A 112,985-nucleotide genomic window follows, 5' to 3' on the forward strand; every position below is an offset into this window, starting at 1 on the left:
CCCGTGAGGCGTTCGCCGAGCGGCGGGCGGCGCTCGGCCAGGCGCCCGCGCCCGCGATCGCCGTGGTGAGTGCGAGCCTGGACCTGGACTTCTCGATGCCGCTGTTCACCGAGCCGCTGGTCCCGACGATCGTGATCACGGGCGCGGCGGCCGCGGCGGAGCGGATCGAGCGGGCCCGTGCGGCGGGGGCCGAGGTGGTCTTCGCCGGGGCGGGGCCGTCCGGGCGGGTCGACGCGGCGGCGGTCGTGACCGCGCTCGCCGAGTTCGGCCACACCCGGCTGCTCACCGAGGGCGGCCCCACGCTGCTGGCGCAGTTCGCGGCGGCCGGGGTGCTGGACGAGCTGTGTCTGGCGGTGGCCCCCCTGGTCACGGCGGGCGACGCGAAGCGGATCATGGACGGAGCCGAACTGGGGGAACCGGAACAGTTCACTCTCGATTCCGTCCTGGAGGAAGCCGGGTTTCTTTTCACCCGCTACCGTCGGATTTACCAATAACTTATAAAAACGTCCGTAAACCCGCGAAAAGGATCGCGAAGGAGAAGGGCATCCGCCGTGTTCACGAGCGTATTGATGATTGAGAAGCCCCTGACCCCCGCCGACGTGGAATTCGTCACCACCTTGCACGGCGACGACCCGGTCTCCTTCGTCGTCCTGATGCAGCCCCGGGGCAGCAAGGACCGGCTGCTGCGCGCGATCGACGACATCGCCCTCGGCGAGCTGGAGCAGGCCAGCCAGGAGAGGGACGAGCCGGAGGGCAGGGCGGCGCTGGAGCCCGCCGAGCAGGCGCTGACCCACTCGGTGGCGGCGCTCCAGGCGGCCGGCAGCCAGGCCCGGGGCCATGTCGTCCAGCGCCGTCCGCTGGAGGTGCTGCGCGGCGTCGTGGAGGAGACCCGGGCCGATGAGGTGATCGTGCTCACCGCCCCGCACTTCGTGGAGGAGTTCTTCCACCGGGACTGGGCCTCGCAGGCGCGCCACAAGGTGGGGGTCCCGGTGCTGAAGCTCTTCTCGCACGCGGTGGACGAGGACCAGACCACGGCCGGCGGCTGAGCCGCGGCGCGGGCCCCCGCGGCCATCGGCGGGGCGGGCTGCCGGGGGTGCGAGAATCGGGCCGACAGCACTCACCGAGAACCAGGGGAGACCCGTACATGGCACCGGCCGGCACCGCCTCCGACGCGCTGGATCGACCGCACTTCATCGGCATCGGCGGCGCCGGGATGTCGGGCGTGGCGAAGGTCCTCGCCATGCGCGGCGCACGGGTCTCGGGCAGCGACACCAAGGACTCACCGATCGTCGGCGCACTGCGTGAGCTGGGCGCGACGGTGCACATCGGCCACGCCGCCGGGAACATCGCCGCCGACGCCACCAGCGTCGTCGTCTCCAGCGCCATCCGCGCCGACAACCTGGAACTGGTCACGGCGCGGGAGCGCGGCATCCCGGTGGTGCACCGCTCCGACGCGCTCGCCGCGCTGATGGACGGCTCCCGGCCGATCGCGGTCGCGGGCACCCACGGCAAGACGACCACGACCTCGATGCTGGCCGTCTCCCTGCGCACCCTGGGCCTGGACCCGTCGTACGTCATCGGCGGCGATCTGGACGCCCCCGGCTCCAGCGCCCACCACGGCGACGGCGAGATCTTCGTCGCCGAGGCCGACGAGAGCGACCGCAGCTTCCACAAGTACGCGCCCGAGGTGGCGATCATCCTCAATGTAGAGCTTGACCACCACGCCAACTACGCCTCGATGGACGAGGTCTACGCATCGTTCGAGACCTTCGTCGGCCGGATCCGGCCCGGCGGCGCGCTGGTGATCTCCGCCGACCAGTCCGGCGCCCGTGAGCTGACCGCCCGGGTCAGCGGGGGCGAGGGGCCGCGCGTGCTCACCTACGGCGAGGACGAGGGCGCCGACGTACGAGTCCTGGCCATCGAGCCGCACGGGCTGACCAGCGAGGTCACCGTCCGGCTCGCGGAGTCGCTGGGCGGCGCGGAGATCACCTTCACCGTCTCCGTCCCCGGCCGCCACTACGCGCTCAACGCCGTCGCCGCCCTCACCGCGGGCGCCGCCCTCGGCGTCCCGGCCCACGAGCTGGCCCCCGCCCTCGCCTCGTACACGGGCGTCAAGCGGCGACTGCAGCTCAAGGGCACCGAGGCCGGGGTGCAGGTGATCGACTCCTACGCCCACCACCCCACCGAGATCGCCGCGGACCTCGAGGCGATCCGCGGCGGCGCCGGGGAGGGCCGGGTGCTGGTGGTCTTCCAGCCGCATCTGTTCAGCCGCACCCAGGAGCTGGGCACCGAGATGGGCGAGGCGCTCGCGCTCGCCGACGCCTCCGTGGTCCTGGACATCTACCCCGCCCGCGAGGACCCGGTCCCCGGCATCACCAGCGCCCTGGTCATCGACGCCGCGGCCCGCCACGGGGCGGATGTGGCCGCCGAACACGACCGGAACGCGGTGCCCGAGCTGATCGCCGGAATGGCCAAGCCCGGTGACCTTGTTCTCACCATGGGCGCGGGCGATGTGACCGATCTCGGTCCGGAGATTCTCGCCCGTCTGCAGAGCCCGGAGAACTGAGGAGGTCCGTCCCCATGGCGTACGACATCGACAAGCCGGAGGAGCAGTGGCGCGCCGAGCTGACCCCGCAGGAGTACCACGTCCTGCGGGAAGCCGGCACCGAGCGTGCCTTCACCGGTGAGTACACCGACACCAAGACGGTCGGCGTCTACTCCTGCCGGGCGTGCGGAGCGGAGCTCTTCCGCTCGGAGACGAAGTTCGAGAGCCACTGCGGCTGGCCGTCGTTCTACGACCCGGCGGACAGCTCGGCCGTCGAGCTGCTGGAGGACCGCTCGCACGGCATGGCCCGCACCGAGGTGCGGTGCACCCGCTGCGGCTCCCACCTCGGCCATGTCTTCTCCGGCGAGGGTTACCCCACCCCGACCGACCAGCGCTACTGCATCAACTCCATCTCGCTGCGGCTGACCCCCGAGGAGGGCTGAGCCTCAGGGCCTCCGAGGAGGGCTGAGCCTCAGGGCCTCCAAAGAGGGCTGAGCCTCAGGGCCTCGGCCCCAGCCGCAGCACGGCGGCGGTCTCGGGCGGCAGCCTCAGCATGCCGTCCGGGCCCGGGAGGTCGATCCGCCGCCAGGCGGCGACCACCTCGGTGACCTCGCCGGTCCGGGGCCCCAGCCAGGTCTCGACCGGCCGGTCGCCCGGGTTGAGCAGGACCCGCAGCGGGCCGCGCTGAAAGCTGAAGCAGCCGTCCGAACCGGTGGACAGACCCGTATACGCCCAGGTGGGGTCGGTCAGGGCCGGTTCGGCGCGGCGCAGCGCGATCAGCCGGCGGTACCAGTCGAGCAGCGACCGGTGCGGCTCCCGCTCCGCCTCCCGCCAGTCGAGGCAGGACCGCAGCCGGGTGGCCGGGTCCTGGGGGTCGGGAATGTCTCCCTCCGCCCAGCCGTGGGCGGCGAACTCCCGGCGGCGGCCGGACCGCACCGCCTCGGCCAGCTCCGGATCCTGGTGGTCGGTGAAGTACTGCCAGGGCGTGCGGGCGCCCCACTCCTCGCCCATGAAGAGCATGGGGGTGAAGGGCGCGCACAGCACCACGGCCGCCGCGCAGGCCAGCAGCCCGGGGGAGAGCCTCGCGGCGAGCCGGTCGCCGACCGCCCGGTTGCCGACCTGGTCATGCGTCTGGGCGTAGCCGAGCAGCCGGTGTGCGGGGGTGGTGTGGGGGGTCAGCGGAGTGCCGTGGCGGCGGCCCCGGAACGTCGAATGGGTGCCGTCGTGGAAGAAGCCGCCCATCAGCGTCTTGACCAGGGCCCCGGGCCCCTCGGCCGCGAAGTCCGCGTAGTAGCCCTGTCGCTCACCGGTGAGAAAGGTGTGCAGGGCGTGATGGAAGTCGTCGTTCCACTGTGCGTGCAGCCCGTGGCCGCCCGCCTCGCGCGGGGTGGTGGTGCGCGGATCGTTGAGATCCGACTCGCCGATCAGGAACAGCGGGCGGCCGGTGCGGGCGGCCAGCGCGTCCACGGCGGCCGACAGCTCGGCCAGGAAGTGCCGGGCCCGGTTGTCGCGCAGCGCGTGCACCGCGTCCAGCCGCAGCCCGTCCAGGCGGAAGTCGCGCAGCCAGGCGAGCGCGCTGCCGGTGAAGTACGCGCGTACCTCGTCGGAGCCGGGCGCGTCGAGGTTGACCGCCGCGCCCCAGGGGGTGTGGTGGGTTTCGGTGAAGTACGGGCCGAAGGCCGGGAGGTGGTTGCCGGAGGGGCCCAGATGGTTGTGGACCACGTCGAGGACCACCCCGAGGCCGTGCCCGTGCGCGGCGTCCACGAACCGTGCCAGCCCCTCCGGTCCGCCGTACGGCTCGTGCACCGCCCAGGGCGCCACGCCGTCGTACCCCCAGCCGTGGGTCCCGGGGAACGGGCAGACGGGCATCAGCTCCACATGCGTGACGCCCAACGCGGCCAGGTGCGGCAGCCGTTCGGCCGCCGCCTCGAAGGTGCCCTCATGGGTGAAGGTGCCGATGTGCAGCTCGTAGAGGACCGCGCCCGGCAGCGGCCGCCCGAACCACTCCCGCTCCCAGCGGAAACGGGAGTGGTCGACCACCGCGCTCAGCCCCTCGGGGCCGTCCGGCTGGCGGCGGGAGCGCGGATCGGGGAGCGGCGGGCCGTCGTCCAGCGCGAAGCCGTACCGCGTCCCGTGCCCGGCCTCGGCCTCGGCCCGCCACCACCCCTCGCGGCCCGGGTCGGGCTCCATGGGGCGGTCACGTCCGTCCACATGGAGCCCGACCCGCCCGGCGTGCGGCGCCCACACCTCGAACAGCACTGGCCTCTCCTCACCTCGACCGACGGTCCCCGACCATGCTGCGGGACGCGGCGCCGGCGGCGCAGCAGGGCGACACCGGTCAGATGAGGTCGATGCGCTCCTGGGTGACGGGATACCCCGCCCTGGCGAAGTGCGCGGCCATGGGGAGGTTGGGCTGGTCCGTCGCCGCCGCGATCTTCGTGGCGCCCTGCTCCACCAGATCGTGGGTGCACTCCACGAGCAGGTCGTACGCGTAGCCGTGGCCGCGCTGCTCGGCGACGACGCCTATGTAGCCCACGCAGGGCCCGCCCGGATTGCGCGCGGGCACCTGGATGCCGACCAGCTCCCCTCCGGGCGTATAGGCCAGCCGCCACCACTCGCGCGGCGACGGGAGCCAGGCGAGGATGTCCATGAGTTCCCGCACCGCGGCATCGACACCTCCCCGGGCGATGGCGCGCCGGTCGTGCGCGTCGAGGGTGTCCGGCATGATGCGGCGCAGCGCGTCCTCGATCGCCGCGTCATCGGGCTCCGGCCGGAACTCCAGCCGCCCCGGGCGCTCGGGCAGTCCGCACTCCGGCGTCCACTCATAGCGGTAGCGCTCGACCAGGGGGACGAGCCCGCCCGCCACGGCGGCGTCGATACGGGCCTGGGCGGCGGCCCGCAGCTCGGGCTGATCGCGCCAGCCGGGCGGGGTCAGCAGGCTGTACTCGGTGCGCAGCGGTGCGGTGCGCAGCAGCTCGGCGGCGGCGTCGGCCTCGCCGTCGGCGAAGTCGAACCAGTCCAGGGCGATGGGCGCGGTGTCCTCGGGCCCGGCCCACCATGCGGCGCGGGCCACGACCCGCTCCTCGCGCAGCGCCACCCAGGTCCACTCGGGGCGGTATTCGCCGCCCTGGCCGACGGTGGCGTAGGTGTGGCCGAGGCAGCCCCGGCCGACGAGCGCGGGGACCCGCAGAGTGTGGAACAGATGGGCGTCGTCCTCGGTGAGGGGACGGATGACCAGATCGGTCATGGGGTTCCTTCCAGGAAAGTGATGCGCTCCCGGTCGGATGCCTGATCGATGGCGATCAGACGCGAATACGCCCGGCGGACAGGGGGCGGGAGCGCGGATACGTCGTGATGTCCATTGCTCTCGCCTCCTTCCTCGATTCAGGGCGTGCCCGCACACTATGCCGCCGATGTCGCGGTGTCCACGCCATTTTCCCGGGGGGCCGGTCTGCCGCCCGCGAGGGGGAAGGGGGCGGCAGACCGGCATGGATGAGGTGCACCTGACAGATCTATGAGCGGGTCGGAGCACCTGCGTGGACTGGTGTGAGAGGCAGACTAGTGCACCATGCAGATCGGCGCGGCCGCCGTGTCCGGGGAGCCGCCGCCGGCCGTATAACCGAAGGTCGTCGACGCCCCGGCGGCCAGTGAACCGTTCCAGTCGGCGTTGGTGACCGAGGCCGAGGAACCGGTGGCGGACAGCTTGCCGTTCCAGACGCTGTCGATCCGCTGCCCGGACGGCACCGTCCAGTCGACCATCCACGAGGAGATGGGCGTGGCACCGGAGTTGGTGACCGTCACCTGGGCCTGATAGCCGCCGTTCCAGGTGCTGGTCACGTTCTGGGAGGCGGAGCAGGAGGCCGTCGGCGGGTTGCCCGGCGGGTCCGTGGGGTCGCTGCCGCCGCCACTGCTGCCGGGAACCGTCACCTCGCCGTTGCCGCCGTCGAAGACCACGTCGGAGCAGCTGTAGAAGGTCTCCTGGCTGTCCGAGCGCGTCCACACGGTGTAGATGATGTGGCGCCCGCTCTTGCCGGAGGGCAGGTTGGCCGTCCAGGTGTACTTCCCGTCGACCGTGCCGACCTGACCGGACAGCGGCGGGTCCGTCACCGTGTTGAACGGCTGGTCCTCCAGGTCGTTCCAGGTGAGCGGCTTGGTCGGGTCGATCGGGGCCTTGGTGACATAGCTGCGGAACGACCCCGGGTGCGCGGCCCATGCGTTGTACGAGAACTGCATGGACTTGCCGGCCGTCAGATGGGTGACCGGCCAGTCCTCGCTGCCCACGTCGAACCCTGAGAAGTCATAGACGGTGGCCGCGCCGCTGCACAGCTTGCCGTCCGGGATGAACCCCTTGGTGCGGCCCGCGCCGTCCGAGCGGAGCACCGCGAACCAGTTGTAGAAGGGCGTCGCACCGCTCTTGTCGTACGCGGCCTTGCACGCCGGGTTGGTCGGCTTGACCTCACCGGTCGAGGACATGCTGTACTTCCAGCAGAGATAGGTGCGGCTGCCCGGCGCCATCGGCGCACCGTGTGCGGATGCGCCGCCCGAGGAGAAGAAGACGAGGCCCAGGGCGGGCAGGACCGAGAGCAGGACCAGAAGTACGGACCTGCGCGCACGGGAAGGGCCCGGTGGGCGTGCGGAAGTGGCGAGAGCCAGTAATCGTCGAGGCATTGTGCGTGTTTCCCTTCGACGTGAACGGGTCAGGAACCGTCGGCGTGGGAGCGCTCCCAATTGCTTGGTGAACGTAGCGCGCCCCCGGTCACCTGTAAATGCTTCAGGACGTGACTCCGCAGCTTTCTGGCGGGCCGTCAGGAGGGGCGGCGGCCCGCTGCGGCGCGGTGGCACGGTGGCGCGGCGCCCCTGCTCCCTCGGCGCGGCGGCCCGGGGACTGCCCGTCAGCTCCGGACCAGCAGCGCCACCGGAAGCCCGGACAGCAGCTCATCCAGCGCTTCGGACCCCTCGGCCGTCCGCCCGGTCAGCAGGTCCCGCCAGCGGCCCGGTGGCAGCGGGAGCCGGGTGGCGCCCCAGCCGCCCGCCTCCGCCAGCCGCCGCGACAGCCGGGTGACGACGGTGACCGCCCCGCCCCCGCCCTCGCTCCCGGCGTCCGCCCGTACGAAGGCCACGCAGTGCGCCGCCGAAGGCCCCTCGGCGGTCAGCGGCGCATAGCCGCTCCCCGGGCCGAACCACTCCGGACGCTCCCGGCGCAGCCGCAGCGCGGTCCTGCTCAGCAGCAGCTTCTCGGCGGAGACCCCTCGCGCCTCCGGCTCGCCGCCGAACCCGGGCGGGCGGCGGTTGTCCGGGTCGACCAGGGCCGTATAGAGGTGCTCGGTGCCCATATAGAGGTCCGGGACGCCCGGCATGGTGAGCTGCAGCAGGGCGGCGCCGAGCGCGTTGGCCCGCGCCGGTCCGTCGAGTTCGGCGCCGATCGCGGCCCACACCGACGGGTCGGCCGCGCACGGCCCGGCCTCCAGGAAGGCGGTCACCTCCTCCTCGTACGCCGCGTTCTGCTCCGTCCAGGTCGTCCGCAGCCCCGCCTCGCGCACCCCCTTGAGCACGGCGGGGACCAGCCGTGCGGCGTCCCCGTGGCCCAGCGCGAGCGCGGTCTGCCACGCCGTCCAGGCAAGATGCGGATCGGGGCCGGGGGCCGAGCGGGTCAGCTCCTCCACCGTCCGCGCCCACCAGCCCGGGCATTCGGTGAGGGCCGCGAGCCGGGCCCGGGCGTCCGCGCTGCGCTTGGTGTCGTGTGTGGACAGCACCGTGCCGGTGGCGGGCCAGTCCCTTGAGCGCCGGGCGGCGAAGGCGTGGAACTCCTCGGGTGCCACGGCCGGCCGTCCCGGATCGCCGCCCACCTCGGCGGCCGACAGCAGCGGGGTGTAGCGGTAGAAGGCGGTGTCCTCGACCGACTTGGCGCGCAGCGCGGCCGCCGTCTGGGCGAAGCGGGCGCAGAAGTCACGATGGTCCGGGCCGTCCCCGAGCCTGCCCAGCGCCGCGTCCCGGACGACCCGCACCACCCGGGCCTCCTGCTCCACCGTGAACGCCTCTCGGGCGTCCGCCGCCGCCGAGCGCAGCATCACCGCGTCGGCGTCCGTCGCGGGCGGGCCGCCCACCGAGGCGTACGGGCGGTAGACCGGCAGCCGCACCAGCAGCTCGCGGATCGCGGTGCGCAGCGCCCAGGGCGCGTGGTCGCGCAGCCGGGGGTCGGCCGCGCAGATCCGGGAGGCGGTACGCGTCAGCCGCGCCACCTCGGCGGCCAGTTCGTGGGTGACCACCTCACGGGCGGCGCGGCGGACCGTCGCGGGCCAGTCGCCGCCGAGGTCGGCCGGGGGAGCGGCGAAGGCGCGATAGCGGGCGGTCAGCTTCGCCAGCCCGTCCGGGTCGACGAAGAGCCCGTCGATGTGGTGCAGCGCGTCATAGCCGGTGGTCCCGGCAACCGGCCAGGTTTCGGGGAGCCGCTCGTCCCGGGCGAGGATCTTCTCGACCACCGTCCACCGGCCGCCTCCGCCTTCCCCGTCGCTCGCCTCGCCCGTCGCCGTCCGCACCGCCCGGTCCAGCCGCCGCAGATAGCCCCCCGGATCGGCGAGCCCGTCCGGATGGTCGATCCGCAGCCCGTCCACGACCCCGTCCCGCATCAGCTCCAGCAGCGTGGCATGGGTGGCGCCGAAGACCTCGGGATCCTCCACCCGCACCGCGATCAGCTCGGAGATGGTGAAGAAGCGCCGGTAGTTGAGCTCGGTGCGGGCCAGCCGCCACCAGCCGAGCCGGTACCACTGGGCGTCCAGCAGCGCGGCGAGCGGCAGCCCCTCGGTGCCGGGCCGCAGCGGGAAGGCGTGGTCGTCGTAGCGCAGCACCCCGTCCTCGACGCGCAGCCGCTCCCACTCCTCGCCGAGCGGACCGCCGAGTACCGGCAGCAGCACCTTGCCGCCCTGGGCCTGCCAGTCGATGTCGAACCACCGCGCGTACGGCGACTTTGGCCCGTCCCGCAGCACCTCCCACAGCGGGGCGTTGAGCCGCTCGGGGGCGGGGGCGGCCATATGGTTCGGGACGATGTCGACGATCAGCCCGAGGCCGTGCGCCCGCGCCGTACGGGCGAGGGCGCGCAGCTCCTCCTCGCCGCCCAGTTCGGCCCGGACGGTGGAGTGGTCCACCACGTCATAGCCGTGGCTGGAGCCGGGCACCGCCTCCAGCACGGGGGACAGGTGCAGATGGGAGACGCCGAGCGAGGCCAGGTACGGCACCGCTCGCTCCGCCGCCGCGAAGGGGAAGGCGGGCTGGAGCTGGAGGCGATAGGTGGCGGTGGGTGTGCCGGGGTCAGCCGTCATAAGAACGTACGTACCCACTGGGCGCGCCCCATGAGAGGCCCGCGCACCCGAACGGACGCGGCACGCGCCCCCTGGCGATGCCCCGGAGCTAGGCGGGCCGCTGCAGCACCATCAGGCTGCGGTCGACCAGGGTCAGCACATCGCCCGCCGCCACCTTCGCCCCACTGCCCGGCTCCACGCCCTCCGGCACCGCCGTGTCCACGATGACCTGCCACTGCTTGCCGTGGTCGATGGGCACGACGAAGTCCAGCGGCTCATGGTGCGCGTTGAACAGCAGCAGAAACGAGTCATCGGTGATCCGCTCACCGCGCACCCCCGGTTCGGAGATCGCGCTGCCGTTGAGGAAGACCGCGAGGGACTTGGCATGCGCCGCCTGCCAGTCGCGCGGGATCATCTCCTCGCCCTCATGGGTGAACCAGGCGATGTCCGACAGCTCGTCATGGGTGCCCTCCACCGGCCGTCCGTGGAAGAAGCGGCGGCGCCGGAAGACCGGATGGTCGCGGCGCAGCCACACCAGTGAGCGGGTGAAGCGCAGCAGCTCCAGTGCCGAGCGGTCCTCCCACTCGCCGTCCTGCCCCTTGACGTGATCCGGCCACCGCACCCAGGACACCTCGTTGTCCTGGCAGTACGCGTTGTTGTTGCCGCCCTGGGTGCGCCCGAACTCATCGCCGTGGCTGAGCATCGGGACGCCCTGGGAGAGCATCAGGGTCGCGACGAAGTTGCGCATCTGGCGCTCGCGCAGCGTCCGCACCGCCGGATCGTCGGTCTCGCCCTCGACCCCGCAGTTCCAGGACCGGTTGTAGCTCTCGCCGTCCTGGTTGGACTCGCCGTTGGCCTCGTTGTGCTTCTCGTCGTAGCTCACCAGGTCGCGCAGGGTGAAGCCGTCATGGCAGGTGACGAAGTTGACCGAGGCCAGCGGGCGCCGCCCGTCGCCCTGGTAGAGGTCGGAGGAGCCGGTCAGCCGGGAGGCGAACTCGGCCAGCGTCCTCGGCTCACCGCGCCACAGATCCCGCACGGTGTCCCGGAACTTGCCGTTCCATTCGGTCCACAGGGGCGGGAAGTTGCCGACCTGATAGCCGCCCTCGCCGACGTCCCAGGGTTCGGCGATCAGCTTCACCTGACTCACCACCGGGTCCTGCTGGACCAGATCGAAGAACGACGACAGCCGGTCCACCTCGTGGAACTGCCGGGCCAGCGTCGCCGCCAGATCGAAGCGGAAGCCGTCCACATGCATCTCGGTCACCCAGTAGCGCAGCGAGTCCATGATCAGCTGCAGTACGTGCGGTGAGCGCATCAGCAGGGAGTTCCCGGTGCCGGTGGTGTCCATGTAGTACCGGCGGTCCTCGGTCAGCCGGTAGTACGAGGCGTTGTCCAGGCCCCGGAAGGAGAGCGTGGGGCCCAGATGATTGCCCTCGGCCGTGTGGTTGTAGACCACGTCCAGGATGACCTCGATGCCCGCCTGGTGCAGCGCCCGGACGGCCGATTTGAACTCCAGCACCTGCTGGCCCCGGTCGCCCCAGGAGGCGTAGGCGTTGTGCGGGGCGAAGAAGCCGATGGTGTTGTAGCCCCAGTAGTTGGCAAGACCCGCGTCGGCCAGCCGGTGGTCGTGGACGAACTGGTGGACGGGCATCAGCTCCAGCGTGGTGACGCCCAGCTCCGTCAGGTGTTCGATGATCGCCGGATGGGCGAGCGCCGCGTAGGTCCCGCGCAGCTCCTCCGGCAGCCGGGGATGGCGCATGGTCAGCCCCTTGACATGGGCCTCGTAGATGACCGTGCGGTGGTAGTCGGTGCGCGGCGGGCGGTCGTCCCCCCAGTCGAAGTACGGATTGACCACGACCGACGCCATGGTGTGCGGGGCGGAGTCGAGGTCATTGCGCTTGTCGGGCCGCCCGAAGTGGTAGCCGTAGACCTCCTCGCCCCAGCCGATCCGCCCGCTGATCGCCTTGGCGTACGGATCCAGCAGCAGCTTGGCGGAATTGCAGCGGTGGCCGGACTCCGGCTCGTACGGGCCATGGGCCCGGAAGCCGTAGCGCTGCCCCGGCATGATCCCCGGCAGATAGGCGTGGCGTACGAACGCGTCGGACTCCCGCAGCTCGACCGCCGTCTCCGAGCCGTCGTCGTGCAGGAGGCACAGCTCGATGCGGACGGCGGCCTCGGAGAACACCGCGAAGTTGGTTCCGGCGCCGTCGTACGTGGCGCCAAGGGGGTAAGCCTGCCCCGGCCAGACCTGCATACGTCGACTCTTCCACTTCTTCTCCGGGGGCCGCGAACACCCCAGGCACCGGACGGAACCTGACCGACCCTGCATCCTTTCCCAACTGGCCTGACTCATCCGCCCTTTCAACAGAACTTCCTCAAAAGGGAGGCAACCTACGGCCATATCGGTTCGTCCTACCGGGTGACCTCCGCGTACGCGTATCCCGCTATGCGGTCCGATGTGATGACAGGGGGGATTGGGGGAGGATGTGCGCAAGATGATGCACCGCCACCTGGGCAAGGTGGTGGCCGGCGCCGCCGTGGCCGCCACCGCCACGGCGGTCATGATCGGGGTGACGCTCCCGGGGAGCGCCTCCGGCAAAGAGGGCTCGGGTGGGGGACCCCAGGGCTCGGCGGCGGAGCAGGGCCAGGCGGCCCGGCAGCTGCCCGGTGTCGTGGAGGACGCGCCCGAGCAGGGCCGCACCGGCACCGGCCGCGATCCACTGACCGACGATGAGATGAAGCGCGCCCAGACCCTCACGGGCGGCGGCGGCTTCCGGCTGAGCAGTGAGGACGTCAAGGGCGCGAAGGGCCCCGAGCGGCTCTCCACCGACCTCGCGGAGCTCGGCCCCGACGAGGTGGGGGCCGCCGACGCGCCGCGCCGCGCCGAGGTGACGTACTACGACTACAAGGACGACACCTACGTCACCAAGACGGTCGACCTCGGCAGCGGCAAGGTGACCGGCACCGACACCCAGCACGGGGTCCAGCCGCCGCCCAACCGCGACGAGGTGATGGAGGCCGCGCGGCTGCTGATGGACGACAAGCTGGGCGAGGGGCTGAAGAAGGACTTCAAGGACGCCACCGGCAAGGCGCTGACCCGCCCGGACCAGCTGACCGTCACCGGCTTCGTCTACCGCGCGGGCGAGGGCAACCCCGGTCCGGCCTCGGTCGGGGACTGCGGCGCGCACCGCTGCGTACGGCTGTTCACCCGGGTGGTGAACGGCCCGTGGATCGACACCCGGCAGCTGGTGATCGACCTGAGCGCCCGCAAAGTCGCCAAGCTGACCTGAGCCGGGTGCCAGGCACCGGCGCAGCGCACACCCCTACGCCTCACCTTCATCACAGGAGTCTCTCCATGCCTGAAAGCAGGCTCCGCCGCGCCCGTGCCCGGGTCGCGGCGGCCATCGGCGCCTCGGCGCTGCTCGGCACCGTGGCGGTCGCCGCCGGGCCGGTCGGCACCGCCCAGGCGGCCCCGCAGAGCCCGGCCGCGGCGGATTGCAGCACCCCGTACAGAATCGAGCAGAAGCTGGACGGCGGCACCACCTGGCGGATGTGCTGGCATTACGAGAGCAACGCCGGGCTGGTGCTCGACAAGGTCTCGTACCAGCCCAAGGGCGAAAGTGCCCCGATCAAGGTGCTGACCTCGGCCAAGCTGGGCCAGATCCATGTGCCGTACGACGACGGCAGCAATGAGTACGACGACCTCACCGGGCAGGGCTTCGCCCAGGGGCTGCAGCAGCTCGACCCGGCCGAATGCCCCGGCGGCACCATCAAGACCGTGCGGGTGCCCGACGCCTGGGACCCCGAGCATCCGAATGTGAAGGGCCTGTGCGCCACCACCCGGGCCCGCGGCCACGCCTACCGCATGGGCACGGGGGGCTTCGGAGCCGGCGAGGACAGCAAGGTCTACCAGCTTCAGGGCAAGGACCTGCTGGTCTACACCGTCAACCAGGTCGGCTGGTACGAGTACATCACCGAGTGGCGGTTCGCCGGTGACGGCACCATGACCATGCAGGTCGGCGCCACCGGCACGCTCTCCCCGATGGACTACGACGCGGGCGACGGCCGCGGCTGGCCCATCGGCAAGGGCGCCAAGGACTACGCCACCAGCCACGCCCACAACGTCTTCTGGCGGCTGAACTTCGGGCTCGACGGCTCGCCCAAGAGCAAGGTCGAGCAGTACGACTCCAAGACCACCGCGACCTCGGGGCGGATCCCGAAGACCAAGACCACCCGCACCAAGGTCACCAAGGAGCTGGCGGGCGACGCGGCGCCGGCGCGGTGGTGGCGCGTGGTCAGCTCGGCGGGCAAGAACAAGGACGGTCATCCGCGCAGCTACGAGATCGTCCCCGGCCACACCACCAAGTACCAGGGCCGTAGTTTCACCAAACACGACGTCTACTTCACCGAGTACAACAAGTGTGAGCAGTTCGCCAGCAACAATCTGCGCAACTGCGGTGCCGGGGCGGGCAAGAGCGTCGACAAGTGGGTCAATGGCCAGACCCTCAAACACCCGATCGTATGGGTCAATATCGGGTTCCATCACATCGCCCGGGATGAGGACCAGGAGCCCATGCCGCTGCACTGGCAGGGCTTCCAGCTCTCCCCGCGCGACGTCACCGCTATGAATCCCCTCACGCCTCCTGCACTGTCCGGACACAACGGCCATACAGAAGAGGAACGTTGACCCGATAGGCAGGACCTGAGTGTCGCACCGCCCCCGCCAGCGCAGTAGTCTGCGGTGATCGTTGGTCGGGGGCGGAAGGCGGTGCACAGGTGAGCTCGGGCGGGCTGGAGCTGCCCCCCGGTGACGGAGGTCCCGGGGGTGACGGCTCCACCGACGCACCTCCCGGCGCAGTGTCCCTGGTGCGGCCGATGGAGATCGGAGCGGAACTGGACTGGGGCGCCGACGCCTGGAGTGAGGTGCGCACACGCGCACGCCGGGCCGGGCGGGCCTATATCTGGCTCAACCTCGTGGAACAGCGGCTGCGCGCGGTCGTCAACGCCGTACTGCGGCCCATCTACGCACCGGTCCACGGCGAGGACTGGGTCATCGCCGCCGCCGGCCCTGCCGGGCAGGAGTGGGTGCAGCGGGCGGTCGCGGTCCGTGAGGTGAGCCGGCGCAAGGGCTATCTGCTCGACCCCGCCGACGACAATGTCGTCAGCTTCCTGACCCTCCCGCAGCTGCGGGAGCTCCTCGTCCAGCACTGGCCGTGCTTCGAGCCGTACCTCGACGACCGCCGCGAGGTGGAGCTGGCCCTGGACGAGCTGGAGGTCGCCCGCAATGTGGTCTCCCGCAACCGCGCCCTGTCCGTGACGGTCCTCGCCCAGGCCGAGCGCGCCTCCGCGAGGCTGCTGGAGATCCTCGGCAGCGGCACCGGCTCCCCCTCCGCCGACCGGCTGCCCATCGACGCCGTCGAGGATCTCGTCGGCGACCGCTACGCCGATGTCGTGGGCGTCCATCCCGACCGGGTGCGGCTGCAGCGCCAGCTCCCCGCCGAGGACCTCTTCGGCAACGCCCGCCGGCTCGACGCCGTCGGCATCGGGCTCAACCTCCTGGTCCAGAACTACTCGGGCCGCCGGCTGGTGCGGCTGGCCGAATCCGGCTGCCGGGCCCGGCTGCTCTTCCTCAACCCGGCGAGCAGCGCGGTGCGGCGGCGGGAGCGCGAACTGGGCCTGAAGAAGGGCGAGATGAGCCGCTCGGTGGAGATGAACATCCTCCATATGCGGCGGGTGCGCGCCCGGCTGCGGGACCCGGACGCGTTCGAGATCCATGTCTTCGACGAGACCCCCCGCTTCACCGCCTACCTGGTCAACGGCGACGGCGTGGACGGCCTCGCGGTCGTCCAGCCGTATCTGCGCAAGGCCCGGGGCATGGAGGCCCCGGTCCTGGTGCTGCGCGGCGGCGGGCGGGGCAGCGATGTCGTCCGCGAGGGCGGGGCCCAAGAGGGCGAGGGCGGGCTCTTCGGCACCTACCGCGAGGAGTTCGAAAGCGTCTGGGCGGACTCCCGGCCGGTGTCCTGACGGGGCGGGCCGGTGTCCTGACCGGACGGGCCGTTGCTCTGACCCTACGGCCCGGTGTCCTGACCGGACGGGCCGTTGCTCTGACCCTACGGCCCGTTGTTACCGAACCGGCCGCTCGGTGCTCTGGTACGGCGGCCGTAGCGCCCGGGCGGCCCAGCGGCCGTCGGTGCGGCTGATGTGCACCGGGTGGTCGAAGCACTTGCTGATGGCGTCGGTGGTCAGGACCGCGTCGACCTCCCCCGCGCTCAGGCACTCGCCCTCCCGCAGCAGCATCGCGTGGGTGGTGCTGGCGGGCAGCTCCTCCAGGTGGTGGGTCACCAGGACGGTGGCAAGCTCGGGGTGTTCCCGGCGCAGGGTGTCCAGGCTCTCCAGCAGCTGCTCACGGGCGGCCAGGTCCAGCCCGGTGGCCGGTTCGTCGAGCAGCAGCAGTCGGGGGAGGGGCATCAGCGCCCGCGCGATCAGCACCCGGCCGCGCTGGCCCTGCGACAGGGTCGGCCAGCGCGCGTCCAGCTTCCCGCCCATGCCGAGCGTGGTCAGCAGCCGGTCGGCCCGCTCCCGCTGCTCGGGGGTGGAGTGGCGGCGGGGGACCGGCTCCACGGTGTTGGTCAGCCCGGTGAGCACCACATCCCGCACCCGCAGCGGGGAGCGCAGCGGATGCCGGGGATCGACATGGCCCACGAACGACCGCAGCTCCCGCAGATCCACCCGCCCCAGCGTGCGGCCGAGGACCTCCACCGTGCCGTGCGTCGGGTGCACCAGCGCGCCCGCGAGGCTGAGCAGAGTGGACTTGCCGGCGCCGTTGGAGCCGAGCAGCGCCCAGTGCTCCCCCTGGTGGACGGTGAGCGAGATCGAGCGCAGCAGCGGGGCGCCGTCGCGCACCACATCCACATCGCGCAGCCTGAGTACGGGGACGGCCGGGGCGGTCACGGGGCCGCCACCTCCTTTTCGCTGTCGAAGAGTTCCATGACGGCCTCGAGGTGGGAGACCGTGGCCGTGATCGCGGCGTCGGCGTCCCCGCGCGCCAGCCCGTCCAGCAGCTCGGCGTGGGCGCACGACACATCGGGCAGTGCCGTCTCGTAGCTGACCATCTCCACCAGCGCGGCGCGCAGCACCGGCAGGACGGAGGTGAACAGGCCGAGCAGCACGGCGTTCCCGGACAGCTCCACCACGGCCCGGTGGAACGCCAGATCGGTGTCCACGAAGGCGGCCGGATCGCCTCCGGTCCGCTCCTCGCGCAGCGCGAGATGGTCCCGCAGCCGCCCGATGTCCGCCGGCCGCAGGCGCCCGGCGGCCAGCCGGGCGGCCTCTACTTCGAGGGCGCGGCGCACCTCGTACACCTCCCGCAGCCGGGCCCGGCGCAGCAGCCGCCGCATATCGCCCTCCCCGGCGGGGGCCGGGGGCTCGGCGGCGTAGGTGCCCGAGCCATGGCGCACCTCCACCAGCCCGTCATGGGCCAGCAGCCGCACGGCCTCCCGCACCGAGGAGCGGCCCACGCCCAGTTCGGCGGCGAGCGCCACCTCATTGGGCAGCCGCTCGCCGGGCCGCCACCGGCCCTCCGCGAGCATCGCGCGCAGGGCGCTCTCGACCCGCGGCACCACGGGCCCGTGCCGCAACCGTGCCGTCTCCGCCACCGCGCCGCGCCTTCCTGAACGATCTTCAGAGGACGGCGGGACTCTAACACGGAGTCCTCAGACGTCTGAGGACTTTCCGTGGTCACCGGGTTGTGGCCGGCCGGGCCGGAAGCCCTGGAGGTCCTTCACCGGTCGTTGTCAGTGGTGCGTGGGAAGGTGGTGCACACCTGGGGGAAGTACGACAAAGGGAGGGGCGGTCATGGGCTGGCATCGGGGGCTGCTGATCGGATTCGATCTGGAGACGACGGGCACCGATCCGCGGACGTCACGGATCGTGACGGCGGCCGTGGTCGAGGTGAGGGACGGGGAGCCGATAGGGCGGCGCGAGTGGCTGGCCGATCCTCAAGTGCCCATCCCCGACGGCGCCGTGGCGGTGCACGGGATCACCAATGAGCGGGCGGCGGCGGAGGGCCGGTCCGCGCGTGAGGTGGTCGAGGAGGTCGCCGAGGTGCTGGTGGCCCACTGGCGCGCCGGCGCCCCGGTGGTGGCGTACAACGCCGCGTTCGATCTCAGCCTGCTCGCCGCCGAGTTGGGGCGGCACGGGCTGCGCCCGCTGAGCGAGCGGCTGGAAGGCGCGGAGACCGGGCCCGTGGTGGATCCGTACACGATAGACCGCGCCGTCGACCGCTATCGCAAGGGCAAGCGCACGCTGGAGGCCGTCTGCGGGGAGTACGGAGTGGTGCACGACCGGGCCCATGACGCCGGTGCGGACGCGCTGGCGGCGGTGCGGGTCGCCTGCGCGCTCGCCGAGCGCCACCGTGAGGTCGCCGGGCTCGAGCTGTGGGACCTCCACCGCAAGCAGGTGGCGTGGTATGCGGGCTGGGCGGCCGACTTCCAGTCGTGGCTGCGCCGCAAGGGCACCCCGGACGCGGTCGTGGACGCCGGCTGGCCCCTGCGGGAGGCCGGCGCGGTGATGGGGTAGTGGCCCGCCCGGCGGAGAGCGGAGGCCGTCGCACCGATGAGTTTCCGGCCTCCGGCCGGTCCGTATGGGTGAGGGGCTCTGAGGGGCACCACGGATTCGATGAGGAGAGACCGACCGTGACCGACGACCAGACCACCGTGATCGACTTCGCACCCACCGTCCACCGGGTGACGGCGCTGCTCAGCGGCGTCTCGGACGAGCAGCTCAGCGCGCCCACACCGTGTGGCACCTACTCCGTGGGAGATCTGCTCGACCACTTCATGGGGCTCGCCATCGGCATGCGCCACGCCGCCGAGAAGACCACGGCCACGGCGGGCCCGGACGGCCCCGCCCCCGGGGAGGGGGCGGCGGACCGGCTTGACCCCGAGTGGCGGCAGGAGCTGCCGCGCCGGCTCGACGCGCTGGCCGCGGCCTGGCGCGAGCCGTCCGCCTGGCAGGGCACCACGGTGGCCGGGGGCGTCACCATGCCCGCCCAGATGATGGGCGTCGTGGCGCTGGACGAGCTGCTGATCCACGGCTGGGACCTCGCCCGCGCCACCGGCCAGCCCTACGACTGCGATGCCCGCAGCGCCGAGGCCATCATCGGATGGCTGTCGGCGTTCCCGGACGAGCAGCGCCCGGACGGCGCGTTCGGCCCCATGGTCTCGGTTCCGGACGACGCCCCGCCGCTGGACCGCGCGGTCGCCCTCAGCGGCCGCGACCCGAAGTGGCAGGCCTGACAGGGGAGAGCGACACGGCGAGCGGACGGGCCGCGGCCCGGTTGGCGGCCCCGGGCCCAACCCGTTCGTCCCGGGCCTGGGGGCCGGTGGGTCGTGCCGCCTGCGGCGGGCTGCTCCCCTCTCCACCCCTTCCCGGAACTGGGGCTGCGCCCCAGACCCCGCACCGGGCTCTGCCCCGCACCCTGGGCTGGTGCTGCGCCCCAGACCCCGAAACCGGGGCTCTGCCCCAGATCCGGGGTCCAGGGGCGGAGCCCCTGGTAACGGGAAGGGGCGGGGAGGGGGAAGCATCGATATGCGGCTCCGCCGCGTGGTCCGCCGGACACCCGCGGGCGCGGGCCGCGCGGCGGGGCAGTCGGCGTGGTGCGTGGTGCGTGGTGCGGCGCAGGGTGGCCCCTGAACCGGAGCCGTTCGTTCAGAACGTGTGCCAGCGCACCGTCGGGTCGTCCTCCCGCAGAGAGGCGATGCGGCGGGTGAACTCGGCGTGCGCCGCGGGGTTGCCGGGGGCGTGCTGGGCGACCCAGGCGCAGCTCGCCGTCTCCCGAGCGCCGCGCAGCACCGCGCAGCCGGGCCACTCCCGGACGTCCCAGCCGTACTCCGCCACGAACGCGTCGTACGCCTTTGCGCCGAGCCCGTAGCGGTCCCGGGACAGTGCCATCACCACAAGATCGTGCTCGCGCAGATCGTGCGAGAAGGTTTCCAGGTCCACCAGCACCGGGCCGTCCGGGCCGATGTGCACATTGCGCGGCAGCGCGTCGCCGTGGATCGGGCCGGGGGTGAGCCGCGGGGCCAGCTCCTCGGCGGCGGCCGCGAACTCGTCCCGGCGGGCGCGCAGATATGCCGCGTCCGCCGGGACGATCGCGTTCCCGGCCAGCCGCAGCCAGCGCTCGATCCCGCCCAGCAGATCGCGGCGCGGCAGCGGGAGCGGTGCCGGATCGGCGGGCGGGTCGGGCAGCGCGTGCACCATCCGCAGCAGCTCCGCGAGGTCGCGCGGCCCGGCGGGGCGTACCGGATCGGGAAGCCGCTGCCAGTACGTGACGAGGTGATTGGCGAACACAAGCGGCTGCTCGGAGCCGAAGCGCCGGTCGGGACGTACCGCGGGCAGCCCCTCCCGGGCGAGCCAGTCGGCGATCCGCAGCTCCCGGGCGGCCCGGTCCCACACCTCCAGATCGCGGCTGATCCGGACCACCAGGGAGAGGCTGTCGACGGCGAAGACGGCGTTCTCCCCGAGGGCCAGCAGCCGGGCCTCCGCCGTACCCGCCCGGTAGGGCGGCAGCGCGGCCGAGAGCACCGCCCGGGCCCGCTCCTCCGTCAAGGCGACATCCGCCACCGCCACACCTCTCACTCTTCGTCGTCCCGCCCGCCCACGTCGCGGTCTCCCCACCCGACGCCCACGTCTCGGTCGTCCCTCCCCCCAAGTCTCGCATCGGCTACCACAGGTGAACCGCTTGACTGCACCGCCCGCCCTCCGCACCATGACGTGGGCTCTCCCACCGGGCCGCCCTCCCACCGCGTCCGAAGGAGGCCCTGCCGTGATACCCGTGACCGCCGCCTCGGCGCGCTCGGACCAGGGCTCCGCCCCACCCCCCTCCACCGCCACCGGCAAGGGCCCGGGCCGCGCGGCGAACGGCCACCGGGCGTGGTTCCTGGTGCTGCCCGCGCTGATCCCGATCCTCCTGCTCAGCATCGGCCCGCTGCTCTACGGCATCGTGCTGGCCTTCACCGACTCGCAGGCGGGCCGCACCGATCCCACCCAGTGGATCGGACTGCTCAACTTCCAGGACCTGCTGCGCGACACCCTCTTCTGGGAGTCCTTCCGGATCGGCCTGGTGTGGGCGGTCGCCGTCTCCGTGCCGCAGTTCCTGCTCGCGCTCGGGCTCGCGCTGCTGCTCCATCAGAACCTGCGGTTCCGCTGGCTGTCGCGGGCGCTCGCGATCGTTCCCTGGGCGATGCCGGAGGTCGTGGTCGGCATCATGTGGCGGCTGGTCTACCACCCCGACGCGGGGCTGCTCAACGAGACGCTCGGCACCCACCGCGACTGGCTCGGCAGCCTGACCACCGCACTGCCCGCCGTCGTCGTGGTCGGCATCTGGGCACGCCTTCCGCAGGTCACGGTCACCCTGCTGGCCGGACTCTCCCATGTGCCGCGGGAACTGCACGAGGCCGCGGCCATGGACGGCGCCGGCGCCTGGCGCCGCTTCCGCACCGTCACCTGGCCCGCCATCAGGCCCATCGCCCTCGCCATCAGCGCGCTCAGCTTCATCTGGAACGTCAACTCCTTCGCGCTGGTCTATGTCCTGACGGGCGGCGGGCCCGGTGGCCGCACCCGGCTGCCGATGCTCTTCGCCTATGAAGAGGCGTTCCGCTACGGCCAGTTCGGCTACGCGGCGGCGATGGGCTGTGTGCTGGTGGCGGTGGTCTCCATCCTGCTGGCCGTCCATCTCGTCGCGCGGCTGAAGGGAGACGACGACGCATGAGTACCCGCCTCACCGCCCGGCGCCGCGCGGCCCGCACCGGCCAGTACCTCGCCCTCCTCGGCTATCTGGTCTTCCTCGCCTTCCCGCTGCTGTGGCTGGTCTCCACCGCGTTCAAACCGCCGCGTGAGCTGGCGAGCCTCCACCCCGGCTGGATCCCCGACCATCCCACCCTCGACAACTTCCGCCAGGCGTTCGACGAGCAGCCGCTGCTGCGGTCCGCCGGAAACAGCCTGATCGCTTCCCTCGCCGCCGCGGCCATCACCGTCGTCATCGCCACCCCGATGGCCTATGTGATGGCCCGGCACCACCGCTCCCCGCTGTCCCGGGCGGCCACCGGCTGGATCGTGGTCAGCCAGGCGTTCCCCTTCGTCCTGGTGATCATCCCGCTGTTCCTGGTGCTCAAGGAGGTCCGCCTGATCGACTCCCTCTCCGGGCTGATCATGGTGTACGTGGTGTGGTCCCTGCCGTTCGCCCTGTGGATGCTGGCCGGGTACGCCCGGGCCGTACCGCGCGAGCTGGAGGAGGCCGCGGCCGTGGACGGCGCGAGCAGACTGCGGACGCTGATCTCGGTGACCATGCCGCTGCTCGCCCCCGGCATCGTGGCCACCGCCCTCTTCGCCTTCATCACCGCCTGGAACGAGTTCTTCTTCGCGCTCGTCCTGCTCAAGTCCCCGCGGAAACAGACGATGCCGGTCATCCTCACGCACTTCATCGGCACCGAGGGCGTCGCCGACCTCGGCCCGCTCGCCGCCGCCTCCCTGCTGGCGACGCTGCCCTCGCTCGTGCTGTTCGCGGTCATCCAGCGCCGGATCACCAGCGGCACCCTGGCCGGGGCGGTGAAGCACTGATGCGCCGCCGCACGCTGCTGGCCGCGTCCGCCGCCGGGATGCTGTCCGCCGCCGGGACCCTGCTCTCCGCCTGCGCGCCCGGCCGTCGGCGGGCGTCCGACGGCCGGATCACCCTCCGCTTCCAGTCCCTGGCCTGGCAGCAGGAATCCATCGAGGCCAACAAGCAACTGGTGGCGGAATGGAACGCGGCCCATCCCGACATCCGGGTCGACTACGTCCAGGGCAGCTGGGACAGCGTCCACGACCAGCTGCTCACCTCCTTCGAGGGCGGCGAGGCGCCCGACATCATCCATGACGCCACCGACGACCTGGCCGACTTCGCCTACGGCGGCTATCTCGCCGATCTCACCGGCCTGCTGCCCCAGCGGCTCAAGGACGAGATCCCGCCCCAGACCTGGCAGACCGCCACCTTCGCCGGTGCCGTCCACGGTGTGCCGTTCCTCCAGGAGCCGCGCGTGCTCATCGCCAACCGCGCCCTGCTGGAGCGGTCCCGGGTGCGGATTCCCACCCCCGAACGGCCCTGGAGCTGGGAGGAGTTCGAGGACGCCGCAAAGGAGCTGACCCGCGAGGGGACGCACGGTGTGGCCTGGCCGCTCAAGGAGCCCGTCTCCGCGACCCTCAACCTCTCCCTGTCCACCGGCGGCAAGGTCTTCCATCGGGGCACGGACGGCAAGGTCACCGTCCGGTTCGACGCCGCCGACCAGCGGGTGCCCCGCGTCATCCACGACCAGCTCGGCGGCGACCGCAGCGCCGCGCGGACCACCCTCGGCATGGGCGGCTCGGACACCCTCCCCGGCTTCTTCGGCGGGAAGTACGCGATGGTGCCCCTCGGCTTCTCCTACCGCCAGCAGATCGTGCAGCAGGCACCCAAAGGCTTCGCCTGGACCGTACTGCCGTCCCCGGCCGGACCCGGCGGCGACCAGCGCCAGGGGGTCAGCCCCCAGACGCTGTCCATCGCCGCCGACAGCCCCTACCAGAAGGAGGCGGCCCGCTTCATCGACTTCTTCCTGCGCCCACCGCATATGGTGCGGCTCGCCCGGGGCGACTGGATGCTCCCCACGGGCCGGACCGCGCTGCGGGACCCCGCCCTGCACACCCGTCGGCACGGCTGGGCCACCGGCGCCGCCCTGGCCGGACGGCTGCGCCCGGCGCCCGCCCAGTCCGTGCGTGGCTATCCGGAGTGGAAGGACAAGGTGGCCACCCCGGCGCTGCAGGAGTACTACAGCGGGGCGATCGGGATGGGGGAGCTGCGGGAGCGGCTGGTCGAGGACGGCAATCTGGTGCTCGCCCGCTACCAGCGATAGGGCGCGCCATCGGCGGCAGGAGCCGCCGCCGGGGTGGGTCCTGGTCTCGGTGGTGGGAGCCGCCGCCGGGGTGGGTCCTGGTCTCGGTGGTGGGAGCCGCCGCCGGGGTGGGTCCTGGTCTCGGTGGTGGGAATCGCCACCGGGGTGGCTCCTGCTCTCGGCGGTGGGAATCGCCACCGGGGTGGGAGCCGCCACTGGCGGTGTGACCTGGTCTCGGCGGTGGGAGCCGCCATCGGCGGCAGGAGCCGCCACCCGTCGGTCGGTCGCCGTGACGGCCTCGCCGTCCGGCGCACCTGGCCGTGCCATGGACCCGGTCTCCCCAGCAGACCGTTACCCCTCGGCAAAGGTTGTCCTTGCCTCATCTTGTCTCTTCTCTTAACTACTTCTTAGCTTCAGGTGAACTCCTTTCGAACGCCAGGAAGATTTCCCATGCCCCGAGACATACCGCCGCTCGCCGAGGTCCGCCGGATCACCGAGAAGAAGCGAGACGCGTGGTGGACCGTCATGCTCGTGGACCCGGTGGCCACACCGCTGGTCCGCTGGACCGCCAGGCACACCCGGGCCACCCCCAACCAGCTCACCTGGGGTGCCTTCCTGGTGGGCCTCGGTTCCGCCGCGTGCTTCGCTCAGGGCGACTGGAGATGGCTGCTGCTCGGGGCCGCGCTCTACCACGTGAGCTTCATCTTCGACTGCATGGACGGCAAGCTGGCCCGGCTGACCGGCACCGGCTCGGTCTTCGGGGCCTGGCTGGACTTCGTCTTCGACCGGATCCGGGTGCTGGTCTGCTCGGTCGCCCTGATGGGCGGCCAGTACGCGCGCACCGACGACGTCCTGTATCTGTGGCTGGCGCTGGCCGTCGCGTCCCTGGACTCGTTGCGCTACATCGACTCGCTGGAGATCTTCAAGATCCGGCATGGGATGCGCAAGCAGATCAAGGCCCGGATGCGGGCGGCCCGCAAGGCCGAGAACCAGGCCGAGCTGGCCTTCATGGAGGACCTGCTGCGGGAGAATCCCGAGGCGGATCTGGAGACGGACCGCGACACGGTGGCACCGTTGGAGCCGGTGGCGCCCCTGGAGACCACGGCGGCTGACACCGCGCCCCTGGAGGCCACGGCGGCCCAGCGCAGCCGCCCCGCCGTCGTCGATCTGCACCAGGAGTTCCGGCGCCGCTTCCCGTGGTGGGTCCGGTGCCGGAACTTCCTGCTGCGCCACCGCATCCGCGCTCATCTCATCAGTGGCATCGAGTTCCAGATGGGCGTGTTCATCATCGGCCCGGCCGTCGACGCGGTGGTGGCGACGACCGTCGTATCGGGTGCGCTGCTGCTCGTCTTCGAGCTGGCCATCATCTACAAATTGCTGCTGTCCACCCGGGACTTCACCCGCACCATCAACTCCTTCGAGACGGCGGAACCCCTTCGAGCCACCACCTCGGTCAGCTCCTGAGCCAGGACCAGCCACTGCTCCGGCGTCGCATAAGCCACCACCACCTCCCGCCCCAGCCCGGCCGCCCGGAACGCCCGGTCGAGTGCGCGGGCGGGGCAGATCCGGCGCAGTGACGCGTGGAGCGAGCCGCCGAGCCCGGTGAAGCCCAGCTCGACCAGGTCCGCGTAGGCGGACCGGGCCGCCGGGTCGGTGAGCAGCGGGCGCGGCCGCCGGGTCAGCCGCAGGATCCCGCCGTCGACCGTGGGCACCGGCCGGAACGCGGCACGCGCCACCCGCCCGCACAGCCGCCACTCGACCTCCGGCCAGGAGCGTACGGTCAGCAGGGACCAGCGGCCGTAGTCCCCGGTGCGCTTACGGGCGTACTCCGCCTGCGTGAGCAGCGTGGCGGAGGTCAGCTGGGGGGCCGCCCGCAGCGCCCAGGCCACGATCTCGGCGGTACGGGCGTAGGGCACATTGCCGACCAGGGCGAACGGCTCGCTCGGCGGCGCCGCGGTCAGGAAGTCCTGAGGCACCACCCGGACCCGCGGATACCGGGCGAGCCGCTCCCGCAGCCCCGGGATCAGATGCCGGTCGATCTCATAGCTGATCAGCTCACGGCAGCGCGGAGCCAGCGCCTCGGTGAGCACCCCCTTGCCCGCGCCGACCTCCACCAGGAGATCGCCGGGCCCGGGGCGGGCGGCGCGTACGACGCGGGCGACGGCGCCCGGGTCGATGAGGAAGTTCTGCCCGTACGCGCGCCTCGCGCGGTCGCGTTCGGTGCGGCGTGGGGTAGGGGGTTGGTGTCGATTGCGGTCCACGGCCACGGTCCTTTCGGAGCCGGGCGGGCGGCAGCAGCGCGGAACGGGCCCTGCCGCCCGTCCCGGAACGAGTGATTCCTGGACTGGCGGGGGCCCTGGCCGAGGGCGCGTGGGGGTAAGGGATCAGCTCACAGCGAGGAATCGGCTCATCGCGGGAGACGATCGGACACCGGGCGAGTCAGCGGCTCGGGCCGCTCACAGACTCATGGAGACACCGGGCGCGTCCGGGCCGGCCAGGGCACCGGGGCCGCGCCGCGGGCGGCGGGTAAGCGAAGGTGAGAAGCGCGCACACGCCACCCGGGCACAGCCACAGGTGATGACACGGGTGAACACGCCGATGCCGGGACTTCCGCCCATCGGTGTGCTCCTTCCGTGCGCGCGTACGCGAAACGTCGCGTATGCGGATCTCCGCCGTATCCCCGCACCGTAGGGACCGGGCATGACTCCCCGCAACGCCTTTTTCCACCCTCGACTCCCCAAGACGCCGAACCGGCCACACGGTCCGAAGACCATGTGACCGGTTGGCGATTGCGGTCGCTCGGCCGCCTGGAGCGGTCAGACCCTGGCGTGCCGGGGCCGGTCGTCCGCGTCCGGCCTCGCGGGGGCACCCGCCAGGGCGGTGGGCCGCTCGGCCGGGGTGGGCTCGTCGTGGGCGAGGTCCGGGAGCCACCGCAGCCACTTCGGCAGGTACCAGTTGCGCTCGCCGAGCAGCAGCATCACGGCCGGGAGGAGCACTCCCCGGATGACGGTGGCGTCGATGAGGACCGCGGCCGCGAGGCCCACGCCCATCTGCTTCATGGACTGCATCGACAGCGTTCCGAAGATGGAGAAGACCGCGACCATGATGACGGCGGCGCTGGTGACCACGCCCGCCGTGGTCACCACACCGTGCACCACCGCGTCCTTGGTGTTGCGCCCGGCCAGGCGCGCCTCGCGGATCCGGGAGACCACGAAGACGTGGTAGTCCATGCTCAGCCCGAACAGGATCACGAAGAGGAACAGCGGCAGCCACGAGACGATCGCGCCCACGCCCTCCGCACCGACCAGCCCCGCGCCCCAGCCGTGCTGGAAGACCGCGGTGAGGATGCCGTACGCGGCGCCCACCGACAGCAGGTTGAGCACGATGGAGGTCACGGCGATGGTGAGCGACCGGAAGGACATCAGCATCAGCAGGAAGGCGAAGACCACCACGAAGGCGAAGACCGGGGGGACGGCCGAGCCGAGCTTGTCGTTGAAGTCCTTGGAGGAGGCGGTCGATCCGCCGATGGGGGCGTCCACCCCGTCCACCGTGCCGAGCGTCGCCGGGCGCACCTCGTCCCGCAGCACGTTCAGGCTCCGTTCGGCCTTGCCCTCGTCCGAGCCGCCGATCAGCGGGACCTCCACCACGGCCACGTTCTGCTTCCGGTGGACGGTCACCTCGACCGGGCCCTTGGAGGCGCCCTTCGCCACGGCCTCGGTACGGAACCGGGCGAGGGCGTCGCGCACCGGCGCCGCGTCGATGTCGTCCGCCTTCACCACCACCTTGGCCGGGTCGGACCCGCCCGGGAACGCCTCGTCGATGTGGTTGTACGCGGTCACGACCGGCAGCCGGTCGCCGAACTCCTGGTCCATGGTGAGGTTCGCGGTGTTCATCCCCAGGGCGGGGACGGCCAGCGCGATCAGCGCGCCACTGGCGAGCGCCAGCGACAGCTTGGGGCGGCGCAGCACCGGGCCGAGGACGGTGCGCCAGACCCGGCTCTCGCCGCCGCCGCGCCGCTTGGCGCGGGCCAGGAACGGCAACTGGCCCTTCTCCACCCGCTCACCGAGCAGCGAGAGCAGCGCGGGCAGCACCGTCACCGAGCCGACCATCGCCACCGCCACCACCATCAAGGTGGCGAGCCCCATCGCCTTGAACTCCGCGATCCCGGTGAAGAGCATGCCCGCCATCGCCACGATCACCGTGACACCCGAGACCAGGACGGCGCGGCCGGAGGTGGCCGCCGCGATCCGCAGCGCGGTCTGCGCATCCCGCCCGGCGGCGCGCTCCTCACGCTCCCGGCGCAGGTAGAACAGGCAGTAGTCGACGCCGACGGCCAGCCCCACCAGCAGCATCACGGAGTTGGCGGTGTCGCTCATATGCACCCAGTGGCTGACCACCGCCACCAGACCGGTGGTGGCCAGGAACGCCGTCATCGCGAGCACGACCGGCAGCAGCGCGGCGACCAGCGCACCGAAGACGATCAGCAGAATGCCCAGGGCCACCGGCAGCGCGGAGAACTCGGCCTGGGTGAAGTCGTCGCCGAACGCGTCGTCGAACGCCTTCTGGCCGCTGGCGTCGCCGAACTCCTCGATCCGCAGGTCCTGGTGGCGGTCCTGGGCCTTGCCCACCGCGTCCAGGACCGGCTGGATGTGCTCGGACGCCTTCTCCGGGTCGCCGCGCATCTCGAACTGCACCAGTGCGGAGCGCCGGTCGGCGGAGATGGTCTTGGTCTCGTACGGGGACCGGAGGGCGGTCACCTGGCCGGTGTCGCGTACGCCGGCGATCACCGCGTCGACCGCCTTGTGGAAGGCCGGGTCGTTCGCGGTGAGCCCGGCGCTTTTCGCCTGGATCAGGACGGTTTCCCCGGCTGCGGCGTCAATGCCCGCCTCGTCGAGGATCGTCGAGACGCGCCCGGACTCGCCGGGAACCTGCTCGCTGTCCGACACATCCACCCGGCCGGTCATCGAGCCGACGGCCAGGGCGAGGATGACCAGCAGCACCCAGCCCCCGACCGCCGCCCATCGGTGACGGGCGCTCCAACTGCCCGCGCGAGCGGCTATCCCGCGCGGCCTCTCCAAGTGGCCTGTGTCCGCCACGACATCCCCTTTTGCCCTGGTGGCGGAACGTCCCCGCCACTCATGGATGACGCTAGGCCGCGGCGGCGGGCCGACCCATCCTGCTGACCGGTGAACCCCCCGGTGGTTCCCTCCAACCCCAGAAGGGGGGACAGCCCTACCATCCCCGATCGAGGCCCCCTACAAGCAAAGGGCTTTGACCTTGGTCTCCGCGCGAAGAACGTTGCCTATGTCACACATCTGTGGGGATCTTGAATTGACCCGTACTCATCAGTCAGGGTTTTGTCAGAACCGGAGTGGCCCCAACACACTCCGGATCTTTCGCACTTGAGGGATCGGACGTGATCCCGGTGCGGATTACCCCCCACAACCGCACGAGGAGGAACCCTCGTCATGGCAGTTCACAAGCAGCGCAACGCGCGTCGACTCGGCCTCGCCGTAGCCGCCGCCACCGCCGTCACCGCAGGTGTCTTCGTGGCCGTTCCGGCCGGGGCCACCACCGCGAAGCCCGCCGAGGGCACCGTCTACGGCACCCAGTCGAAGAGCGCCGTGGACGGCAGCTACATCGTCATGCTCAAGGGCGGCAAGAGCGTCAAGGCCGCCTCGGAGGGCAAGGACCTCGCCGAGCAGTACGGCGGGAAGCTGCGCCGTACCTACGACTCCGCCATCAACGGCTTCTCGGCCAGCGGGCTGACCGACACCGAGGCCAAGCGGCTCGCCGCCGACCCGTCGGTCGCCAAGGTGGTCCAGAACCACCGCTACACCATCAAGGGCACCCAGGAGAACCCGCCGTCGTGGGGCCTGGACCGGATCGACCAGGAGGACACCGAGGGCGACAAGGCGTACAACTACCCGGACAGCGCGGGTGAGGGCGTCACCGCCTACGTCATCGACACCGGTGTCCGCACCAGCCACAAGGACTTCGACGGCCGCGCCACGTCCGGCTTCGACGCGGTCGACAACGACGACAGCGCCGACGACGGCAATGGCCACGGCACCCACGTGGCCGGCACCATCGCCGGGGCGGAGCACGGCGTCGCCAAGAAGGCCAAGGTCGTCGCGGTGCGCGTGCTGGACGACCAGGGCTCGGGCACCACCGAGCAGGTCGTCGCGGGCATCGACTGGGTCACCGAGAACCACGAGGGCCCGTCCGTCGCCAACATGAGCCTGGGCGGCACCCCCGACGAGGCCCTCGACGCCGCCGTGCAGAAGGCCATCGACTCCGGTGTCACCTTCGCCGTCGCGGCGGGCAACGAGTCCTCCGACGCCAGCGGCAGCTCTCCCGCCCGGGTGAAGGACGCGATCACGGTCGCCTCCAGCACCGACCAGGACGAGCAGTCCGACTTCTCCAACTACGGCGACGTGGTGGACATCTACGCCCCCGGCTCGGACATCACCTCCGACTGGAACACCGGCGACGACGCGACCAACACCATCTCCGGTACGTCGATGGCCACCCCGCACGTCGTGGGCGCCGCCGCCGTCTACCTCAGCGGCCACCAGGACGCCAAGCCGGCCGACGTGGCGAAGGCGCTGACGGACGGCGCGACCGCCGACAAGATCTCCAACCCGGGCGACGGCACGCCGAACAAGCTGCTGAAGGTCGTCGAGTAAGCCCAAGCAAGGCTCAGCTGAGCCCAAGCAAGGCTCGGCAAGGCTCATACAGGTGAAGTGATCAGCCCCAGGGGCGCAGCCGGTCAGCCGGTTGTGCCCTTGGGTGTGCTGGACGCGGTTCGTGTGCTATCGAGGTGGCAGAGGTGCCAGGACCTGGCGTCAGCCTTCCAACTCGCGGCGCACTGCGTCGAGATCCAGGTCGACGGTGAATTCTCCGGCGACGTCGACGGAAGCCTTGCCCGTGATGGTGGCAGCCTCGCGGTAGGTGTCCCCCTCCAGTTCGTGCACCACCACGCACAGATCTGGCTTCATCTCGACCCGCCAATAGGCGGGCACCTTCGCATGGGCGTAGAGAGCGGGCTTGAGGATGCGGTCGGCCGCTCGGTTGAACGGCGAGACGATTTCCCCCAGAAGCACGGCGGCGTCGAGAGGGGCGGCCAGCGTGCCGCGTGGGACGGCGGCGCGGTCGACGACCGCGATGTCGGGGATGAACAGTCTGGATTCCCCCGTGACGTTCACCGCCTCGCCAGAGCGGAACGGCGCACCGGACCGGGCCAGGGCGACCTTGATCTGGCTGTGCAATGCGGAAGACACGGTCTGGTGGTCCCAGTCGGGAGCAGGGGACATCATGAGGACACCGTCGACGAGTTCGAAGCGGGCTCGTGCCGGATGCTCCGGGAGTGCAAGAACGTCCTCGACCGTCCAGGGGCCTTCGTGATCGTCGACTCGCGTCTCAGCGACGCTCATGATCGCCACCACCGCCTCCTCGTGTGTTCCTTGACTCCAGCATGGCACGCAGCTCTGACGACCGCCGACACTTCCAGCCCGAGCCGTGGCACTCGGGCCGAAAGGTGTGAATATCACCCACAGGAGTGAGCTGAACACTCAGCGGTGACGGTAGGGTTCCCGCCACGGCAGTACCTGCACCGTGTCGCCCACCGCGCGTTCGCCCCTCGCGTCGGAGGTGACGTTGGCGAGACGGCCGTTCACGGCCATGGCGGTGGAGCCGCCGCCGTCCAGGTTGAGGGCCTGGACGGCGCCCGGGGAGCGCATGAAGCGGGCGGCCTCCTCCAGGGTGAAGCCCTCGCTCACACCGGGCTGCCGACCGTCCACCGTGGCCAGGATCAGCCGCCCCTTGGCGTCGAGCCCGGCCATCGTGCGGGGCTGCCGCACATTCGACCAGGCGTAGCCGAAGGAGAGGTTCTCCGGGTCGAGGGTGCCCTCGGCGGCGGCGTCGACGGCGATGCGGCCGTCCTTCACCAGGGTCGGGGCGGCGCTGGCGATGCTGTCGTCGGAGCCGAGCCGGACCCGGCGGCCGGCGGTGTCCCGGACGACCTCCTCCAGCGCGATCCGCTCGCCCCGCCGGGCGTGCGCCGGCATGGCCCCCATCCGGGTGCCCAGGTCCCGGCGGACGGTGCTCTCTTCGTTGCGCAGACCGGCAGTCCAGCGCCGCCCGGGGGCCGGGACGGCACACATGGAGGGCGGCATGCGGAACGTACGGTGAACGGGCGGGGGAAGGGCCGAGGGCCGCACCGCCCTCGTGCCTACCGCCCGAGCTGGTCGAGAGTCCCGGCCTTGACGCCACGTATGAAGGTTCCGAGCCCGGCGGGAGTGATGGTGATGACGTCAGTGGGGGCATCGCTTGACACCGCCTTGGACGGTGGCGATCACGGCCGCGGCCGTGCGCTCGGCGTCGAGTGATGGGTTGGCCTCGCCGGCCGCTTGGGTGGCCTCCATACCGGCTCGGACGCATTCCTGCCATCGCCGCACCAGTTGCGCCGACACGGCCTGCGCGGCAGGCTCAACGACCCCGAGGAGCGGGCTTGTCGGATGACCAGGCGTCCAGGAAATCGTTGATCAGAGAGTTGGCCTCGGCCGAGCGGGTTGCCAGGACGACGCGAACCGGGTCGATGCCCTCGATGGGCACGGTGGTCAGGCCGGGGCGCAGTTGGGGCCGCCGGTCGCCGGCGGCCAGAATCAATACCGTCCGCTCCTCGGCCACAAGGTCGAGCTTGTCCTCGAACGATGCGTAGTCGATCGGTGCGCTGCGAGCAGGAACGCCATCCGGGCGCGGCTCCAGACGGGCGAAATCGCTCCATTGCGGGACCGCGCTCGGGCATTGCGGCAGAACTTCTTCGCTGAGGTCGTCGACGGTCACCGATTCCTTTCCGGCCAGCCGGTGGTCTGTGGAGACGACCAGAACCCGCGGCTCGGTCCACAGCTCGGTGAGGCGCAAGCGGCCGGCGGGGAAGGGCAGCGGGGCGCGGGCGACCAGAGCGTCCACGCGGCGGTCGGTCAGGGCGTGGGCGTCGTTCCACTCCAGGTGGCGGGTGCGGATGCGGGCCGTGGGGTGTCGATGCCGCAGCCGGCGTACGGCATCGGTGATGACCAGGTCCTCGACGTATCCGATGGTGAACTCGCGCGGGGTGGCGCCGTCGCGAGCGGTGAGCTCGGCCTGATGGGCCGCTTCGAGCAGCGTCTGAGCCTGCGGCAGAAAGGCGCGACCGGCTTCCGTGAGCCGGCTGCCCTGTGGGGTGCGGTCGAAGAGGCGTACGCCCAGATGTTCCTCGAGGCGCTGGATCTGGCGGCTCAGGGACGGCTGCGCGACGTGCAGCACCGCGGCGGCGCGGCTGAAGTTGGCGTGCTCTGCGACGACCGTGAAGTAGCCGACAAGCCGCAGGTCGAGGTCCGATCCGGGAACGCGCACGCTTCGAGCGTACCAATATGCAATGCGCGTATGACGGGTTGCGGATCAGGTCTTGGACGCCGTCGCCGGTCCGGGATTTGAATCGAGGCATGGAAAAGTACAACGGAAAGCGCGCTCTTATCACCGGTGGCAGTAGCGGAATCGGCCTGTCGATCGCACGTCTGCTGGCGGCCGAGGGTGCTCAGGTGATGGTCACGGGGCGCAAGGAAGCCGCGCTCGAAGCGGCGAGTAAAGAGGGGCTGGTCGCGGTCCGCAGCGACGTCGGCTCAAAAGCCGACATCGATGCCCTGGCGGGAAAGGTCGAGAAGGCGTTCGGTCAGCTGGACGCGGTGTTCCTGAACGCGGGCATCACCGACTCGGTGGCGTTCGAGGCGACGACCGAGCAGATGTACGACGCCATCTTCGCGGCCAACACCAAGGGGCCCTACTTCACCTTGCAGCGGCTGCTTCCGCTGCTGGCCGAGGGCAGCGGCGTGGTGCTGACCACCTCGGTCTCGAACGTGCTGGGGCAGCTGGACCATGGTGTCTACGCGGCGAGCAAGGCGGCCCTCCGGTCGATGGCGCGAACCTGGGCTCGGGAATTGCTGCCGCGCGGCATACGTGTCAACGCGGTGAGCCCGGGGCCTATCGACACAGGCATTCTGCACAAGCACCTGCCCGCCGAGGTGGCGGATGAAATGGTGGCGGGCTTCGCCGCCCAGATCCCGATGCTGCGTATAGGGAAGCCGGAGGAGGTCGCGCGTGCTGCCCTTTTCCTGGCCTTCGACGCGACCTACACCACCGGCGCCGAACTCGCGGTGGACGGTGGCGGCACCCAATTGTGACGCGGCGTTCCGTGCCGGTCGACGATCAGTTCCGCAGCCGGCGCCAAGCCGTCACCCCGGAGCAGGCCACGCTCCGTGCGGGGACATCACGCCGCGCCGCCCCCGCATCTCATTCCGGGGCGATCGGTCAGGCCGTCAGCAGGGCCGGGGGCGCCATGCACGCCTCGTCGTAGCGGCGCAGCAGCAGGCGGGCCAGTTCCGGGGCGGGCCCCAGGACGGGGGCCAGGAGGTCGGCGCCCGCTGCCTCGGCGCCGTGGGCGATGCGGTCGGGGAGGCGGCCGGGGGCGATGACGTAGGGCGCCACGGCCACCCGGGCGACGCCGTCCGCGCGCAGGGCGCGGACGGCGTCCTCGGTGCGGGGAAGGGAGGCGGAGGCGAACGCGGGTCGCACGGCGCACCATCCGGTGTGCCGCCACTCCCGCGCGATTTCAGCGATCACCGCGATCGCCTCCGGGTCGGTGGAGCCCGCCGAGGCCAGGACGACCCCGGTCGAGGGGCGGTCGGCGGGGCGCAGCCCCGCCTCGTGCAGCCGGCGTTCCAGGGCGTCCATGAGCAGCGGGGACGGGCCCAGGACCTCGGCCTGGCGGACGGACAGGCGGGGGTGGCGGGCCGTGGCCTCGCGCAGCACCGCCGGGATGTCGGTCTTCGCGTGGAAGGCGCGGGTCAGCAGCAGCGGAAGGGCGATCACCTCGGTGGCGTCCTCCGCGGCGAGGCGGGCCAGCACCTGCGGTACGCGCGGCGCGTTGAACTCCAGGAACGCCGCCTCCACCCGCAGCCCCGGCCGCTGCGACCGCACCCGCGCGCGCAGCGCGGCGACGGTCGCCGCATGGCGGGGGTCGCGGCTGCCGTGGGCGATGATCAGCAGGGTCGGGGCAGACATGGTGGCTTTCCGTTCCGTGGCTTTCCGTGCGGGCGGTTTTCCGTTCGGTGGTTTTCCGTGCGGGTGGATTTCCGTTCGGTGGTTGTCCGGTCAGTGCTCTGCGGTCAGCGGGCGCTCGCCAGCAGGCCGCGGCTGCGCAGCACTCGCCGCTCGATCGGGGCGAAGATCAGCAGCTCGATGGCGATGCCGACGACGAGGATCATGAGGATGCCGAGGAGCACCCCCGCCATATCGGAGTTGTTGCGCTGGTTCTCCAGATACTGGCCCAGCCCCAGGCCCAGGTCCGGGGACTTGGCGATGATCTCGGCGGCCATCAGCGAGCGCCAGGAGAAGGCCCAGCCCTGCTTGAGCCCGGCGACATAACCCGGCAGCGCGGCGGGCAGCAGGATGTGCCGGGCGCTGACCAGACCGCGGGCGCCGAGGGTGCGGCCGGCCCGCAGGAAGAGCGGGGGCACCTGGTCGATGCCGGCCACCAGCCCGTTGGCGATGGAGGGGACCGCGCCCAGCAGGATGACGGTGTACATCATCTGGTCGTTCAGGCCCAGCCAGATCACCGCGGGCGGCACCCAGGCGACCGAGGGCAGCGACTGCAGCCCGGACAGGATCGGGCCGAGAGCGGCGCGGATGAACTTCACCCGGGCGACGATCAGCCCCAGCGGGGTCGCGATCACCAGCGCGATGACGAAGCCGAACAGACCGCGCGAGACGCTGGTCCAGACGATGTCGAACAGCTCGCCCTGCAGCCACAGCCGGCGCAGCGCGTCCCAGACCAGTCCCGGGTCGGGCAGCTTGTAGTCGTCGGTGACCTTCGCGACGACGAGCACCTTCCACAGGGCCAGGACGACGGCCACGGCCACGATGGGCGGCAGCACCTTCTGGACCAGCACCTCGACCGGTGAGACACGCTTGATCTGCACCGTGTCCAGGGCGTCCAGACCGGCCTCCAGGCCCGCCAAATCCTGGGCGTCGCCCGCATTCGTCTTCGCCGTGGACTTCTCCACGGACTTCTCTGTGGACTGCCCGCCGCCGCTGCCGCCGTCGGCCTCGTCGACCGCGGTGCCGCGGGTGGTCTTACTGCTGGCCATGGCGGCGGATCTCCCCACGCAGTTCTTCGGTGATCTCAACGGACAGGTCGGCGACGGCCGCGTCCTCGATGCGGCGCGGCTGCGGAATGTCCACCGTCCACTCGCGGACGACCCGCCCCGGCCGGGAGGACAGCAGCACCACGCGCTCGGCCAGTCGCACGGCCTCGCGGACGTTGTGGGTCACGAACAGCACCGAGACGCCGGTCTCGCTCCAGATCCGGGTCAGCTCCTCATGCAGCACATCGCGGGTGATGGCGTCGAGCGCGGCGAACGGCTCGTCCATCAGCAGCACGCTGGAGTCCTGCGCCAGCGCGCGGGCCAGCGCCACGCGCTGCCGCATACCGCCGGAGAGCTCGTGCACCCGCTTGCCGTAGGCGCCGCCGAGCCGTACCAGCTCCAGCAGCCGCTCGGCCTGCGGCCTGCGCTCGGCGCGGGGCACCCCGCGCAGCCGCAGCGCCAGCTCGATGTTCTTCCCCGCGGTCAGCCACGGGAACAGGGCGTGCTCCTGGAACATCAGGGCCGGCCGGCCGCCGGGGACCTCGATGGCCCCCGCGGATGTCTTGTCCAAGCCGGCGATCAGATTGAGCAGGGTCGACTTACCGCAGCCGGAAGCGCCCAGGATGCAGACGAACTCGCCGGGCCGCACCTGAAGGTTGATGTCCTCGAGTACGGCCTGGGCCGCTCCGGGACGGCCGAAGGACTTGTGGACGTGGGCGATCGATACGGATCCTGCGGAGTCGGCGGGGCCGGGTGAGCCCGCCGACGCGGCGTCCGCCCGGTCGTCCTTCTCGGTGGTCAGCGCCGGGGACATCCGGTCACCTCCTGATGGATGGGTGCATGCGTACGTGCGTACCGTGCGTACGGGGACGGACGGGCGGCTACTTGACGCCGAGACCCGCGTCGGAGACGGTCGGTTTGCCCTCGGCCTTGAGGACCTTGTTCAGGGGGGCCAGGTCGTAGATGCCCTTGAGGTCGGGCTTCTCCAGAAGACCCGCCTGGACCGCGTGGTCCGCCTCGGTGCTCAGCGTCGAGGCCAGGGGGTCGTCGATGGCCTGGATGGACTTCCACGCCGGGTCGATCACCTCGGCGGGCAGCGGCTTGCCGGTCTCTTCCTTGAGCGCCGCGTTGGCCGCGTTCTTCGCCTGCTCGGGGTTGGCCTTGATGAAGGCGTTGGTCTTCACCGAGCCGCGCAGCACGGCCTCGACGACCTTCGGGTGCTCCTTCAGGAACTCCTGCCGGACGATCACATTCGTGATCACGAACTTCTTGTCCGGCCACAGCGAGGACTCGTCCAGCAGCACCTTGCCGCCATCGGCGACCAGCTTGGACGCGGTCGGCTCGGGCACCCACGCGCCGTCGATGGCACCGGACTTGTACGCGTCGGGGGTGACCTTGTTGTCGCTACGGACCACCGACACATCGCCCTTGCCGCTCTGGGCGTCGACCTTCCAGCCCTTGCTCGCGGCCCAGTTGAGGAAGGCCACGTCCTGGGTGTTGCCCAGCTGCGGGGTGGCGATCTTCTTGCCCTTGACATCGTCGAGCGTCTTGATCTTCTTCGGGTTGACCACCAGCTTGACGCCGCCGGACACCGACCCGGAGATGATCCTGAGGTTGGAGCCGTGCGATTTCACATAGCCGTTGATGGCCGGCGACGGGCCGATCCAGCCGATGTCGATGGAGCCCGCGTTGAGCGCCTCGATCTCGGACGGACCGGCGTTGAAGACGAACGGCGACACCTTCGTGCCGTGCAGCTCCTGCTGGATCTGGCCGCCCTTGCGCAGGCCCACCAGCGCGGTGGCGTGGGTGAGGTTGGCGAAGTAGCCGACCTTCACCTTGTCCAGACCGTCGATCTTCTCACCGCCGGCCGCGGGAAGGGCCGAGGACCCCTGGTCGTCGGTCTTCTTCTGCGAGCCGTAGCCGCAGGCGCCCAGCGCGCCCATCAGCAGGGGAAGGACGGCCGCCGCCGCCAGGATCCGGGTGTGGCGGCGGGGGCGCTCGGCTGGTCGCGCGGGGAGCAGGGGCTCGGTAGACGACACGGAGGTGTTCCTCTCGACGGGCCGGGGCGGCGTCAGAGGACGCCCGGCAGATCAGACGGTTTTCGGCGGCGGTGCTGGACAGAGGCGGACTGCGGCGTCAGCGCGCACATCGTCCGACCCCGCCCTGACCGCTGCCGAGCGCCCCGCTGCCTACGCGGCCGCCCTCCTTGGCGAACGTCGAGAACACCTCACCGGCCATCGTCAGAAGTCCCATCCCTCGTCGTCCCGCGCGGCCTGGTCACCGTCGGCCGACGCCGCGAAGGAGTCGCCCGCCATCCCGGCGGTGAGCGTGGTGCCGTCGGCCGGGTCGATCAGCAGGAAGGAACCGGTGCGCCGCGAGTCCTCGTACGCGTCCAGGGCCAGCGGCTCGGACGTACGGAGCACGACGCGGCCGATGTCATTGGCGGCCAGCTCACCCGGCGCCGGGTGGTGCGACAGATCGGCCAGCGTCAGCCGCGAGGGAATGTCCTTGATGATCGCCTTCATGGTGCGGGTGGTGTGCTTGAGCAGCACCCGGTCGCCCACCCGCAGCGGACGGTCGTGCAGATGGCAGACGGTGGCCTCGACGTCCCGGGTGGTCTCCGGGGCGTGGTCGCTCGGTGCGATGAGATCCCCGCGCGAGATGTCCAGGTCGTCGGCGAGCGTGACGGTCACCGACTGCGGCGCCCACGCCACGTCCACCATCGCGCCCAGCGCGTCGATCCCGGTGATGGTGCTCGTCCGGCCGGACGGCAGCACGGTGACGGCGTCGCCGACGCGCAGCACACCGGAGGCGATCTGGCCCGCGTAGCCGCGGTAGTCGGGATGCTCGGTGGTCTGCGGACGGATCACATACTGCACCGGGAAACGCGCCGGGTCCTGGGACGGGCCGGTGCCCACCGGCACGGTCTCCAGGTGCTCCAGCACGGTCGGGCCGCCGTACCAGTCCATGTTCGCCGACGGGGTCACCACATTGTCCCCCGCCAGCGCCGAGATCGGGATGGCCGTGATCTCCGGGACGCCCAGCGAGGCCGCGTAGGTGGTGAACTCCTCGGCGATGGCCGCGAAGACCGGCTCCGCGTAGTCCACCAGGTCCATCTTGTTGACGGCGAGGACCACATGCGGGACCCGCAGCAGGGCGGCGACCGCGGCATGCCGCCGGGTCTGCTCCACCACGCCGTTGCGGGCGTCCACCAGGACGACCGCGAGCTCGGCGGTGGAGGCGCCGGTGACCATGTTGCGGGTGTACTGCACATGGCCGGGGGTGTCGGCGAGGATGAAACGGCGCTTGGGGGTGGCGAAGTAGCGGTAGGCGACATCGATGGTGATGCCCTGCTCCCGCTCCGCGCGCAGCCCGTCCGTCAGCAGCGCCAGGTCCGGCGTCTCCTGGCCACGGCTGCGCGAGGCGTGCTCCACGGCCTCGAGCTGGTCGGCCAGCACCGACTTGGAGTCGTGCAGCAGCCGCCCGACCAGGGTGGACTTGCCGTCGTCCACCGAACCCGCGGTGGCGAACCGCAGTTGCGAGGTGGCCGCGGACCGCTCCACGGCGGCCGCCGCGGCCTGCTCCTCGGACGTCAGATCGCTCGTCATCGTTAGAAGTACCCCTCGCGCTTGCGGTCCTCCATCGCGGCCTCCGACAGCTTGTCGTCGGCGCGGGTCGCACCCCGCTCGGTCAGCCGGGAGGCGGCTATCTCATCGATGACCTGCTCAATGGTCACCGCGTCCGACTCGACGGCACCGGTGCAGGACATGTCGCCCACGGTGCGGTAGCGCACCATGCGCCGCTCCACGGTCTCGTCGTCCTTCGGACCGCCCCACTCACCGGGCGCCAGCCACATGCCACTGCGGCGGAAGACCTCGCGCTCATGCGCGTAGTAGATCTGCGGCAGGTCGATCTTCTCGCGGGCGATGTACTGCCACACGTCCAGCTCGGTCCAGTTGGAGAGCGGGAAGACCCGGACATGCTCACCGGGGGAGTGGCGGCCGTTGTAGAGCTGCCACAGCTCCGGGCGCTGCCGCCGCGGGTCCCAGCCGCCGAACTCGTCCCGGAGGGAGAACACCCGCTCCTTGGCGCGGGCCTTCTCCTCGTCCCGGCGGCCACCGCCGAAGACCGCGTCGAAGCGGTTCTTGTCGATGGCGTCCAGCAGCGGGACGGTCTGCAGCGGATTGCGGGTGCCGTCCGGGCGCTCGCGCAGCCGGCCGTCGTCGATGAACTCCTGGACCGAGGCCACATGCAGCCGCAGCCCATGCCGGGCGACCGTGTTGTCCCGGTAGTCGATGACCTCGGGGAAGTTGTGCCCGGTATCCACGTGGAGCAGCGAGAACGGGACCGCCGCCGGGGCGAAGGCCTTGAGCGCGAGATGGAGCATGACGATGGAGTCCTTGCCACCGGAGAACAGGATCACCGGCCGCTCGAACTCACCTGCCACCTCACGGAAGATGTGCACCGCCTCGGACTCCAACGCGTCCAAGTGCGCGAGCGCGTACAGGCCCGCGCCCTCTTCCGCGTTGATCGCCGTCACGGTCGTCATGCCGCGCCCCTTTCGTTCGCTCGGCTGCGGTAGTAGCTTCCCGTCATATCGGCGGATTCCTCGCCGTGGGCCCGGCCCCCGGGTGCGGGGAGCGTCGTGGCCCGCGATGCGATGGCCGCGCGTGCCTGGCTCACAGCAGTCCCCGTTCACTCAACAGCAACCGCACCTCGGCCGCCGACTCCTGCACGCTGTTCCTGTGGGTTTCGATGCGCAGATCCGGGTCGGCAGGGGCCTCGTAGGGGTCGTCCACACCGGTCAGCCCCGAGATCTCCCCCGCGGCCTGCTTCGCGTACAGCCCCTTCACATCCCGCTCCGAGCACACCTCGACGGACGTGGCGACATGCACCTCCAGATACGGGGTGCCCTCGCGCTGGTGGCGCTTGCGCACCGCCTCGCGGCTGTCCACGTACGGCGCGATGACCGGCACCAGCACCGTGATGCCGTGGGAGGCGAGCATCTCGGCGACGAAGCCGATGCGCTGGACGTTGGTGTGCCGGTCCTCGCGGGAGAAACCGAGCCCCGAGGAGAGGAACTCGCGGATCTCATCACCGTCGAGCACCTCCACCCGGCGGCCCTCGCCGCGCAGCCGCTCGGCCAGCGCATAGGCGATCGTGGTCTTTCCCGCGCTCGGCAGACCGGTCAGCCACACCGTGGCACCGGTGGTCGTGGGGGCGCTCATCTCGTTCTCCTGGTCGACAGCCATCAGCCGTGCAGCCCGCATTCGGTTTTATTGCTCCCCGCCCAGCGGCCGGACCGAATGTCCTCGCCCTCCAGAACCCGGCGGGTGCAGGGCGCGCAGCCTACCGACGGATAGCCGTCCATCAGCAGGGGGTTGGTCAGCACACCGTGCTCGGCGATATAGGCGTCGACATCCGCTTGGGTCCAGCGGGCGATCGGGGAGATCTTCACCTTACGGCGACGCGCGTCCCAGCCAACGACCGGGGTATTGGCGCGCGTTGGCGATTCGTCCCGACGCAATCCCGTGGCCCAGGCGTCATACTCCCGCAACCCCTCCTCGAGGGGCTGGACCTTGCGCAGGGCGCAGCACAGATCGGGGTTGCGGTCATGCAGCCGGGGGCCGTACTCGGCGTCCTGCTCGGCGACCGTCTGACGAGGCGTCAGGGTGATGACGTTGACATCCATCACCGCGGCCACCGCGTCACGGGTGCCGATGGTCTCGGGGAAGTGGTAACCGGTGTCGAGGAAGACCACATCGACACCCGGGAAGGCGCGGGAGGCGAGATGCGCGACCACCGCGTCCTCCATCGAGGAGGTGACACAGAAACGCGATCCGAAGGTGTCCGCCGCCCAGCGCAGGATCTCCAGCGCGGGGGCGTCCTCGAGGTCCTGGCCCGCCTTCTCGGCGAGCCCCTCGAGGTCGGTGTGCGCAAGCCGGGTCATATCGCCGTGTCCCCTTCATCGATCGGGTCGCGCCGCAGGCCCTTGGCCAACAGCCCGAGGAACGACAGGCGGAACGCTCGATTGCAGGACGCGCATTCCCACGCGCCGTGGCCCTCCTCGGAGGGACGCAGGTCCTCGTCCCCGCAGTAAGGGCAGTAGAACGGGGCAGCGCGCTCGCTCACCGTGCCTCCCGCTCGGTCCCGGCGTGCTCTGCTGCGCAGGCTTCCTTCGCCACTGCTCGCTCCTTCGTCGCCGCGCGGCTCCTCAGCCCAGCCTGCGCAGCGCTCCGGGACACGCTCATGTGAGAGACTCCTCACTGGCCCGTGCCGCCCAGGTGGCGAAGCGCTCGCCGTCCTCGCGCTCCTCCTGGAAGCGGTGCAGCAGCCGCTCCACATAGTCGGGGAGCTGGGTGGCGGTGACCTTCAGTCCGCGCACCTTGCGGCCGAAGCCCGGCTCCAGGCCCAGGGCGCCGCCCAGGTGCACCTGGTAGCCCTCGACCTGCTCGCCGTTGTCGTCCATGACCAGCTGGCCCTTGAGGCCGATGTCCGCGACCTGGATACGGGCGCAGGCGTTCGGGCAGCCGTTGAGGTTGATGGTGATCGGCTCGTCGAACTCGGGCAGCCGGCGCTCCAGCTCGTCGATGAGCGAGGAGCCACGCTGCTTGGTCTCGACGATGGCCAGCTTGCAGAACTCGATCCCGGTGCAGGCCATCGTGCCGCGGCGGAACGGGGACGGCTTGACCTGGAGGTCCAGTGCCTCCAGCCCCGCGACCAGCGACTCCACCTGGTCCTCGGTCACATCGAGCACGATCATCTTCTGCTCGACGGTGGTGGTCAGCCGTCCGGAGCCATGCGCCTCGGCCAAGTCGGCGATCTTGGTGAGGGTCGCCCCGTCCACCCGGCCGACGCGTGGCGCGAAGCCCACGTAGTAGCGGCCGTCCTGCTGGCGGTGGACGCCGATGTGGTCCCGCCACCGCTGGACGGGCTCCTCGGGCGCCGGCCCGTCGGACAGCGGGCGCTTCAGGTACTCGTCCTCCAGCACCTGGCGGAACTTCTCGGGACCCCAGTCGGCGACCAGGAACTTCAGCCGGGCGCGGGTGCGCAGCCGGCGGTAGCCGTAGTCACGGAAGATCGAGGCGACCCCGGCCCAGACCTCCGGGACGTCCTCCAGCGGCACCCAGGCGCCGAGCCGGATGCCGATCTTGGGGTTGGTGGAGAGACCGCCGCCGACCCACAGGTCGAAACCGGGGCCGTGCTCGGGGTGGCGCACACCGACGAACGCGACGTCGTTGATCTCGTGCACCACATCGAGCACCGGGGACCCGGAGATCGCGGTCTTGAACTTGCGCGGCAGGTTGGAGAACTCCTTGCTGCCGATGTAGCGCCGGTGGATCTCGTCGATGGCGGAGGTGCCGTCGATGATCTCGTCCTCGGCGATCCCGGCCACCGGGGAGCCGACGATCACGCGCGGGGTGTCGCCGCACGCCTCGGTGGTGGACAGCCCGACGGCCTCCAGGCGCTTCCAGATCTCGGGCACGTCCTCGATCCGGATCCAGTGGTACTGGACGTTCTGCCGGTCGGTGATGTCCGCCGTGCCGCGCGCGAACTCCTCCGAGATCTCGCCGACAACGCGGAGCTGCTCGGTGGTGAGCCGGCCGCCGTCGATCCGGACGCGCATCATGAAGTGCTCGTCGTCCAGCTCCTCCGGCTCCAGGATCGCGGTCTTGCCGCCGTCGATCCCGGGCTTGCGCTGGGTGTACAGACCCCACCAGCGCATCCGGCCGCGCAGATCGGCGCCGTCGATGGAGTCGAATCCCCGATGGGCGTAGATCGTCTCAATGCGTGTCCGCACATTGAGACCGTCGTCGTCCTTCTTGGTCTGCTCATTGCCGTTGAGAGGGGTGAAGTGCCCCGCGGCCCACTGGCCTTCGCCGCGGTGGCGTCCGGCCTTGCGGCGGGGCGTAGCGCTTGCGCGTTCCGGGGTGGCAGCCATGGCGGTGTGTGTCCTTCTGAGCGACTCTGGTGCGGCGGGTGGTACGTCGGCGCGCACCGCCTGACCTGCGTGTGCGCAGGCGGGCAGGGAGTACGGCGGTGGCCGGTGCGAGATGCGGCGGGGAGGTGTCGAGGCGTGCGCGCTCGCCCACGTCGTCGGGGGCGGCGAGGGGTGCGGGGGATGCTGTGGTGCTGCCCGGGGCTTCAGAGCCCTGTCGAGGTGCGGGTCAGCCCGCCGGACAGATGGCGCTGGACATGCGGCCGAGGTCGACGTGGCGTCGACTCACCAAGGCAATTCCAGCTCGAGACATGACGGAAGCGTGGCATGGCGGTCTCTGGCGAGTCCACCTTTATCCACTATGCGGACAAATCTGTCTCGTATCGCAAGACGTTGTGGTGTTGGTCACTCCTCGTCCGCGGTCTTGACGTCGAAGACGCGAAAGCCCCGGCGGCGGTAGTTGCCCAGCGCGTACGGTCCGTCCTTGCTGCAGGTGTGCAGCCACACCCGCTTGGTCGGCACGCGGTCCGGCCAGCGCTCGGCCATGTCCCAGGCGCGGGAGGTCCCCCAGGTCAGCAGGTGTCCGCCGATGCGGCGGCCCCGGAAGGCGGGCAGCAGACCGAAGTACACGATCTCCACCACGCCCTCGTCCTGGCCCTCCAGCTCGATGTACCCGGCCGGGGTCCCGCGCTCGTACGCCACCCACGTCTCCACACCGGGCCGGTGCAGATGCTCCTCCCACGCCTCGCGCGACCACACCAGCCGGTCGGTCCACGACACGTCCGAGCCCACCGAGGTGAAGAGGAAGTGGCTGAACTCGGGGCTCGGCACCTCGGCCCGGGCGATCCGCACCCCCGCCGTGGCGGGCGGCTCCTGTGCCGGGCTGAGATCCGAGGAAGCGGTCTGCTCCAGGTGCCAGGTGGTCACGGTCATGCTCATGGTGGACAGATAACCATGGACGCCGTTGACTCGCCTTGACGGGTATCGCTCAAGCGGGGGAGGGCGGGACGGGGTGTCCGGAACCGGGGATGTGGAGGAGTTCGCCGAGCTGTTGCGCGAGCTCAAGAGCAGGACGAACCGCAGCTACGCGGCGCTGGCGACCCGCAGCGGGGTGAGCGGCTCGGCCCTGCACCGCTACTGCTCGGGGACGAGCGTGCCCGGCGACTACGAGGTGATCGCGCGCTTCGGCAAGGTGTGCGGGGCCGGCAGCGAGGAGCTGCTGGAGCTGCACCGACGCTGGGTCCTGGCCGACGCCGAGCGCAAGCGGGACGTCTCCCGCGCCCCGGCCGCCGCCGTATCCGCATCCGCTGCTCGCACGGGGCCCGCCGCGTCCGCCGTTCCGGCCGTCTCACGGGACGAGACGGGGGCCGGGCCGGATGCCGAGACGGGGGCGGGGGCGGATACGGAGCCGGGGCCGGAGCCCTCGGTCTCGGCCGCTGCCTCGGACCCGGCCCCGGAACCCGCGTCCGCCCCGCCGCCGTGGCGCCGTCGGCCACTGATCGTCGTGCTCGCCCTGGCCGTGGTCTCCGCCGGAGTGGCGGTCGCGCTGTTGGTGGGGAAGGCGCTGACGTCCTCGGCCGGCTCAAACGGGGCTCCCGACGGCCGGTTGCTGCTGTCCTCCCGCTGTCCGGTCGTGGTGAGCATGGGGCAGTCGGACGCGTGTGTGCATGAGCTCCAGTCGCTGCTCGCCCGCGCGGGCGGCGAACTCGACATCGACGGGGCGTTCGGACCGGCCACCCAGATGCGTGTCGTGGTGTTCCAGCTCCGCAGCGGGCTGACGGCGAACGGATCGGTGGACGAGCGGACGAAGCGGGCGCTCTACGAGAACGAGGGGAAGCCGCTCGACACCTGGACGCCGGAGCGGGTCACCCGGCGCATCCGCGAGGTCTTCACCGAGGACCCCGAGCGCGCGGTCGGCATCGCGGACTGCGCCTCGTACCTCGATCCCCTCTACACCCTGCCCAACGCCAACGCCACCCGGAACTGGGGCGTCTTCCAGCTCTACGACGGCACGCTGCGCAAACTGGGCGGGACCCGGGAGCAGGCGCTGGACCCGGACTGGAACATCCGGGCGGCCCATCGGCTGTGGGCGCTCACCCATGACTTCAGCGCCTGGAAAGCCTGCGACCGCGCCTATCGCGCCGGATCCAAGGGCGACAAGGGGACCAAAGGCGACAAGGGGGCCATGGGGACCAAAGGGAGCTGATCGCCGCCCGACGCACCGCCCGGGCATCCCATCGGCCATCCCAGCGCCCGCCGTCTCCGCAGGTCGAGGACGGTTTCCGATCCCGCTGTCCCGATTTCCCCGGTCGGTCGCCCGCCCCACCCGGAGGGCTGGGATCGTGCTGCCGCCGTCCCAGACGGCCCACGGATCCGCAGATGAAGGAGACGAAGACGACCATGGCTGTGACCAGCACACGGATCAGACTCGGCGCCCTGCTCGGCGGCGCGGTCCTCGCCACCACCGGCGTTCTCACCGCCCAGAGCGCGGTGGCCGCCCCCAGCGCCCCCGTGGCCGCCGACGCCCCCTCCGCCGCCGCGGTGACCAAGCTCAGCCACTCCGACGCGGCGAACCGGCTGCGCGGCGCCGGGATCTCCTGGACGTCCAGCGGGGGCTGCTCGGACCGCAACAACCCGACCTGCACCTCGTTCGAGCAGATCAACCTGACCACCGTGCAGGGTGCCAGCACGCTGAAGGGGGCCACCGGCTGCGCGCTGACCATCACCGGCGGCACCGAGACCGGGCACGCCTCCGGTACGTACAGCCACTGGAACGGCTACAAGCTGGACTTCAGCCCCACCAGCTGCCTCAGCAACTACATCACCGGCACCTTCACCAACATCGGCCCGCGCCCCGGTGACGGCGCCCAGCAGTACAAGTCCGGCTCGGGCAACGTCTACGCACGCGAGAGCAACCACTGGGACGTGACCTACTACAACTGCGGAGGCTGCTGACCCGCGGCTGCCGCGCTCCCACCGGCCGTCCGGACGGCTGCAACGCGGCGCAACCTTTGCGCATGGCCGTACCGGGCACGGACAGTGGGCCCGGCGGGCGGAGGGTGGTGCCGAGTCGGCGCGGCATCCCCTCCGCCGACGCCTTCGCGGGCGGTTCGGCCTGGTCACTGGATGAGCGGCGGTGAACAGGCCCGATACGGTGAGAAGGTGCAGCCAGCAGAAGAAACACCGAAGCCGTCCGGCCGGCTCCGCAAGGCCCGCGCCCTGTATCGCAATGTGTCCAAGCGCAGGATGGCCTGGCTGCTGCTGAAGGACACCGTCGATTCCTGCATGGAGTACCGGGTCACCGGACTCGCCGCCGAAGCGGCCTTCTTCACCCTGCTGTCGCTGCCGCCGCTGCTGCTCGGTCTGATCGGGCTGCTCGGCTATTTCGACGCGTGGACCAGCACCGACACGGTGGCCACCATCCGGCAGAACATTCTCGACGCCTCCGCGACCGTGCTGTCCGACCGCGGCGTCAAGGAGATCGCCCGGCCGCTGCTGGACGATGTCATCAAGGGCGGCCGCCCCGATGTGATCTCCCTCGGCTTCGCCATCGCCCTGTGGTCCGGCTCCCGCGCGGTGAACGTGTTCGTGGACACCATCACCATCATGTACGGGCTGGAGGGGCGGCGCGGGATCGTCCGGACCCGGCTGCTGTCGTTCCTGCTCTACCTGGTGGCGCTCCTGGTCGGGGCGGTGGCGCTGCCGCTGCTGGTGATCGGGCCGGAGGCGGTGGTGGACCTGCTGCCGTCCAGCGGGGAGCCCGTACGGGTCCTGTACTGGCCCGTGGCGATGGTGCTGTCCATCGCCTTCCTCACCACGCTCTACCACGTGTCCGTGCCGGTGCGCTCGCCGTGGCGGGAGGACATCCCCGGAGCGCTGGTGGCCCTCGGGATGTGGGTGCTGGGCAGCTTTCTGCTGCGGATCTACCTGGTCCATACGGTCGAGGGCCCGACGATCTACGGCTCGCTGGCCGCACCCGTCGCGGTGCTGCTGTGGATCGGAGTGTCCGCCTTCGCGGTGCTGGTCGGGGCGGCGGTCAACGCCGCGATCGACCGGGTCTGGCCCTCGGTGGCCACGGCCGCCGGGCGTGCCGAGCGCGTCGCCCGCGCCCGGGAGGAGGCGGCCCGGCTGCGGGCGAAGGGCCAGCGCACGGCGGACGACGGCGCGGCGGAGATCACCCCGCCGTCGGAGTTCCCCGAGCGTTGGGCCCAGTTCCTGCCGCACGCGGACATACGCTCCCGGCTGCACACCAAGCGCGAGGCGGCGGAGAAGGCCGCCGGGAAGCCGTCGGGGAAGCCCTCGGAGAAGCCCTCGGAGGCATCGGCCGGTCAGCCCGCCGGTCAGCCCTCGGAGCCCCCGGGGAACGCGTCCGGGGAGCCTCGGCCGCCCCGGCAGGGGCCGAGGCGTCCGGACGTACGGTCCGCCGCGGACGGCGCGGGCGGCGCCACGGACAGCACCGCGGCGGACGACGACCACCCGGTGCGCTGACGCGCCCGCCCCGCCGGAAAGACGCGCCCATCCCGCCGGAAAATGGATGGCGCCCTCGCGCGGGGCTGGGCTACGGTTCTCCCGTTCCGTGTTGCCCGTGGTGCTACGAGTTGAGGAAAGCAGGAGGTGAGGACATTGATGACGGTCACGGTGGCGAGCGCTGCTCGCGTTCAGGAGTTCCTCGTTTCCACCCCTGCGGCCTCCGGCTGACACCTCTTCGGAGGCCGCCCTTCGAAGGGTTTCCTCCGTGTTCAACACTTCCTCCGGCTCCGCGTCTTCGCACGCCCTCACCGCCTATGGCTGGGACGACGGCTGGGCGGACACGTTCGCCCCGTACGCCGCGCCGGACCTGATGCCCGGGCGGGTGCTCCGCGTGGACCGTGGCCTGTGCGATCTCGTCACGCCCCAGGGCACCGTACGGGCGGACACCGAGCTGGTGACGCCGCGCGATCCGATGCGGATCGTGTGCACCGGCGACTGGGCCGCCGTGGACGCCGAGGGCGATCCGCGTTACGTCCGCACGCTGCTGCCGCGCCGTACCGCCCTCGTACGGTCCACCTCGTCGAAGCGCTCGGACGGCCAGGTGCTGGCGGCCAACGCCGATTACGCCGTCATCGCCATCTCCCTCGCCGCCGAGCTCGACCTGGGCCGGGTGGAGCGGTTCACCGCGCTGGCCTGGGAGAGTGGCGCCCAGCCGCTGCTCGTCCTCACCAAGGCCGATCTGGTGCCCGATCCGGGCACCCTGGGCCATCTGGTGTCCGACACCGAGATGGCGGCGCCCGGTGTGCGGGTGCTGCCGGTCAGCTCCGCGACGGGGGAGGGGCTGGCGGAGCTGGCCGCCCTCCTCGCCCCCGGCACCTCGGTGCTGCTCGGCCAGTCCGGCGCGGGCAAGTCCACGCTGGCGAACGCGCTGGTGGGCGCGGACGTCCAGGACGTCCGCGCGATCCGCGACAGCGACGGCAAGGGGCGGCACACCACGACCACCCGCGATCTGCTGCCCCTGCCCTCCGGCGGGGTGCTGATCGACACCCCTGGGCTGCGCGGGGTGGGGATGTGGGGCGCCGAGGGCGGTGTCGCCCAGGCGTTCGCCGAGATCGAGGAGCTGGCCGCGCGGTGCCGCTTCCCCGACTGCGCCCACCAGGCCGAGCCGGGCTGCGCGGTGCTCGCGGCGATCGACGACGGCTCGCTTCCGGAGCGGCGGCTGGAGAGCTACCGCAAGCTGCTGCGGGAGAACGAGCGGCTCGCGGCCCGTACGGACGCGCGGCTGCGAGCCGAGATGCGGCGCGACTGGAAGCAGCGGCAGGCGCTCGGCCGCCACATGATGGAGCGCAAGCGCGGACCGATGCGCAAGCCGTAGCGGTCCGTGGGGTCAGCTCACGGCCCGGCTCGTGGCCCCGGGCACGTCCTCCAGGCCCCAGCTGTACACCCAGCGCGGATGGATCCGGATGACCTCGTCGCTCAACTGGGCGCCGAGGTCATGCGGCCCCACGCGCCGCTCCGCCTCCCCGCGGATCTCCACCCCGCACACCAGCCACGGCCGCTCGCTCACCAGGCTGTCGACGACCAGCGCCACCTTCGGATGCGTCCCGGTGTTGCGCCACTTCTTCGTCCTGCCCATGGCCAGGCCACCGATGTCGAGGGTGCCGTCCTCGTTGAGGAAGAACGCCACCGGGTTCGCCTGCGGCTGGCCGTCCGCGTCCACGGTGGCCAGCCGGCCGATCCGCTGCGATCTGAGGTAGCCGGCCTCGGGTTCCGTGAAAACAGTCATGTGATCACTGTCGCGCGCCCGCGACCGGTGCGCATGAGACGCCGGACCGGCACCACCCGCGCCAAGAGCGTTCGACCGAATCACCGATTCGGGTGGCTGCGCACGGTAACTCGACGCCACGATGACCCTGAGACGGTGATACGGAACGAGAGCGAGTTGCGATGAACCAGGCCAGGGACGAGTACGACGTCATCGTGCTGGGCGCGGGCCCGATCGGCGAGAACGTGGCCGACCGGACCCGCGCGGCCGGGCTCTCCACGGCGATCGTGGAGCGTGAGCTGGTCGGCGGTGAGTGTTCGTACTGGGCCTGCGTCCCCAGTAAGGCGCTGCTGCGCCCGGTGCTCGCCCGGGCCGAGGCACGCCAGGTGCCGGGGCTGCGGCAGGCGGTCGGCGGAGCGCTGTCGGCGGCCGATGTCTTCGCCCACCGCGACAAGCAGGTCGGCGACTGGAAGGACGACGGTGCGCTCCCCTGGCTGGAGTCGGCCGGAATCGACTTGGTGCGCGGCCACGGGCGGCTGGCCGGGCCGCAGCGGGTCGCGGTGACGTCGCCGGACGGATCCGGCGACGAGCGGATCCTCACCGCCCGGCACGCCGTGGCCGTCTGCACCGGAACCCGGGCCTCGCTGCCCCACCTGCCCGGGATCGCCGACGTCCACCCCTGGACCAGCCGGGAGGCCACCAGTTCCTCCACGGTGCCGGAGCGGCTGATCATCGTGGGCGGCGGGGTGGTGGCCTGCGAGATGGCCACGGCCTGGAACGGCCTCGGCTCGCGCGTCACCATGCTGGTGCGCGGCTCCGGGCTGCTGAAGCGGATCGAGCCGTTCGCGGGCGAGCTGGTGGCCGAGACGCTGAGGGAGGCCGGGGCCGAGGTCCGTAGCGGTACGTCGGTGAAGAGTCTCGCCCGGCCGGGCGGGGCGGACGGACCGGTCACGGTCACCCTGGAGAGCGGGGAACGGCTCGAGGCGGACGAGGTGCTGTTCGCCACCGGGCGTACCCCGCACACCGATGACCTGGGCCTGGAGACGGTGGGCCTCGAATCGGGCGGCTGGCTGACGGTCGACGAGACCTGCCGGGTGCGGGACGTACCGGGCGGCTGGCTGTACGGGGTGGGTGACGTCAACCACCAGGCGCTCCTCACCCACCAGGGCAAATACCAGGCGAGGATCGCGGGCGCGGCCATCGGGGCACGCGCGCGGGGCGTCACGCGGCTGGACACGGACCGCTGGGGCGAATACGCGATCACCGCGGACGAGGCGGCCGTACCGCAGGTCGTCTTCACCGACCCGGAGGTCGCCGCGGTCGGGCTGACCGCGGAGCAGGCCGAGGCCGAGGGCCGCAGCATCCGCGTCGTCGACGTCGACATGGGCCAGGTCGAGGGCGCGGTGCTGTACGCGGACGGCTACCGCGGCCAGGCCCGTATGGTCGTCGACCTGGACCGGGGTCATCCGATCGGCGTCACCTTCGTGGGTCCCGGGGTCAGCGAACTGCTCCACTCGGCGACGATCGCCATTGCGGGCGAGGTCCCCATCGGGCGGCTGTGGCATGCGGTGCCGTCGTTCCCCACGATCAGCGAGGTCTGGCTGCGGCTCCTGGAGGCGTACCGGGGCTGAGGGGCCGTGGGGGCGTGAGGCCGGGGCTGAGCGCCCTGCCCCGGCCCCACGCTTCCTGGTGCTTCCGGGGCTCCGCCCGGCGGCCTCAGGGGTGCGTCCCGAAGGGCTTGAGCGGGTCTTGGGCGGGCCTCGTGCCGGTCATCGCGTGGTGTTCCCGTGGAGCCTCCCTGTGGACAATGTGGGGATGAGCCAGCAGGGCGACCGACGCCGTCATGAGGACGACTGGTGGGGCGAGTTGTACGACCCACGGCGTGCCGACGCGGGGCCCGCCGCGGCCTCGGACTCCGTGGACGACCGGTTCGATTCGGCCTCCCGCACGCTCTCCGGCGCCGGGGACGCCGGCGACCAGAGACCGGCCGCGGGCGCCCCCTGGGGCCCACGGACGGGGGAACCGGGCGACGCCGCCCCGGGCCCTGACGCCGACCCGGGAGGTGGCCCGCAGGGGTGGCGATCTCCCGCCGGCGAGGGGCCCGGTGCCGCATCGCCTCTCCGGGGAGGGGCGCGGCCTGGCGCCGGGTTGCCTTCCCAGGGCCGTGCGGGCTCCGGGGCAGCAGAGGGCCGCGCGGGGGCCGGTGCCTCACAGGGTGACGCGGGTTCAGGGAGCGCACCGGGACGCACCGGTTCAGGGGACGGGCCCGGACGCGCGGGCCCGGGGAAGGCACCCGGACGCTCCGGCCCGGGAGGCGCGGCCGACCGCACCGGTTCAGGGGACGCGCCCGGACGGTCCGGTCCGGGGAGCGCGCCCGGAGGTGCGGGGGCTTCGGTCCCCTCGCCGCCCTCGCCGCCCTCGCCGCCCTCGCCGCCCTCGCCGCCCTCGCCGTCCCCGCCGCCTCCACGTGACGCCCGGCCGCCCGCTCCGCCCCGGACCACCACCAACCTGCATGCCGACCCCTCCCGGCCCTGGCGGGCCTCCGCGGCCTCGTACGTCGGCGACGAGCCGCCCACGTACGAGGCCGAGCCGACCACGCTTCCCGTCGTCGACCCCGAGGAGCTCCGGGACCTGGTCCCCGACACCGTGCTGGAGGGCGCCCGTTACGGCACGCTGACGCTCCGGGCGGCCTCGCTGCGCGGCGGCTCGGCCCGCTATCGAGGCGAGCCGCGGCGGGACGCGCTGCTCGCGGTGCGGTTCGGGTTCGGGGACAGTGCCCTCGTCCTGGTGGCCGTGGCGAGCGGGCAGCCCGCGGCCCCGGGGGCGCACCGGGTGGCACGCGAGCTGTGCGAGTGGATCGCCGCGGCGGTCGGCGGCAATCAGGCCCGGCTGACGGAGGACATCCACACCGCCAACCGCGGCGCGCTCAGCTCCGGGCTGCACCGGCTCACCGACCGTGCCTACGGGCGGCTGCGCGCCGGCGCGACCGTACGCGGCCTCGCTCCCGCCGACCACACCGCGTCGGTGCGCTGTCTGCTGCTCCCGGCGCATCCGGCCTGCCGGACCCGGGTGTTCTTCGGCGTCGGCGACGGCGGGCTGTTCCGGCTGCGGGACGGCGTCTGGCAGGACCTGGAACCGGCCGGGGGCGAGCGGGACACCGCGGGCGGCCCCGTCCTCGGCTACGGCGGCGGCCGCCCACCCGCCCAGCAGCCACCTCAACCACCGCAACCGCCGTATGAGCAGGCCGATCCCGCGTCCGCCGCACCCTCCGCGCCCGACCCCGACCCCGACTCCGATCCCACCCCCGACCCCGGCTCCGATCCCGCCCGCGCCCACGGCCCCTTCCGTTTCCGCGCCTCCGTCGCCCGACCGGGCGACACCCTTCTGCTGTGCAGCGCGGGCCTCGCCGAACCCCTGCGCGGCGAGGCAGCCTTCGCCGACCGCTTGGCCGAACGCTGGGACACGGCGGAGGCGCCGGGCCTCGCCGCGTTCCTCGCCGATGCCCAGACCGGGGTGAAGGGCTACGCCGACGACCGTACGGCGGCCGCCGTCTGGGAGGCGTAAGCGCGCCGTCCATGGGTTGATGGACGAAAGGTGACCGGACGAGCGTCACCGATCCCGCCGACCCGGGACGAGAGGGATGAGGGCGCGCGATGGCCAAGCAGACCGTGGCGGAGCAATACGTGGACATCTTGGTGCGCGCCGGCGTGCGGCGGATGTACGGGGTGGTCGGCGACAGCCTCAACCCCGTGGTGGACGCGATCCGCCGCAACGCCGCGATCGACTGGATCCAGGTGCGGCACGAGGAGACCGCCGCCTTCGCCGCCGGTGCCGAGGCGCAGCTCACCGGGTCCCTCGCCGCCTGTGCGGGCTCCTGCGGCCCCGGGCACGTCCATCTGCTCAACGGGCTCTACGACGCCCACCGCTCCATGGCCCCGGTGATCGCGCTCGCCTCGCACATCCCCAGCAGCGAGATCGGCACCAGCTACTTCCAGGAGACCCACCCCGAGCGGCTGTTCCAGGAGTGCAGCCACTACTGCGAGCTGATCTCCCACCCCCAGCAGATGCCGCGTGTGCTGCAGACCGCCGTTCAGCACGCGATCGGCCGCAGCGGGGTCAGCGTGGTCGCCCTCCCCGGCGACATCGCCGCCCGCCCGGCGCCCGAGCGCGCCGAGGAGCACGCCCTGGTGACGTCCCGGCCCACCGTGCGCCCGGGCGACGCGGAGATCGACCGGCTCGCCCGTATGGTCAACGAGGCGCAGCGGGTGACGCTCTTCTGCGGCCGGGGCTGTGCCGGGGCGCACGATGAGGTGATGGCCTTCGCCGAACTGGTGAAGGCACCGGTGGGGCACGCCCTGCGCGGCAAGGAGTGGATCCAGTACGACAACCCGTACGACGTCGGCATGAGCGGTCTGCTCGGCTACGGCGCGGCGTACGAGGCCACCCACGAATGCGATCTGCTGATCCTGCTGGGCACCGACTTCCCGTACGGTGCCTTCCTGCCCGCCGATGTGCGGACCGTGCAGGTGGACGTCCGCCCCGAACATCTGGGCCGCCGCTCCAAGCTGGACCTGGCCGTCTGGGGCGACGTCCGCGAGACGCTGGGCTGTCTGACGCCGAAGGTGCGCCCGAAGACCGACCGCCGCTTCCTGGACCGGATGCTGAAGAAGCACGCCGACGCGCTGGAGGGCGTGGTCAAGGCGTACACCCGCCGGGTGGACAAGCACATCCCGATCCATCCGGAGTTCGTGGCCTCGGTGCTGGACGAGGAGGCCGCCGACGACGCGATCTTCACCGTGGACACCGGGATGTGCAACGTCTGGGCCGCGCGCTATCTGTCCCCCAACGGGCGCCGCCGGGTGATCGGCTCCTTCACCCACGGCTCGATGGCCAACGCGCTGCCGCAGGCGATCGGCGCCCAGTTCCTGGACCGCCGCCGCCAGGTGGTCTCGATGTCGGGCGACGGCGGATTCACAATGCTGATGGGCGACTTCCTCACCCTGGTCCAGTACGACCTGCCGGTGAAGGTGATCCTCTTCAACAACTCGGCGCTGGGTATGGTCGAGTTGGAGATGCTGGTCTCGGGCCTGCCCGCGTACGGCACCGGCTACCACAACCCCGACTTCGCCCAGATCGCCCGCGCCACCGGGGCGTACGGCGAACGGGTGGAGAAGCCCAAGCACCTGCGGTCCGCGCTGCGCGCCGCACTGCGCCACAAGGGGCCCGCGCTGCTGGACATCGTCACGGACCCCAACGCGCTGTCCATCCCACCCAAGATCAAGGCGGAGATGGTGACCGGCTTCGCGCTCTCGGCCAGCAAGATGGTGCTGGAAGGGGGCGTCGGCAGGATGGTCCAGATGGCCCGCTCGAACCTCCGCAACGTGCCGCGTCCCTGACCAGCTCCAGCCTCCGGGGTGCGAACTTCCAGGCCGTGGGCCGGGCGGGCGGTCAGTAGCTCACTGACCGCCCGCCCGGCCCCGGCGTCAGCCCCTCACCGCACCGGCCGCAGCCGCAGCGTCAGGATCTGATGCGGGCGCAGGGCCAGGGTCAGCCCGCCCGGACCCGTGGCCGCCTCGTGCAGCGGACGCTCCAGCAGATCCGTCACATCCGCCCCGAGCACCGGGAAACCGGTGACCAGCGTGCCCGCCGCCCGGCCGCCGTGGGACTCGTACAGCCGCACCACCACATCGCCGCTGCGGTCCTCGGCGAGCTTGACCGACTCGACCGTGATCGCGGGGTTGTCCACCGACACCAGCGGTGCCCGCTCGGCCGGTCCGGCGGGCAGGGTGCGCAGCGGCAGGTTGAGGGCGAGCCCCTCGGCGACCGCCTCGGCGACGCCCGCGCCCGGCAGCAGGGCGTAGCGGAAGCGGTGGACGCCCAGGTCGGTCTCCGGGTCGGGGCTGTGCGGGGCGCGCAGCAGGGTGAGCCGTACGGTGGTGCCCAGCACCTCGCCCTCGTCCGTGTCGTGCGCCGTGCGGGTCACATCGTGGCCGTACGTCGAGTCGTTGAGCACCGCCGCCCCGTAGCCGGGCTCGGCGACCCGCAGCCAGCGGTGCGCGCAGATCTCGAACCGGGCCGCGTCCCAGCTGGTGTTGGTGTGGGTGGCGCGGTCCACATGGCCGAACTGGATCTCCGCGGTGGACACCTGGGCGTGGATGTCCAGCGGGAACGCCGCCTTGAGGACCTTCTCGGACTCCTGCCAGTCCACCTCCGTGGCGATGTCCAGGCGCCGGTCGCCCGCGGCCAGCGTCAGCTCCTGGGTGATGCGCGAGGTGCCGAAGGACCGTATGACCCGGACCGTGGCGCGCAGCGGACCGGCCTCGATCAGCTCGACGGACTCGGCGTCGGTCAGATCGGTGTGGCTGCGGCGGTAGTGCCGGTCGATGTCCCAGGCGTCCCAGTGGTTGGGGTGGTCGGGGTGGAGCTGGAGGAGGTTGCCGCGGGCGCCAGGGGCCAGCACCTCACGGCTCGCGTCCAGGTCCAGCACCGAGGTGAGCAGCCCCTCGGCGTCGATGGTCACCCGCAGCCGGTCGTTGTCGAGGACGATGGACCGACCGTCGCTCAGCGCGGTCACCGGCGGTGCCCCATGGGGTGCGCCGCCGGCGGCGGCAGGCGCCTGAGGGGCTGCGCCCAGCGGTGCCGCGCCCAGCCCGGCGACCCGCACCGCGACCGCCGTACGGCCGTCGCCCAGCGGCTGGACCGGGGCCCCGGACGGCAGGGCGGCCGCCGTCCGCGCGTCCAGGACGGCGATCTCCTCGCGCTCGTACGGCGAGGCGTTGAGCACGGCGGGCGCGTCGCCGCCCAGCGCCGCCACCGCCTGCGCGACGATCCCTTCCAGCTCGGCGCGGGCCTGCTCATAGCTGTCCCGCGCCTCGCGGTGCACCCAGGCGATCGACGAGCCGGGCAGGATGTCGTGGAACTGGTGCAGCAGCACCGTCTTCCAGAGCCGGTCCAGGTCGTCGTACGGATAGGCGTAGCCGGGCGCGTGCAGCGCGGCGGCCGTGGCCCACAGCTCGGCCTCCCGCAGCAGATGCTCACTGCGCCGGTTGCCCTGCTTGGTCTTGGCCTGGGTGGTGTACGTGGCCCGGTGCAGCTCCAGATACAGCTCGCCCGACCACACCGGCGCCTTGGCCCCGTACTCCCGCTCGGCCTCGGTGAAGAACGCCGAAGGTGGCTGGATCTCGACGGTCGGCGAGCCCTCCAGGGAGGCGAGCCGCCGCGCCTTCTCCATCATCTCGCGGGTCGGGCCGCCACCGCCGTCGCCGTAGCCGAAGGGCACCAGCGAGCGCGTCGCCAGCCCCTTGTCGGCGAAGTTCCGCTCGGCGTGGGCGAGTTCGGAGGCGCTGAACTGGGCGTTGTAGGTGTCCACCGGCGGGAAGTGGGTGAAGACCCGGGTGCCGTCGATGCCCTCCCACCAGAAGGTGTGGTGCGGCATCTTGTTGACCTGGTTCCACGACAGCTTCTGGGTGAGGAACCACTTCACCCCCGCCAGCTTGGCGAGCTGCGGGAAGGCGGCCGTGTAGCCGAAGGAGTCCGGCAGCCAGATCTCCTCGGTGTCCACCCCCAGCTCCTCCAGGAAGAACCGCTTGCCGTGCACGATCTGCCGGGCCAGCGCCTCGCCGCCGGGCATATTGGCGTCCGACTCGACCCACATCGAGCCCACCGGCGCCCAGGTGCCGTCCGCCACCGCCTTCTTGATCCGCTCCCAGATATGCGGCTGGTGTTCCTTGACCCAGGCGTACTGCTGCGCCTGCGAGCAGGCGAAGACCAGCTCCGGATACTCGCCCGCGAGGGCGGTGACATTGGCGAAGGTGCGGGACGCCTTGCGCACCGTCTCGCGCAGCGGCCACAGCCACGCCGAGTCGATATGGGCGTGCCCGGCCGCCGAGACCCGGTGCGCGCTGGAGTGCGCGGGACGGCTGAGCGCGTCGGTCAGCTCGGCGCGGGCGGCGGCCGCGGTGCCGGGGACATCGTGCAGATCGAGCGCGTCCAGCGCGTTCTCCAGGGCGCGCAGGATCTCATGGCGGCGCGGCCGGTCCGCCGGCAGCTCGCGCATCAGCTCCGAGAGGACCTCGATGTCCAGGATCAGATGCCAGACGGTCTCGTCGAGGACGGCCAGCTCCGCCGAGGCGAAGCGGTACAGCGGCTCGTCCCCCGCGGTCAGCACATCGCCGAGCCGGGTCGGGATGAAGCCGTCGCGCAGCACGGACGGGTTGGCCGCCGCCTCCAGCAGCAGCCGTACGGGCTCGCCGCCGGCCGCGGGGGCCGCGACCGGGATATGGCGGTTGCGCGGATGGATGCCCTTGATCGGCACGCCCTCCGCGTCGTACACCAGCCCCTCGGCCTGGAACCCCGGGGCGTCGTCGGTGAAGCCCGGGTCGATGACGGCCTCCACCCGCCGCCCCGCCCACTCCGGGGGCACGCTGCCCTCCAGCCGGAACCACCAGGTCGACCACGGACTGCCCCAGTCCGTGCCGGTGGTGAACGGCTCGTAGGTGCCGCTCAGCGCCTCCGCGACCGGCACCGGCTCCCCGGGGGTGCGCCACGCGGAGAGGGTCAGCGGCACCCGGGCCGTGTACTGGGCGGGCCTGATGAACTGGCGCAGCGCGCGGTCCAGGCGGCCCTCCACCAATGGTCGGTCGTCGTGCATCACGGCTCCTCGGCTCGAGCTCGGTGGATCACTCAGCGGATCACTCCCAGCATTTCCCTCGGTGTGTGGATGCCAACACCCGGGCATGCATTTCCGTGAGCGCGTTCGACGACATTCGACGCTGGCCGCCGCCTCGGGGCGGCCGGGGCGGGGGAGGATGAAGCGTCAGCCTGTACGGCCGGCCCGGATGCCCGGGCACGGTCGGCCGGATGCGAGGCCGAAGGCCGCGGAGGCCGCGGAGGCTGTTCCGGTGGAGTACGGCCCGGTCCTGACCAAACGATTGGCGCACGACGATCTCGCGGTGGTGGCGCAGGTCCGAGCGGAGCTGCGGGAGATGCTGCGGCACTGGGGCGGGCCCGGCCGGGCCGATCTCGCCGAGCTGCTCACCAGCGAGCTGGTGACCAACGCGCTGGTGCACACCGGCCGTGGCGCACAGATCACGGCCTCGCTGGGGGACGGACCGGGCGCGCGCGTCACCGGACGATTACGGGTGGAGGTGCGGGATTTCGTGTCCCGGCACCCGACGCTGCGCGACCGGCCCGCGGAGGACAGCACATCCGGGCGCGGACTGCTGCTGGTGCATACGCTCGCGGACGCCTGGGGCGTGCGAGCGCACGGGGTGGGCAAGGTCTTGTGGTTCGAACTCGAAGCGGAAGGCGTTCCGTAGCCGCGCTCCGCGGCGCGTTGGGCGTGCGGCGCGTTGGGGGCGCGCGGCGTGTGGCGCGTTGCGCGTGTGGTTACGGAGCCGCCGAGCGGCGGGCGGGGACCCGCGTCCCCGCCCCGGCCGCCCGCTCAGCCGAAGGCGCGCTCGATCTGCGCCAGCTTCTCCTCGAGGGAGTCCAGCCGCGGGATCGTGAGCGTGTCGTCCTCGGCCGTGAGGTCGATGGTGTGGGGACGGTCGGCCTCGGAGTCCTTGTCCTTCTCACCGAAGCCGAAGCTGAAATCCCGTTCGCGGTCCCTGTTCCGGTCGCGGTCCAGGTCGCCGAGTCCGGCCTCGGCGCCACCCGCGGACCGCAGGGCGGGCCGGGCGGAGGCGGCGGACAGCTGACCCTGGTCCGGGGCCCCGGCGGTCTCCAGCACCTTGTCGCCTATGGCAGGCTCCGAACTGAGCTGTGCGGGCTGCGCGGTGGCGGCGGTGACCTCCACCTGACGGCCGCCGCGACGGCCCCACATCCGGTGCTGCCGGTTGATCGCCCGGATCCGGGCCCGGTCCAGCTTCTCCTGGTCGCGCCGGCGGGCGCGGTTGTTCTCCTTCTCGCGCCGGTCCTCGCGGACCTCCTCGACCGCCTCGTCCAGCGTCCGCACGCCCTCGAGCAGCATCAGCGACCATGCGGCGAAGGTCTCGCGCGGAGCGCGCAGCCAGCGGACGACGCGGATCTGCGGCAGCGGCCGGGGCACCAGGCCCTGCTCGCGCAGTGCCGCCCGGCGGGTCTGCTTCAGGGCCCGGTCGAAGAGGACCGCCGCCGAGAGCGACATGCCCGCGAAGAACTGCGGGGCGCCCGCGTGGCCCATGCCGCGCGGTGCGTGCACCCAGTTGAACCAGGCCGCCGCACCCGCGAACAGCCACACCAGCATGCGCGAGCCGAGCGCCGCGTCACCGTGGCTGGCCTCCCGCACCGCCAGCACCGAGCAGAACATCGCCGCGCCGTCGAGACCGAACGGCACCAGGTACTCCCAGCCGTTGGTCAGCGCCAGGTTTTCCCGGCCGAAGCCCACCAGGCCCTGGAAGGAGAGCGCTGCGGCCACCCCGGCGCAGCAGAACAGCAGGACATAGGCGGCCATCCCGTAGATGGCCTCCTTACGGCGCCGACGCTCTTCGCTGCGCTCCCAGGAGTCGGTGATGACGCTCTCGTCCTTCTTCCGTCGGCCGCGCGCGAGGACAACCGCCGCCCCCACGACGCCGGCGAGCGCCACGACGACTGGCAGAACCAGCGATATGTCGGTCAGTCTCATCCGGTGCCCCTTGATTGGCTTCCATGAAGTTCCGGCCGCAGTGCGGCCTACCGCGCGCGACATCCTGGCGGAGTCCTGCCGGGCCTCGAGCGGTTTTGGGACAAGAGGCCGCCAAGTAGGCGGGGGGACACGCGAATAGGTGCGATGCGATCCGAACACCTGCGCTGTGCAAGCGGCTTGATTCTATTCACGGAACCCGATCGCGGGTAATCCGACCAATCGGCTTGCCGAGGGCGTACTGTCCGTGTACGAGGCGTAACGTTACTGCCACCTTAAATGATGTTTACGGGCTTTGCCCGGGCGCGGCCTCCGCATATCGTTCGACGGGATGTCAGGAGGACCGGAGTGGAGCAGTCCGAAGCACAGGTGGCAATGGAGCCGCCGCCCTCCTGCGGCGTGCCCGCGGCACGGAGGTCTCCGCGCCGCCACTCGGTGCGCGGCCAGATCCTGGACGCCCTGCGGGAGGCGCTGGCCGGCGGTGAGCTGATCCCGGGCGAGGTGTACTCGGCCCCGGTCCTCGCCGAGCGCTTCGGCGTCTCTCCCACCCCCGTACGGGAGGCCATGCAGCAGCTCGCCGGCGAGGGCGCCGTCGAGGTGGTGCCCAACCGGGGCTTCCGGGTCTCCCGCCGCAGCGAGCGCGATCTGGCCGAGCTCGCCGAGGTGCGGGCGCTGCTGGAGGTCCCGGTGATGCTCAGCCTGGCGGAGGCGATAGCGCCCGAGCGCTGGGCCGGGCTGCGGCCCTTCGCGGAGGCGACGGCGGCGGCCGCCATGAGGGGTGACCGGGCCGCCTACCTGGAGTCGGACCGCACCTTCCACCAGACCGTGCTCGGACTGGCCGGAAATCAGCAGCTCGTGATCGTCGCCGATGACCTGCACCGCCGCGCCCAGTGGCCGCTGGCCTGCGGCCGGGCGACCCGCACCGCCGACCTCGTCGCCGACGCGGAGGAGCACATGGCCCTCCTCGACGCCCTGGCCGCCCGCGACCTCGACACGGTCGAGTCCCTCACCCGCGCCCACTTCGTCCCGACGGTCTGAGGGCTGTGGGGGCGCGGGCCCCCCTATCCCGGCCCGGGCCCGCCCTGCCCCCGCCGGGCCGCCCGCCCCGGGCCGCATGCCCCCGGGACGGCCGGTGCGGGTGTCAGTCGGTGGTGTCCGCGGGGGTCAGCTGTTCCGCGAGCCAGACGGGGACGCCGCCCAGGAGGCGGACCAGGCGGGCCGCCTCGGTGCGCAGGCGGGTGGCCTCGTCGGGGTCGGGTTCGACATCGGCCAGGGCGGCCAGGGCCGGGGCGATGCCGACCAGGTAGCCCAGCTCCTCACGGATCCGCAGCGATTCGGCGAAGCCGTGGCGCGCTTCGGCCAGTTCGCCGTCCGCCTCCGCCATGGCGGCCAGATGGCGCCAGGTGAACGAGCGCAGCAGGGTGTCACCGTGGGCCGCCGCGCCCGCGTGGGCGCGCTGGAAGGCGGCCAGGGCGCCGGTCGGATTGTGGGCGAGGTGCTGGGAGATCAGCCCGCGCCGGAAGTCCAGCAACGGCCGGATCGGGGAGCCCGGTGAGAGCAGCGCGGCGGCGCGGCCGAGCGCGGTCCGCGCCTCGTCGGCTCGGTCCCGCACCCCGACCAGGGTGGACGCGTACGCCAGATAGCCGCGTTCGCACGCGGTCGCGCCCCGCTCGGTGTCGGTGAGCGCGAGCGCCTCCGCCGCCCGCAGGGCGTCATCGGCCGCGTCCCAGCCCGCGGAGGTGTACATGCACCGTTCGATCAGGACGGCGCTGCGCTTGAGCGCGGCGCCGGCGTCGTTCACCGCATACGGGGTGAGCAGTTCGGCGGCGTCCTTCCAGCAGCCGCGCGAACGCAGCCGCCATACCGCCGTGTCGAGTGGGTCGTCCACAAGCGGGTCGAGCCCGCGCCCCGCCGGTACCTCGGAATGAGGATCGGACGATCCAGGTGGTGACATGGCGGTGTCCGCCACATTGCCCTCCCCAAGCGCGCCATCGAGCCGGAAGCCGTGGGCGAATCTCAGCATGAATGCGCGCGCCCGGCCAAGAGGTTGGTGTGAATCAATTCACAAACCCCTGGCAAGAGTGATGGCGCGTTGTCACGCGCCCGGGCGTGTCCCCGGGCCGCGACCACGCCGCGCCGGGCGTCAGCTCATGCGCAGCGCGAGGAAGAAGTCCAGCTTGTCCTCCAGGCGCGACAGTTCGCGCCCGGTCAGCTGTTCGATCCGGCCGATCCGGTAGCGCAGCGTGTTGACGTGCAGATGCAGCCGGGAGGCGCAGCGCGTCCAGGAGCCGTCGCAGTCCAGGAACGCCTCCAGGGTCGGGATCAGCTCGGCCCGGTGGCGCCGGTCGTACTCGCGCAGCGGGTCCAGCAGCCGGGCGGTGAAGGCGCGCCGCACATCGTCCGGGACGAAGGGGAGCAGCAGTACGTGCGAGGCCAGTTCCTGATGGCCGGCCGCGCAGACCCGCCCGGGGCGTGCGGCGGCGACGCGCCGGGCGTGCCGGGCTTCCTCCAGGGCGCCGCGCAGCCCGTCGGCGGAGTGGACGGCGGCGCTGAGGCCGAGGGTCAGCCGGCCGTCGCCGTCCAGACCGCGGGAGAGCGGCTCCTGGACGGCGGCGAGCAGCGCGTCGGCCTGCAGCCCGTCCGCGGTGTGGGCCATGCCGCCCTCCGGCGGGCCGTCGGTGAGCGCCGGGAGGGGGACGAGTGCCACCGCCTCGTCGCCGGTGTGGGCCACGGCGATCCGGTCCGAGAGCTCCGGCCCGGGCGCGGCCGGGTCGACCAGGATCTCCTCCAGCAGCGACTGGGCCACCCGGGCGCCGAGGACGGCCCCGCCGTCCCGTCTGAAGCCCGCTCGCGCGGCGCCGTCCCGCACCCCGCCCTCCGGGCCCTGCTCCGCCGCCGCGCTGACGCCCCACTCCACCTTGGCCACCACCACCTGCCAGTGCGGCGCCGTGCCGAGCCCCGGCAGCAGCACCGGCGCGGCCACCCGCAGCCGGGCCGCGATCTCGGCGGGCGGCGCGCCCGTCTGGACCAGCTCCAGCACCTCCTGGGCGAGCCTGCGCCGCACGGTGCGCGACGCGTTCCGCCGGTCGCGCTCGACGGCGATCAGCTGGGTGACCCCATAGAGCAGATCCAGCCGTTCCTCCGGCCATTCGTCGGCGTCCGCGCCGACCACCAGCAGCCAGTCGGACAGCACGGTCTCGCGCACCTCTTCGTCCGTGTCCCCGCTGTGGATGGGGAAGAGGGAGTACGTCATGCCGTCCGCGGCGGTCATCCGGTGCGGGCCGCGCCGCCCGTCGCGCCGGGCGGCCAGATGCTCGCCCGCCAGCTGGGCGCGGACCGCCGCGGGCGGCTCCGCGGCCGCTCCGGCGGCGGTGGGCCCGGCGATCCGGCGGCCGGTGGGGGAGAGCACCCACGCGGTCAGGTCCAGGTCCGAGCGGAGCAGGTCCAGGGCCACCTCGGGGCCGCCGCCCGCGGGCCCGGACGTCATCAGCCGGCGGTGCCGGTCGACGACCGCCGCCAGATCCCCGGCCCGCTCGCCGGAGACCTGGCGCACCACATGCTCGGTGATGGTGGCGAACGCGACGTCCTCGACCACGGAGAACAGCGGCAGCCGATGCTGCCCGCAGGCCAGCACCAGATCCTCGGGCACGGCGCCCAGCTCCGCCTCGCCCGCCGCCAGCCCCGCCACCCCGGCGGCCGCGAGGATGCGGACGAACCGCTCGGAGTCCTCCGGCTCACGCCGCCAGGCGAGCCCGGTCAGCACGAGTTCACCGCCCGAGAGATAGCGGCTGGGGTCGCGCAGATCGGTGGTCATCACGCCGCGCACGGTACGGTCCAGCTCGCCCTCGCCGCCGAGCAGGCGCAGGCCCAGGGTGTCGTTCTCCAGCAGTGCGCGCAGCCGCATGGGATGCCAGCCGATCTTGTTCCGTGTTGCCGGTCGAATACCGCGAGGTTTCGGGTCCCCGCCGTTCGTTCGAATCTACAAGACCCGCCCCCTGGCCAGCCAATTGCTTCATGTCTTCGGTGACTGCACCATGTGGCCCACACCTCGGTCTACTGGCGTTGAGTCGCGTGCAGAGTTCTGGGAGGGGGCTCCCGCCTGCCGACGGCGACGCCGACGATTCGAGAAGAGAGACCCATGGACTTCCTGCGCCCCGCCGGCTGGGAGGAGGCGCTCGCCGCGAAGGCCGAGCACCCCACCGCCGTGCCCATCGCGGGCGGCACCGATGTGATGGTCGAGATCAACTTCGATCACCGGCGGCCCGAGTATCTGCTCGATCTGACCCGCGTCGCCGAACTGGCCGAGTGGGAGGCCACCGACCGTACGATCCGGCTGGGCGCGGGCGTCCCGTACACCCGGATCATCGAGGAACTGCGGACCGAGCTGCCGGGGCTGGCGCTCGCCGCGCACACCGTCGGCTCACCACAGATCCGCAACCGCGGCACGGTCGGCGGCAACCTCGGCGCCGCCTCACCCGCCGGGGACGCGCATCCCGCGCTGCTGGCGGCCGGGGCCGAGGTGGAGGCGGCGTCGGTGCGCGGCACCCGGCGCATCCCCGTCGAGGAGTTCTTCACCGGGGTCAAGCGGCATGCGCTGGAGCCCGATGAGCTGATCCGGGCGGTGCACATCCAGAAGGCGGACGGTCCGCAGCAGTTCTCCAAGGTCGGCACGCGGAACGCCATGGTGATCGCGGTCTGCGCCTTCGCCGTCGCGCTCCATCCGCGCACCCGCACCGTGCGCACCGGCATCGGATCGGCCGCGCCCACGCCCGTACGGGCCCGAGAGGCCGAGGAGTTCCTGGGCGCGGCGCTCGAGGAGGGCGGCTTCTGGGACAGCGGCGCACCCCTCGACCCGTCGACCGCCCGGCGGTTCGCCGAGCTGTGCGCCGGGGCGTGCCGCCCGATCGACGACGTACGCGGCAGCGCCGCCTACCGCCGCCACGCGGTGGGGGTCATGGCGCGCCGCACGCTCGGCTGGACCTGGGAGGCGTATCGCGAGGGCGACGGGAGGACCGCACAGTGCGCGTGAACATCACGGTCAACGGACGGCCGTACGAGGCCGATGACGTCTGGGAGGGCGAGTCCCTGCTGTACGTGCTGCGCGAGCGGATGGGGCTTCCCGGTTCGAAGAACGCCTGTGAGCAGGGTGAATGCGGTTCCTGCACGGTGCGCCTCGACGGGGTGCCGGTATGCGCCTGTCTGGTGGCGGCGGGGCAGGCCGAGGGCCGCGAGGTGGTCACCGTCGAGGGACTCGCGGACCACGCCCGGCAGCGGTCCGCGCATGCCGCCGAGGCGGCTGGAGCCGTCTGCCCCGGTGAGCCCGAGGAGGGTCACCCCGGCGAGCCTGGGGCGGCCCACTCCGTGGGGCCCGATGCGGACGCTCCCGTGGGCCCTGGTGCGGCCCGCCACGTGGGGCCCGGAGCCCGCCCCGCGGAGCCCGAGACAGCCCACCTGGGGAAGCCCGAGGCCGGCCACCCCGTAGGGCCCGAGGCCGTCCCTCCCCGGCCGCCCGGGCCATCCCGCCCCGAGCCATCCCGCCCCGGGCACGTTGCCCCGCTGGCCCCCGTCCAGCAGGCGTTCATCGACGCCGGCGCCGTCCAGTGCGGCTTCTGCACCCCCGGACTGCTCGTGGCCGCCGATGAGCTGCTGGAGCGCACCCCCGACCCCTCCGACGCCGATATCCGCGAGGCGCTCTCCGGCAACCTCTGCCGCTGCACCGGCTACGAGAAGATCCTCGACGCGGTCCGGCTCGCGGCCGCCCGCACCGGGAAGGCGGTCTGACCATGGCAGCCGACCGCACCGCCAGCGCCCCCGCCGCCTTCACCCAGACCACCGGCGCCACCAGGGGGACGATCGGCGAGTCCACCCCGCGCCCCGACGGCACCCTCAAGGTGACCGGCGAGTTCGCGTACTCCTCGGATCTGTGGCACGAGGACATGCTGTGGGGCTTCGCCCTCCGCAGCCCGCACGCCCACGCCGCGATCAGGTCCATCGACACCGCCGCGGCGCTCGCCCTGCCCGGGGTGTACGCCGTCATGACCCATGACGACCTGCCCGCCGAGACCCACTACGGCCTGGAGATCCGCGACCAGCCCGTGCTCGCGAAGGACCGGGTCCGCTATCACGGCGAGCCCGTCGCGATCGTCGCCGCCGACCACCCAGAGACCGCCCGCCGCGCCGCCGCCCGGATCGCGGTGGAGTACGAGGAGCTGCCGCTGGTCGTCGACGAGGCCACCGCCACCGCACCGGGCGCGCCGCTGCTCCACCCAGGCCGCCGGGACCACCACGCCGCCCACGCCCCGCACCCGAACGTCGTGCACCGCCAGCCCGTCCTGCGCGGCGATGTCGCCGCCGCCCGGGCCCGCGCCGATGTGGTGGTCCGCCGGGACTACGAGGTGGGCATGCAGGACCAGGCGTTCCTCGGCCCGGAGTCGGGGCTCGCGGTGCCCGCCGAGGACGGCGGGGTGGACCTCTACATCGCCACTCAGTGGCTGCATGTCGACCGCGATCAGCTCGCCCCGGTCCTCGGGCTGCCCGCCGGCAAGGTGCGGCTGACGCTGTCGGGGGTGGGCGGGGCGTTCGGCGCGCGCGAGGACCTGTCCATGCAGGCACACGCCTGTCTGCTGGCGCTGCGCACCGGAAAGCCTGTCAAGATCGTCTACAACCGGTACGAATCCTTCTTCGGCCATGTCCACCGCCACCCTGCCAAGCTCACCTACGAACACGGCGCGAGCCGCGACGGCACGCTGCTCTACGTCCAGTGCCGCATCGTCCTGGACGGCGGGGCGTACGCCTCCTCCTCCCCGGCGGTCGTCGGCAACGCCGCCTCCCTGTCGATCGGCCCCTACGTCGTCGAGAACGTCGACGTCGAGGCCATCGCGCTCTACTCCAACAACCCGCCCTGCGGGGCGATGCGCGGCTTCGGCGCCGTCCAGGCGTGCTTCGCCTACGAGGCGCAGATGGACGCGGTGGCGGCCGAACTCAACCTGGACCCGGTGGAGTTCCGGCAGCGCAACGCCATGTCCCAGGGCGTCACCATGCCCACAGGACAGCTCGTCGACTCCCCGGCCCCGGTCGCCGAGCTGCTGCGCCGGGTCAAGGCGCTGCCGATGCCGCCCGAGCGCGCCTGGGAGGCGGCGGGCGGCCCCGTGGACGTACGGGCCCTGCCGGGCGGACTGTCCAACACCACCCACGGCGAGGCCGTGGTGCGCGGGGTGGGCTATGCGGTCGGGATCAAGAACGTCGGCTTCTCCGAGGGCTTCGACGACTACTCCACGGCCCGGATCCGGCTGGAAGTGATCGGTGGCGAGCCGGTCGCCCTGGTGCACACCGCGATGGCCGAGGTCGGCCAGGGCGGCGTCACCGTGCACGCCCAGATCGCCCGCACCGAGCTGGGCGTCGACCGGATCACCATCCACCCGGCCGACACCCGGGTCGGCTCGGCCGGCTCCACCTCCGCCTCCCGCCAGACGTATATGACGGGCGGCGCCGTCAAGCACACCTGCGAGGCGGTCCGCGAGGAGGTGCTGCGGCGCGGCCGAGAGCGGTTCGGCGACTCCCACCCCGCCTGGGCGGAGCCCGCCCGGCTGCGGCTGGCGGACGGCAAGGTGGTCACCGACGGCGGCGAGGTGATCGGCGATCTCGCCGGGATCCTGGGCGATGAGGCGATCGATCTGGAGCGGGAGTTCCGGCACCGGCCGACCGAGCCGTTCGATCTCCGCACCGGCCAGGGCTTCGGCCATGTGCAGTACTCCTTCTGCGCCCATCGCGCGGTCGTCGAGGTCGACACCGAGCTGGGGCTGGTCAAGGTGGTCGAGCTGGCGGCCGCGCAGGACGTGGGCAAGGCGATCAACCCGCTGTCGGTGGTCGGACAGATCCAGGGCGGTTCGACGCAGGGCCTCGGGCTCGCCGTGATGGAGGAGATCGTCGTCTCGGCGGACGGGGCGCGGGTGCGCAATCCGTCCTTCACGGACTATCTGATCCCCACCATCCTGGACACCCCCGCCATGCCGGTGGACGTGCTGGAGCTGGCCGACGACAACGCCCCGTACGGGCTGCGCGGCGTCGGCGAGGCGCCCACGCTCTCCTCGACCCCGGCCGTCGTCGCCGCCATCCGCGCGGCCACGGGCCTGCCCCTGAAGCGCGTGCCCGTGCGCCCGGAGCACCTGACGGGCACCTGAGGGCAGATATCGGGAGCCGAGTGCGTTGTTCCGGATACCGATGCGCCGCGTACCGATGCGCCGCCCAAGGAGCTGATCACCATGCTGGACATCGCCGCCGAGCTGCACCGCTGGTGCGAGGAGGGCCGGGACTTCGCCGTTGCCACCGTGGTCTCCGTGGGCGGCAGCGCGCCCCGCCAACCCGGGGCCGCCCTCGCCGTGGACGCCGAGGGCACGGCGGTCGGCAGCGTGTCCGGTGGCTGTGTCGAGGGCGCGGTGTACGAGCTGTGCCAGGAGGCGCTGAGCACCGGCGAGACCGTACGGGAGACCTTCGGCTACTCCGACGAGGACGCCTTCGCGGTCGGCCTGACCTGCGGCGGAGTCATCGATGTCCTGGTCACCCCGGTCCCGGCGGCCGATCGCCGGGTGCGTCCCGTCCTCGCCGCCGCCGCGTCCGCCGCCGCCGACGGCCGGACGACGGCGCTGGCCCGGATCGTGGACGGCCCGCCCGAGCTGCTGGGCGGCGCCCTGCTCGTCCGCCCGGACGGCGGCTGGGACGGCACCCTGGGCGGCCACCCCGAGCTGGACCGCACGGCGGCCGCGGAGGCCCGCGCCCTGCTGGACGCCGGGCGCACCGCGACCGTGGTCATCGGCGCCGAGGGAAGCCGCTGCGGGCAGCCCGTCACCCTGCTCGCCGAGGCCAGCGTGGAGCCGCCGCGCATGATCGTCTTCGGGGCGGTGGACTTCGCGGGCTCGCTCGTGCGGATAGGGAAGTTCCTGAACTACCACGTCACGGTCTGCGACGCCCGTCCGGTCTTCGCGACCGCGCTGCGCTTCCCGGACGCCGACGAGGTGGTCGTCGACTGGCCGCACCGCTATCTGGAGAAGACCGAGGTGGACGCCCGCACGGTGCTGTGCGTGCTCACCCATGACGCGAAGTTCGATGTGCCGCTGCTGGAGCGGGCGCTGCGGCTGCCCGTGGCGTACGTCGGCGCGATGGGCTCCGCCCGCACCCACCGGGACCGGCTGCGGCGGCTGCGCGAGGCCGGGGTGGGCGAGCCGGAGCTGGCCCTGCTGCGCTCCCCGATCGGCCTCGACCTCGGCGCCCGTACGCCCGAGGAGACCGCGCTGTCCATCGCCGGCGAGATCGTCGCCAACCGTCGGGGCGGCAGCGGAACGCCGCTGACGGGTGCCCGGACCCCGATCCACCACGACACCCGGGCGGCCTCGGACCGGATCGGCTCCGTCGCCTGAGGACACCTCGGCATCACCTGACATCACCTGACATCGGATCAGATCACAGAAGGATCGTCTGACATAAGGCCACTCCTGAGCGGGAAAAACCCTCCGCCACCTGGCGGAGGGTTCTCTTGCCGGGCGCCGGTTTCTGAGTGAGAGTCAGAAATCGACCTTGGTCCTGCCGCCCCCCTGGAGTGCGCACGTGCGTAAGAGACGCAAGATTCTCACCGTGTCGACGGCCGTCGTGGCCGCGGCCACCCTGCCCCTGCTGATCAGCCCCGTGGTGAGCGCGGCCGCGCGGGAGGACGACGACGATTCCTCCCGCACCGCCCGCCTCTACGCCCCGCCCCCCGACCGGGACTCCTACCGCCAGGTGGCCCGCCTCGCCTGGCGGGGTGACTTCCGCGACTCCGCCGGGCTCCTCGCCATGGTGCGGACGCCGCAGGCGGTCTGGTACGGGGACGAGAGCCCGGAACGGGTCGAGGCGCTGGTCCGCAGGACGACGCGGAGCGCCGACATGCAGGGGAGGCTGCCGGTTCTCGCGCTCTACAACATCCCGGGCCGTGACTGCGGCAGCTACTCGAGCGGGGGAGCGGACGGCCTCGCCGCGTACGAGGCGTGGATCGACGCCGTCGCCGAAGGCATTGGCGACCGTAAGGTGCTGATCGTCCTCGAACCCGATTCGCTGTCGCTGCTGCCCTCCGACTGTGCCGACGAATCGAACGCCGATCAGACGGCCGCCGAGCAGCAGCCCACCGCCGAGCAGCCCGCCGAGGAGCAACTCGCCGCCGGGCAACAGACGGCCGTCGAGCAACAGCCCGCCGTCGAGCAGCCGCCCACCGATCTGCCCCCGCTGCCCGACCCCGGCGCGTCCACGTCCCCACCCGCCGCATCGGCCGCCCAGGACGCCGCGCAGTCCCCGGACGCGCAGTCCCCGGACCCGCGGCTCCCCGCCTCCGAGGACCCGGCGCCCAAGCCCGCCGAGGCCCAGGAGCCCTCCGGCCTTGAGCCCTCCGCATCCCAGACCCCCGCCCCCGAGCCCTCCGCCGAGCAGCCCGGCACCCTCCCCGAGCTGCCCCCGCTCCCCACACCCGACCCCGTGACCCCCGACCCCGTGACCCCCGACCCCGTGACCCCCGACGCCGAGGACGTGGGCGACCTGGACACCCCGGTGGTCGAGGACCCGGAGACCGCCGCCCGTTACTCCGAGATCAACTACGCGGTCGACGCCCTCACCGCGCTCGGCAACACGTCGGTGTACCTGGACGCGGGCCACGCCGGCTGGCACTCCGTCAGCAGCATCGTGCCCCGGCTCATCAAGGCCGGGATCGACCGCGCCACCGGCTTCGCCCTCAACGTCTCCCACTACCAGACCGACCCCGACAGCGCCTGGTACGGCCGGCTGATCTCCTCCTGCCTCGCCTATGCCGACGAGGGCGGGGACCCCGAGGACTGCGCCGACCAGAGCTGGTCACGGCGGCACGCCCGCCGCTGGCTGCACGCCCACGTACCGGACGAACCGGGCCGTATGAAGCACTTCGTCACCGACACCAGCCGCAACGGCCAGGGCCCCTGGGCCCCCAGGGCCGGGGCGCACCTCGACGCGCAGTCGTGGTGCAACCCGCCGGCGCGGGGCCTGGGCCGGCGCCCCACCACCCGCACGGGCGATGCGCTGCTGGACGCCGCGCTGTGGGTGAAGACGCCGGGCGAGTCGGACGGGCGGTGCCTGCGCGGCACCGACGGGCCCCTGGACCCGGTGCGCGGGACCGTCAATCCCGACGCGGGGGAGTGGTTCCCCGAACAGGCGCTGGAACTGGTGCGCTACGCGGAACCGTCGGTCGAGGTCTTCCGCCGGACCCACGGCCGCTGACGCTCCGCGGTCAGCCCGCCGGGTTGTGCCGGACGAGGGCGTCGACCAGGCCGGAGGCGGTGTTCGGGAAGTCCATCGGAACGATCCCGAGCCCGGTCCAGCCCTGTGCCTCGGCGCCCTCCAGGAACGACTTCACCTGCGGGTTGAGCCGGTCCGCGTTGGAGCGGGGCGGCAGCAGGGCGGCGGTGGAGACATAGTTGATGAAGAGCTTGCCGGGCTGGGCCGCCGCCTTGCGGAACTGCGCCTTGATTTTCGGGTACTTGCCGAACGGCTCCGCCATGTAGTCGTCCTGGATGTCGAAGAGCCCCCCGTCGCCGTACCGCACCCCCGGCATGTTGTCCGAGTCGGCGAGCAGCACCACCCTGCCCCGGGCCTGGCCCAGGGTGGGGAGGGTGGTGTCCAGGCGGAACAGCGAGCGCCAGCCCTTGTCGTCCAGGTAGGTGTCGAAGATCCGGCGGAACTCCGCGGCACTTTCCTCCGAGTACTCCTGCTTGACCCGCATCAGCACGGTCTCCGACGGATGCGCGGAGAGGAAGGAGCGGCAGGCGCCGAGCACATCATCGAAGTTGAGGTTCTGGTAGAAGGCGCCGTGGTGGATGGGGAAGGCGTTCTCGAAGGCGCGGCAGCGGACGTCCAGGAAACGGATGCCGCTGCTGAGCTGGTCGGCGATGGTGGTGTTCTGGCACTCGGTCCACGGGCCGCCGAAGCGGGCGCCGGAGTCGTGGGTGCCGGGCAGGGTCAGCCGCTGGACCGGGGTGGCGTCGGCGATGGCCGACAGCCAGTCCTCGGCGGCCGACAGCAGGGGCGGCGCGGCGGCCGTGGCCGTCGCGGTACCGCCGACGGCGGTGACCAGCCCCGCGGTGGACAGCGCGGCCGCGCCCCTGAGGAACCCTCGCCGGTCCATACGCGTACTCCCGTCGCTCGCCTGCCCGTGCCGTGCCGGACGGCATCGAAGCACAAACGAGGGGGAGGGGCTATGGACAGCGGCTGAATCAGCGATTCAATCGAGGAATTCCCTTGAATCGCCGATCCAGCCGGAGAGTTGGGGCGCCGTCAGAGCCAGCCGCGGCGCTTGAAGATGACATACAGGCTGACGCAGACCACCGCCATCAGCACGATCGCGAACGGATATCCCCACACCCAGTCCAGCTCGGGCATATGGGTGAAGTTCATCCCGTAAATGGTGCCGACCAGCGTGGGCGCGAACAGGATCGCCGCCCATGCGGAGATCTTCTTGACCTCCTCGTTCTGCTCGAAACCCGCCTCGGCCAGCGCCCGCATCTCGGCGTTCTGCTGCTGGGTCACCAGGGTGGCGTTGACCGCGAGGATGTCGGTGAGGGCCGAGCGGAAGCCGTCCACGCGCTCGCTGGTGTGGGTGACGTGGTCGGCGACGTCACGCAGATAACGCTGCAGTTCCTCATCGGTGCCGTATTTGTCGAAACCCGCCATCAGGCCGTGCAACATCCCGACCAGCGGGCGGGTGGCGCGCTGGAACTCCACCATCTCGCGGGAGAGTTCATAGATGCGCCGCGACACCTCGGGGTCGCCGCGGAACACCTCGGTCTCGATCTCGTCGATGTCGTTCTGCACCCCCGCCACCACCGGGGCATAGCCGTCCACGACCGCGTCGAGGATCGCGTACAGCACGGCCTCGGGGCCCAGCGCCAGCAGTTCGGGGGTGGACTCCATCCGGGCGCGCACCGCGGACAGGTCCGGGGCGGCGCCGTGCCGGACGGTGATGACGAAGTCGGGGCCCACGAAGACATGCAGCTCGCCGAAGTCGACCTCTTCCGGCGCGTCGAGATAGCGGGCGGCGCGCAGCACCACGAAGAGCGTCTCGCCGTAGCGCTCCAGCTTGGGCCGCTGATGAGCCTCCAGCGCGTCCTCGATGGCCAGCTTGTGCAGATCGAACTCCTCGGCCAGCGAGAGCAGCTCCGCCTCGCTCGGCCGGTACAGCCCGATCCAGGCCATCGCGCCGGTCTCCTCGCGCAGCCGCCGGTAGGTGGCGGCCAGGGTGCCGGGGGTGCCGACCCGGCGGCCGTCGCGGTACACGGCGGCGTCCACCACGCTGCGCTCGTCCGGCTCGCGCGGGGTTCCCTCGGCGGCGGTGGTCCGCTGCTCGTCGCGCGGTGGGCCCGGGGGCGCCGGGGCGGGGCGCGGGGCGGCATCGGCCCGGTTCGCCCCGCCGGGGCGCAGCCAGGGGTACCGCCTCGTGGGGCGGGGGGTGCGGCGGCGCTCGGACATAGCGGGTCCTTTACGGATAGCGGGCTCGGGCTCGGACGGGCGCCGCCTCCGGGCCGAGCCGGGCAGTGCGCTCAGCGCGTCCGGGCCGCAGCGGCGCCTCGCGGCACACGACTGGGAGGCTCACTGTCCATGGACCTCACCTCCCGTCGCGAGCACTGACCTCGGTGCAGGATATCGCCCTATATGGCCGTGGTGCGTCCCGGGGGAGCGGCGGGCGAGGCAATACTTGCCCCAGATCAAGCGTTTTCCGCGGAGGTACCCGGAGGTACCCGGAGAGGTCGCCCCGGGGCCCACCGGCGCCCGCACCCGCCGCCTGCTACGGCAAAAGCCCCGCACGGCGGGCCTCGACCACCGCGTGGAGACGGGTATGGGCCCCCAACTTCCGCATGGACGAGCGCAAATAGCTCTTGACCGTCTCCGGCCGCAACCCCAGCCGCTCCGCCGCCGTCGAATTCGTCGCCCCCGAGGCCACACACGCCAGCACATCCACCTCGCGCGGCGACAGCTCCACCCTGGTCCCCCCGTTCCGGTGCTCCCGCTGCCTGCCGCGCCCCGACGAGGCCCTGGCCAGCCGAGAGCAGGCGGTGAGTATCTCCTCGCGCAGCTGGGGGTCGGGCACCCGGTGCGCCAGGGCCCGCAGATCGCCGTGGGCCTCGCGCACCTCCTCCCACACCGCGGGATCGGTCTCCTCCGCCGACGGCTCCCACTGCGGTCCCGGCGGCTGCCCACGGCGCTGGCGCGCCTCCGTCAGCAGCCGCCGCGCCTCCTCCCGCACCGCCAGCTCCTGCGCCAGTTCGCTCTCCAGTACGCGTTCCAGCTCGCGCGCCGACTCCACGGCCGCGGTCAGCGCCCGGTCGCCGAGCAGCAGCGGCTGGCGCAGCGCGCCGTACAGCACCCCGCGCACCCGCCCGCGCACCACCACCGGCACCGCGAGCATCGAGCGCAGCCCCTCCGCGCCCACCGCCGCGTCGTACTCATGACTGATCGCCCGTGAGGCGGGGTAGTCCGCCACCGAGATCGGCCGGGACATGGTGAGGACCTTGCCGCCGAGGCCGTTGCCGGGTGTGATGGCCAGACCCCGCAGGGAGTTGGTCGTGGTGCCGGTGAGTTCCGAGATCCGGAACTGCCGTGACCCCGAGAACAGCCCGCCGAACGCGACGGGCAGCCCACCACGCCGGCGCATCCGCTGCAGCGTGTTCCGTATGTCGACGGCCCCGTCCGATCCCGTCACGGCCACCTCCCGCATCCAGCGCCACCCCCGTCCGGGGGTAGTGAGACTCAGATCACCCGTCGCACGATGCTAGCGAGCGGTACGCCATTCAGGAGGACAAGTGACAGCAATGAATCCGGCTCACGACTTCCGCGAGGCACGGGACTTCCTGCTCGACCACCGGGAGGACTACGCGGCGGCGTACGAAGGGTTCGGCTGGCCACGCCCGGAGCGGTTCAACTGGGCCCTGGACTGGTTCGACGGGATCGCCGGGCGCAGCGGCGACCGTACCGCCCTGCACATCGTCGAGGAGGACGGCAGCGAGATCCGGCTGACCTTCGAGGAACTGCGCCGCCGGTCCAACCGGGCCGCGAACTGGCTGCGCGACCGCGGCGTCCGGGCCGGTGACCGCATCGTGGTCATGCTCGGCAACCAGGTCGAGCTGTGGGAGACCGCGCTGGCCGCGATGAAGCTGCGCGCCGTCGTCATCCCCGCCACCCCGCTGCTCGGCCCGCTCGACCTCGCCGACCGCATCGAGCGCGGCCGGGCGGCCCATGTGGTCGTACGGGGCGCGGACACCGAGAAGTTCGCGGAGGTGCCGGGCGACTACACCCGCATCGCGGTCGGCGGCGCGCCCGAGGGCTGGCTCGCCTACGAGGACGCCGGGACCGCCCGGATCACGGTGGACGGCGCGGGGGACGACGAGCCCTTTGTCCCCGACGGGCCGACCCTCGCCACCGACCCCCTGATGCTGTACTTCACCTCCGGCACCACCGCCCGCCCCAAGCTGGTCGAGCACACCCATATCTCGTATCCCATCGGGCATCTGGCGACGATGTACTGGATCGGGGTCAGGCCGGGCGATGTCCACCTCAACATCTCCTCCCCCGGATGGGCCAAGCACGCCTGGTCCAATCTCTTCGCCCCCTGGAACGCCGAGGCCACCGTCTTCGTCCACAACTACACGCGCTTCGACGCCAACCGCCTGATGGCCGAGATGGACCGCTGCGCCATCACCACCTTCTGCGCCCCGCCCACCGTCTGGCGGATGCTCATCCAGGCCGATCTCACCCAGCTGCGCACCCCGCCCCGGGAGGCCCTCGCCGCGGGCGAGCCGCTCAACCCCGAGGTCATCGAGCATGTGCGGCGGGCCTGGGGGGTGACCATCCGGGACGGCTTCGGCCAGACCGAGACCGCCGTTCAGGTGGCCAACACCCCCGGACAGCCGCTCAAGCCCGGTTCGATGGGACGGCCGACCCCCGGCTTCCGGGTCGTCCTGCTGGATCCGGTGACCGGCCGGCCCGGTGAGGAGGGCGAGATCTGCCTCGACCTCACCGGCCCCGAGGGCCGTCCCGTCGGCCTGATGACCGGCTACGAGGGCGACGGGGAGCGTACCGCCGAGGCCACCGCGGGCGGTTACTACCGCACCGGAGACATCGGATCGCGCGACGCGGACGGCTACATCACCTACATCGGCCGCGCCGACGACGTCTTCAAGGCGTCCGACTACAAGATCTCGCCGTTCGAGCTGGAGAGCGCGCTGCTGGAGCACGAGGCGGTCGCCGAGGCCGCCGTCGTCCCGGCCCCCGACCCGCTGCGGCTGGCCGTGCCGAAGGCGTACATCGTGCTGGCGGAGGGCTGGGAGCCCGGCCCGGACACCGCGAAGGCGCTGTTCGCGCACTCGCGGGCGGTGCTCGCGCCGTACAAGCGGATCCGCCGCCTGGAGTTCGCCGACCTCCCCAAGACGGTTTCCGGAAAGATTCGCCGGATCGAGCTGCGTGAACGCACGGCACAGGGTGGCGGTATCGAGTTTTATGAGGAGATCTGATGACTGACGCTCATATGATGACCCACCCGCACGAACGTGAAGGCGTACGTGAACGTGAACCCAAGGAGCTCCCATGACCGACCTCACGTCTGACCCACCAAGCCCAGCGGGGCTCTCCTACACCAGCGGAGTCGGGGACCTCCCGCTGCTCGGCGACACCATCGGCGCCAATCTGGCCCGGGCCGTCGAGCTGTACGGCGACCGCGAGGCGCTCGTCGACGTCCCCTCCGGCCGCCGCTGGACCTACGCCGAGTTCGGCAGGTCGGTCGAGGAGGTCGCGCTCGGGCTGATGGCCAAGGGGGTCGCCAAGGGCGACCGCGTCGGCATCTGGGCCATCAACTGCCCCGAATGGGTGCTGTTGCAGTACGCCACCGCCCGCATCGGCGCCATCATGGTCAATATCAACCCCGCGTACCGCGTCCACGAGTTGCGGTACGTACTCCAGCAGGCCGGAATCTCCGTCCTGGTCTCCTCCATCGAGCACAAGACCAGCGACTACCGGCGGATGGTCGAGCAGGTGCGATCGGCCTGCTCCCCGCTGCGCGATGTCATCTACATCGGCGACCGGACCTGGGACGGGCTGGTGCGCGCCGGGGCCGATGTGCCCCCCGAGCGGCTCGCCGAGCGCGAGGCCCGGATCAGCTGCGACGACGCGGTCAACATCCAGTACACCTCCGGCACCACGGGCTTTCCCAAGGGCGCCACTCTCTCCCACCACAACGTCCTCAACAACGGCTTCTTCGTGGGGGAGACGGTCCGCTACACCGCCGAGGACCGGATCTGTGTGCCGGTGCCCTTCTACCACTGCTTCGGCATGGTGATGGGCAACCTCGCGGCCACCAGCCACGGCGCCTGCGTGGTCATCCCCGCCGCCACCTTCGACCCCGTCGCCACCCTGGCCGCCGTCGAACGGGAGCGCTGCACCTCGCTGTACGGCGTCCCCACCATGTTCATCGCCGAGCTGGCCCTGTCCGACTTCGCCACCTTCGACCTCAGCTCGCTGCGCACCGGGATCATGGCCGGATCGCCCTGCCCGGTGGAGGTGATGCGGCGGGTGGTCGACGAGATGCACATGGCGGAGGTGTCCATCTGCTACGGCATGACCGAGACCTCACCGGTCTCGGTCCAGACCCGGCCCGATGACGACCTCGTCCGCCGCACCTCGACGGTCGGCCGGGTGCTGCCGCATGTCGAGGTCAAGATCGTCGACCCGGTGACCGGGGCGACCGTGCCCCGCGGCACCCGCGGCGAGCTGTGCACCCGCGGCTATTCGGTGATGCTCGGCTACTGGCAGGAGCCCGAGCGGACCGCCGAGGCGATCGACTCGGCGCGCTGGATGCACACCGGCGACCTCGCGGTGATGGACGGCGAGGGATACGTCCAGATCGTCGGGCGGATCAAGGACATGATCGTCCGCGGTGGCGAGAACGTCTATCCGCGGGAGGTCGAGGAATTTCTGCACACCCACCCCAAGGTCGCGGATGTGCAGGTCGTCGGCGTACCGGACGAGAAGTACGGCGAGGAGGTCCTGGCCTGCGTCATCCTGCGCGAGGGCGCCAAGACCCTCACCCGCGATGAGCTCGCCCGCTTCTGCCGGGGCCGCCTCGCCCACTACAAGGTCCCCCGCTATCTGCGTCTCATGGACGCCTTCCCGATGACGGTCAGCGGCAAGGTCCGCAAGGTCGAGCTGCGGGAGGCGGCCGCGCGGGAGCTGTTGCCCGAGACCCGGTCCGAGGACGGTCCGGCCAGATCCGAAGCGCTGGTCGAGCGGGCCGAGCCGCAGACGGCGCCCAGCTGATGAGTTGCGGGCCCCTCTACTCCAGCAGGGGCCCACACCCCCGCCACAGCAGGGGCCCACACCCCCGCCACCGCGGGGCCCCACTCCGTCCGTCACTGGACGACGTCAGGCAGGCACGACTTCACCCCGGATCGCGCGCCGCGGCTGAAGTAGCCGACCCGTTGGGAGGCGTCGCCGTGGTCGGAGATGTCGGTCCACGGGGTCCTGTCGGCGAGTGCGGTCAGGGCGTCCGCCAGCTCCTCGGTATCACCCTCCTCGAAGGTCAGCGTCCCGTCCTGGGCGGCGCCGAAGAGGACCGCCCCGGCCAGGCAGTCGGCCTGCAGCTCACGGGCGAGGTCGACCAGGCCCGCGTCCAGACGGTTCTGGACGGCGTGGCCCCACTCATGGGCGATCACCAGATAGACCCAGGCGTCGCCCCGCGCATGGCCCCAGCGCATCAGGTCCATGTCCCACGCTATGTAGTCGCCGTCGGGGCAGTAGACCGCGTTGTCGTCGGGGAGCGGCTCACTTCCGCATACCGGCGTACCGGGGGTGCCGCCGTCGTAGGTGCCCAGGATTCTGGGCGGGTTGTAGCCGCCGGTGAACAATTCGGGCCAGTGGGTCTGCCAGTAGGTCGTGGTGACGGAGACCGCCGCGTCGATGTCCTGCTCCACACCCGTCCCGCCGTCGGTGCCATCAGGGCTGGTGAGCGGGGTGGGCGTGCCCGGTGTGGCATCGGGCGGGGGAGCCGGTGCGGCCGAGGAGCGCACCACCCTGGGCGCCGGCACATCGCCGCCCGCGCAGCCGGTCACCAGAAGCAGGGTCAGGGCGGCGGCGAGCGGAGCCCATGACCTCGGGTACCACGGAACAGCCATCGTTTCGGCCTCCGGCCGGTCGAGCGGATGGGACGGGTGAACGGTGGAGGGCGTGCCTCAACGGAAGCGTTCCCCGGTCATGAGCGCAAGAGCCGACCGGGGTCAGCCGTTCGGCGGCCCCATCCGGATCAGCACGTCCGCCGGGTCGTTGACGGGCTGGGGGGTGCCGGTGAGGTCCATGATGAACAGCGGCAGATGGAGCGCGTCGGCGCGCGCCCGCGCCTCCCGCGCATAGCCCGCGAGCGAGAAGAAGACGCTCATGGCCGACTTCTGGAGCCCGTTCAGCCACAGGCATTCGATGTCCCGCAGCCCGGTGGGGCGGGTGGTCGGATCGACCTGGGCGACGACGCCCGTCCCGTAGAGGTCCACTCCGGACGCGGCCCGGTCCTCCGAGGGCCGCAGGCTGTGGAAGCCGAGCCACTTCAGATACAGCGAGGCGGCGGTGACCGCGTCCCGCGCCGTACGGATCGTCACCGGCCGGAAGGCCGGGCGCCGCACGACCGGGCCGCCGTGCCCGGAGACCGCGCCCGGGCCGGCCGGGGGCGGCGCGGCGGCGACGGGGACGCGGACTACCGCGCCGCAGTCGCAGCCCAGTTCCGGCTGCGGCCAGTGGCCCCGATGGCCGCAGGACGGGCAGTTCACCGCCACCCAGAGGTTCTCCCAGGTGCGGTGGCCCACCTCCTCCGGGGCGCCGTCGCGGAGGACGGGCAGGGTGACCGGCGCGCCGCACGAACAGGGGAAGGTGGGCGGCGTGAACGACTGCTCGCGACGGCACGCGGGACAACGCACCGGCACGTTGTCTGTCATCGGGGCGCTCCGTGGACGGGGGCGGATGCGGTATGCGTCCATGGTCCCCGAAGCGGGCGGCCGCGGCGAGGGACTTCGGCGTTCTGTCCCCCGCGGTGGGGGCGCCGTGTTACGGCTGACGCAGTAGGTTTGCGGCGTGAGATTGAGGGTTGAGTTCACCACCGAACCGTTCGACCTCGACGAGGTGCCGCCGCACGCCGTCGCGGCCCGCGAGACCGTCCAGGCCGCCCCGCTGGACGCCGTCGACGTCGGCCCCTTCGGCAACACCGCGGAAGGCGGGGCGGAAGCGGTGCTGGCGGCCGTCGACCGGCTGCTGCGCACCTCCCTCGAAGCCGGTGCCACCCGGATTTCGCTCCAGGTCAATGTGGTCGGGGAGGGCGAGGCGTGAGCGTACCGGCCGACCACCCCTTCGCCGCCGCGGTGCGGCCGCTCGTGGACGCCATGGGCGGCGAGATGATCGCCCCGGACCGGGCCCGGGGCGACGATGTGGTGCTCTCCTGGGAGGGCCGCCCGGTGGTCGCCGTAAGGCTGCCGCATATCTCGGACTCGCTCGACCATATCCTCGCCGACCTGCGGCGCCGCCACGGCGTGCCGCTCTCGGCCCTCGACCGCAAGACCAAGCAGGCCGTCGTCCGCCACCTCGAACAGCGCGGCGCCTTCTCGGTGCGCCACGGCGTCGAAACGGTCGCCGGAGCCCTCGGCGTGAGCCGCTTCACCGTCTACAACTACCTCAACCGTGAGAAGAGCGGGGACTGACCGCGCCCCGTCGTTCCGCGCATTTTTCAACAAAGTGTTGACGCCCGGCGAGGGCGCCTCCTAGCTTGCGAGAGTGACTTCCAGTGCTCCACCGGGGCTGGCCCGGTTCAACGCGGTGGACGACCGCGACGCCGCCGGGCTGCTGCACGAGGTGTGCGCCAGCCGGGCCTGGGGCGCGGCGGTCGCCGGCGGGCGGCCGTACGCCACGGTCGGGGAGCTGCTCGACGCCGCCGACGCGGCCATGGCCGGGCTGACCGCCGCCGACCTCGCCGAGGCGATGGCCGCACATCCGCCCATCGGGCGGCCGGCACCGGGCGACGCCGCCTCGGCCCGCGAGCAGAGCGGCGTACGGGACGAGGAGCGCGCCGAGCTGCTGGAGCTGAACCTCGCGTACCAGGAGCGCCACGGCCATGTCTTCCTGATCTGCGCCACCGGCCGCACCGGCGAGGAGATGCTGGCGGCGCTGCGCGAGCGGATCCACCATGACGCCGACACCGAGCGCGAGATCGTCCGCACCGAACTGGGAAAGATCAACCGCATCCGGCTGACCCGGCTGACGGAAACCCTCCAGGCCCCGCGGGCCCCGGCGGAAGGAGAGCGGTGATGGCGAGCGGCGCCACCTCCGTGTCCACCCACATCCTGGACACCAGCATCGGCCGCCCCGCCGTGGGCGTGGTCGTCGAGCTGTCCGTCCGCTCCGGGCCCGGAGCGCAGTGGACGGCGTACGCCGACTCCCTGACCGACGCCGACGGGCGCTGCAAGGATCTGCCCGACCTCCCCGAGGGCACCACCCACGCACGGCTGCGCTTCGAGACCGGGCCGTATCTGACCCATGCCTTCTTCCCGGAGGTCGCGGTCGCCTTCGCCGTCGAGCCGGGCGAGCACTACCACGTACCGCTGCTGCTCACCCCGTTCGGCTACTCCGTCTACCGAGGGAGCTAGCACCCATGCCCACGCTCGGCCCGAACAGTTACGGCAAAGCCGAAACCCGCGTCGTGCGGGTGGTGCGCGACGGTGCCGTGCACCACCTCAAGGACCTCAATGTCTCGGTGGCGCTGTCCGGAGAGATGGACGCGGTCCACCTCTCCGGCAGCAACGCCAACGTCCTGACGACCGACGCCACCAAGAACACCGTGTACGCCTTCGCCAAGGAGCACGGCATCGATACGGCCGAGGAGTTCGGCATCCGGCTGGCCCGCCACTTCGTCACCAGCCAGGAGCCCATCCACCGCGCCCGTATCCGTATCGAGGAGTACGCCTGGGAGCGGATCCAGACGGCCGGGCGCGCTCAGCACTCCTTCGTCCGCCGCGGCCAGGAGGTCCGCACCGCCCAGATCGCCTACGACGGCGAGCGCTGGGAGGTGGTCTCCGGGCTCACCGGCCTCACCGTCCTGAACACCACGGACTCCGAGTTCTGGGGCTATGTCAAGGACCGCTACACCACGCTGCCGGAGACCCGCGACCGCGTCCTGGCCACCGATGTGCACGCCCGCTGGCGCTACGGCTGGAGCGATGACACCCGGCCGATGCCGGACTGGGACCACGGCCACGAGGAGGCACGCGGCCAGCTGCTGAGCGCGTTCGCCGAGACCTACTCCCTCTCGCTCCAGCAGACGCTCTACGAGATGGGCGCGCGGGTGATCGAGCGCCGCCCGGAGGTGGACGAGATACGTCTCTCGCTGCCCAACAAGCACCACTTCCTGGTCGATCTGGAACCCTTCGGGCTCACCAACGACAACGAGGTCTACTTCGCCGCCGACCGGCCGTACGGGCTCATCGAGGCCACCGTGCTGCGGGACGGCGCCGAACCCCGGATCCCCGCCGACTGAACGGCTCCCCACCGACCGGATCCCCCTTGACTCAGCTGACGGAAGGGCCACGCTCCGTGCACCGCATCGTCATCGAGAACTGCGCCGTCGCCACCGTGGACGCCCAGGACACCGCGTACGCGTCCGGCCATGTCGTCGTCTCCGGCCACCGCATCGAGTCGGTGGGCGAGGGGCGCGCGCCGCAGGGCCTGGAGGACGTCGTCCGCCGGATCGACGGCACGGGGCATCTGGTCACCCCGGGCCTGGTCAACACCCATCACCACTTCTACCAGTGGCTCACCCGCGGCCTGGCCCAGGACAGCAACCTCTTCGACTGGCTGGTCGCGCTCTACCCCATCTGGGCGCGGATCGACGAGCCGATGGTCCACGCGGCGGCCCGCGGCTCGCTCGCGATGATGGTGCGCGGCGGCGTCACCACCGCCATGGACCACCACTACGTCTTTCCGCGCGGCAGCGGCGATCTGCTGGGCGCCGAGATCCGCGCGGCGCGCGAGCTGGGCGTGCGGTTCACCGCCGCCCGCGGCTCCATGGACCTCGGCACCTCCGACGGCGGGCTGCCGCCGGACTTCGCCGTGGAGTCCACCGAGGACGCGCTGGCCGCCACCGAGGAAGCGATCGACACCCACCACGACCCGGGGTTCGACGCGATGCTGCGGATCGCGGTCGCGCCCTGCTCGCCGTTCTCCGTCTCCACCGAACTGCTCCGCGAGTCCGCGGTGCTGGCCCGCCGCAAGGGCGTACGGCTGCACACCCACGGCTCGGAGACGGTGGAGGAGGAGAAGTTCTGCCAGGAGCGGTTCGGGATGGGGCCGACCGACTACTTCGAGTCCACCGGCTGGCTGGGCGAGGACGTGTGGATGGCCCACTGCGTCCACATGAGCGACACCGACATCCAGGCGTTCGGCCGGACCGGCACCGGGGTGGCCCACTGCCCCTCGTCCAACGCCCGGCTCGCCGCCGGGATCGCCCGCGTTCCCGATCTGCTCGCCGCGGGTGTACCGGTGGGCCTGGGCGTGGACGGCACCGCCTCCAACGAGTCCGGTGAGCTGCACACCGAACTGCGCAACGCGCTGCTGGTCAACCGGCTCGGCGGCCACCGCGAGAAGGCGCTGAACGTCCGTCAGGCGCTGCGTCTTGGCACCTACGGCGGTGCGCGGGTGCTCGGCCGCCAGGACGAGATCGGCTCGCTGGAGCCGGGCAAACTGGCCGACCTGGTGCTGTGGAAGCTGGACGGCCTCGGCCATTCGTCGATCGCCGACCCGGTCGCGGCCCTCGTCCTGGGCGCTCCGGCCCCGGTGACCCTGTCGCTGGTGAACGGCGCTCCGGTGGTGGAGTCGGGCCGGCTGCTCACCGTGGACGAGGACGAGATCGCGCGGGAGGCGCGCACCGAGGCGCGACGCCTGGCCCGTCTCGCGGCGGACGGCTGAAGGCTGCGCCGATTCATCGGATGGGTCGCCATGGCGAGGGGCCCCGGATCGTATCCGTACCGTATCCGTACGGTCCGGGGCCTTTTGGCCGAACGGACCCGCTCAGCCCAGCAGTTCGTACGCGGGCAGCGTCAGGAACTCCGTGTAGTCCGCGTCCAGCGCCACCCTCAGCAGCAGATCGTGCGCCTGGCTCCACTTGCCCGCGGCGAAGGCGTCCTCGCCGACCTCCTCGCGGATCGCCGCCAGTTCCTCGGCGGCGACCTTACGGACAAGATCGGCGGTGGCCTTCTCGCCGTTCTCGAAGACCACCCCCGCGTTGACCCACTGCCAGATCTGGGAGCGGGAGATCTCGGCGGTGGCCGCGTCCTCCATCAGGTTGAAGATCGCGACGGCGCCGAGGCCGCGCAGCCACGCCTCGATGTAGCGGGTGCCGACCTGAACGGCGTTGCGCAGGCCCTGATGCGTGGGCTTGGCGTCGAGCGACGCGACGTCGATCAGCTCGGCCGCGGTGACCCGGACGTCCTCGCGCAGCCGGTCCTTCTGGTGCGGCCGGTCGCCGAGGACCGCGTCGAAGGAGGCCCGGGCGACCGGGACCAGATCCGGATGGGCGACCCAGGAGCCGTCGAAGCCGTCGTTCGCCTCACGGTCCTTGTCGGCCTTGACCTTGTCGAACGCGACCGCGTTGACCTCGGGGTCGCGGCGCGAGGGGATGAAGGCCGCCATGCCGCCGATCGCATGCGCGCCGCGCTTGTGGCAGGTGCGGACGAGCAGTTCGGTGTAGGCGCGCATGAACGGGGCGGTCATCGTGACCGCGTTGCGGTCGGGGAGGACGAAACCGGGGCCGCCGTCGCGGAAGTTCTTGACGATGGAGAAGAGATAGTCCCAGCGGCCCGCGTTGAGCCCGGAGGCATGGTCGCGGAGCTCGTAGAGGATCTCGTCCATCTCGTACGCCGCCGTGATGGTCTCGATCAGAACGGTGGCGCGGATGGTCCCTTGCGGAAGCGAGAGATGGTCCTGTGCGAAGACGAAGACGTCGTTCCAGAGGCGGGCCTCGAGATGCGACTCGGTCTTGGGGAGGTAGAAGTACGGCCCCTTGCCCTGGGCGAGCAGCCGGCGGGCGTTGTGGAAGAAGTACAGCCCGAAGTCGACGAGGGCGCCGGGGACGGGGCGGCCGTCGGCGGCCCGCAGATGGCGCTCGTCGAGATGCCAGCCGCGCGGCCGGGTGACGACGGTGGCCAGCACATCGTCGGGCCGCAGTGCGTAGCTCTTGCCCTCGGGGGAGGTGAAGTCGATCCGGCGCTCATAGGCGTCGATCAGATTGAGCTGGCCGCCGATCACATTCGCCCAGGTGGGGGCGGAGGCGTCCTCGAAGTCGGCGAGCCAGACCTTGGCGCCCGAGTTGAGGGCGTTGATGGTCATCTTGCGGTCGGTGGGCCCGGTGATCTCCACCCGGCGGTCCTCGAGGGCGGGCGGGGCGGGGGCGACGCGCCAGTCGGGGTCGTCGCGGATATGGGCGGTCTCCGGGAGGAAGTCCAGGGTGGAGGTGCGGGCGATCTCGGCGCGGCGCTCCGCGCGGCGCGCGAGCAGCTCGTCCCGGCGCGGGGTGAAGCGGTGATGGAGCTCGGCCAGGAAGGCCAGCGCCGCGTCGGTCAGCACCTCCCCCTGACGCTCCAGCGGTTCGGCGTCGACGATGGCCAGCGGGGACGGCGCTGGTGCGGACATGGGCTGTCACTCCCTTAGACGAGTCTCAGCTGGACGCTCGCGATGCTTCTGTTTCGTGGATAATAAGTTTCTCATGGTGGAAGTTCAATCTTCTGTTGAACGCCGCGCCCGTTGCCCCCCTCGACGTCTCATTCCAGCAGCGTCAAGTCCTCGGGGGTGTCGATGTCGTCCGTACGGGCGACATCCGAGCAGTCGACGAGAGTGATCGCGGACCGATGCGCCCGCAGATAGGCGCGTGCCCCCCGGTCGCCCTCCGCACTCGCCGTGATATCCGCCCACCGGTCCGCGCCGAACAGCACCGGATGCCCCCGCTCCCCGCCGTACGCGGCGGCCGCCAGGGTCGACGGCGAGCGATACGCGGCCACCACCCGCGCCACCGCCTCGGCGCCGATCCCCGGCTGGTCCACCAGCGCGATCAGCGCCGCCCGCGCCCCCGTACCGGCCAGCGAACCGAGCCCGGCGCGCAGCGAGGAGCCCATGCCCTGCTCCCAGTCGGGGTTGTCGACCAGGACGTACCCGGGCAGCCGGGCCCGTGCCCGTACGGTCTCGGCCGCGGCGCCCAGCACGATGTGCACGGGCGCGCAGCCGCCCTCGCGCAGCGCCCGCGCGGCGTGCTCCACCAGCGGCCGTCCCCGATGCGTCAAAAGGGCTTTGGGGCGCCCGCCCAGCCGCCGGCCGCCCCCGGCCGCCAGCACGATCCCGGCGACCTGCGCGGAGAGATCCGTTGTGCGATCCATGGGCCCTGCTTACCGCATCTGGGGGGCCGTGCGGGGGCTTCATCCCAGCCGGTCTGATTTTCGCTCTCCGTATAGCGCGTCGTGCACTGAGTGGCGTTAACTGATCCGCGGCCCCTTGTGTCCGAATCCACGTGGGGTGGAGGGTTGGGGCGGCCATACGGGAAGGGGGCAGGCTCGTGCGAGAGGGCGCGAGGGGGAGAAGGGCAGTGTTGGCCAACGAGGGCGCGAGGCTCTGGGGCGAACCCGGTGCCTTGTCAGTGGAGGGCGCCGCAGTCGTGGAAGCCAGGCGAGTGGCGGGCACCGATGACGATCCGAGGGCGGCCGAGCTGCGCCGTGCCGTGGCCCGGCTCAGACGTGATCTGGCCGCCCACCCGGCGGAATTACCGGACCGGGCCATCGCGGACGACGAGCTGGCCGCGCTCGATGCCATGGCCCGCACCGGCGCTCCGGAGCTGCACCGTCTGAGTCGCTCGCTGCTGCTCATCGCGGGCGCGCTCGGCTCGGTCAGCGCACTGGGCTCCGCCCTGACGGGCGTGCGCGCGGCGATCGACCAGTTCAACAACGTGCCGCAGACGGGCAGAGGGAGAGACTGAGCCGGGCGACGAGGGAGAGACCGAGCCGGGCGACTCAGTGCCGCGCCCGCCGCCGGTGGCGCCCCGCCGTCAGGCGGAACCCGTGCTGTCCAGTGCCCCGGACAGCTCCGCCGCGACCTCCTTGAGGACCGGCACCATCCGCTCCGTGGCCTCGTCCGTCACCCGGCCCGCCGGGCCCGAGATGGAAATGGCCGCCGGTGCGGGGGAGTCGGGCACCGGGACCGCGAGGCAGCGCACGCCCATCTCCTGCTCGTTGTCGTCCACCGCATAGCCCTGCTCGTGGACCTGCCGCAGCGCGTCGAGGAACTCGTCCGGCGAGGTGATCGTCTTCTCGGTCACCGCGGGCATGCCGGTACGGGCCAGCAGCGCGCGCACCTCCTCGGGAGGCGTGCTCGCCAGCAGCGCCTTGCCGACACCCGTGGTGTGGGGCAGCACCCGCCGCCCGACCTCGGTGAACATCCGCATCGAGTGGCGCGAGGGCACCTGCGCCACGTACACCACCTCATCGCCGTCCAGCAGCGCCATGTTCGCGGTCTCGCCGGTCTCCTCCACCAGCCGCGCCAGATACGGCCGCGCCCAGGTGCCCAGCAGCCGGGACGAGCTCTCGCCGAGCCGGATCAGCCGGGGCCCGAGGGCATAGCGGCGGTTGGGCTGCTGACGGACATAGCCGCAGGCCACCAGCGTGCGCATCAGCCGGTGAATGGTGGGCAGCGGCAGCCCGCTGCTGGTGGAGAGCTCGCTCAGCCCGACCTCGCCCCCGGCGTCGGCCATCCGCTCCAGCAGATCGAAGGCGCGCTCCAGGGACTGGACGCCACCGGATCCGGCGGTGGTGGCGGCGGTCTTGGACTCGGCGGACGGCACGTCGGTGTTCCTTTCACAGCGGTTGGCACCGGCCCGCACGCGGTGACAATCCGCTGCCGACCGGCCACGGGCAGCCTACCGGTCCCCGGCGACGCCCACAGCGGGCTTGCGCTTACTGTCCGCGCCGGTCACAGCGGGTGTGCCGGACCGGCCGGGCGGGGTTGGAGGATCGGCGAGGCGGGTGTGGAGCACCGGTCGGAGGGTCTTGACCGGGCCGTGCGCCGAGTGGATCATTCAACAAAAAGTTGATTCCGTGTCGCGGAATCGGCGACGGCGGAGGCGAGGAGGGTGTCGGTGCCCGATGTGGAGCTGGTGCTGCGCTCGGCCAGGGTGGTCACGCCGGACGGCCTGCGCGCGGCCGCCGTATCCGTCGCCGGCGGCCGCATCATGGCCGTCGGGCCGTTGCGACGCCCCGGACCCGGACGGCGCGAGGGTCGAGGACCTGGGCGATGACGTCCTGTTCCCCGGCCTCGTCGACACCCACGTCCATGTCAACGGCCCCGGCCGCACCGCCTGGGAGGGGTTCGGCTCCGCCACCCGCGCCGCCGCGGCCGGCGGCGTCACCACCCTCATCGACATGCCGCTCAACAGCATCCCGCCGACCACCAGCGTCCAGGCCCTGGAGGTCAAACGGGCCGTCGCCCGGCGGTCGGCCCATGTCGGCATCGGGTTCTGGGGCGGCGCCGTGCCCGGGAACGCCCCGGACCTGGGGCCGCTGCACCACGCGGGCGTCCTGGGCTTCAAGGCGTTTCTGCTCCCCTCCGGCGTGGACGAGTTCCCCCAGCTCGCCCCCGACCAGCTCGAAACCGCCCTCCGGGAGATCGCGGGCTTCGGCGGACTGCTCATCGTCCACGCCGAGGACCCCCACCTCATCGACGGCGCTCCGCCGCCCACCGGCCCGCGCTACCGCCTACGCGGGCAGGACGCTGTACGGCGTCGTACGGTCCACCTGGCTGCGCGGCCGGAAGATCGCCGACCATGGCGTGATCGCCGAGCGTGGCGCGGCGAACGAACCGACCGGCCGACTCCTGGAAAGGCAGCCCCGCACATGACCGCGCCGATCCCCCGCTTCACCGGCGACGCCGCCCCGTACGGCGGTGGCGATCCGTACGCCGACTACCGGACCGCCGACCTCCCCTTCACTCACCTCGTGGACCTGGCCGACCGGCGGCTCGGCGGAAGCGTGATCGCGGCCAACGACGAGTTCTTCGCCGAGCGCGAGAATCTGCTGAGGCCCGAGGCCCCGCACTTCGACCCCGGGGCCTTCGGCCACAAGGGCAAGGTCATGGACGGCTGGGAGACCCGGCGGCGGCGCGGGGCCCGCGCCGACGCCCCACATCCGGCCGAGGACGACCACGACTGGGCTCTGATCCGCCTCGGCGCGCCCGGGGCCGTCCACGGCATCGTCGTCGACACCGCCCACTTCCGCGGCAACTATCCGCAGGCGGTGAGCGTCGAGGCGACGGCGGTGGAAGGCACCCCGTCCCCCGAGGAGCTTCTCGCCGACGACGTCGTGTGGACGGAACTCGTCCCCCGTACGCGGATCGGCGGCCACGCGGCCAACGGCTTCCCCGTCTCCATCCGCCGCCGCTTCACCCACCTCCGCCTCAAGCAGCACCCCGACGGGGGCGTGGCCCGCTTCCGCGTCCACGGCGAGGTCGCCCCCGATCCGGCGTGGCTCGCCGTCCTCGGCACCTTCGACGTGGTGGCGCTGGAGCACGGCGGCGCGGCCGAGGACGCCTCCGACCGCTTCTACTCCCCGCCCGCCAACTCCATCCAGCCCGGCCGCTCCCACAGGATGGACGAGGGCTGGGAGACCCGCCGCCGCCGCGACACGGGCCACGACTGGGTCCGCTACCGCCTCACCGCCCAGGCGGCGCCGCGCGCCGTGGAGATCGACACCGGCTGCTACAAGGGCAACGCACCGGGGTGGGCGGCGCTGTACGGCCTCGACGCCACCTCCGGCGCGGACCCGGCCGACCACACCTCCCCGGCCTGGACCGAACTCCTGCCCCGCACCCGCCTCCAGCCCGATACGGTCCACCGCTTCGTCCTCGATGGCGCCCCGCCGGTGACCCACGTCCGCATCGACATCTACCCGGACGGCGGCGTCGCCCGGCTGCGGCTGCACGGGACCCTGACCGAGCACGGCGCGCAACGGCTCGCCGCACGCCATGCGGAGCTGAGCGGCTGGCTCCCTCCCCGATCCGCTCGCTGAGCCGCTGGACCCGCCCGGCCTGTGCGGTGAGCCGGTCCAACTGCCCGGCGAGCGACGCACGCAGCGCCTCAGGACCGTCCGCGGAGGCCGCGAGCGCGTCGCCCCGGCTTGCGGGCGCGGGCGACCATGGCGGGCGCGAAGGTGAAGAAGGCCGCCACGACGGGCTCCGGCCCGACCGGTCCGAGGGGCGCCGCGCGGCCCGCGAAGTAGCCGCGCCAGAAGCCGCGCAGCCCCACCTCCTCGTACGCCGCCTCGGCCTCCGGTGCGAAGTACGCCACCGCGTGGATCGGCTCGAAGAGGGCCCACATGGTGCGGGCCGTCGTCGCAGTGCTGGTGTTCATTGCCATGCTCGCTTCAGCATCGCCCCCGGGGCCGGACCACGACCGGCATTGTGCCAAGCTCCCGGAACCCGGACATCCGGGTCGGACGTTGACCCGGATGTCCGATTACGGCATCACCTGACACCATCTGGCATCACCGGGCGCGGCGGACGGGACGGACGCGACGGACGCGAGCGATGCGACCGAGACGACCGACACGAACCGACGTGCCTGCATACGACCTTCGAGGAGATCGGCTGTGACCCTGCGGCAAGAGATCGTCGGCAACGCCATGCAGATGGCGGTCTGCACCCTGCAGCCGGGGCAGACCGTCTACTGCGAGGCCGGGAAGTTCCTGTTCAAGACGGCGAACGTGACGATGGAGACCCGGCTGTCCGGGCCCGGCGGGGGCGGCGGCCAGGCCGCCGGGGGCAGTGGCGGGAGCGCCGGCGGTGGGATGGGCGGGATGCTGCGCCAGGCCATGGGCACCGCCATGCAGGTGGGGCAGCGGGCGCTGGCCGGGGAGTCGCTGGCGTTCCAGTACTTCACCGCCACCGGCGGCGAGGGCACCGTCGGCTTCGCCGGCGTGCTGCCCGGTGAGATGCGGGCGCTGGAGCTGGACGGGGCGCGGGCGTGGTTCGCGGAGAAGGACGCCTTCGTGGCGGCCGAGTCCACCGTGGAATTCGGCATCGCCTTCCAGGGCGGGAAGACCGGCCGCAGCGGCGGGGAGGGATTCATCCTGGAGAAGTTCACCGGGCACGGCACCGTGATCATCTGTGGTGCGGGCAACTTCATCGACCTGAATCCGGCCGATTTCGGCGGCCGGATCGAGGTCGACACGGGCTGCATCGTGGCCTTCGAGGAAGGCATCCGCTACGGCGTGGAGCGCATCGGCGGGCTCAACCGCCAGGGGCTGATGAACGCGGTCTTCGGCGGTGAGGGCCTCTCGCTGGCCACGCTGGAGGGCAATGGGCGGGTGATCCTCCAGTCGCTCACCATCGAGGGCCTGGCGAACGCCCTGAAGAAGGCGCAGGGCGGCGACAAGCAGGGGCCGACGGGCGGGATGTTCTCCACCCACGCGGGGTGACGAGCCCGGGGCCCCGCGCCGCTTATCCGCCCGCGACGTAGAAGAGGAAGAAGAGGAAAGCGGCGATGAAGTGGACGCCCACGAGGTAGATGAAGACCCGGACCGTGAAGCTCATCGGCGCCCGGTCCTCCTCGTTCGGGCCGGTCCGGGCGCGCGGCGTCGAGTCCGTCCGGTTGTCGCTCGGGCTCATCTGGGGCGCGGTCATGTCGTTCCCGTCCTCCTTCATGGCATTCCGGGCCTTCCTCGGCGAGCGGCGTCACCGAGGCACAGCTCGGCCGCGCCGCTCTGCAGCAGCGTGTGGACGAAGAGCAGATCCACGCCGCCGGGCGAGGCGGCGGCGATGCGGTGCGGGGTGAGCGAGTCGAAATGGGCCGCGTCGCCCGGGGAGAGGGCGTGCACGGTCTCGCCGAGGGTCAGCCGCAGCCGGCCCCTCAGGACGTAGAGCCATTCCTCGCCGGGGTGGACCCGCACCAGGCCCTCCTGGGCGCCGGAGCGCTCCGGCACATGCAGCCGGAGCGCCTGCATGGCCCGGCCGGAGCCACCGGCCTGCCAGTAGGTCCAGCCGCCCGCCTCCTGCGCCTCCATGCGGTCGGCCCGCACGACCGGGTCCCGTTCCGAGGTCTCCTCGCCCAGCAGGTCGGATACCGTGGTTCCGTAGGTACGGGCCAGGGTCAGCAGCATCGGGAGCGAGGGCTGCCGGCGGCCCGTCTCCAGCCGCGACAGATGCGCGGGTGAGAGCCCGACGCGATGGGCGGCGGCCTCCAGCGTCAGACCACTGCGCCGCCGCAGGTCACGCAGGCGGGGAGCGACGGTGGGCAGCTCGGCGGCCGGTCCGCCGGGGTGACCGTCGGCCGGTCCGTCCGTGGGCCCCTCGTCGGGCCCGTGGGGGAGCGGGTGCATGTCTCCGGTATAGCCAGACCTGACCTCTCAGGCAAAAGTTTTGCCTGAGAGGCAAGGAGTGGGTGATGCGGGCGCGGGGTTACGTTTTCGTTACCCCCTCTGGCGCTTCGCGCAGTTCTTGTGAACTCCCGGCGAACGGCGGTCACTTGGCATTGACACGACAGCATCTACGCGCGTCATGCTAGGTCTATGACAATCCCCCCACGGATCGCTCGCATCGGTGCCCTCGGCGCCCTCGTTTCGACGCTGATCATCGGCGGTACGGCCACCGCGGCCACCGCCGTCGCCCCGGCGGCATCGCAGACCGTTGTGTCGTCGCGGGTCATCGCGGCCGTCGGCGACATCTGCTACTCGGATCTGCCGTCCCAGGCCCATGACACCCTGGACCTGATCGAGCAGGGTGGCCCCTACCCGTTCCCGCAGGACGGCACCGTCTTCCAGAACCGTGAAGGCGTCCTTCCGTCCCAGTCCTCCGGCTACTACCACGAGTACACCGTGATCACCCCGGGCTCCGACGACCGTGGCGCCCGGCGCATCGTCACCGGTAAGCAGACGGACGAGGACTACTACACCTCGGACCACTACGCCTCGTTCGACCTGGTCGACCGAGGCTGCTGACGCGGCCCCGCCGAAGACCGCCACCCCCCGCAGCGCGGCCGCTGCCCCTCATCAGGGCAGCGGCCGCAGCGCTGTCCGCGCCCGTCCCGGACCCGCCCTCCGCCCCGCCGCCGCCCCGGACGACTGTCACCGCCCCGGGAACCCCGCGCGGGTCATTGTCGTTGCTTCCCGATACCGTCTCGGTTAGCAGTGGACGTGCGGGGAGGCATGGTGGCGAACGGTCCGGAAGTGGTCACGTGCGGCGAGGCGATGCTCCTGCTGCTCGCCGAGCCCGGGGTTCCGCTGGACCGGGCCGTGCATTTCCGCCGGTCGGTGGCGGGGGCCGAGTCCAATGTGGCCGTGGGCCTCGCCCGGCTCGGTCACGGGGTGCGATGGCTCGGCCGGGTCGGCGCCGACCCCGCGGGGGAGGCGGTGCTGCGCGAGCTGCGCGCCGACTGTGTGGACGTCGCCCACGCGATCGTGGACGACCACGCCCCCACCGGGCTGCTGATGCGGGACAGCCATGCGCACCGCGCCATCGATGTGCAGTACTACCGCATGGGATCGGCCGCCTCCCGGCTGACGCCCGAGCAGATACGCCCCGAGGCACTCGACGGCACCCGGCTGCTGCATCTGTCCGGGATCACGCCGATGCTCTCGCCGACCGCGGCGGCCGCGAGCCGGCGCCTGGTGGAGCTGGCCCGTGCGGCCGGGGCCAAGGTCTCCTTCGATCCGAACGTACGGCACAAGCTGGGCGGCGCTGCGCAGTGGGCCCAGACGGCGGGCCCGTTGCTGCGCGAGGCCGACATCGTCCTCGCGGGCGAGGACGAGTTGGAGCTGCTGACGGCCCAACCCGCCGACGAGGCCGCGCGGGAGCTGCTGCGCGGTGCGGCCGACGAGGTCGTGATCAAGCGCGCCGACCACTCCTCGACCGTCCTCACCGCCGACGGCGGCTGGGGCCAGGCACCCCATGCGGTGCCGGTCGTCGACCCCATCGGGGCCGGTGACGGCTTCGCGGCCGGCTATCTGTCGGCCCGCCTGCGCGGGCTGCACGAGCACCAGGCACTCGCCGAGGCGGCATGTGTGGCCGCCCTCGTCGTCCAGGCCGCCACCGATACGGACGGGCTGCCCACCGCCGCCGCGCGGGACCGGGCGCTCGCCGAGTTCTCCAAGGGCGGGGACGCGGTGTACCGCTGAGCCGACCGGCCACATCCACGGCCCACCCGCAGCGCGCGGACAGCACGGACATCCGCGCACAAGACAATCGACGCAGACGACAGAGGCAGCACAGGCAGCGCGGACAGCGCCGGTCATACCGACAAGTTGACTATCGATCAAACAAGCGCATCACAGCACCGTATATCGTCCACCGCACACCGAAACCGCCGCATATCCCGGAGGCAATCCGGGGCGGCATCGCCAGCAGCACTTGGGAGAGGAAGGCGGCGACCGCCGTGTACCGCTGGGAGATCACCCGGGCCGCGCTCGCGCAGCGCGTTCTCGCCATCGTCCGTAGTGACAGCTACGACCACGCCCATGCCACGGCGGACAGCCTGCTCTCCGCCGGTATCACCAGCCTGGAGATCTCGCTGACCACGCCCTTCGCCCTGGAGGCGGTCACCACACTGATCCGGGAGGTCGGCGATGACGCGGTGATCGGCGCGGGCACGGTGCTCGACGCCGCCTCGGCCCGGATGGCGGTGGACGCGGGTGCCCGCTTCCTCGTCTCGCCGAGCCTGGACCCCGAGGTCATCCGCACCGGCCACCGCTACGGTCTGCCGGTCTTCCCCGGCGTGGCCACGCCCACCGAGGCGGTGCACGCGATGGAGCTGGGCGCGGACGCCCTGAAGCTCTTCCCCGCCTCCGCCTACGGGCCCCGCTGGGTCAGCGACGTACGGGCCGCGCTGCCGCAGGCCGCCGTGGTCCCCACCGGCGGGGTGACGCTGGCCGAGGCCCCGGACTGGATCGCGGCCGGGGCCGTCGCCTGCGGGATGGGCTCGGCGCTCTCCGAGGGCGACCGGGACACCGTGGGCAAGCGCGCCGCCGAGCTGCTGGCCCGCCTCGCGGATGTGGCACCACCGCTGGACTCGGCGCCCGAGCTGTACTGAGGGGGTGCGCGGGCGGTACGGACGGCGGGCCCCGGGCTGCACTGACGGCTGCGCGAAGGCCGTACGCCTGGCGGTGCGTGTGGGCCGTACGTCCGCGGATCCCAGCGGGCGGTCAACGACTTCCCGTGGGCCGGGAGTTCTGTCACTCTGAGCGCGCTGTGATCATGCGGCTCGATCCGGCCGCCCGCTCGCGCCCAGGAGGTGCCGTGAGACGTACCGTCACGCTGTCCGCCCTCGCCGCCGTGCTCGCCGCAACCGCCGCCGGTTCGGCGCTGGCCGTCGGCTCCACGTCCAAGCCCGAGTCGCCGCGGACGTCCGCCGCCGACCGCGCCCGGCCGCAGCGCGGCACCCTGCTCGACCGGGTGCCCGAGCGCGGGGTGCTGCGGGTGTGCACCACGGGCGACTACCGGCCTTTCAGCCATCGCGACCCCGAGTCCGGCGCCTACACCGGCATCGACATCAAGATGGCCGGGGACCTCGCCAAGAGCCTGGACGCCAAACCGGCGTTCGTGCCCACCACCTGGGCCAAGCTGGTGGACGACCTTGCCGCCGGACGTTGCGACGTGGGCATGGGCGGGGTGTCGGTGACCCTGGCCCGCGCCCGTAAGGCGTCCTTCAGCGAGCCGTATCTCACCGACGGCAAGACGCCGATCGTGCGCTGCGAGGACAAGGACAGGTACCGCACGCTGGAGGACATCGACCAACCGGGCGTGCGGGTGGTGGTCAACCCGGGTGGCACCAATGAGGAGTTCGCCCGGACCCATGTCAAACGGGCCACTCTCACCGTCCATCCGGACAACACCACGATCTTCGACGAGATCATCGCGGGCCGTGCCGATGTGATGATGACGGACGCCAGCGAGACCCGCTACCAGTCCGCGATCCACCCGGAGCTGTGCGCGGTCCACCCCGACGAGCCGTTCTCCTTCTCCGAGAAGGCGTACGCCCTGCCGCGCGGCGATGCGCAGTTCAAGGAGTACGTCGACCAGTGGGTCCATCTGGCCACGCACGACGGCACGTACAAGAAGTACGAGGATGAATGGATGAAGCGATGAAGCGATGAAGCGGTGAAGCGGTGAAGCGGTGAAGCGGTGAAGCGGTGAAGCGGTGAAGCGGTGAAGCGGTGAAGCGGTGAAGCGGTGAAGCGATGGAGCCGCGAGGGGCGGTTGGGGCGGTGACCCGGCGGCGGACGGACGGCGGCTGAAATCCTGGGCATCGCCGTAGGACTCTCGCGTCCGTCGCCCTCCCGCGGTGCCCGGAGCGGGAAGATGGCCCCATGAGTCCCGCCCAGCCCGTGCGCCGCCGCTCGGACGCCGTCGCCAACCGCGCCGCCCTCCTCGACGCGGCCGAGCGGGTCCTGCTCCGCGATGGACCCGCCGTACCGTTGGACGTGGTGGCGCGCGAGGCCGGGGTCGGCATCGCCACGCTGTACCGGAACTTCGCCGACCGCGACGAGTTGTACGCGGCCGTCGTCCACCGCGCCCACCAGCTCGTGGCCGACCTCGCCCAGGAGGCCGAGGCCAGCGCGGCGCCGCCGCTGGACGCGCTGGCCGGTTTCCTGGACCGGCTGCTCGCCGAACGCCGCCGTCTCGCCCTGCCGTTGCTCAGCGCCCCCGGCCCGCGTCCGTGGAACGGGGCCGACCCCCTCGGCCCGCATCCGCGAAACGGTGCCGGCCCCCTCGGCCCGCGGATCTCCCGGTCGCTGGCCGCGGTCCTGCAGCGGGGCATCGACGACGGCTCGATCCGCCCCGACGCCACCGCCGCCGACCTCGTCGTCACCGTGGCGACGCTCGCCCGTGCCCAACTCCCGTCCGACGCCTGGGACCGCGCCGCCCGCCGCATCGCCGCGCTCGTCCTGGACGGGCTGCGCGCCCGCTCCGACACCGCCCCGCTCCCCGCCGGGCTCACCGGTGCCGAACTGGACCGGGCCATGACCCACAGCGGGGGCGACAGGGCCGCCTACTAGCCTGTCGCCCGCAGCGGGATGCGCATTTGCGCGAATTCGGGCGCGGCCCTCGCGCGGGTGCTGCACGCTGACGGATGCCGGTTGTAATGCCCCGGGCCGGTGAACGTTTCCTCGCATCCGGAGAGACGATATGAGCAGCCCCCTCAGCCACCCCCTCGTGCGGACCTTTCTGGCCTCGGTCGAGCGGCGGACCGCGGCGCTTCCCGCCGCGTGGCGGGAGGAACTGCTCGAGGATCTGCGCGAGGAGATCGCGGCGGCGCTGGCGGACGACCGCACCGAGAATCCCGCCGCGGACGGCAGCGCGGCGATCAGCGAGGAGCGGGTACGGCGGGTGCTCGACTGGATCGGAACCCCGGAGGAGATCGCGGCGGACGCGCTGGCCGAGGAGTCCGGCAGTATTCCGCCCGAGCCGGAGAACCCCGGCGGCACCTGGCTGACGCTCGGCCTGGCCGTACTGCCGGTGCCGCTGTGCCTGATCCCGGGTGTGGGCATACCGCTGGGGCTGGTCGCCGCTTTCGGCGCGCTCGTCCGGCTGTGGCGGTCCGCGCCGTGGGTGCGGCGCGAGAAGCGGCAGGCCACGCTGTTCGTGCTGTCGCCCCTGGTGACGGTGCCGGTGCTGGCGGCCGCCCTCTCGCTGGCGTTCGACGGGATCAGCGCCCCCGCGTTCGTGGGCTCCCTCCTGATAGCGCTCGCCCTGCCGGTGGTCGGCGCCGTACGGCTGGCCCGGTCCGCCGCCCGGCTGCGCGAGCAGGCCCCGTAGGAGGCAGGACGGCCCCTCGGCGCGGCGCGCCGACTGACAGCGTTGTCGGCCCCGGCGGGTCGACTGTGCGGCGTTTGTCCGGACAATAGAACTTCACGACTTCCCGTCATGTGCTCATCCGGATACCCTCGCCCCGTGGCTATGGAGGAAGAAGACTCTTCGGGCGGGGCTGGGGCGCTCCAGCTCAGCGTCGATCGCAGCAGTCCGGTCCCGCTGTATTTCCAGCTGTCCCAGCAGCTCGAGGCGGCGATCGAGCAGGGGCGGCTGGCCCCCGGGAGCCTGCTGGGCAATGAGATCGAGCTGGCCGGGCGGCTCGGACTGTCCCGCCCCACCGTCCGGCAGGCCATTTCGTCCCTGGTCGACAAGGGGCTGCTGGTGCGCCGCCGGGGCGTGGGCACACAGGTGGTGCACAGCCAGGTCAAGCGCCCGCTGGAGCTGAGCAGCCTCTACGACGACCTGGAGGCGGCCGGTCAGCGCCCCGCCACCCAGGTGCTGCGGAACACGACCGAGCTCGCGACCGCCGAGGTCGCCGCCGCGCTCGGCATCTCCGAGGGCGCCGAGGTGGTGCTGATCGAGCGGCTGCGGCTGGCGCACGGCGAGCCCATGGCCCATCTGCGCAACCACCTCCCCGTGGGCCTGCTCGAGCTGGACAGCGCCGAGCTGGAGGACACCGGGCTCTACCGGCTGATGCGCGCGGCCGGGATCAGCCTGCACAGCGCCCGCCAGGCGGTCGGCGCCCGCGCGGCCACCGCCGAGGAGGGGGAGCGGCTGGGGGAGCCGGCGGGCGCGCCGCTGCTGACCATGGAGCGCACGACCTACGACGACACCGGCCGGGCCGTGGAGTTCGGTTCGCACACCTACCGGGCCTCGCGGTACGCCTTCGAATTCCAGCTCCTCGTACGCCCCTGAGCCCTTCGCTCCCGCCGTACCCGGCCGCCGTCGCCCCCGGCCGTACCCCGCCGCTGTCCTTGACGTGTCCCGCGTCCCCCGCTACAAGTCCTCCAGCCGGACGGGCACCGGGCCCGCCACGGGTTTCACCGTACGCGGCGCCGCCGAGCACCCCGCAGGCCCCGGCGAGGGCCGGTAACGGATACTTGGCGGCGGCCGGGCCGATCATGCGGTACCCGGCCGCGAAGGTGACAGCGGGACGAACACACAGTGAGAAGGGCGGGTCTTCGTGGCGAAGGTGCGGAGAGGGGCACGTGCGATGACCGCCGCCGTGCTGGCGGCGGTGCTGGGTACGGTGCTGGCGGGCTGCAGCAGTACGGGCGGCAAGCGTGCCGAGGAGCGGGCCGCGAGGGAGGCGGCCGCCGGGGGGCGGGCGGCGGTCAACACCCCGAAGTGGACCTTCGCCATGGTCACCCACTCCGGCGACGGCGACACCTTCTGGGACATCGTCCAGAGCGGTGCCAAGCAGGCCGCGGTCAAGGACAACATCCGGTTCCTCTACGCCCACAACGAGGAGGGCAAGGAGCAGTCCCAGCTCGTCCAGTCCTACATCGACCAGAAGGTCGACGGCCTGATCGTCACCCTCGCCAAGCCCGACGCCATGAAGGCAGTGGTGAAGAAGGCGCGGAAGGCCGGGATACCGGTGATCACCGTCAACTCGGGCTCCGAGGTGTCCAAGGCGTTCGGCGCGCTCACCCACGTCGGCCAGGACGAGACCATCGCGGGCGAGGCCGTCGGCGACGAGCTCAACAAGCGGGACCGCAAGAAGGCCCTGTGCGTACTCCACGAGCAGGGCAACGTCGGCCATGAGCAGCGCTGCGACGGCGCGGCCAAGACCTTCGACGGCAAGATGGAGAAGATCTACGTCGAGGGCACCAACATGCCCGATGTGCAGTCCTCGATCGAGGCCAAGTTGCAGTCGGACAAGGGCATCGACACCGTGCTCACCCTCGGCGCGCCGTTCGCGGACACCGCCGCCAAGGCCGCCGACCAGGCGGGCAGCAAGGCCGAGATCGACACCTTCGACCTCAACGCCAAGGTGGCCGCCTCGCTCCAGAGCGGCAAGCTGGGCTTCGCCGTGGACCAGCAGCCGTACCTCCAGGGCTATGAGGCCGTGGATCTGCTGTGGCTCAACCGCTACAACGCCGATGTGCTCGGCGGCGGCAAGCCGGTGCTGACCGGTCCGCAGATCATCACCAAGGACGACGCCGCCGAGCTGGCGTCGTACACGAAGCGGGGCACCCGATGAGCGCGGAGGCACCGCCCGTCGAGGAACTCGCGAGCCGGCAGCCGGTGCGCGGCTCGCTGCCGCGCCGGCTCGCGGGGCGGCCGGAGCTGGGCGCGGTCGTCGGCGCCGTCGCCGTCTTCGTCTTCTTCTCGATCGTCGCCGACGCCTTCCTCCAGTGGTCCAGCTTCAGCACCGTGCTGTACGCGTCCTCGACCATCGGGATCATGGCGGTGCCGGTCGCGCTGCTGATGATCGGCGGGGAGTTCGACCTGTCGACCGGGGTCCTGGTGACCAGCTCGGCGCTGATCTCGTCGATGTTCTCGTACCAGATGACGGCGAACGTATGGGTCGGCGCCGGGGTGTCCCTGCTGGCCACCCTCGCGATCGGCTTCTTCAACGGCTATCTGCTGGTGCGCACCAACCTGCCGAGCTTCATCATCACGCTCGGCACCTTCCTGATCCTCCAGGGCTGCAACCTCGGCTTCACCAAGCTGATCAGCGACACCGTCTCCACCAAGAGCATCGCCGACATGGAGGGCTTCCCCTCCGCCCACAAGGTCTTCGCCTCGCATCTGACCATCGGGGACGTCGAGGTGCAGATCACCGTCCTGTGGTGGTTCGCCCTGATCGCGCTCGCCACCTGGATCCTGCTGCGCACCCGCGCCGGGAACTGGATCTTCGCGGTGGGCGGCGCCAAGGAGGCGGCCCGCGCGGTGGGCGTACCGGTGGAGCGCACCAAGATCGGCCTCTATCTGGGCGTCGCGCTGGCCGCCTGGATCTCCGGCCAGCATCTGCTGTTCAACTACGACGTCGTCCAGTCCGGCGAGGGCGTGGGCAATGAGCTGCTCTACATCATCGCCGCCGTCATCGGCGGCTGTCTGCTGACCGGTGGCTACGGCTCGGCGGTCGGCGCGGCCGTCGGCGCGTTCATCTTCGGCATGACCAACAAGGGCATCGTCTACGCGCAGTGGGGCGCCGACTGGTTCAAGTTCTTCCTCGGGGCGATGCTGCTGCTCGCCACGCTGCTCAACTGGTGGGTTCGCAAGCGGGCGGAGGAGAGCAAATGAGTACGTCCCAGACATCTCGGGCATCCGGGACGCCTCTGGTCGCGCTCCGCGACATCAGCAAGTACTACGGCAACGTCCAGGCCCTGGAAGACGTCTCGCTGGAGGTGCACGCCGGGGAGATCACCTGCGTCCTCGGCGACAACGGCGCGGGCAAGTCCACCCTCATCAAGATCGTCGCGGGGCTGCACCAGCACGACGGCGGCAGCTTCGCCATCGAGGGGGAGGAGGCCCGGCTCGGCTCCCCGCGCGAGGCCCTGGACCGCGGGATCGCCACCGTCTACCAGGACCTCGCCGTGGTCCCGATGATGCCGGTGTGGCGGAACTTCTTCCTCGGCTCCGAGATCCACAAGGGCCGCGGGCCGCTCCGGCGCCTGGACGTGGAGGTGATGCGCGCCACGACCCACCGTGAACTGCTGCGCATGGGCATCGATCTGCGCGACGTCGACCAGCCCATCGGCACCCTCTCCGGCGGGCAGCGCCAGTGCGTCGCCATCGCCCGCGCCGTCCACTTCGGCGCGAAGGTGCTGATCCTGGACGAGCCGACGGCGGCGCTGGGCGTCAAGCAGTCCGGGGTCGTGCTCAAGTACGTCGCGGCTGCCCGGGACGCGGGCCTCGGCGTGGTCCTCATCACCCACAACCCGCACCACGCCTATCTCGTCGGCGACCGCTTCGTGCTGCTCAAGCGCGGCGCCATGGCGGGCAGCCACGCCAAGGACGAGATCGCGCTGGAGGAGCTCACCCGGCAGATGGCGGGCGGCAGCGAGCTGGAACAGCTCAGCCATGAACTGGCCCGCACCCCCGCCCCCGACCTCTCGGAAGGGGTCGCCAAGGGCTGAGCGGCCGGGCCGACGGCCGTGTTCCGGCCCCTTGGCGGGCCGCGCGCCGTAGGCTCGCCATGCGGCGTGAGGCGCGGGTGAGGCACAATCGCACGGCGGGCCCCACCCGCCACGACCGACGCACCCGAGGCCGCGCGGCCTCCCGATACCCCCGCAGGGACGACGAACTCTTGCGAGCACGTACCCGCAGCGACCGTACCCCCCACACCGGCGAGGGGGCCGGCCGATGAGCATCTACCGCGAACGAGTGCACCGGGGCTCGGCCCGGGCCACCGTGCTGCGGACCGTCGGCACCCGTGAGCGCCGCTCGCATCTCAGCGCGCCCCGGGTGCCCACGGTCGGCATCGACATCGGCGGCACCAAGGTGATGGCCGGAGTGGTCGACGCCGACGGCACCATCCTCGAGAAGCTGCGCACCGAGACCCCGGACAAGTCCAAGAGCCCCAAGGTCGTCGAGGACACCATCACCGAACTGGTGCTGGACCTCTCCGACCGGCACGATGTGCACGCCGTGGGCATCGGCGCCGCGGGCTGGGTGGACGCCGACCGCAACCGGGTGCTCTTCGCCCCGCATCTGTCCTGGCGCAACGAACCGCTGCGCGACCGGCTCGCGGAGCGGCTCGACGTCCCGGTCATGGTCGACAACGACGCCAACGCGGCCGCATGGGCGGAGTGGCGGTTCGGCGCCGGACGCGGCGAGGACCATCTCGTCATGATCACCCTCGGCACCGGGATCGGCGGCGCGATCCTGGAGGACGGCCAGGTCAAGCGCGGCAAGTACGGGGTCGCGGGGGAGTTCGGCCATATGCAGGTGGTCCCGGCCGGCCACCGCTGCCCCTGTGGCAACCGCGGCTGCTGGGAGCAGTACAGCTCCGGCAACGCCCTCGTCCGCGAGGCCCGCGAACTGGCCGCCGCCGAATCGCCGGTGGCGTACGGGATCACCGACCGGGTCGGCGGCAACATCCAGGAGATCACCGGGCCGCTGATCACCGAACTGGCCCGCCAGGGCGACGCCATGTGCGTCGAACTGCTCCAGGACATCGGCCAGTGGCTCGGTGTCGGCATCGCCAATCTCGCCGCCGCCCTCGACCCCTCCTGCTTCGTCATCGGCGGCGGCGTCAGCGCCGCCGACGATCTGCTGATCGGCCCCGCCCGGGACGCCTTCCGGCGCACCCTCACCGGCCGTGGGTACCGGCCGGAGGCCCGGATCGTCAAGGCGCAGCTGGGCCCCGAGGCCGGGATGGTCGGCGCCGCCGATCTCGCCCGGCTGGTGGCCCGCCGCTTCCGCCGCGCCAACCGCCGGCGCGTCGAGCGGTACGAGCGCGCCGGGTCCTCCTCCCCGCTGCGGCTGGCGCCGCGCGGTCAGGCAGGCCGCGAATGACCGCCGCCGAGCAGCGCCCCGGCGCCCCGATGCCCCCCGCCGCCGACGGCAGACACCCCGAGGGGTCCACGTCCGGCGGGTCCACGTCCGGCGGGTCCACGTCCGGTGGGCCCACGTCCGGTGGGTCCACGTCCGGTGGCGGCCGTCCGTCCCGCCGCTGGCTCAAGGCCGTGATCGTCTTCCTGCTGATCGTGATCCCGGCGGGCTATCTGGTGATCTCCGCCATCCAGAGCCGCAACGGCGGTCAGGAGAAGGCGGAGGCGGCGTCGGCCAAGGGCCTCAGCGCCGGCTATCCGACCCGGGTGCAGCGGCGTATATACGACGTGCCGGTGCCGCCCTACTCCAAGAAGGTCGCGTTCTACGAGACCAACTCCTGGAAGATCAGCTCGCTGTACGTGCAGTTCGTCACGGACCGCGACGGACTCGACTCCTTCCTGCACCGGATCGGCACCGGCCGCTCCGCCCTGGACAAGGGCAAGGTGACCATCACCGGCGACCAGGCGAAGAAGGTCGGCTGGCAGGTCGGGGAGGCTGGTCACGACTGGGCGGGAATGGAACTCAAGCAGAAGGATCCGCAACCCAAGTTGAGGATCACTGTCAAGTTCGACAACCCGGCGCATCCCAAGGTTTACGTGGTCTCCACGGTCACTCCGTAGCCAACGCATCGGGGTCGCCCACGAGGCGACCCGCTTGCTCCACGTCGCTACCTGTCTCGCGCGCACCGTCGCTCCACTGCGGGACGCCCCACGGCGGCCGGGGACGTCATGGTGGGAGCCTGCCCGATGGCGCCTGGGACCGCGGAGTACGGATGGGCTGGCCGCACGATCAGTTCCTGGTCTCAAACGCCGACGGGAACCGGTTCGGGGGCCGACGGGCGGAGGACCACGTCGACGCGCCGGCCGAGAGGCCACTGGTGAACGCGGACCTCATGGGCCAGGAACCCGACGATGGACAGCCCCCGGCCGTGCTCGCCCAGGTTGGTGCCCCGGGGACGGGGCGGCCTGGCCGTGGCGCCGGAGTCCGTCACGGAGATCCGCAGTACTCCGGGGTGCAGAGTCAGACGAACGGTCATCTCGCGGCGGCCGTGCTGAGCGGCGTTCGCGGCGAGTTCGGTGACGATGAGTTCCGCGGATTCCCGGTCGTCGGCGGGGAACCGCCACTGGGCCAGGACCGCCCGGACGCAGTGGCGCACCACCGGCACCCAAGATATCTCGGCGGGCAACGCCAGGACGGCCCGGCCACTGGAGGCGGCGCGCCGGGAGCCGCCGGGAACAGAGGGCGGCTGTGCCTGCTCACCGAGGTCGGCCGGCGGGGAAGCGGGTCGGCCTGCCGGGTGGGACGTGGCCGGGCGAGCCCCGGTGGACCAGTGCTTCTGTTCAGGGGGACCGGCGACGGTCACGGGAAGGATGGAAGTACTCATGATCGGTCCTGGTACAGGCTGGAAGCGAAGTCGTTTGTGCTCCTGATCGCTGCGGTACCCCTCACGCTATGCGGGTCGGCCGCGCTCCGTAGCTGGGCGTCGGGGCGCAGCGCCCCCTCCTTTCGGAGGGGGAGACCCTGGTGCCCAAGCACGGGCGCGGGGCCGGACACCAGGTGCCCGGCCCCGTGGTCTCCACCGCCTGTGCCGACGCGGTGGCCGTCGTGGTCCCCGTCACGTCACCCCGCCGGGTCACCCCGGCACGTCGTCCCGGCGGGGCGCCCCGCCGGGTCACCCCGCGATGTCCGCCCCGGTCGGCAGGGACGGCTCCGCGGAGACGCGTTCCCATTCCTCGTCGGTGAGGACCCGGGACCGGAGCAGGAAGCGCACGCCCTCGGGGGCTTCGAGGGAGAACCCGCTGCCCCGGCCGGGCACCACATCGACGGTGAGGTGGGTGTGCCGCCAGTAGGCGTACTGGTCGGCGCTCATCCAGAACGGTGTGTCCCCGGCGACCTCGCCCAGCAGGACGTCGGCGGCGCCGACCCGGAACTCGCCGCGTGGGTAGCACATGGGTGCGCTGCCGTCACAGCAGCCGCCGGACTGGTGGAACATCAAGGGGCCGTGACGTGACATCAGAAGCCGCAGCAGGTCCTGTGCGGCATCGGTCAGTTCGACTCGCGTCACCCGGGTGCCCATCAGAACAGGCCGAGCTTCCGCTCCGAGTAACTGACCAGGAGGTTCTTGGTCTGCTGGTAGTGGTCGAGCATCATCTTGTGGGTCTCGCGCCCGATACCGGAGCCCTTGTAGCCGCCGAAGGCCGCATGGGCCGGGTAGGCGTGGTAGCAGTTGGTCCACACGCGGCCGGCCTTGATCTCACGGCCGAGGCGGTAGGCGTGGTTGCCGTTGCGGGTCCAGACGCCGGCGCCGAGGCCGTAGAGCGTGTCGTTGGCGATCTTGACGGCCTCTTCGGGGGAGTCGAAGGTGGTGACCGAGACGACCGGGCCGAAGATCTCCTCCTGGAAGATCCGCATGTCGTTGGTGCCCTTGAAGACGGTCGGCTCGACGTAGAAGCCGCCTTCCATGCCGGGCACGCTGCGCGGCTTGCCGCCGGTGAGGAGTTCGGCCCCCTCCTTCTTGCCGATGTCGATGTAGGACAGGATCTTCTCGAACTGGTCATTGCTGGCCTGGGCGCCGATCATGGTTTCCGGATCGAGCGGGTTGCCGCCCTTGATGGCCTTGGTGCGCTCCAGCGCGCGGGACATGAACTCGTCGTAGATCGAGGAGGCGATCAGGGCGCGGGACGGGCATGTGCACACCTCGCCCTGGTTCACCGCGAACATCACGAAGCCCTCGACGGCCTTGTCCAGATAGGTGTCGTCGGCGGCCAGCACGTCGGGCAGGAAGATGTTCGGGCTCTTGCCGCCCAGCTCCAGGGTGACCGGGATGATGTTCTCGGACGCGTACTGCATGATCAGCCGGCCGGTGGTGGTCTCACCGGTGAAGGCGATCTTGGCGATGCGCGGGCTGGACGCGAGCGGCTTGCCGGCCTCGACGCCGAAGCCGTTGACCACGTTGACCACGCCCGGCGGAAGCAGGTCGGCGATCAGCTCGATGACCTTCAGCAGGCTGACCGGGGTCTGCTCGGCCGGCTTGATCACCACGCAGTTGCCGGCCGCGAGAGCGGGGGCGAGCTTCCACGCCGCCATCAGGATCGGGAAGTTCCACGGGATGATCTGGCCGACCACGCCGAGGGGCTCGTGAAAGTGGTAGGCGACGGTATCCTCGTCGATTTCGCCCACGGTGCCCTCCTGACCGCGCACCACGCCCGCGAAGTAGCGGAAATGGTCGACGGCGAGTGGGATGTCGACGTTCAGGGTCTCCCGGACGGGCTTGCCGTTCTCCCAGGTCTCGGCAACGGCGATCTTCTCCAGGTTCTCTTCGATCCGGTCCGCGATCCGGTTGAGGGCGCCCGCCCGCTCGGCGACGGAGGCACGGCCCCAGCGGTCGGCCGCGGCGTGGGCGGCGTCCAGCGCGAGCCCGACGTCGGCGGCCGAGGAACGGGCGACCTCGCAGAAGACCTTGCCGTCCACCGGCGAGGGATTGTCGAAGTAGCGGCCCTCCACGGGAGCGACCCAGTCCCCGCCGATGAAGTTGTCGTAGCGGCGGGCGAAGTCGACGATGCTGCCCGCTGTTCCTGGCTGCGCGTACACCATGGCGGCTCTCCTCGGAGGTGTGGCGAGTGTGGTGGTGCGACGGCCCGCGCCGCCGCGCCGCCGCTCACTGTGGGCCCCCGGGGTTGGCACGAGGTTGGCACGGGCGGGTACGCCTCGTCCCCAGCACGCCGGTTTCGCGGCTCACCGCGGTGACCGCGCCGCCGGCCGCTGAGGGCGATCGGTGACCGGACCGGACGCGAGCCCCGGGGAACGGCCGGCGCCGCGGTCAGTCGCGCAGCGCCGTGCTCAGCCGCCCGGCCACGATCGCGCGGCGCGGGTCACCCCGGCCGAGCACGCGCAGCGCGTGCTCGTGCACCTCCGCGTCGTACGGGGCACGCTCGCCGTAGCGCAGGGCGTGCTCCGGGTGGGCGCTCGCCAGCACCGCCTCTCGGACGGCCACTTCCAGGTGCGTACGCCACTCCTCGATGCCGGGCGCCGCTGAGCGGGGAAGCAGGGGGCCGCGGTAGAGGCGCAGAGCGGTTTCCACGTCACCGTTCTCCAGGGCGCGCAACACGTCCACGGCGTCGCAGGACACGGGCGTGGTCAGCGCGTAGCGGCGGGTGGTGATGCCGCCTCCGAGGGCTCGGCGCAGATGGGAGATCTCCGCCTTGAACGTGGAGGCGCTGACGGGCCGGTCACCGTACAGGGCCTCACGCAGCCGCCCCGATGGGAATCCGTCCGGTTCGAGAGCGAGCAGGGTCAGGATCTCCAGCTGCCGGGGTCGCACCCGAAGGGGCCGCCCCTCACACAGGGCCTGGTCCGTACCCAGGCAGGTCAGGTGTACCTGGCCCGGAGTGCCGTGGGCCTGACGGGGCGGCTCGGCGCGGAGCCGGGCCTCGATGGCGGACACCAGCGAGCGCACGGTGGACATGGCCAGGGGGTTCGAGCGGTCCCATGTGGTGGACATGTCCAGGACACCGAGTTTCCTCTCCGCGCGGTGGACCGCGCGTGCTGCGTCGGCTGCTCCGTCGCCGGCGGCGCGGATGTCCGGGTGGAGCACGGACGTGCCGGACGATTGCGGCGTTGCTCACCCTCCGTCGAACGCACGGCGGCGCGATACCGGCCACTCGGACGGTGGCTGGACGCGGAAGGAGGGGACGCGACCTGGCCGATCGGTAGGGGCGAGCGCCGCTGACCAGCGGTGGACGGGACGTACCTGTCCGACCGGGCAGGGCGAGGAGGGCCGGAAGCAGGGCGAGACGCGGGGCCGCCCGGCCTAACGTCGAGTGGTGTCCGGCCCGGATGCCGTGGTCCGGAATCCCTCTCTTGCCCCTATCGCCTTTTGCTCCAGGAGGAGTGCCATGCACGCAGTGCAGGACGAGACCCGTTCCGCCCACCGGGCAGCCGAGGCAGCCGAGGCAGCCGAGGCCGCCGTGGACGATGTGGCCGAGGAGGTCCTCGTCGAGGAGGTCTCCATCGACGGCATGTGCGGCGTCTACTGAGCCGGCCGCCATGCCCGCCCCCTTCGACGCGGCCCGGCCCTACCGGCTGAGCCCTGGTGTGGCGTTGCGCCCCGAGCCGTTCGGGGCGCTGGCCTACCACTTCGGCAACCGCCGGCTGTCGTTCCTCAAGGCGCCCGAACTCGTCCAGCTCGTCAGTGAGCTGGACCAGCACGCCAGCGTCCGGGAGGCGCTGGCCGGCGTGCCCGAGCGGCACCGGGACGCCTTCCGGCGTGCGCTGGTCTCGCTGGCCGCCGCCGACATGATCATCCCTCAGTGACTTCAGCGAAGCGGAGCCGCAGCCGTGACCGACACCCGAGAAGCCGCGCCCGTACCAGCCCTCGTCGAGCAGTTCAAGGGCGGGTTGCACGCCCCGATCTGCCTGACGTGGGAGTGGACGTACGCGTGCAACCTCTCCTGTGTGCACTGTCTGTCCTCCTCCGGACGGCGCGACCCGGCGGAACTGTCGACGGACGAGATCAAGTCCGTGATCGACGAGTTGCAGCGCATCCAGGTGTTCTACGTCAACGTCGGCGGAGGCGAGCCCACGGTCCGCCCCGACTTCTGGGAGCTGCTGGACTACGCGATCGCCCACCAGGTCGGCGTGAAGTTCTCCACCAATGGGCTGCGGCTGACCGAGGAGCGGGCGCGGCGGCTGGCCGCTACGGACTACGTCGACGTCCAGATCTCCCTCGACGGCGCCACCCGCGAGGTGAACGACGCGGTGCGCGGCCGGGGATCGTACGACATGGCGGTGCGGGCGATGGAGAATCTCGCCGCCGCGGGCTTCACCGGCTTCAAGCTGTCGGTGGTGATGACCCGGCAGAACATCGCGCAACTGGATGACTTCGCGGCCCTGGCCGACCGCTACGGCGCACAGCTGCGCATCACGCGGCTCCGGCCCTCCGGCCGCGGCGCCGATGTCTGGGACGAACTGCACCCCACCGCCCTTCAGCAGCGCGAGCTGTATGCCTGGCTCGTCGGCCACGGCGAGAAGGTGCTGACCGGTGACTCCTTCTTCCACCTCAACGCACTGGGATCGGACCCCCTGCCCGGTCTGAACCTGTGCGGAGCCGGGCGTGTGGTCTGCCTGATCGATCCGGTGGGCGACGTGTACGCCTGCCCGTTCGCCATCCACGACGCCTTCAAGGCGGGCAACGTGCGTACCCCGGGTGGTTTCGAGAGGGTGTGGCGCGACTCAGAGCTCTTCGCCGAGCTGCGCCGGCCCGCCTCCGGTGGTGCCTGCTCGGGCTGTTCGGCGTACGACGCCTGCCAGGGCGGCTGCATGGCCGCGAAATTCTTCACGGGCCTGCCGCTGGACGGCCCGGACCCGGAGTGCGTCAAGGGCCACGGCGCCACCGCCCTCGCGGCCACCGATCGCTCCGCGCTTCCGCCCCAGGGCAACGACCACTCGCACCGCACCGTGCCACTGGGCATGCCCGCCGTCCGGACCCTCCGCCCCGACCGCTTCTGCGACGAGAGTCCGCTGGCCGGCGTCGACCTGGGCGGTGCCCGCGCCGTACACGACGAGAGAGGAACGTCATGAGCAAGTGGATCGAGACGGTCGCCGAGGCACAGCGGCTGGCGAGGAAGCGGCTGCCGAAGTCCGTCTACAGCGCGCTGCTCGCCGGCTCGGAGAAGGGCGTCTCCTATGACGACAACACCACCGCCTTCGCCGAGCTGGGCTTCGCCCCGCACGTGGCCGGACTGTCGGCCAAGCGCGACCTGGCGACGACCGTCATGGGACAGCAGATCGCCCTGCCGGTGATCATCTCCCCGACGGGCGTACAGGCCGTCCACCCGGACGGAGAGGTGGCCGTCGCCCGTGCCGCGGCGGCGCGCGGCACCGCGATCGGGCTCAGCTCCTTCGCCAGCAAGCCGCTGCCCGACGTCGTGGCCGCGAATCCGCGGACCTTCTTCCAGATGTACTGGATGGACTCCAAGGACGCGATGCGGCGGAGGGTCAGTTACGCCCGCGAGGCCGGGGCCAAGGGGCTCATCGTCACCCTGGACTGGTCCTTCTCCTACGGACGCGACTGGGGCAGCCCGAAGATACCCGAGCGGCTGGACCTGAAGGCCATGGCGCGGTTCGCACCGGAGGCGCTGACTCGCCCGCGCTGGCTGTGGGAATTCGTCAAGTCCCGCGCCCTTCCGGACCTGACCACCCCGAACCTCGCCGAGTCCGGCCATGACGCGCCCACGTTCTTCGGCGCGTACGGCGCGTGGATGCGGACTCCGCCGCCTTCCTGGGACGACGTGCGCTGGCTGCGCGAGCAGTGGGACGGGCCGTTCCTCCTCAAGGGCGTCTGCCGGGTGGACGACGCCCGGCGCGCGGTCGACGCCGGGGTCACCGCGATCTCGGTGTCCAACCACGGCGGCAACAACCTCGACGCCACCCCGGCGCCGATCCGAGCCCTGCCCGCCATCGCGGACGCGGTCGGCGACCAGGTCGAACTGCTGCTGGACGGCGGTGTCCGGCGCGGCAGCGACGTGGTCAAGGCCCTGGCCCTGGGCGCCAGGGCCGTGATGATCGGTCGCGCCTACCTGTGGGGTCTGGCGGCGGGCGGCCAGGCCGGCGTGGAGAACGTCCTCGACATCCTCAGCCGCGGTATCGACTCCGCCCTGCTCGGCCTCGGACGGTCCTCCGTCCACGAACCGACCCCCGACGACCTGGTGGTGCCGCCCGGGTTCACCCGCACCCTGGGCGCGGTCTGACATGGCACCCCCTCCCGCCCCGGTCGCGAGGGCGTGGCCGCGGCGCCGGACGACAGCCCGGCTCGCCGACCTGACCTGGCCGGACCTGGACGACCGTCGCCCCCTGGTGCTGCTGCCGCTCGGCTCCTGCGAACAGCACGGCCCGCATCTCCCGCTCGACACCGACACGGCGGTCGCCTCCGCGGTCGCCGAGCGAGCCGCCGCCCGGCTGCATGGCCCCCTGGACGTGCTGGTCGCGCCCCCGCAGATGTACGCGGCCAGCGGCGAGCACGAGGGCTTCCCCGGCACCGTGTCCGTCGGGCACACCGCGCTGCGCCTGCTCGTCACGGAGATCGGCCGTTCGATGCTCCGCTGGGCCGGACGCCTGCTGGTGGTCAACGGGCACGGTTCCAACCTGACCAGCCTCTCCGCGGCGGTCGTCGGCCTGCGCGAAGAGGAACGGGACGTGGCCTGGTGGCCGTGCGCCCCGGAGGCCTCCGACGCCCACGCCGGCCGGACCGAGACCTCCATGATGCTGCGGCTGCGGCACCCGGCCGTCCGCGGTGAACGGGCCGTCGCGGGCCCCACCGACCCCGTCCACCTGCTGATGGACCGCCTTGTCACCGAGTCCGTCCGCGGGGTCAGCCCGTCCGGCGTCCTGGGCGACCCATCCGGGGCCCGCGCGAGCGAGGGCGAACGGCTCCTCGACCGCATGGCGGATCGCCTCGCCGAGGACATCCGTGCTTGGCGGGTCTCGGAGCGGGGCCGGCTCGGCCTTCCCGAGCGGCGGCCGCTCATCGCCCATGCGGGGGGTGGACGATGACCGGCCACCGGGTCGCCCTGGTCACCGGCGCGGCCCGGGGCATAGGAGCCGCGACCGTACGGCGCCTGGCGCGCACCGGTTGGGCGGTGGTCGCCGTGGACCGCTGCGCCGACGATCCCGACGTGCCCTACCCGCTGGCCGGACCCGGCCGACTGGACGCCCTGGCAGCTGAGTTCCCCCTGGTGCGCACCGTCCGGGCGGACGTCCGCGACACGGCCGCGCTGCGGAACGCCGTGGAGCTGGCCGAGGGCGAGTTCGGCGGGCTCGACGCCGCCGTGGCCGCGGCGGCGGTCATGCTCGGTGGCGGCCCGGTGTGGGAGCAGACCGACGCGCAGTGGCGGACGCTGCTCGA

102 protein-coding genes and 2 pseudogenes (2 of these 104 running past the window's edge) are annotated in these 112,985 nt (G+C 71.9%); 59 read left to right on the top strand and 45 right to left on the bottom strand.

The annotated features are described in order from the left end of the window. The 4 genes from AS97_RS33615 to msrB all read left to right on the top strand — a co-directional run. A protein-coding gene (locus tag AS97_RS33615; RefSeq protein WP_125760007.1) for a pyrimidine reductase family protein crosses the window boundary here: on the top strand, window positions 1-494 show its 3' portion. The gene continues 361 nt to the left of window position 1, outside the view; the window shows 494 of its 855 coding nt (coding positions 362-855); its start codon lies beyond the left edge, outside the window; it ends in the stop codon at window positions 492-494. Window positions 495-569: 75 nt separating this feature from the next. Beyond that, complete coding sequence (locus tag AS97_RS33620) at window positions 570-1,046, top strand: indole-3-glycerol phosphate synthase (RefSeq protein ID WP_086710117.1); 477 nt, start codon at window positions 570-572, stop codon at window positions 1,044-1,046. Between the two features lie 98 nt (window positions 1,047-1,144). After that, window positions 1,145-2,566, top strand: a complete 1,422-nt coding sequence (gene murC, locus AS97_RS33625) for a UDP-N-acetylmuramate--L-alanine ligase (protein ID WP_210566177.1) — start codon at window positions 1,145-1,147, stop codon at window positions 2,564-2,566. A 14-nt stretch (window positions 2,567-2,580) separates the two neighbouring features. Then, entirely contained in the window at window positions 2,581-2,988 is a 408-nt protein-coding gene (msrB, locus tag AS97_RS33630; RefSeq protein WP_059141743.1) for a peptide-methionine (R)-S-oxide reductase MsrB, read from the top strand. Between the two features lie 55 nt (window positions 2,989-3,043). Here msrB and treZ read toward each other — a convergent pair whose 3' ends face one another. The 5 genes from treZ to glgX form a co-directional block, all read right to left on the bottom strand. Then, a complete protein-coding gene (treZ, locus tag AS97_RS33635; protein WP_125760009.1) occupies window positions 3,044-4,804 on the bottom strand; it encodes a malto-oligosyltrehalose trehalohydrolase in 1,761 nt (586 codons plus the stop codon). A 79-nt stretch (window positions 4,805-4,883) separates the two neighbouring features. Further along, window positions 4,884-5,792 carry an N-acetyltransferase gene (locus tag AS97_RS33640; protein ID WP_059141745.1) on the bottom strand — a complete coding sequence of 303 codons (909 nt, stop codon included), beginning with the start codon at window positions 5,790-5,792 and terminating at the stop codon, window positions 4,884-4,886. 311 nt (window positions 5,793-6,103) lie between these two features. Beyond that, the gene (locus AS97_RS33645; protein WP_059141746.1) at window positions 6,104-7,213 is read right to left on the bottom strand and encodes a lytic polysaccharide monooxygenase; all 1,110 of its coding nucleotides are present in this window, start codon (window positions 7,211-7,213) and stop codon (window positions 6,104-6,106) included. A gap of 224 nt (window positions 7,214-7,437) precedes the next feature. Next, window positions 7,438-9,861, bottom strand: coding sequence for a malto-oligosyltrehalose synthase (gene treY, locus AS97_RS33650; protein WP_210566178.1), 2,424 nt, complete (start codon window positions 9,859-9,861; stop codon window positions 7,438-7,440). A gap of 88 nt (window positions 9,862-9,949) precedes the next feature. Next, window positions 9,950-12,094: a glycogen debranching protein GlgX gene (gene glgX, locus AS97_RS33655; protein WP_059141748.1), complete on the bottom strand. Its 2,145-nt coding sequence runs from the start codon at window positions 12,092-12,094 to the stop codon at window positions 9,950-9,952. A gap of 241 nt (window positions 12,095-12,335) precedes the next feature. Here glgX and AS97_RS33660 point away from each other — a divergent pair, with 241 nt between their 5' ends. From AS97_RS33660 to AS97_RS33670, 3 genes are all read left to right on the top strand, one after another. After that, on the top strand, window positions 12,336-13,130 hold the full coding sequence (locus AS97_RS33660; RefSeq protein ID WP_174887446.1) for a Tat pathway signal sequence domain protein: 795 nt from the start codon (window positions 12,336-12,338) through the stop codon (window positions 13,128-13,130). 65 nt (window positions 13,131-13,195) lie between these two features. Further along, window positions 13,196-14,527 carry a copper amine oxidase gene (locus tag AS97_RS33665; protein ID WP_125759774.1) on the top strand — a complete coding sequence of 444 codons (1,332 nt, stop codon included), beginning with the start codon at window positions 13,196-13,198 and terminating at the stop codon, window positions 14,525-14,527. An 89-nt stretch (window positions 14,528-14,616) separates the two neighbouring features. Continuing rightward, window positions 14,617-15,864, top strand: coding sequence for an SAV2148 family HEPN domain-containing protein (locus tag AS97_RS33670; RefSeq protein ID WP_059141750.1), 1,248 nt, complete (start codon window positions 14,617-14,619; stop codon window positions 15,862-15,864). Window positions 15,865-15,963: 99 nt separating this feature from the next. Here the strand turns inward: AS97_RS33670 and AS97_RS33675 are convergent, their stop codons facing one another. Both AS97_RS33675 and AS97_RS33680 read right to left on the bottom strand, forming a co-directional pair. Further along, window positions 15,964-16,791: an ATP-binding cassette domain-containing protein gene (locus AS97_RS33675; protein ID WP_210566179.1), complete on the bottom strand. Its 828-nt coding sequence runs from the start codon at window positions 16,789-16,791 to the stop codon at window positions 15,964-15,966. Continuing rightward, complete coding sequence (locus tag AS97_RS33680; RefSeq protein ID WP_059141752.1) at window positions 16,788-17,495, bottom strand: FCD domain-containing protein; 708 nt, start codon at window positions 17,493-17,495, stop codon at window positions 16,788-16,790. The genes AS97_RS33675 and AS97_RS33680 overlap by 4 nt, the downstream gene beginning before the upstream one ends. A 199-nt stretch (window positions 17,496-17,694) precedes the next feature. On the opposite strand from AS97_RS33680, the gene AS97_RS33685 reads away from it, so the two are divergent. Both AS97_RS33685 and AS97_RS33690 read left to right on the top strand, forming a co-directional pair. Beyond that, the gene (locus AS97_RS33685; protein ID WP_059141753.1) at window positions 17,695-18,417 is read left to right on the top strand and encodes a 3'-5' exonuclease; all 723 of its coding nucleotides are present in this window, start codon (window positions 17,695-17,697) and stop codon (window positions 18,415-18,417) included. A gap of 116 nt (window positions 18,418-18,533) precedes the next feature. Beyond that, window positions 18,534-19,136 carry a TIGR03086 family metal-binding protein gene (locus AS97_RS33690; RefSeq protein ID WP_059141754.1) on the top strand — a complete coding sequence of 201 codons (603 nt, stop codon included), beginning with the start codon at window positions 18,534-18,536 and terminating at the stop codon, window positions 19,134-19,136. Between the two features lie 412 nt (window positions 19,137-19,548). Here the strand turns inward: AS97_RS33690 and AS97_RS33695 are convergent, their stop codons facing one another. After that, a complete protein-coding gene (locus AS97_RS33695; RefSeq protein ID WP_210567330.1) occupies window positions 19,549-20,448 on the bottom strand; it encodes an aminoglycoside phosphotransferase family protein in 900 nt (299 codons plus the stop codon). 217 nt (window positions 20,449-20,665) lie between these two features. Between AS97_RS33695 and AS97_RS33700 the strand changes: the two genes are divergently transcribed. The 4 genes from AS97_RS33700 to AS97_RS33715 all read left to right on the top strand — a co-directional run bounded on the left by AS97_RS33700 (window position 20,666) and on the right by AS97_RS33715 (window position 25,205). Then, window positions 20,666-21,610, top strand: coding sequence for a sugar ABC transporter permease (locus AS97_RS33700; RefSeq protein WP_210566180.1), 945 nt, complete (start codon window positions 20,666-20,668; stop codon window positions 21,608-21,610). After that, a complete protein-coding gene (locus tag AS97_RS33705; protein ID WP_059141756.1) occupies window positions 21,607-22,458 on the top strand; it encodes a carbohydrate ABC transporter permease in 852 nt (283 codons plus the stop codon). Before AS97_RS33700 ends, AS97_RS33705 begins: the two co-directional genes overlap by 4 nt. Before the next feature lie 38 nt (window positions 22,459-22,496). Beyond that, complete coding sequence (locus tag AS97_RS33710) at window positions 22,497-23,762, top strand: extracellular solute-binding protein (RefSeq protein ID WP_247204845.1); 1,266 nt, start codon at window positions 22,497-22,499, stop codon at window positions 23,760-23,762. 429 nt (window positions 23,763-24,191) lie between these two features. After that, a complete protein-coding gene (locus AS97_RS33715) occupies window positions 24,192-25,205 on the top strand; it encodes a CDP-alcohol phosphatidyltransferase family protein (protein WP_059141758.1) in 1,014 nt (337 codons plus the stop codon). Here the strand turns inward: AS97_RS33715 and erm are convergent. After that, the gene (gene erm / locus AS97_RS33720; protein WP_210566182.1) at window positions 25,109-26,002 is read right to left on the bottom strand and encodes an ErmE/ErmH/ErmO/ErmR family 23S rRNA (adenine(2058)-N(6))-methyltransferase; all 894 of its coding nucleotides are present in this window, start codon (window positions 26,000-26,002) and stop codon (window positions 25,109-25,111) included. The two genes, AS97_RS33715 and erm, sit on opposite strands and share 97 nt — an antisense overlap. Before the next feature lie 555 nt (window positions 26,003-26,557). Beyond that, window positions 26,558-28,837: an MMPL family transporter gene (locus AS97_RS33725; RefSeq protein ID WP_210566183.1), complete on the bottom strand. Its 2,280-nt coding sequence runs from the start codon at window positions 28,835-28,837 to the stop codon at window positions 26,558-26,560. Between the two features lie 372 nt (window positions 28,838-29,209). Here AS97_RS33725 and AS97_RS33730 point away from each other — a divergent pair, with 372 nt between their 5' ends. Next, complete coding sequence (locus AS97_RS33730) at window positions 29,210-30,430, top strand: S8 family peptidase (RefSeq protein WP_086711129.1); 1,221 nt, start codon at window positions 29,210-29,212, stop codon at window positions 30,428-30,430. A 159-nt stretch (window positions 30,431-30,589) separates the two neighbouring features. On the opposite strand, the gene AS97_RS33735 is transcribed toward AS97_RS33730, so the two are convergent. The 3 genes from AS97_RS33735 to AS97_RS33745 all read right to left on the bottom strand — a co-directional run bounded on the left by AS97_RS33735 (window position 30,590) and on the right by AS97_RS33745 (window position 33,137). Then, window positions 30,590-31,177, bottom strand: coding sequence for a Uma2 family endonuclease (locus tag AS97_RS33735; protein WP_063804804.1), 588 nt, complete (start codon window positions 31,175-31,177; stop codon window positions 30,590-30,592). A gap of 138 nt (window positions 31,178-31,315) precedes the next feature. After that, on the bottom strand, window positions 31,316-31,918 hold the full coding sequence (locus AS97_RS33740; RefSeq protein WP_247204567.1) for a phosphodiester glycosidase family protein: 603 nt from the start codon (window positions 31,916-31,918) through the stop codon (window positions 31,316-31,318). Between the two features lie 313 nt (window positions 31,919-32,231). Then, window positions 32,232-33,137, bottom strand: a complete 906-nt coding sequence (locus tag AS97_RS33745; protein WP_210566184.1) for a LysR family transcriptional regulator — start codon at window positions 33,135-33,137, stop codon at window positions 32,232-32,234. Window positions 33,138-33,226: 89 nt separating this feature from the next. Here AS97_RS33745 and AS97_RS33750 point away from each other — a divergent pair, with 89 nt between their 5' ends. Then, window positions 33,227-33,961 carry an SDR family oxidoreductase gene (locus tag AS97_RS33750; protein WP_059141764.1) on the top strand — a complete coding sequence of 245 codons (735 nt, stop codon included), beginning with the start codon at window positions 33,227-33,229 and terminating at the stop codon, window positions 33,959-33,961. Between the two features lie 127 nt (window positions 33,962-34,088). On the opposite strand, the gene AS97_RS33755 is transcribed toward AS97_RS33750, so the two are convergent. From AS97_RS33755 to AS97_RS33810, 12 genes are all read right to left on the bottom strand, one after another. Next, window positions 34,089-34,841, bottom strand: coding sequence for a sirohydrochlorin chelatase (locus AS97_RS33755; protein WP_086711126.1), 753 nt, complete (start codon window positions 34,839-34,841; stop codon window positions 34,089-34,091). A gap of 104 nt (window positions 34,842-34,945) precedes the next feature. After that, entirely contained in the window at window positions 34,946-35,926 is a 981-nt protein-coding gene (locus AS97_RS33760) for an ABC transporter permease (protein WP_247204568.1), read from the bottom strand. Further along, window positions 35,913-36,737, bottom strand: a complete 825-nt coding sequence (locus tag AS97_RS33765; protein WP_086711125.1) for an ABC transporter ATP-binding protein — start codon at window positions 36,735-36,737, stop codon at window positions 35,913-35,915. The genes AS97_RS33760 and AS97_RS33765 overlap by 14 nt, the downstream gene beginning before the upstream one ends. A 67-nt stretch (window positions 36,738-36,804) precedes the next feature. Next, the gene (locus AS97_RS33770; RefSeq protein WP_236670328.1) at window positions 36,805-37,866 is read right to left on the bottom strand and encodes an ABC transporter substrate-binding protein; all 1,062 of its coding nucleotides are present in this window, start codon (window positions 37,864-37,866) and stop codon (window positions 36,805-36,807) included. Window positions 37,867-38,163: 297 nt separating this feature from the next. Beyond that, a complete protein-coding gene (locus AS97_RS33780) occupies window positions 38,164-39,531 on the bottom strand; it encodes a GTP-binding protein (RefSeq protein ID WP_210566185.1) in 1,368 nt (455 codons plus the stop codon). Between the two features lie 2 nt (window positions 39,532-39,533). Next, window positions 39,534-40,472 carry a sulfate adenylyltransferase subunit CysD gene (cysD, locus tag AS97_RS33785; protein WP_059141768.1) on the bottom strand — a complete coding sequence of 313 codons (939 nt, stop codon included), beginning with the start codon at window positions 40,470-40,472 and terminating at the stop codon, window positions 39,534-39,536. Between the two features lie 130 nt (window positions 40,473-40,602). Beyond that, window positions 40,603-41,193 (bottom strand): adenylyl-sulfate kinase, encoded by a 591-nt coding sequence (cysC, locus tag AS97_RS33790; RefSeq protein WP_210566186.1) that lies wholly within the window; start codon window positions 41,191-41,193, stop codon window positions 40,603-40,605. Further along, window positions 41,175-41,873: a phosphoadenylyl-sulfate reductase gene (locus AS97_RS33795; protein WP_086711123.1), complete on the bottom strand. Its 699-nt coding sequence runs from the start codon at window positions 41,871-41,873 to the stop codon at window positions 41,175-41,177. The genes cysC and AS97_RS33795 overlap by 19 nt, the downstream gene beginning before the upstream one ends. Beyond that, complete coding sequence (locus AS97_RS33800; RefSeq protein ID WP_014055605.1) at window positions 41,870-42,055, bottom strand: hypothetical protein; 186 nt, start codon at window positions 42,053-42,055, stop codon at window positions 41,870-41,872. Before AS97_RS33800 ends, AS97_RS33795 begins: the two co-directional genes overlap by 4 nt. A gap of 115 nt (window positions 42,056-42,170) precedes the next feature. Next, entirely contained in the window at window positions 42,171-43,865 is a 1,695-nt protein-coding gene (locus AS97_RS33805) for a nitrite/sulfite reductase (RefSeq protein ID WP_059141770.1), read from the bottom strand. Window positions 43,866-44,091: 226 nt separating this feature from the next. After that, window positions 44,092-44,175, bottom strand: a complete 84-nt coding sequence (locus tag AS97_RS49090) for a putative leader peptide (protein ID WP_309471194.1) — start codon at window positions 44,173-44,175, stop codon at window positions 44,092-44,094. A gap of 92 nt (window positions 44,176-44,267) precedes the next feature. Continuing rightward, window positions 44,268-44,801 carry a GNAT family N-acetyltransferase gene (locus tag AS97_RS33810; RefSeq protein WP_210566187.1) on the bottom strand — a complete coding sequence of 178 codons (534 nt, stop codon included), beginning with the start codon at window positions 44,799-44,801 and terminating at the stop codon, window positions 44,268-44,270. Between the two features lie 73 nt (window positions 44,802-44,874). On the opposite strand from AS97_RS33810, the gene AS97_RS33815 reads away from it, so the two are divergent. From AS97_RS33815 to rsgA, 4 genes are all read left to right on the top strand, one after another. Beyond that, a complete protein-coding gene (locus AS97_RS33815; RefSeq protein WP_247204569.1) occupies window positions 44,875-46,068 on the top strand; it encodes a helix-turn-helix domain-containing protein in 1,194 nt (397 codons plus the stop codon). A 194-nt stretch (window positions 46,069-46,262) separates the two neighbouring features. Next, on the top strand, window positions 46,263-46,817 hold the full coding sequence (locus tag AS97_RS33820) for a hypothetical protein (RefSeq protein WP_059141868.1): 555 nt from the start codon (window positions 46,263-46,265) through the stop codon (window positions 46,815-46,817). A 207-nt stretch (window positions 46,818-47,024) separates the two neighbouring features. Continuing rightward, on the top strand, window positions 47,025-48,350 hold the full coding sequence (locus tag AS97_RS33825; protein WP_247204570.1) for a YhjD/YihY/BrkB family envelope integrity protein: 1,326 nt from the start codon (window positions 47,025-47,027) through the stop codon (window positions 48,348-48,350). 247 nt (window positions 48,351-48,597) lie between these two features. After that, window positions 48,598-49,707, top strand: coding sequence for a ribosome small subunit-dependent GTPase A (rsgA, locus tag AS97_RS33830; RefSeq protein ID WP_059141774.1), 1,110 nt, complete (start codon window positions 48,598-48,600; stop codon window positions 49,705-49,707). Between the two features lie 12 nt (window positions 49,708-49,719). On the opposite strand, the gene AS97_RS33835 is transcribed toward rsgA, so the two are convergent. Then, window positions 49,720-50,118: a PPOX class F420-dependent oxidoreductase gene (locus AS97_RS33835; protein WP_059141775.1), complete on the bottom strand. Its 399-nt coding sequence runs from the start codon at window positions 50,116-50,118 to the stop codon at window positions 49,720-49,722. A 161-nt stretch (window positions 50,119-50,279) separates the two neighbouring features. On the opposite strand from AS97_RS33835, the gene AS97_RS33840 reads away from it, so the two are divergent. From AS97_RS33840 to AS97_RS33850, 3 genes are all read left to right on the top strand, one after another. After that, on the top strand, window positions 50,280-51,728 hold the full coding sequence (locus AS97_RS33840; RefSeq protein WP_210566188.1) for an NAD(P)/FAD-dependent oxidoreductase: 1,449 nt from the start codon (window positions 50,280-50,282) through the stop codon (window positions 51,726-51,728). Window positions 51,729-51,912: 184 nt separating this feature from the next. Then, window positions 51,913-53,661: a protein phosphatase 2C domain-containing protein gene (locus tag AS97_RS33845; protein ID WP_210566189.1), complete on the top strand. Its 1,749-nt coding sequence runs from the start codon at window positions 51,913-51,915 to the stop codon at window positions 53,659-53,661. Window positions 53,662-53,750: 89 nt separating this feature from the next. Beyond that, window positions 53,751-55,493 carry a pyruvate dehydrogenase gene (locus AS97_RS33850; RefSeq protein ID WP_086706050.1) on the top strand — a complete coding sequence of 581 codons (1,743 nt, stop codon included), beginning with the start codon at window positions 53,751-53,753 and terminating at the stop codon, window positions 55,491-55,493. 95 nt (window positions 55,494-55,588) lie between these two features. On the opposite strand, the gene AS97_RS33855 is transcribed toward AS97_RS33850, so the two are convergent. Further along, on the bottom strand, window positions 55,589-58,747 hold the full coding sequence (locus tag AS97_RS33855; protein WP_125760337.1) for a glycoside hydrolase family 38 C-terminal domain-containing protein: 3,159 nt from the start codon (window positions 58,745-58,747) through the stop codon (window positions 55,589-55,591). 250 nt (window positions 58,748-58,997) lie between these two features. On the opposite strand from AS97_RS33855, the gene AS97_RS33860 reads away from it, so the two are divergent. Continuing rightward, window positions 58,998-59,414, top strand: a complete 417-nt coding sequence (locus AS97_RS33860; RefSeq protein ID WP_059141869.1) for an ATP-binding protein — start codon at window positions 58,998-59,000, stop codon at window positions 59,412-59,414. A gap of 125 nt (window positions 59,415-59,539) precedes the next feature. Here the strand turns inward: AS97_RS33860 and AS97_RS33865 are convergent, their stop codons facing one another. Beyond that, window positions 59,540-60,700, bottom strand: a complete 1,161-nt coding sequence (locus AS97_RS33865; RefSeq protein ID WP_059141780.1) for a DUF2637 domain-containing protein — start codon at window positions 60,698-60,700, stop codon at window positions 59,540-59,542. A gap of 372 nt (window positions 60,701-61,072) precedes the next feature. Between AS97_RS33865 and AS97_RS33870 the strand changes: the two genes are divergently transcribed. Further along, window positions 61,073-61,735 carry a GntR family transcriptional regulator gene (locus AS97_RS33870; protein ID WP_228054182.1) on the top strand — a complete coding sequence of 221 codons (663 nt, stop codon included), beginning with the start codon at window positions 61,073-61,075 and terminating at the stop codon, window positions 61,733-61,735. 103 nt (window positions 61,736-61,838) lie between these two features. Here AS97_RS33870 and AS97_RS33875 read toward each other — a convergent pair whose 3' ends face one another. Both AS97_RS33875 and AS97_RS33880 read right to left on the bottom strand, forming a co-directional pair. Further along, entirely contained in the window at window positions 61,839-62,720 is an 882-nt protein-coding gene (locus tag AS97_RS33875; protein ID WP_185930123.1) for a hypothetical protein, read from the bottom strand. A gap of 120 nt (window positions 62,721-62,840) precedes the next feature. Further along, complete coding sequence (locus tag AS97_RS33880; RefSeq protein ID WP_210566190.1) at window positions 62,841-64,601, bottom strand: PucR family transcriptional regulator ligand-binding domain-containing protein; 1,761 nt, start codon at window positions 64,599-64,601, stop codon at window positions 62,841-62,843. 234 nt (window positions 64,602-64,835) lie between these two features. On the opposite strand from AS97_RS33880, the gene AS97_RS33885 reads away from it, so the two are divergent. The 5 genes from AS97_RS33885 to AS97_RS47800 all read left to right on the top strand — a co-directional run bounded on the left by AS97_RS33885 (window position 64,836) and on the right by AS97_RS47800 (window position 71,965). Next, the gene (locus AS97_RS33885) at window positions 64,836-65,726 is read left to right on the top strand and encodes a xanthine dehydrogenase family protein subunit M (protein WP_161559735.1); all 891 of its coding nucleotides are present in this window, start codon (window positions 64,836-64,838) and stop codon (window positions 65,724-65,726) included. Beyond that, window positions 65,717-66,478 (top strand): (2Fe-2S)-binding protein, encoded by a 762-nt coding sequence (locus tag AS97_RS33890; protein ID WP_210566191.1) that lies wholly within the window; start codon window positions 65,717-65,719, stop codon window positions 66,476-66,478. Before AS97_RS33885 ends, AS97_RS33890 begins: the two co-directional genes overlap by 10 nt. Before the next feature lie 2 nt (window positions 66,479-66,480). Continuing rightward, complete coding sequence (pucD, locus tag AS97_RS33895; RefSeq protein WP_210566192.1) at window positions 66,481-68,877, top strand: xanthine dehydrogenase subunit D; 2,397 nt, start codon at window positions 66,481-66,483, stop codon at window positions 68,875-68,877. A gap of 81 nt (window positions 68,878-68,958) precedes the next feature. Continuing rightward, window positions 68,959-70,110 (top strand): XdhC/CoxI family protein, encoded by a 1,152-nt coding sequence (locus tag AS97_RS33900; RefSeq protein ID WP_059141786.1) that lies wholly within the window; start codon window positions 68,959-68,961, stop codon window positions 70,108-70,110. 187 nt (window positions 70,111-70,297) lie between these two features. After that, the gene (locus AS97_RS47800) at window positions 70,298-71,965 is read left to right on the top strand and encodes a glycoside hydrolase family 6 protein (protein WP_247204571.1); all 1,668 of its coding nucleotides are present in this window, start codon (window positions 70,298-70,300) and stop codon (window positions 71,963-71,965) included. 10 nt (window positions 71,966-71,975) lie between these two features. Here the strand turns inward: AS97_RS47800 and AS97_RS33915 are convergent, their stop codons facing one another. The 3 genes from AS97_RS33915 to AS97_RS33925 form a co-directional block, all read right to left on the bottom strand. After that, entirely contained in the window at window positions 71,976-72,869 is an 894-nt protein-coding gene (locus tag AS97_RS33915; RefSeq protein WP_059141788.1) for a phosphatidylinositol-specific phospholipase C, read from the bottom strand. A gap of 149 nt (window positions 72,870-73,018) precedes the next feature. Next, window positions 73,019-74,209 carry a magnesium and cobalt transport protein CorA gene (locus tag AS97_RS33920; protein WP_210566193.1) on the bottom strand — a complete coding sequence of 397 codons (1,191 nt, stop codon included), beginning with the start codon at window positions 74,207-74,209 and terminating at the stop codon, window positions 73,019-73,021. 316 nt (window positions 74,210-74,525) lie between these two features. Next, the gene (locus tag AS97_RS33925; protein WP_086711112.1) at window positions 74,526-75,455 is read right to left on the bottom strand and encodes a helix-turn-helix transcriptional regulator; all 930 of its coding nucleotides are present in this window, start codon (window positions 75,453-75,455) and stop codon (window positions 74,526-74,528) included. A 94-nt stretch (window positions 75,456-75,549) separates the two neighbouring features. On the opposite strand from AS97_RS33925, the gene AS97_RS33930 reads away from it, so the two are divergent. Together AS97_RS33930 and AS97_RS33935 are read left to right on the top strand one after the other, a co-directional pair. Then, window positions 75,550-77,247, top strand: a complete 1,698-nt coding sequence (locus AS97_RS33930) for an AMP-binding protein (RefSeq protein ID WP_210567333.1) — start codon at window positions 75,550-75,552, stop codon at window positions 77,245-77,247. A 73-nt stretch (window positions 77,248-77,320) separates the two neighbouring features. After that, on the top strand, window positions 77,321-79,045 hold the full coding sequence (locus AS97_RS33935; protein WP_059141792.1) for an AMP-binding protein: 1,725 nt from the start codon (window positions 77,321-77,323) through the stop codon (window positions 79,043-79,045). A gap of 92 nt (window positions 79,046-79,137) precedes the next feature. Here the strand turns inward: AS97_RS33935 and AS97_RS33940 are convergent, their stop codons facing one another. Next, a complete protein-coding gene (locus tag AS97_RS33940) occupies window positions 79,138-79,899 on the bottom strand; it encodes a neutral zinc metallopeptidase (RefSeq protein ID WP_125759911.1) in 762 nt (253 codons plus the stop codon). 102 nt (window positions 79,900-80,001) lie between these two features. Further along, entirely contained in the window at window positions 80,002-80,706 is a 705-nt protein-coding gene (locus tag AS97_RS33945; protein WP_059141794.1) for a hypothetical protein, read from the bottom strand. A 136-nt stretch (window positions 80,707-80,842) separates the two neighbouring features. On the opposite strand from AS97_RS33945, the gene AS97_RS33950 reads away from it, so the two are divergent. The 6 genes from AS97_RS33950 (at window position 80,843) to AS97_RS33975 (ending at window position 84,718) form a co-directional block, all read left to right on the top strand. After that, entirely contained in the window at window positions 80,843-81,094 is a 252-nt protein-coding gene (locus AS97_RS33950; RefSeq protein WP_059141795.1) for a hypothetical protein, read from the top strand. Further along, window positions 81,091-81,462, top strand: a complete 372-nt coding sequence (locus AS97_RS33955) for a helix-turn-helix domain-containing protein (RefSeq protein ID WP_059141796.1) — start codon at window positions 81,091-81,093, stop codon at window positions 81,460-81,462. The genes AS97_RS33950 and AS97_RS33955 overlap by 4 nt, the downstream gene beginning before the upstream one ends. 73 nt (window positions 81,463-81,535) lie before the next feature. Then, entirely contained in the window at window positions 81,536-82,066 is a 531-nt protein-coding gene (uraD, locus tag AS97_RS33960) for a 2-oxo-4-hydroxy-4-carboxy-5-ureidoimidazoline decarboxylase (RefSeq protein WP_210566194.1), read from the top strand. Next, window positions 82,066-82,404: a hydroxyisourate hydrolase gene (gene uraH, locus AS97_RS33965; RefSeq protein ID WP_210566195.1), complete on the top strand. Its 339-nt coding sequence runs from the start codon at window positions 82,066-82,068 to the stop codon at window positions 82,402-82,404. The genes uraD and uraH overlap by 1 nt, the downstream gene beginning before the upstream one ends. Window positions 82,405-82,409: 5 nt before the next feature. Beyond that, entirely contained in the window at window positions 82,410-83,291 is an 882-nt protein-coding gene (gene pucL / locus AS97_RS33970; protein WP_086711116.1) for a factor-independent urate hydroxylase, read from the top strand. Window positions 83,292-83,347: 56 nt separating this feature from the next. After that, window positions 83,348-84,718 (top strand): 8-oxoguanine deaminase, encoded by a 1,371-nt coding sequence (locus tag AS97_RS33975; protein ID WP_059141800.1) that lies wholly within the window; start codon window positions 83,348-83,350, stop codon window positions 84,716-84,718. A gap of 102 nt (window positions 84,719-84,820) precedes the next feature. On the opposite strand, the gene aceB is transcribed toward AS97_RS33975, so the two are convergent. Both aceB and AS97_RS33985 read right to left on the bottom strand, forming a co-directional pair. After that, complete coding sequence (gene aceB, locus AS97_RS33980) at window positions 84,821-86,440, bottom strand: malate synthase A (RefSeq protein ID WP_125759913.1); 1,620 nt, start codon at window positions 86,438-86,440, stop codon at window positions 84,821-84,823. A gap of 128 nt (window positions 86,441-86,568) precedes the next feature. After that, a complete protein-coding gene (locus AS97_RS33985) occupies window positions 86,569-87,177 on the bottom strand; it encodes a nucleotidyltransferase family protein (protein ID WP_059141802.1) in 609 nt (202 codons plus the stop codon). Between the two features lie 275 nt (window positions 87,178-87,452). On the opposite strand from AS97_RS33985, the gene AS97_RS33990 reads away from it, so the two are divergent. Next, window positions 87,453-87,770, top strand: coding sequence for a DUF5955 family protein (locus AS97_RS33990; RefSeq protein ID WP_086710415.1), 318 nt, complete (start codon window positions 87,453-87,455; stop codon window positions 87,768-87,770). A 69-nt stretch (window positions 87,771-87,839) separates the two neighbouring features. On the opposite strand, the gene AS97_RS33995 is transcribed toward AS97_RS33990, so the two are convergent. Next, on the bottom strand, window positions 87,840-88,631 hold the full coding sequence (locus AS97_RS33995; RefSeq protein WP_059141804.1) for an IclR family transcriptional regulator: 792 nt from the start codon (window positions 88,629-88,631) through the stop codon (window positions 87,840-87,842). A 294-nt stretch (window positions 88,632-88,925) separates the two neighbouring features. Here AS97_RS33995 and AS97_RS34000 point away from each other — a divergent pair. Beyond that, window positions 88,926-89,538: pseudogene (locus tag AS97_RS34000) on the top strand (amidohydrolase family protein); the annotation flags it as partial. A 141-nt stretch (window positions 89,539-89,679) separates the two neighbouring features. After that, window positions 89,680-90,849: an allantoicase gene (gene alc / locus AS97_RS34005; protein ID WP_210567334.1), complete on the top strand. Its 1,170-nt coding sequence runs from the start codon at window positions 89,680-89,682 to the stop codon at window positions 90,847-90,849. A gap of 113 nt (window positions 90,850-90,962) precedes the next feature. Here the strand turns inward: alc and AS97_RS34010 are convergent. Continuing rightward, window positions 90,963-91,190: pseudogene (locus tag AS97_RS34010) on the bottom strand (hypothetical protein); the annotation flags it as partial. Between the two features lie 238 nt (window positions 91,191-91,428). Here AS97_RS34010 and AS97_RS34015 point away from each other — a divergent pair. After that, entirely contained in the window at window positions 91,429-92,256 is an 828-nt protein-coding gene (locus AS97_RS34015; RefSeq protein ID WP_079059097.1) for an AIM24 family protein, read from the top strand. 22 nt (window positions 92,257-92,278) lie between these two features. Here AS97_RS34015 and AS97_RS34020 read toward each other — a convergent pair whose 3' ends face one another. Beyond that, the gene (locus tag AS97_RS34020; RefSeq protein WP_236670185.1) at window positions 92,279-92,461 is read right to left on the bottom strand and encodes a DUF6126 family protein; all 183 of its coding nucleotides are present in this window, start codon (window positions 92,459-92,461) and stop codon (window positions 92,279-92,281) included. A gap of 17 nt (window positions 92,462-92,478) precedes the next feature. Then, window positions 92,479-93,156, bottom strand: a complete 678-nt coding sequence (locus AS97_RS34025) for an XRE family transcriptional regulator (protein ID WP_079059098.1) — start codon at window positions 93,154-93,156, stop codon at window positions 92,479-92,481. A gap of 189 nt (window positions 93,157-93,345) precedes the next feature. Between AS97_RS34025 and AS97_RS34030 the strand changes: the two genes are divergently transcribed. The 12 genes from AS97_RS34030 (at window position 93,346) to AS97_RS34085 (ending at window position 104,703) form a co-directional block, all read left to right on the top strand. Next, window positions 93,346-93,774, top strand: coding sequence for a ribonuclease (locus AS97_RS34030; protein ID WP_059141807.1), 429 nt, complete (start codon window positions 93,346-93,348; stop codon window positions 93,772-93,774). 207 nt (window positions 93,775-93,981) lie between these two features. After that, window positions 93,982-94,950, top strand: a complete 969-nt coding sequence (locus AS97_RS34035) for a sugar kinase (protein ID WP_059141808.1) — start codon at window positions 93,982-93,984, stop codon at window positions 94,948-94,950. Between the two features lie 257 nt (window positions 94,951-95,207). Next, a complete protein-coding gene (gene eda / locus AS97_RS34040) occupies window positions 95,208-95,861 on the top strand; it encodes a bifunctional 4-hydroxy-2-oxoglutarate aldolase/2-dehydro-3-deoxy-phosphogluconate aldolase (protein ID WP_059141809.1) in 654 nt (217 codons plus the stop codon). A gap of 206 nt (window positions 95,862-96,067) precedes the next feature. Further along, the gene (locus AS97_RS34045) at window positions 96,068-96,916 is read left to right on the top strand and encodes a transporter substrate-binding domain-containing protein (RefSeq protein ID WP_185930016.1); all 849 of its coding nucleotides are present in this window, start codon (window positions 96,068-96,070) and stop codon (window positions 96,914-96,916) included. Window positions 96,917-97,137: 221 nt separating this feature from the next. Continuing rightward, entirely contained in the window at window positions 97,138-97,827 is a 690-nt protein-coding gene (locus AS97_RS34050; RefSeq protein WP_210566196.1) for a TetR/AcrR family transcriptional regulator, read from the top strand. Window positions 97,828-97,957: 130 nt separating this feature from the next. Then, complete coding sequence (locus tag AS97_RS34055; protein ID WP_125759723.1) at window positions 97,958-98,587, top strand: hypothetical protein; 630 nt, start codon at window positions 97,958-97,960, stop codon at window positions 98,585-98,587. Between the two features lie 141 nt (window positions 98,588-98,728). Then, a complete protein-coding gene (locus AS97_RS34060; protein WP_086709830.1) occupies window positions 98,729-99,496 on the top strand; it encodes a GntR family transcriptional regulator in 768 nt (255 codons plus the stop codon). A 298-nt stretch (window positions 99,497-99,794) separates the two neighbouring features. Then, on the top strand, window positions 99,795-100,784 hold the full coding sequence (locus AS97_RS34065) for a sugar ABC transporter substrate-binding protein (RefSeq protein ID WP_197048967.1): 990 nt from the start codon (window positions 99,795-99,797) through the stop codon (window positions 100,782-100,784). After that, window positions 100,781-101,830 (top strand): ABC transporter permease, encoded by a 1,050-nt coding sequence (locus AS97_RS34070; protein ID WP_059141813.1) that lies wholly within the window; start codon window positions 100,781-100,783, stop codon window positions 101,828-101,830. The genes AS97_RS34065 and AS97_RS34070 overlap by 4 nt, the downstream gene beginning before the upstream one ends. After that, window positions 101,827-102,666, top strand: a complete 840-nt coding sequence (locus AS97_RS34075) for an ATP-binding cassette domain-containing protein (RefSeq protein WP_086709829.1) — start codon at window positions 101,827-101,829, stop codon at window positions 102,664-102,666. The genes AS97_RS34070 and AS97_RS34075 overlap by 4 nt, the downstream gene beginning before the upstream one ends. Before the next feature lie 226 nt (window positions 102,667-102,892). Further along, complete coding sequence (locus tag AS97_RS34080) at window positions 102,893-104,047, top strand: ROK family glucokinase (RefSeq protein WP_059141815.1); 1,155 nt, start codon at window positions 102,893-102,895, stop codon at window positions 104,045-104,047. Continuing rightward, the gene (locus tag AS97_RS34085; protein ID WP_210566197.1) at window positions 104,044-104,703 is read left to right on the top strand and encodes a hypothetical protein; all 660 of its coding nucleotides are present in this window, start codon (window positions 104,044-104,046) and stop codon (window positions 104,701-104,703) included. The genes AS97_RS34080 and AS97_RS34085 overlap by 4 nt, the downstream gene beginning before the upstream one ends. A gap of 182 nt (window positions 104,704-104,885) precedes the next feature. On the opposite strand, the gene AS97_RS34090 is transcribed toward AS97_RS34085, so the two are convergent. From AS97_RS34090 to AS97_RS34105, 4 genes are all read right to left on the bottom strand, one after another. Continuing rightward, window positions 104,886-105,467, bottom strand: a complete 582-nt coding sequence (locus AS97_RS34090; RefSeq protein WP_079059099.1) for an ATP-binding protein — start codon at window positions 105,465-105,467, stop codon at window positions 104,886-104,888. Window positions 105,468-105,755: 288 nt separating this feature from the next. After that, complete coding sequence (locus tag AS97_RS34095) at window positions 105,756-106,160, bottom strand: DUF779 domain-containing protein (protein ID WP_059141816.1); 405 nt, start codon at window positions 106,158-106,160, stop codon at window positions 105,756-105,758. Further along, a complete protein-coding gene (locus tag AS97_RS34100) occupies window positions 106,160-107,677 on the bottom strand; it encodes an aldehyde dehydrogenase family protein (RefSeq protein WP_059141817.1) in 1,518 nt (505 codons plus the stop codon). Before AS97_RS34100 ends, AS97_RS34095 begins: the two co-directional genes overlap by 1 nt. Window positions 107,678-107,903: 226 nt before the next feature. Next, the gene (locus AS97_RS34105) at window positions 107,904-108,584 is read right to left on the bottom strand and encodes a helix-turn-helix domain-containing protein (RefSeq protein WP_236670052.1); all 681 of its coding nucleotides are present in this window, start codon (window positions 108,582-108,584) and stop codon (window positions 107,904-107,906) included. 394 nt (window positions 108,585-108,978) lie between these two features. Here AS97_RS34105 and mftA point away from each other — a divergent pair, with 394 nt between their 5' ends. The 6 genes in view from mftA to AS97_RS34135 are tightly spaced (at most 24 nt apart) and all read left to right on the top strand, a layout consistent with a single transcriptional unit that may run on beyond the window. After that, a complete protein-coding gene (gene mftA, locus AS97_RS34110; protein ID WP_125759728.1) occupies window positions 108,979-109,119 on the top strand; it encodes a mycofactocin precursor MftA in 141 nt (46 codons plus the stop codon). 10 nt (window positions 109,120-109,129) lie between these two features. After that, entirely contained in the window at window positions 109,130-109,396 is a 267-nt protein-coding gene (gene mftB, locus AS97_RS34115; protein WP_059141818.1) for a mycofactocin biosynthesis chaperone MftB, read from the top strand. A gap of 24 nt (window positions 109,397-109,420) precedes the next feature. Beyond that, a complete protein-coding gene (gene mftC / locus AS97_RS34120; protein WP_125759730.1) occupies window positions 109,421-110,662 on the top strand; it encodes a mycofactocin radical SAM maturase in 1,242 nt (413 codons plus the stop codon). Then, entirely contained in the window at window positions 110,659-111,831 is a 1,173-nt protein-coding gene (gene mftD / locus AS97_RS34125) for a pre-mycofactocin synthase MftD (RefSeq protein WP_059141820.1), read from the top strand. Before mftC ends, mftD begins: the two co-directional genes overlap by 4 nt. Window position 111,832: 1 nt before the next feature. Continuing rightward, on the top strand, window positions 111,833-112,633 hold the full coding sequence (mftE, locus tag AS97_RS34130; RefSeq protein ID WP_059141821.1) for a mycofactocin biosynthesis peptidyl-dipeptidase MftE: 801 nt from the start codon (window positions 111,833-111,835) through the stop codon (window positions 112,631-112,633). Beyond that, window positions 112,630-112,985 carry the beginning of a mycofactocin-coupled SDR family oxidoreductase gene (locus tag AS97_RS34135; protein WP_059141822.1) on the top strand. The gene runs 430 nt beyond the window's last position, so only the first 356 of its 786 coding nucleotides appear in the window; it begins with the start codon at window positions 112,630-112,632; the stop codon falls past the right edge of the window. Before mftE ends, AS97_RS34135 begins: the two co-directional genes overlap by 4 nt.

Source organism: Streptomyces sp. AgN23 (assembly GCF_001598115.1).
Lineage (GTDB): Bacteria > Actinomycetota > Actinomycetes > Streptomycetales > Streptomycetaceae > Streptomyces > Streptomyces antimycoticus.

What these genes read in the sequence shown, in the direction of transcription:
- AS97_RS34065 (WP_197048967.1), top strand. Translation starts at nt 99,795, where the DNA reads ATGACCGCCGCCGTGCTGGCGGCGGTGCTGGGTACGGTGCTGGCGGGC.
- AS97_RS33900 (WP_059141786.1), top strand. Translation starts at nt 68,959, where the DNA reads ATGCTGGACATCGCCGCCGAGCTGCACCGCTGGTGCGAGGAGGGCCGG.
- AS97_RS33835 (WP_059141775.1), bottom strand. Translation starts at nt 50,118, where the DNA reads ATGACTGTTTTCACGGAACCCGAGGCCGGCTACCTCAGATCGCAGCGG.
- pucD (WP_210566192.1), top strand. Translation starts at nt 66,481, where the DNA reads ATGGCAGCCGACCGCACCGCCAGCGCCCCCGCCGCCTTCACCCAGACC.
- AS97_RS34030 (WP_059141807.1), top strand. Translation starts at nt 93,346, where the DNA reads ATGACAATCCCCCCACGGATCGCTCGCATCGGTGCCCTCGGCGCCCTC.
- AS97_RS33920 (WP_210566193.1), bottom strand. Translation starts at nt 74,209, where the DNA reads ATGTCCGAGCGCCGCCGCACCCCCCGCCCCACGAGGCGGTACCCCTGG.
- AS97_RS33765 (WP_086711125.1), bottom strand. Translation starts at nt 36,737, where the DNA reads ATGTCCCCGGCGCTGACCACCGAGAAGGACGACCGGGCGGACGCCGCG.
- AS97_RS34100 (WP_059141817.1), bottom strand. Translation starts at nt 107,677, where the DNA reads ATGGTGTACGCGCAGCCAGGAACAGCGGGCAGCATCGTCGACTTCGCC.
- AS97_RS33945 (WP_059141794.1), bottom strand. Translation starts at nt 80,706, where the DNA reads ATGACAGACAACGTGCCGGTGCGTTGTCCCGCGTGCCGTCGCGAGCAG.
- AS97_RS33685 (WP_059141753.1), top strand. Translation starts at nt 17,695, where the DNA reads ATGGGCTGGCATCGGGGGCTGCTGATCGGATTCGATCTGGAGACGACG.
- AS97_RS33620 (WP_086710117.1), top strand. Translation starts at nt 570, where the DNA reads ATGATTGAGAAGCCCCTGACCCCCGCCGACGTGGAATTCGTCACCACC.
- AS97_RS33660 (WP_174887446.1), top strand. Translation starts at nt 12,336, where the DNA reads ATGATGCACCGCCACCTGGGCAAGGTGGTGGCCGGCGCCGCCGTGGCC.
- murC (WP_210566177.1), top strand. Translation starts at nt 1,145, where the DNA reads ATGGCACCGGCCGGCACCGCCTCCGACGCGCTGGATCGACCGCACTTC.
- AS97_RS33985 (WP_059141802.1), bottom strand. Translation starts at nt 87,177, where the DNA reads ATGGATCGCACAACGGATCTCTCCGCGCAGGTCGCCGGGATCGTGCTG.
- AS97_RS33885 (WP_161559735.1), top strand. Translation starts at nt 64,836, where the DNA reads ATGGACTTCCTGCGCCCCGCCGGCTGGGAGGAGGCGCTCGCCGCGAAG.
- AS97_RS33915 (WP_059141788.1), bottom strand. Translation starts at nt 72,869, where the DNA reads ATGGACCGGCGAGGGTTCCTCAGGGGCGCGGCCGCGCTGTCCACCGCG.
- AS97_RS34020 (WP_236670185.1), bottom strand. Translation starts at nt 92,461, where the DNA reads ATGACCGCGCCCCAGATGAGCCCGAGCGACAACCGGACGGACTCGACG.
- AS97_RS33645 (WP_059141746.1), bottom strand. Translation starts at nt 7,213, where the DNA reads ATGCCTCGACGATTACTGGCTCTCGCCACTTCCGCACGCCCACCGGGC.
- AS97_RS34070 (WP_059141813.1), top strand. Translation starts at nt 100,781, where the DNA reads ATGAGCGCGGAGGCACCGCCCGTCGAGGAACTCGCGAGCCGGCAGCCG.
- AS97_RS33875 (WP_185930123.1), bottom strand. Translation starts at nt 62,720, where the DNA reads ATGCTGAGATTCGCCCACGGCTTCCGGCTCGATGGCGCGCTTGGGGAG.
- AS97_RS34085 (WP_210566197.1), top strand. Translation starts at nt 104,044, where the DNA reads ATGACCGCCGCCGAGCAGCGCCCCGGCGCCCCGATGCCCCCCGCCGCC.
- AS97_RS33850 (WP_086706050.1), top strand. Translation starts at nt 53,751, where the DNA reads ATGGCCAAGCAGACCGTGGCGGAGCAATACGTGGACATCTTGGTGCGC.
- mftA (WP_125759728.1), top strand. Translation starts at nt 108,979, where the DNA reads ATGCACGCAGTGCAGGACGAGACCCGTTCCGCCCACCGGGCAGCCGAG.
- AS97_RS33665 (WP_125759774.1), top strand. Translation starts at nt 13,196, where the DNA reads ATGCCTGAAAGCAGGCTCCGCCGCGCCCGTGCCCGGGTCGCGGCGGCC.
- AS97_RS33925 (WP_086711112.1), bottom strand. Translation starts at nt 75,455, where the DNA reads ATGCGGGAGGTGGCCGTGACGGGATCGGACGGGGCCGTCGACATACGG.
- AS97_RS49090 (WP_309471194.1), bottom strand. Translation starts at nt 44,175, where the DNA reads ATGTCTCGAGCTGGAATTGCCTTGGTGAGTCGACGCCACGTCGACCTC.
- AS97_RS33735 (WP_063804804.1), bottom strand. Translation starts at nt 31,177, where the DNA reads ATGAGCGTCGCTGAGACGCGAGTCGACGATCACGAAGGCCCCTGGACG.
- AS97_RS33880 (WP_210566190.1), bottom strand. Translation starts at nt 64,601, where the DNA reads ATGCGGCTGCGCGCACTGCTGGAGAACGACACCCTGGGCCTGCGCCTG.
- AS97_RS33855 (WP_125760337.1), bottom strand. Translation starts at nt 58,747, where the DNA reads ATGCACGACGACCGACCATTGGTGGAGGGCCGCCTGGACCGCGCGCTG.
- AS97_RS33640 (WP_059141745.1), bottom strand. Translation starts at nt 5,792, where the DNA reads ATGACCGATCTGGTCATCCGTCCCCTCACCGAGGACGACGCCCATCTG.
- mftE (WP_059141821.1), top strand. Translation starts at nt 111,833, where the DNA reads ATGGCACCCCCTCCCGCCCCGGTCGCGAGGGCGTGGCCGCGGCGCCGG.
- mftD (WP_059141820.1), top strand. Translation starts at nt 110,659, where the DNA reads ATGAGCAAGTGGATCGAGACGGTCGCCGAGGCACAGCGGCTGGCGAGG.
- pucL (WP_086711116.1), top strand. Translation starts at nt 82,410, where the DNA reads ATGCCCACGCTCGGCCCGAACAGTTACGGCAAAGCCGAAACCCGCGTC.
- AS97_RS33930 (WP_210567333.1), top strand. Translation starts at nt 75,550, where the DNA reads ATGAATCCGGCTCACGACTTCCGCGAGGCACGGGACTTCCTGCTCGAC.
- mftB (WP_059141818.1), top strand. Translation starts at nt 109,130, where the DNA reads ATGCCCGCCCCCTTCGACGCGGCCCGGCCCTACCGGCTGAGCCCTGGT.
- AS97_RS33705 (WP_059141756.1), top strand. Translation starts at nt 21,607, where the DNA reads ATGAGTACCCGCCTCACCGCCCGGCGCCGCGCGGCCCGCACCGGCCAG.
- AS97_RS34035 (WP_059141808.1), top strand. Translation starts at nt 93,982, where the DNA reads ATGGTGGCGAACGGTCCGGAAGTGGTCACGTGCGGCGAGGCGATGCTC.
- AS97_RS33805 (WP_059141770.1), bottom strand. Translation starts at nt 43,865, where the DNA reads ATGGCTGCCACCCCGGAACGCGCAAGCGCTACGCCCCGCCGCAAGGCC.
- AS97_RS33755 (WP_086711126.1), bottom strand. Translation starts at nt 34,841, where the DNA reads ATGTCTGCCCCGACCCTGCTGATCATCGCCCACGGCAGCCGCGACCCC.
- AS97_RS33780 (WP_210566185.1), bottom strand. Translation starts at nt 39,531, where the DNA reads ATGACGAGCGATCTGACGTCCGAGGAGCAGGCCGCGGCGGCCGCCGTG.
- msrB (WP_059141743.1), top strand. Translation starts at nt 2,581, where the DNA reads ATGGCGTACGACATCGACAAGCCGGAGGAGCAGTGGCGCGCCGAGCTG.
- alc (WP_210567334.1), top strand. Translation starts at nt 89,680, where the DNA reads ATGACCGCGCCGATCCCCCGCTTCACCGGCGACGCCGCCCCGTACGGC.
- AS97_RS33870 (WP_228054182.1), top strand. Translation starts at nt 61,073, where the DNA reads ATGGAGCCGCCGCCCTCCTGCGGCGTGCCCGCGGCACGGAGGTCTCCG.
- AS97_RS34105 (WP_236670052.1), bottom strand. Translation starts at nt 108,584, where the DNA reads ATGTCCACCACATGGGACCGCTCGAACCCCCTGGCCATGTCCACCGTG.
- AS97_RS33845 (WP_210566189.1), top strand. Translation starts at nt 51,913, where the DNA reads ATGAGCCAGCAGGGCGACCGACGCCGTCATGAGGACGACTGGTGGGGC.
- AS97_RS33740 (WP_247204567.1), bottom strand. Translation starts at nt 31,918, where the DNA reads ATGCCGCCCTCCATGTGTGCCGTCCCGGCCCCCGGGCGGCGCTGGACT.
- AS97_RS33715 (WP_059141758.1), top strand. Translation starts at nt 24,192, where the DNA reads ATGCCCCGAGACATACCGCCGCTCGCCGAGGTCCGCCGGATCACCGAG.
- AS97_RS33940 (WP_125759911.1), bottom strand. Translation starts at nt 79,899, where the DNA reads ATGGCTGTTCCGTGGTACCCGAGGTCATGGGCTCCGCTCGCCGCCGCC.
- AS97_RS34055 (WP_125759723.1), top strand. Translation starts at nt 97,958, where the DNA reads ATGAGCAGCCCCCTCAGCCACCCCCTCGTGCGGACCTTTCTGGCCTCG.
- AS97_RS33770 (WP_236670328.1), bottom strand. Translation starts at nt 37,866, where the DNA reads ATGGGCGCGCTGGGCGCCTGCGGCTACGGCTCGCAGAAGAAGACCGAC.
- AS97_RS33820 (WP_059141868.1), top strand. Translation starts at nt 46,263, where the DNA reads ATGGCTGTGACCAGCACACGGATCAGACTCGGCGCCCTGCTCGGCGGC.
- AS97_RS33935 (WP_059141792.1), top strand. Translation starts at nt 77,321, where the DNA reads ATGACCGACCTCACGTCTGACCCACCAAGCCCAGCGGGGCTCTCCTAC.
- AS97_RS34060 (WP_086709830.1), top strand. Translation starts at nt 98,729, where the DNA reads ATGGAGGAAGAAGACTCTTCGGGCGGGGCTGGGGCGCTCCAGCTCAGC.
- aceB (WP_125759913.1), bottom strand. Translation starts at nt 86,440, where the DNA reads ATGTCCGCACCAGCGCCGTCCCCGCTGGCCATCGTCGACGCCGAACCG.
- AS97_RS33730 (WP_086711129.1), top strand. Translation starts at nt 29,210, where the DNA reads ATGGCAGTTCACAAGCAGCGCAACGCGCGTCGACTCGGCCTCGCCGTA.
- AS97_RS34080 (WP_059141815.1), top strand. Translation starts at nt 102,893, where the DNA reads ATGAGCATCTACCGCGAACGAGTGCACCGGGGCTCGGCCCGGGCCACC.
- AS97_RS34090 (WP_079059099.1), bottom strand. Translation starts at nt 105,467, where the DNA reads ATGAGTACTTCCATCCTTCCCGTGACCGTCGCCGGTCCCCCTGAACAG.
- cysC (WP_210566186.1), bottom strand. Translation starts at nt 41,193, where the DNA reads ATGCGGGCTGCACGGCTGATGGCTGTCGACCAGGAGAACGAGATGAGC.
- cysD (WP_059141768.1), bottom strand. Translation starts at nt 40,472, where the DNA reads ATGACGACCGTGACGGCGATCAACGCGGAAGAGGGCGCGGGCCTGTAC.
- AS97_RS33865 (WP_059141780.1), bottom strand. Translation starts at nt 60,700, where the DNA reads ATGAGACTGACCGACATATCGCTGGTTCTGCCAGTCGTCGTGGCGCTC.
- uraH (WP_210566195.1), top strand. Translation starts at nt 82,066, where the DNA reads ATGGCGAGCGGCGCCACCTCCGTGTCCACCCACATCCTGGACACCAGC.
- AS97_RS33750 (WP_059141764.1), top strand. Translation starts at nt 33,227, where the DNA reads ATGGAAAAGTACAACGGAAAGCGCGCTCTTATCACCGGTGGCAGTAGC.
- AS97_RS33760 (WP_247204568.1), bottom strand. Translation starts at nt 35,926, where the DNA reads ATGGCCAGCAGTAAGACCACCCGCGGCACCGCGGTCGACGAGGCCGAC.
- AS97_RS33710 (WP_247204845.1), top strand. Translation starts at nt 22,497, where the DNA reads ATGCTGTCCGCCGCCGGGACCCTGCTCTCCGCCTGCGCGCCCGGCCGT.
- AS97_RS34075 (WP_086709829.1), top strand. Translation starts at nt 101,827, where the DNA reads ATGAGTACGTCCCAGACATCTCGGGCATCCGGGACGCCTCTGGTCGCG.
- glgX (WP_059141748.1), bottom strand. Translation starts at nt 12,094, where the DNA reads ATGCAGGTCTGGCCGGGGCAGGCTTACCCCCTTGGCGCCACGTACGAC.
- AS97_RS34025 (WP_079059098.1), bottom strand. Translation starts at nt 93,156, where the DNA reads ATGCACCCGCTCCCCCACGGGCCCGACGAGGGGCCCACGGACGGACCG.
- AS97_RS33810 (WP_210566187.1), bottom strand. Translation starts at nt 44,801, where the DNA reads ATGAGCATGACCGTGACCACCTGGCACCTGGAGCAGACCGCTTCCTCG.
- AS97_RS34050 (WP_210566196.1), top strand. Translation starts at nt 97,138, where the DNA reads ATGAGTCCCGCCCAGCCCGTGCGCCGCCGCTCGGACGCCGTCGCCAAC.
- AS97_RS34095 (WP_059141816.1), bottom strand. Translation starts at nt 106,160, where the DNA reads ATGGGCACCCGGGTGACGCGAGTCGAACTGACCGATGCCGCACAGGAC.
- AS97_RS33840 (WP_210566188.1), top strand. Translation starts at nt 50,280, where the DNA reads ATGAACCAGGCCAGGGACGAGTACGACGTCATCGTGCTGGGCGCGGGC.
- treY (WP_210566178.1), bottom strand. Translation starts at nt 9,861, where the DNA reads ATGACGGCTGACCCCGGCACACCCACCGCCACCTATCGCCTCCAGCTC.
- AS97_RS33795 (WP_086711123.1), bottom strand. Translation starts at nt 41,873, where the DNA reads ATGACCCGGCTTGCGCACACCGACCTCGAGGGGCTCGCCGAGAAGGCG.